Origin of the sequence: Nocardia sp. NPDC056000 (assembly GCF_042269265.1) — a bacterium.
Classification (GTDB): domain Bacteria; phylum Actinomycetota; class Actinomycetes; order Mycobacteriales; family Mycobacteriaceae; genus Nocardia.
Genome location: NZ_JBHJXS010000019.1, coordinates 1 through 100431 on the forward strand (window position 1 = coordinate 1; position 100431 = coordinate 100431).

93 protein-coding genes and 1 riboswitch are annotated in these 100431 nt (G+C 66.3%); of the genes, 44 read left to right on the top strand and 49 right to left on the bottom strand.

What is annotated here, in order from left to right; translation table 11 throughout:
- Window positions 1–39: 39 nt before the first annotated feature.
- Window positions 40–576 (bottom strand): hypothetical protein, encoded by a 537-nt coding sequence (locus ACFC4D_RS41695; RefSeq protein WP_375965724.1) that lies wholly within the window; start codon window positions 574–576, stop codon window positions 40–42.
- Between the two features lie 303 nt (window positions 577–879).
- On the opposite strand from ACFC4D_RS41695, the gene ACFC4D_RS41700 reads away from it, so the two are divergent.
- Window positions 880–1143 (top strand): hypothetical protein, encoded by a 264-nt coding sequence (locus ACFC4D_RS41700; protein ID WP_375965726.1) that lies wholly within the window; start codon window positions 880–882, stop codon window positions 1141–1143.
- Window positions 1144–1197: 54 nt separating this feature from the next.
- Here the strand turns inward: ACFC4D_RS41700 and ACFC4D_RS41705 are convergent, their stop codons facing one another.
- From ACFC4D_RS41705 to ACFC4D_RS41720, 4 genes are all read right to left on the bottom strand, one after another.
- Window positions 1198–2142, bottom strand: a complete 945-nt coding sequence (locus ACFC4D_RS41705) for a hydroxymethylglutaryl-CoA lyase (protein ID WP_376071902.1) — start codon at window positions 2140–2142, stop codon at window positions 1198–1200.
- Complete coding sequence (locus ACFC4D_RS41710) at window positions 2139–3350, bottom strand: CaiB/BaiF CoA transferase family protein (RefSeq protein WP_376071905.1); 1212 nt, start codon at window positions 3348–3350, stop codon at window positions 2139–2141. The genes ACFC4D_RS41705 and ACFC4D_RS41710 overlap by 4 nt, the downstream gene beginning before the upstream one ends.
- Window positions 3351–3524: 174 nt before the next feature.
- A complete protein-coding gene (locus ACFC4D_RS41715; protein WP_375965733.1) occupies window positions 3525–4460 on the bottom strand; it encodes a TauD/TfdA dioxygenase family protein in 936 nt (311 codons plus the stop codon).
- 164 nt (window positions 4461–4624) lie between these two features.
- Window positions 4625–5395, bottom strand: coding sequence for a deoxyribonuclease IV (locus tag ACFC4D_RS41720; RefSeq protein WP_376071908.1), 771 nt, complete (start codon window positions 5393–5395; stop codon window positions 4625–4627).
- 205 nt (window positions 5396–5600) lie between these two features.
- Here ACFC4D_RS41720 and ACFC4D_RS41725 point away from each other — a divergent pair, with 205 nt between their 5' ends.
- The 4 genes from ACFC4D_RS41725 (at window position 5601) to ACFC4D_RS41740 (ending at window position 12518) form a co-directional block, all read left to right on the top strand.
- On the top strand, window positions 5601–7502 hold the full coding sequence (locus ACFC4D_RS41725) for a protein kinase (RefSeq protein WP_375965738.1): 1902 nt from the start codon (window positions 5601–5603) through the stop codon (window positions 7500–7502).
- 95 nt (window positions 7503–7597) lie between these two features.
- Window positions 7598–9019 carry a protein kinase gene (locus ACFC4D_RS41730; RefSeq protein ID WP_376071910.1) on the top strand — a complete coding sequence of 474 codons (1422 nt, stop codon included), beginning with the start codon at window positions 7598–7600 and terminating at the stop codon, window positions 9017–9019.
- 200 nt (window positions 9020–9219) lie between these two features.
- Complete coding sequence (locus ACFC4D_RS41735) at window positions 9220–9993, top strand: ABC transporter ATP-binding protein (protein WP_375965743.1); 774 nt, start codon at window positions 9220–9222, stop codon at window positions 9991–9993.
- Between the two features lie 14 nt (window positions 9994–10007).
- Window positions 10008–12518, top strand: a complete 2511-nt coding sequence (locus ACFC4D_RS41740) for an ABC transporter permease (protein WP_376071913.1) — start codon at window positions 10008–10010, stop codon at window positions 12516–12518.
- A 3-nt stretch (window positions 12519–12521) separates the two neighbouring features.
- Here the strand turns inward: ACFC4D_RS41740 and ACFC4D_RS41745 are convergent, their stop codons facing one another.
- From ACFC4D_RS41745 to ACFC4D_RS41765, 5 genes are all read right to left on the bottom strand, one after another.
- Window positions 12522–13811: a protein kinase gene (locus ACFC4D_RS41745; RefSeq protein WP_375965747.1), complete on the bottom strand. Its 1290-nt coding sequence runs from the start codon at window positions 13809–13811 to the stop codon at window positions 12522–12524.
- A gap of 91 nt (window positions 13812–13902) precedes the next feature.
- Window positions 13903–15081, bottom strand: a complete 1179-nt coding sequence (locus ACFC4D_RS41750) for a VWA domain-containing protein (protein ID WP_376071916.1) — start codon at window positions 15079–15081, stop codon at window positions 13903–13905.
- Window positions 15078–17276: a DUF5682 family protein gene (locus ACFC4D_RS41755; RefSeq protein ID WP_376071919.1), complete on the bottom strand. Its 2199-nt coding sequence runs from the start codon at window positions 17274–17276 to the stop codon at window positions 15078–15080. Before ACFC4D_RS41755 ends, ACFC4D_RS41750 begins: the two co-directional genes overlap by 4 nt.
- The gene (locus tag ACFC4D_RS41760) at window positions 17276–18373 is read right to left on the bottom strand and encodes an AAA family ATPase (RefSeq protein WP_376071922.1); all 1098 of its coding nucleotides are present in this window, start codon (window positions 18371–18373) and stop codon (window positions 17276–17278) included. Before ACFC4D_RS41760 ends, ACFC4D_RS41755 begins: the two co-directional genes overlap by 1 nt.
- Window positions 18370–21414 carry a DUF5691 domain-containing protein gene (locus tag ACFC4D_RS41765; RefSeq protein WP_376071925.1) on the bottom strand — a complete coding sequence of 1015 codons (3045 nt, stop codon included), beginning with the start codon at window positions 21412–21414 and terminating at the stop codon, window positions 18370–18372. The genes ACFC4D_RS41760 and ACFC4D_RS41765 overlap by 4 nt, the downstream gene beginning before the upstream one ends.
- Window positions 21415–21568: 154 nt before the next feature.
- On the opposite strand from ACFC4D_RS41765, the gene ACFC4D_RS41770 reads away from it, so the two are divergent.
- Complete coding sequence (locus ACFC4D_RS41770; RefSeq protein WP_364639756.1) at window positions 21569–21868, top strand: SelT/SelW/SelH family protein; 300 nt, start codon at window positions 21569–21571, stop codon at window positions 21866–21868.
- Between the two features lie 3 nt (window positions 21869–21871).
- Here the strand turns inward: ACFC4D_RS41770 and ACFC4D_RS41775 are convergent, their stop codons facing one another.
- Window positions 21872–22099 (bottom strand): zinc ribbon domain-containing protein, encoded by a 228-nt coding sequence (locus tag ACFC4D_RS41775; RefSeq protein ID WP_376071928.1) that lies wholly within the window; start codon window positions 22097–22099, stop codon window positions 21872–21874.
- Between the two features lie 90 nt (window positions 22100–22189).
- On the opposite strand from ACFC4D_RS41775, the gene ACFC4D_RS41780 reads away from it, so the two are divergent.
- Window positions 22190–23749: a carboxylesterase/lipase family protein gene (locus tag ACFC4D_RS41780; protein ID WP_376071931.1), complete on the top strand. Its 1560-nt coding sequence runs from the start codon at window positions 22190–22192 to the stop codon at window positions 23747–23749.
- Between the two features lie 53 nt (window positions 23750–23802).
- On the opposite strand, the gene ACFC4D_RS41785 is transcribed toward ACFC4D_RS41780, so the two are convergent.
- The 3 genes from ACFC4D_RS41785 to ACFC4D_RS41795 all read right to left on the bottom strand — a co-directional run bounded on the left by ACFC4D_RS41785 (window position 23803) and on the right by ACFC4D_RS41795 (window position 27333).
- Window positions 23803–25098 (bottom strand): cytochrome P450, encoded by a 1296-nt coding sequence (locus tag ACFC4D_RS41785; RefSeq protein WP_376072104.1) that lies wholly within the window; start codon window positions 25096–25098, stop codon window positions 23803–23805.
- 100 nt (window positions 25099–25198) lie between these two features.
- Window positions 25199–25915, bottom strand: coding sequence for a TIGR03089 family protein (locus ACFC4D_RS41790; RefSeq protein WP_364639750.1), 717 nt, complete (start codon window positions 25913–25915; stop codon window positions 25199–25201).
- Complete coding sequence (locus ACFC4D_RS41795) at window positions 25903–27333, bottom strand: LCP family protein (RefSeq protein ID WP_375966442.1); 1431 nt, start codon at window positions 27331–27333, stop codon at window positions 25903–25905. The genes ACFC4D_RS41790 and ACFC4D_RS41795 overlap by 13 nt, the downstream gene beginning before the upstream one ends.
- A 305-nt stretch (window positions 27334–27638) precedes the next feature.
- Between ACFC4D_RS41795 and rfbD the strand changes: the two genes are divergently transcribed.
- The 3 genes from rfbD to ACFC4D_RS41810 are packed head-to-tail and all read left to right on the top strand — an operon-like array spanning window position 27639 to window position 30549.
- Complete coding sequence (rfbD, locus tag ACFC4D_RS41800; RefSeq protein ID WP_376072107.1) at window positions 27639–28520, top strand: dTDP-4-dehydrorhamnose reductase; 882 nt, start codon at window positions 27639–27641, stop codon at window positions 28518–28520.
- Between the two features lie 11 nt (window positions 28521–28531).
- Complete coding sequence (locus ACFC4D_RS41805; RefSeq protein ID WP_375965763.1) at window positions 28532–29434, top strand: glycosyltransferase family 2 protein; 903 nt, start codon at window positions 28532–28534, stop codon at window positions 29432–29434.
- A gap of 23 nt (window positions 29435–29457) precedes the next feature.
- On the top strand, window positions 29458–30549 hold the full coding sequence (locus ACFC4D_RS41810; RefSeq protein WP_375966448.1) for a sugar phosphate nucleotidyltransferase: 1092 nt from the start codon (window positions 29458–29460) through the stop codon (window positions 30547–30549).
- 103 nt (window positions 30550–30652) lie between these two features.
- Here ACFC4D_RS41810 and ACFC4D_RS41815 read toward each other — a convergent pair whose 3' ends face one another.
- Together ACFC4D_RS41815 and ACFC4D_RS41820 are read right to left on the bottom strand one after the other, a co-directional pair.
- A complete protein-coding gene (locus ACFC4D_RS41815; protein ID WP_376071934.1) occupies window positions 30653–30871 on the bottom strand; it encodes a DUF4287 domain-containing protein in 219 nt (72 codons plus the stop codon).
- A gap of 55 nt (window positions 30872–30926) precedes the next feature.
- Complete coding sequence (locus ACFC4D_RS41820) at window positions 30927–31355, bottom strand: DUF4267 domain-containing protein (protein WP_376071937.1); 429 nt, start codon at window positions 31353–31355, stop codon at window positions 30927–30929.
- 89 nt (window positions 31356–31444) lie between these two features.
- Here ACFC4D_RS41820 and ACFC4D_RS41825 point away from each other — a divergent pair, with 89 nt between their 5' ends.
- From ACFC4D_RS41825 to ACFC4D_RS41835, 3 genes are all read left to right on the top strand, one after another.
- On the top strand, window positions 31445–32023 hold the full coding sequence (locus ACFC4D_RS41825) for a TetR/AcrR family transcriptional regulator (RefSeq protein WP_375965774.1): 579 nt from the start codon (window positions 31445–31447) through the stop codon (window positions 32021–32023).
- Between the two features lie 70 nt (window positions 32024–32093).
- Entirely contained in the window at window positions 32094–33578 is a 1485-nt protein-coding gene (locus tag ACFC4D_RS41830; RefSeq protein ID WP_376071939.1) for a phytoene desaturase family protein, read from the top strand.
- A gap of 65 nt (window positions 33579–33643) precedes the next feature.
- Window positions 33644–34045, top strand: a complete 402-nt coding sequence (locus tag ACFC4D_RS41835; RefSeq protein WP_375965778.1) for a hypothetical protein — start codon at window positions 33644–33646, stop codon at window positions 34043–34045.
- Window positions 34046–34048: 3 nt separating this feature from the next.
- Here the strand turns inward: ACFC4D_RS41835 and ACFC4D_RS41840 are convergent, their stop codons facing one another.
- The 6 genes from ACFC4D_RS41840 to ACFC4D_RS41865 form a co-directional block, all read right to left on the bottom strand.
- Window positions 34049–34969: a cation diffusion facilitator family transporter gene (locus tag ACFC4D_RS41840; protein ID WP_376071942.1), complete on the bottom strand. Its 921-nt coding sequence runs from the start codon at window positions 34967–34969 to the stop codon at window positions 34049–34051.
- A 31-nt stretch (window positions 34970–35000) separates the two neighbouring features.
- Window positions 35001–35927 carry a cation diffusion facilitator family transporter gene (locus ACFC4D_RS41845; protein WP_376071945.1) on the bottom strand — a complete coding sequence of 309 codons (927 nt, stop codon included), beginning with the start codon at window positions 35925–35927 and terminating at the stop codon, window positions 35001–35003.
- Window positions 35928–36087: 160 nt separating this feature from the next.
- Window positions 36088–37326 carry a mannose-6-phosphate isomerase, class I gene (gene manA, locus ACFC4D_RS41850; RefSeq protein ID WP_376071948.1) on the bottom strand — a complete coding sequence of 413 codons (1239 nt, stop codon included), beginning with the start codon at window positions 37324–37326 and terminating at the stop codon, window positions 36088–36090.
- Window positions 37326–38513, bottom strand: a complete 1188-nt coding sequence (locus ACFC4D_RS41855; RefSeq protein WP_375965788.1) for a tobH protein — start codon at window positions 38511–38513, stop codon at window positions 37326–37328. Before ACFC4D_RS41855 ends, manA begins: the two co-directional genes overlap by 1 nt.
- Window positions 38514–38586: 73 nt before the next feature.
- Window positions 38587–39963 (bottom strand): phosphomannomutase/phosphoglucomutase, encoded by a 1377-nt coding sequence (locus tag ACFC4D_RS41860; RefSeq protein ID WP_376071951.1) that lies wholly within the window; start codon window positions 39961–39963, stop codon window positions 38587–38589.
- A gap of 73 nt (window positions 39964–40036) precedes the next feature.
- A complete protein-coding gene (locus ACFC4D_RS41865; protein ID WP_375966452.1) occupies window positions 40037–40417 on the bottom strand; it encodes a DUF3499 domain-containing protein in 381 nt (126 codons plus the stop codon).
- A gap of 182 nt (window positions 40418–40599) precedes the next feature.
- Between ACFC4D_RS41865 and ACFC4D_RS41870 the strand changes: the two genes are divergently transcribed.
- Window positions 40600–41082: a metallopeptidase family protein gene (locus tag ACFC4D_RS41870; RefSeq protein ID WP_375965792.1), complete on the top strand. Its 483-nt coding sequence runs from the start codon at window positions 40600–40602 to the stop codon at window positions 41080–41082.
- A gap of 83 nt (window positions 41083–41165) precedes the next feature.
- Here ACFC4D_RS41870 and ACFC4D_RS41875 read toward each other — a convergent pair whose 3' ends face one another.
- Window positions 41166–41393: a WhiB family transcriptional regulator gene (locus tag ACFC4D_RS41875; RefSeq protein ID WP_033089244.1), complete on the bottom strand. Its 228-nt coding sequence runs from the start codon at window positions 41391–41393 to the stop codon at window positions 41166–41168.
- A gap of 632 nt (window positions 41394–42025) precedes the next feature.
- On the opposite strand from ACFC4D_RS41875, the gene cofD reads away from it, so the two are divergent.
- The 4 genes from cofD to ACFC4D_RS41895 all read left to right on the top strand — a co-directional run bounded on the left by cofD (window position 42026) and on the right by ACFC4D_RS41895 (window position 45657).
- Window positions 42026–42985 (top strand): 2-phospho-L-lactate transferase, encoded by a 960-nt coding sequence (cofD, locus tag ACFC4D_RS41880; protein WP_364640476.1) that lies wholly within the window; start codon window positions 42026–42028, stop codon window positions 42983–42985.
- On the top strand, window positions 42982–44349 hold the full coding sequence (locus ACFC4D_RS41885; RefSeq protein ID WP_376071954.1) for a coenzyme F420-0:L-glutamate ligase: 1368 nt from the start codon (window positions 42982–42984) through the stop codon (window positions 44347–44349). The genes cofD and ACFC4D_RS41885 overlap by 4 nt, the downstream gene beginning before the upstream one ends.
- Complete coding sequence (locus ACFC4D_RS41890; protein WP_376071957.1) at window positions 44346–44864, top strand: NUDIX hydrolase; 519 nt, start codon at window positions 44346–44348, stop codon at window positions 44862–44864. The genes ACFC4D_RS41885 and ACFC4D_RS41890 overlap by 4 nt, the downstream gene beginning before the upstream one ends.
- Before the next feature lie 92 nt (window positions 44865–44956).
- Window positions 44957–45124: riboswitch (FMN riboswitch) on the top strand.
- 80 nt (window positions 45125–45204) lie between these two features.
- Window positions 45205–45657 carry a 6,7-dimethyl-8-ribityllumazine synthase gene (locus ACFC4D_RS41895; RefSeq protein WP_376071960.1) on the top strand — a complete coding sequence of 151 codons (453 nt, stop codon included), beginning with the start codon at window positions 45205–45207 and terminating at the stop codon, window positions 45655–45657.
- Between the two features lie 102 nt (window positions 45658–45759).
- Here the strand turns inward: ACFC4D_RS41895 and ACFC4D_RS41900 are convergent, their stop codons facing one another.
- Window positions 45760–47154, bottom strand: coding sequence for a cation:dicarboxylate symporter family transporter (locus ACFC4D_RS41900; RefSeq protein WP_376071963.1), 1395 nt, complete (start codon window positions 47152–47154; stop codon window positions 45760–45762).
- Window positions 47155–47214: 60 nt separating this feature from the next.
- Here ACFC4D_RS41900 and ACFC4D_RS41905 point away from each other — a divergent pair, with 60 nt between their 5' ends.
- From ACFC4D_RS41905 to ACFC4D_RS41950, 10 genes are all read left to right on the top strand, one after another.
- Window positions 47215–48885: an ATP-binding protein gene (locus ACFC4D_RS41905; RefSeq protein WP_376071966.1), complete on the top strand. Its 1671-nt coding sequence runs from the start codon at window positions 47215–47217 to the stop codon at window positions 48883–48885.
- Window positions 48882–49574, top strand: coding sequence for a response regulator (locus tag ACFC4D_RS41910; protein WP_376071969.1), 693 nt, complete (start codon window positions 48882–48884; stop codon window positions 49572–49574). Before ACFC4D_RS41905 ends, ACFC4D_RS41910 begins: the two co-directional genes overlap by 4 nt.
- A 191-nt stretch (window positions 49575–49765) precedes the next feature.
- Window positions 49766–50929, top strand: coding sequence for an alkane 1-monooxygenase (locus ACFC4D_RS41915; protein ID WP_375965804.1), 1164 nt, complete (start codon window positions 49766–49768; stop codon window positions 50927–50929).
- Window positions 50930–51056: 127 nt separating this feature from the next.
- Window positions 51057–52532 carry an adenosylhomocysteinase gene (gene ahcY / locus ACFC4D_RS41920; protein WP_375965806.1) on the top strand — a complete coding sequence of 492 codons (1476 nt, stop codon included), beginning with the start codon at window positions 51057–51059 and terminating at the stop codon, window positions 52530–52532.
- Between the two features lie 108 nt (window positions 52533–52640).
- Entirely contained in the window at window positions 52641–58085 is a 5445-nt protein-coding gene (locus tag ACFC4D_RS41925) for a DUF6531 domain-containing protein (protein ID WP_376071972.1), read from the top strand.
- Between the two features lie 11 nt (window positions 58086–58096).
- Window positions 58097–58582, top strand: a complete 486-nt coding sequence (locus ACFC4D_RS41930) for a hypothetical protein (protein WP_376071975.1) — start codon at window positions 58097–58099, stop codon at window positions 58580–58582.
- Between the two features lie 7 nt (window positions 58583–58589).
- The gene (locus ACFC4D_RS41935) at window positions 58590–59267 is read left to right on the top strand and encodes a hypothetical protein (protein WP_376071978.1); all 678 of its coding nucleotides are present in this window, start codon (window positions 58590–58592) and stop codon (window positions 59265–59267) included.
- 26 nt (window positions 59268–59293) lie between these two features.
- Window positions 59294–59674 (top strand): hypothetical protein, encoded by a 381-nt coding sequence (locus tag ACFC4D_RS41940; protein ID WP_376071981.1) that lies wholly within the window; start codon window positions 59294–59296, stop codon window positions 59672–59674.
- Window positions 59675–59739: 65 nt separating this feature from the next.
- Window positions 59740–60192: a hypothetical protein gene (locus ACFC4D_RS41945; protein ID WP_376071984.1), complete on the top strand. Its 453-nt coding sequence runs from the start codon at window positions 59740–59742 to the stop codon at window positions 60190–60192.
- A gap of 110 nt (window positions 60193–60302) precedes the next feature.
- A complete protein-coding gene (locus ACFC4D_RS41950) occupies window positions 60303–60563 on the top strand; it encodes a hypothetical protein (RefSeq protein ID WP_376071987.1) in 261 nt (86 codons plus the stop codon).
- 63 nt (window positions 60564–60626) lie between these two features.
- Here ACFC4D_RS41950 and ACFC4D_RS41955 read toward each other — a convergent pair whose 3' ends face one another.
- On the bottom strand, window positions 60627–60923 hold the full coding sequence (locus ACFC4D_RS41955; RefSeq protein ID WP_364639614.1) for a hypothetical protein: 297 nt from the start codon (window positions 60921–60923) through the stop codon (window positions 60627–60629).
- A gap of 144 nt (window positions 60924–61067) precedes the next feature.
- Between ACFC4D_RS41955 and ACFC4D_RS41960 the strand changes: the two genes are divergently transcribed.
- Window positions 61068–61397 carry a hypothetical protein gene (locus ACFC4D_RS41960; protein ID WP_376071990.1) on the top strand — a complete coding sequence of 110 codons (330 nt, stop codon included), beginning with the start codon at window positions 61068–61070 and terminating at the stop codon, window positions 61395–61397.
- Window positions 61398–61419: 22 nt separating this feature from the next.
- Here ACFC4D_RS41960 and ACFC4D_RS41965 read toward each other — a convergent pair whose 3' ends face one another.
- Window positions 61420–62514: a glycerophosphodiester phosphodiesterase gene (locus ACFC4D_RS41965; protein WP_376071992.1), complete on the bottom strand. Its 1095-nt coding sequence runs from the start codon at window positions 62512–62514 to the stop codon at window positions 61420–61422.
- Window positions 62515–62586: 72 nt separating this feature from the next.
- On the opposite strand from ACFC4D_RS41965, the gene ACFC4D_RS41970 reads away from it, so the two are divergent.
- From ACFC4D_RS41970 to ACFC4D_RS42000, 7 genes are all read left to right on the top strand, one after another.
- A complete protein-coding gene (locus tag ACFC4D_RS41970; RefSeq protein ID WP_376071994.1) occupies window positions 62587–63234 on the top strand; it encodes a dTMP kinase in 648 nt (215 codons plus the stop codon).
- A 77-nt stretch (window positions 63235–63311) separates the two neighbouring features.
- Complete coding sequence (gene mtrA, locus ACFC4D_RS41975; RefSeq protein WP_364639602.1) at window positions 63312–63989, top strand: MtrAB system response regulator MtrA; 678 nt, start codon at window positions 63312–63314, stop codon at window positions 63987–63989.
- Between the two features lie 44 nt (window positions 63990–64033).
- Window positions 64034–65914 (top strand): MtrAB system histidine kinase MtrB, encoded by a 1881-nt coding sequence (gene mtrB, locus ACFC4D_RS41980; protein WP_376071997.1) that lies wholly within the window; start codon window positions 64034–64036, stop codon window positions 65912–65914.
- Window positions 65911–67710 carry an MtrAB system accessory lipoprotein LpqB gene (gene lpqB / locus ACFC4D_RS41985; protein ID WP_376072000.1) on the top strand — a complete coding sequence of 600 codons (1800 nt, stop codon included), beginning with the start codon at window positions 65911–65913 and terminating at the stop codon, window positions 67708–67710. Before mtrB ends, lpqB begins: the two co-directional genes overlap by 4 nt.
- Before the next feature lie 15 nt (window positions 67711–67725).
- The gene (locus ACFC4D_RS41990; RefSeq protein WP_375965829.1) at window positions 67726–68370 is read left to right on the top strand and encodes a ComF family protein; all 645 of its coding nucleotides are present in this window, start codon (window positions 67726–67728) and stop codon (window positions 68368–68370) included.
- 227 nt (window positions 68371–68597) lie between these two features.
- On the top strand, window positions 68598–69269 hold the full coding sequence (hpf, locus tag ACFC4D_RS41995) for a ribosome hibernation-promoting factor, HPF/YfiA family (protein ID WP_364640470.1): 672 nt from the start codon (window positions 68598–68600) through the stop codon (window positions 69267–69269).
- Window positions 69270–69353: 84 nt separating this feature from the next.
- The gene (locus ACFC4D_RS42000; RefSeq protein ID WP_376072002.1) at window positions 69354–70646 is read left to right on the top strand and encodes an acetyl-CoA C-acyltransferase; all 1293 of its coding nucleotides are present in this window, start codon (window positions 69354–69356) and stop codon (window positions 70644–70646) included.
- A 49-nt stretch (window positions 70647–70695) separates the two neighbouring features.
- Here the strand turns inward: ACFC4D_RS42000 and bluB are convergent, their stop codons facing one another.
- The 6 genes from bluB to ACFC4D_RS42030 form a co-directional block, all read right to left on the bottom strand.
- Window positions 70696–71367, bottom strand: coding sequence for a 5,6-dimethylbenzimidazole synthase (gene bluB, locus ACFC4D_RS42005; RefSeq protein WP_375965834.1), 672 nt, complete (start codon window positions 71365–71367; stop codon window positions 70696–70698).
- Window positions 71368–71559: 192 nt separating this feature from the next.
- Window positions 71560–72810, bottom strand: coding sequence for a fatty acid desaturase family protein (locus tag ACFC4D_RS42010; protein WP_375965837.1), 1251 nt, complete (start codon window positions 72808–72810; stop codon window positions 71560–71562).
- Window positions 72811–72905: 95 nt separating this feature from the next.
- Window positions 72906–74324 carry a fatty acid desaturase family protein gene (locus ACFC4D_RS42015; RefSeq protein WP_375965840.1) on the bottom strand — a complete coding sequence of 473 codons (1419 nt, stop codon included), beginning with the start codon at window positions 74322–74324 and terminating at the stop codon, window positions 72906–72908.
- Window positions 74325–74457: 133 nt separating this feature from the next.
- A complete protein-coding gene (locus tag ACFC4D_RS42020; protein WP_375965842.1) occupies window positions 74458–75618 on the bottom strand; it encodes a ferredoxin reductase in 1161 nt (386 codons plus the stop codon).
- A gap of 262 nt (window positions 75619–75880) precedes the next feature.
- The gene (locus tag ACFC4D_RS42025; RefSeq protein WP_376072110.1) at window positions 75881–76393 is read right to left on the bottom strand and encodes a DUF6912 family protein; all 513 of its coding nucleotides are present in this window, start codon (window positions 76391–76393) and stop codon (window positions 75881–75883) included.
- 52 nt (window positions 76394–76445) lie between these two features.
- Window positions 76446–77861, bottom strand: coding sequence for a wax ester/triacylglycerol synthase family O-acyltransferase (locus ACFC4D_RS42030; protein ID WP_375965845.1), 1416 nt, complete (start codon window positions 77859–77861; stop codon window positions 76446–76448).
- A gap of 418 nt (window positions 77862–78279) precedes the next feature.
- On the opposite strand from ACFC4D_RS42030, the gene secA reads away from it, so the two are divergent.
- Window positions 78280–81108 carry a preprotein translocase subunit SecA gene (secA, locus tag ACFC4D_RS42035; RefSeq protein WP_375965847.1) on the top strand — a complete coding sequence of 943 codons (2829 nt, stop codon included), beginning with the start codon at window positions 78280–78282 and terminating at the stop codon, window positions 81106–81108.
- A gap of 165 nt (window positions 81109–81273) precedes the next feature.
- On the opposite strand, the gene ACFC4D_RS42040 is transcribed toward secA, so the two are convergent.
- The 6 genes from ACFC4D_RS42040 to aroA all read right to left on the bottom strand — a co-directional run bounded on the left by ACFC4D_RS42040 (window position 81274) and on the right by aroA (window position 85873).
- Window positions 81274–81591: a hypothetical protein gene (locus ACFC4D_RS42040; RefSeq protein ID WP_364639573.1), complete on the bottom strand. Its 318-nt coding sequence runs from the start codon at window positions 81589–81591 to the stop codon at window positions 81274–81276.
- A gap of 80 nt (window positions 81592–81671) precedes the next feature.
- Window positions 81672–82205, bottom strand: a complete 534-nt coding sequence (locus ACFC4D_RS42045; protein ID WP_364639570.1) for a nitroreductase family deazaflavin-dependent oxidoreductase — start codon at window positions 82203–82205, stop codon at window positions 81672–81674.
- A gap of 127 nt (window positions 82206–82332) precedes the next feature.
- Window positions 82333–82518: a hypothetical protein gene (locus ACFC4D_RS42050; protein WP_375965854.1), complete on the bottom strand. Its 186-nt coding sequence runs from the start codon at window positions 82516–82518 to the stop codon at window positions 82333–82335.
- A 202-nt stretch (window positions 82519–82720) separates the two neighbouring features.
- Window positions 82721–83215 (bottom strand): hypothetical protein, encoded by a 495-nt coding sequence (locus tag ACFC4D_RS42055; protein WP_375965856.1) that lies wholly within the window; start codon window positions 83213–83215, stop codon window positions 82721–82723.
- Window positions 83216–83582: 367 nt separating this feature from the next.
- Window positions 83583–84629, bottom strand: coding sequence for a ribosome small subunit-dependent GTPase A (gene rsgA / locus ACFC4D_RS42060; RefSeq protein WP_375965859.1), 1047 nt, complete (start codon window positions 84627–84629; stop codon window positions 83583–83585).
- Window positions 84590–85873 (bottom strand): 3-phosphoshikimate 1-carboxyvinyltransferase, encoded by a 1284-nt coding sequence (aroA, locus tag ACFC4D_RS42065; RefSeq protein WP_364639560.1) that lies wholly within the window; start codon window positions 85871–85873, stop codon window positions 84590–84592. Before aroA ends, rsgA begins: the two co-directional genes overlap by 40 nt.
- A 163-nt stretch (window positions 85874–86036) precedes the next feature.
- On the opposite strand from aroA, the gene ACFC4D_RS42070 reads away from it, so the two are divergent.
- Entirely contained in the window at window positions 86037–86327 is a 291-nt protein-coding gene (locus ACFC4D_RS42070; protein WP_375965863.1) for a hypothetical protein, read from the top strand.
- 53 nt (window positions 86328–86380) lie between these two features.
- Here ACFC4D_RS42070 and ACFC4D_RS42075 read toward each other — a convergent pair whose 3' ends face one another.
- Window positions 86381–87889 carry an aldehyde dehydrogenase family protein gene (locus ACFC4D_RS42075; RefSeq protein ID WP_376072006.1) on the bottom strand — a complete coding sequence of 503 codons (1509 nt, stop codon included), beginning with the start codon at window positions 87887–87889 and terminating at the stop codon, window positions 86381–86383.
- 169 nt (window positions 87890–88058) lie between these two features.
- Between ACFC4D_RS42075 and ACFC4D_RS42080 the strand changes: the two genes are divergently transcribed.
- Window positions 88059–88841, top strand: coding sequence for an SOS response-associated peptidase (locus ACFC4D_RS42080; protein ID WP_376072008.1), 783 nt, complete (start codon window positions 88059–88061; stop codon window positions 88839–88841).
- Window positions 88842–88861: 20 nt separating this feature from the next.
- Here the strand turns inward: ACFC4D_RS42080 and ACFC4D_RS42085 are convergent, their stop codons facing one another.
- From ACFC4D_RS42085 to ybaK, 4 genes are all read right to left on the bottom strand, one after another.
- Window positions 88862–89146: a hypothetical protein gene (locus tag ACFC4D_RS42085; protein WP_375965866.1), complete on the bottom strand. Its 285-nt coding sequence runs from the start codon at window positions 89144–89146 to the stop codon at window positions 88862–88864.
- A gap of 153 nt (window positions 89147–89299) precedes the next feature.
- Window positions 89300–90988: an MDR family MFS transporter gene (locus ACFC4D_RS42090; protein WP_376072010.1), complete on the bottom strand. Its 1689-nt coding sequence runs from the start codon at window positions 90986–90988 to the stop codon at window positions 89300–89302.
- Window positions 90985–91521, bottom strand: a complete 537-nt coding sequence (locus ACFC4D_RS42095) for a MarR family transcriptional regulator (protein ID WP_364639546.1) — start codon at window positions 91519–91521, stop codon at window positions 90985–90987. Before ACFC4D_RS42095 ends, ACFC4D_RS42090 begins: the two co-directional genes overlap by 4 nt.
- A 106-nt stretch (window positions 91522–91627) precedes the next feature.
- On the bottom strand, window positions 91628–92122 hold the full coding sequence (ybaK, locus tag ACFC4D_RS42100; protein WP_364639543.1) for a Cys-tRNA(Pro) deacylase: 495 nt from the start codon (window positions 92120–92122) through the stop codon (window positions 91628–91630).
- Window positions 92123–92308: 186 nt separating this feature from the next.
- Between ybaK and ACFC4D_RS42105 the strand changes: the two genes are divergently transcribed.
- Window positions 92309–93121, top strand: a complete 813-nt coding sequence (locus tag ACFC4D_RS42105) for a sigma-70 family RNA polymerase sigma factor (protein ID WP_375966463.1) — start codon at window positions 92309–92311, stop codon at window positions 93119–93121.
- An 8-nt stretch (window positions 93122–93129) separates the two neighbouring features.
- Window positions 93130–93396, top strand: a complete 267-nt coding sequence (rsrA, locus tag ACFC4D_RS42110) for a mycothiol system anti-sigma-R factor (protein ID WP_375966466.1) — start codon at window positions 93130–93132, stop codon at window positions 93394–93396.
- A gap of 78 nt (window positions 93397–93474) precedes the next feature.
- Here rsrA and ACFC4D_RS42115 read toward each other — a convergent pair whose 3' ends face one another.
- On the bottom strand, window positions 93475–93549 hold the full coding sequence (locus ACFC4D_RS42115; RefSeq protein WP_153805149.1) for a 50S ribosomal protein bL37: 75 nt from the start codon (window positions 93547–93549) through the stop codon (window positions 93475–93477).
- 90 nt (window positions 93550–93639) lie between these two features.
- On the opposite strand from ACFC4D_RS42115, the gene ACFC4D_RS42120 reads away from it, so the two are divergent.
- Both ACFC4D_RS42120 and ACFC4D_RS42125 read left to right on the top strand, forming a co-directional pair.
- The gene (locus tag ACFC4D_RS42120; protein WP_364639540.1) at window positions 93640–93855 is read left to right on the top strand and encodes a biotin/lipoyl-binding carrier protein; all 216 of its coding nucleotides are present in this window, start codon (window positions 93640–93642) and stop codon (window positions 93853–93855) included.
- A 106-nt stretch (window positions 93856–93961) separates the two neighbouring features.
- Window positions 93962–95476 carry a histidine kinase N-terminal domain-containing protein gene (locus ACFC4D_RS42125; protein ID WP_364639537.1) on the top strand — a complete coding sequence of 505 codons (1515 nt, stop codon included), beginning with the start codon at window positions 93962–93964 and terminating at the stop codon, window positions 95474–95476.
- 289 nt (window positions 95477–95765) lie between these two features.
- On the opposite strand, the gene ACFC4D_RS42130 is transcribed toward ACFC4D_RS42125, so the two are convergent.
- Both ACFC4D_RS42130 and ACFC4D_RS42135 read right to left on the bottom strand, forming a co-directional pair.
- On the bottom strand, window positions 95766–96020 hold the full coding sequence (locus tag ACFC4D_RS42130; protein WP_011211115.1) for a WhiB family transcriptional regulator: 255 nt from the start codon (window positions 96018–96020) through the stop codon (window positions 95766–95768).
- Between the two features lie 258 nt (window positions 96021–96278).
- Window positions 96279–97217 (bottom strand): diacylglycerol kinase family protein, encoded by a 939-nt coding sequence (locus ACFC4D_RS42135; protein WP_364639535.1) that lies wholly within the window; start codon window positions 97215–97217, stop codon window positions 96279–96281.
- Between the two features lie 133 nt (window positions 97218–97350).
- On the opposite strand from ACFC4D_RS42135, the gene ACFC4D_RS42140 reads away from it, so the two are divergent.
- Window positions 97351–97743, top strand: a complete 393-nt coding sequence (locus tag ACFC4D_RS42140; protein ID WP_364640456.1) for a hypothetical protein — start codon at window positions 97351–97353, stop codon at window positions 97741–97743.
- Window positions 97744–97832: 89 nt separating this feature from the next.
- Here ACFC4D_RS42140 and ACFC4D_RS42145 read toward each other — a convergent pair whose 3' ends face one another.
- The 3 genes from ACFC4D_RS42145 to ACFC4D_RS42155 form a co-directional block, all read right to left on the bottom strand.
- The gene (locus ACFC4D_RS42145; protein WP_376072013.1) at window positions 97833–98318 is read right to left on the bottom strand and encodes a GNAT family N-acetyltransferase; all 486 of its coding nucleotides are present in this window, start codon (window positions 98316–98318) and stop codon (window positions 97833–97835) included.
- Window positions 98319–98322: 4 nt separating this feature from the next.
- Window positions 98323–98937, bottom strand: a complete 615-nt coding sequence (locus tag ACFC4D_RS42150) for an acid phosphatase (RefSeq protein ID WP_375965875.1) — start codon at window positions 98935–98937, stop codon at window positions 98323–98325.
- A 117-nt stretch (window positions 98938–99054) separates the two neighbouring features.
- Window positions 99055–100278: a hypothetical protein gene (locus tag ACFC4D_RS42155; protein ID WP_376072015.1), complete on the bottom strand. Its 1224-nt coding sequence runs from the start codon at window positions 100276–100278 to the stop codon at window positions 99055–99057.
- Window positions 100279–100431 lie beyond the last annotated feature (153 nt).

Genomic DNA, 100431 nt, shown 5'->3' on the forward strand with positions numbered 1-100431 from the left:
CATCAGCACTGATGCGGGGCGCGAATTCGTTTGCGTGGTCTACCCGCTGGCGGGTGAATCGTCCTCCGTCGTCGGGACCGCGATCGCGGGTTCCGTCGTGGCGGGCGGGGTGGTGCGGGTGTATTCCGTTGTGGGAGCGGGGTTGTCGGTGGTGGGACGCGGCCGCGTGGTGGTCGGGCGGGTGGTGCTCGGATGCAGCGGCGTGGTGCGGGACGCCGTGGTCGGGGCCTCCGCGTCCGGATTCGCGTCCTTGGGGTCGGTCGTGGGGAGCGAGGAGATCGGCGAATGGCGCGGCGGCTGATCGGCCGCCACCCGCCAGGTGGGGGAGGGCGGGATCACGACGGCCGGGGTGGTGGTGCCGTTCTTGGTGGCCGAAACCACGGGCGCCGCTTGCAGATCCGCGTTCAAGGGCGGGGGCGCGACGTAGGTGTCCTGGCCGCCGAGGCCGCACGCGCCGATGAGCACCAGGCCGAGCGAGACCGCGCCGACGGCGGCCGCGACGCCCGCCACGGGAGCGGGTAGCCGCCGCCACGGGGTGGCGTCGCGCGGGTCCGCGCCGACGTTGCTGCCTGCCATGGGGAGCACTCCTGATTCGTCTCGAGTGGGCTCACCCTAACGGAGGAGGTACCGCGGTGCCAGGCGGGTGGTCGGTCCGTTTCAATCGCAACCCCGGCGAAAGCGCAAGGCACAACAATATCTCAAACAGCGATGATTCACATATCGAATCAATAAAGTCGGCGTGTTCTGCGCACGTGTCGCATGGACATTTCGTTGCCGAGCCGTAATGTGTGTCCAAAGTTACACGTGAGACGCCCGAAATTTGCCGAGAGACGCGCCCCTGGTTCGCCGAACTCGGCGGGCGTCATCGAGGAGTGGATGATGGGTGCATTCTCGACATCCCCGCAGCGCGCGATAGCGCGTACGGGGGAGCCTGCGGCCTCGGAATCGTCGCGCTGGTGGACAATTCTGGCTCGCACCACCGCCTGGGTGATCTTCCTCGGGGGACTTGTCGGCGCGGTGCTCGGGATTGCCGGTCTACGCGTCGAAATCACGGTCGCCGGGCTGATTCTCGCCTGCACCGCCGGTTTGATTCTGCTCAAACTGCGTGCCGACGCCGCGGCCGCGGCCGCCGATAAACACTGACGCGTTCCGCGGAACTCGCGCGCGCATTCTCCGAACTCGCAATTGCGCTGAAGCTCAAGGCTGCCTGCGAATAACCCATTCGAATGCGGCGGCCTCCGACCGGCTGCCCTCGGCCGTTCGCGACCTATTCGGCTCCCCGAGTTCGGCGAGCAGGCGCTCCGAGATCGGCACGAGTGCCGCCAATGCCGCCGGTGTGAACCATTCCGGCCGGGTCGCGAAAAGCAGATCCTCACTCGAGGTATTTCCCGACGCACCCGGTGCGAACGGGCAGCCGCCGAGCCCGCCCAGCGACCCGTCAAGGACGCTTGCACCCGCACCGAGCGCCGCCAGCGAATTGGCCACGCCCATACCCCAGGTGTCATGCCCGTGGAAGACGATCCGATGCGCCTCGGTGCCCCAGTGCCCCTGTGCGACAACCGCGCTCACCAGCGCCGTCACCTGCCCGGGATGCGCCTGCCCGAGAGTGTCGGCCAGCACGATATCGGCCGATCCCTCCGCGCGCGGATCCCGCGCGATGGCCAGCACCCGCTCCGGATCCACCGGCCCCTCGAACGGGCATGTGAAAGTCGTTGCCAGACAGAGCTGAATCCGCCCGCCCGCCGCCCGCGCGAACTCCACGGCGGCGGGCATCGCGGCCAGACTCTCCTCGGTGGTGCGACCGATATTCGCCTTGTTGTGCGAATCCGAGACCGAGAAGCAGTACTGGAAATTGCGCACCCCCGCCGCGGCGGCCTTCTCCACATGCCGTGGCGTCGCCACCCACACCCAGCAGCGTTCCAGCTCCTCCTGGGTCAGCGCGGCCACCAGTTCGAGCGTATTGGCCATGGGCGGCACCAGATCCGGGCGCGCCATGGAACCGATCTCCAATTCCGGCACCCCCAGCGCCAGCAGCTCGCGCACGATCTCCACCTTGCGCTCGGTGGGCAGCACCTTCCCGGTCAGCTGCAATCCGTCCCGCAGCGTCACATCGCGCAGTATGCCGTTCGCCAGTGCGGTCATCGGCCCTCCAGAGCGTCGATTTCGAGATCGGACATGCCGAGCAGTCCGGAGAGCACCTCGTGCGTGTGCTCACCCAGATCGGGGCCGACATTGCGAATATCCAGGGACTGTTCCCCGATCACCGGGACGATGCCGGTGAACCCGACCTGTTTGGGTTCGGCCTCGCCCACATCGACGGCGAAGTTCTGAATCATATTGCGCGCCCGGTACTGCTCGTCGGCGACGATATCGGCGGCGGTGTAAATGGGCCCGCACGGAATGGCGGCCGCCTCGAGCAGCGCGAGCGCCTCATCGCGCGTGCGCAATCGAGTCCACTCCGCGATGGAGGCGTCCAGCCGCTCACGATTGCGCCAGCGCCCCGCATTGTCCTGGAGCTCAGGATCACTCGCGAGATCCGGCCGCTCGATCACCTGCATATAGCGCTGGAAGATCGCGTCGCCATTACCGCCGATGATGATGCTGTACCCGTCGGCGCACGGATAGGCATTGCTGGGCGCGATGCCCTCCATGCGCCCGCCCACGCGTTCCCGATTGATGCCGTAGGCCAGATAATCGGGTACCAGCGATTCCATCACCGACAGGATGGATTCATTGAGCGCGACATCGATGATGCGCTGCTCCAAGGGAACCCGGTCATTCCGGCGCTCGCGCTGGAACAGCGCCATGACGGTCCCGAACGCGGCGTAGATCCCCGCGATGGAATCGCCGATCGACACCCCGACCCGCACCGGCGGCCGATCCGGATCACCGACGAGTTCCCGCAATCCGCCGACGGCTTCGGCCACCGCCGCGAATCCCGGCCGCTGTGCCAGCGGCCCGGTCTGCCCGTAGGCGGAGATCCGGGTGATCACCAGATCCGGATTGGCGGCATTGAGCACCTCCGGCCCCAGCCCCCACTTCTCCAGCATGCCGGGGCGGAAGTTCTCCAGCAGCACATCGCACCGCTTCACCAGATCCAGCACGATCTGTCGCCCCGCCTCGGTCCGCAGATCCAGCGTGATCGACTTCTTACTCCGGTTGACCGTGCGATAGAGCATCGAGGTGTCGCCGCCGTAGAGCCGCCAATTGCGGAGCTCGTCACCGGTTTTCGGCCGCTCGACCTTGATCACCTCGGCCCCGAAGTCCCCCAGGATCCGGCCCGCTGTCGGCGCGGCCACGTAATTACCCAGCTCCAGAACCCGCACACCGTCGAGCGGCCGAATCTCCATGCGCGCAATTCTGCCTCGAGCCCGCGATCGGGCGGTCGGCTCCGGTCGTGCGACGACCTGTGCGAACCCCGGATACGCGAAAGGCCGATGCGACCCTCGAGAGATGGGAGGTCGCATCGGCCGGGCTTCCCGGGCATGGCGCACGCAAGAACATCACGCCGGGAAGGGTTTTCGTCAGGCAGCGCGCGGGGCGACCTGTTCGATGACCGAGTAGTGCTCGGCATTGCCGGTGATGATGGTGCTCGGGTTGCCGTGGATGTCGACCGGCACATCGCCGGCGAGGGTGATGCGGGTCAGGCGGCGCGGCTGGCCGTCGTAGTCGTCGATGGCGTAGTGCTGGGTGGCGCGGTTGTCCCAGATCGCCACATCGCCGAGCTGCCAGTTCCAGCGAGTGGTGTTCTCCAGCTTGGTGACCCGGTTCTGCAGCAGCTGGAACAGCGCGGCGGATTCGGCGGCGGACAGCCCGACGAAGTTCTTCACGAAATGGCCGAGCAGCAGGGTGCGCTCACCGGTGACCGGGTGCACGCGGACCACCGGGTGCTCGGTCTCGTAGTAGGTGGACTCGAACTCCGCGCGGTACGCCTTGCCCTGCTCGTTCGGGGCGTGGGTGTCGCTGCGATCGGCCGCGTAGTCGTAGGCGTTGGTGTGCCGGGCGCGCAGGTTCTCCACCAGCGCCTTGAGCGGCTCCGGCAGCGATTCGTACGCGGCGGTGGTCGAGGCCCAGGTGGTGGAGCCGCCGTAGGAGGGCAGGTGCACCGCGCGCAGGATGGACGCCTTCGGAATGCGGTCCACGAAGGTGACATCGGTGTGCCAGCTATTGGCGCGGCCGTACTCCGAATCGATCGGCAGCGACTTCACGCCCCGCGAGGTGACGGTCGGATGCGGGGTGGTGGGCTGACCCAGCAGCTGCGCGAATTCGTACTGACCGTCCTCGGTCAGATGCTCCTGGCCGCGGAAGAAGATCACCTTGTGCGCGTGCAGGGCGTCCTGGATCACCTTGACGGTCTCGGAATCCAGCTCGCCGCTCAGCCGGACGCCGTCGATACGGGCACCGATCTTGCTGCCGAGCTTCACCACGGTGGCGGTGGAGGTGGCGTAATCGACGGACATACTGGGCCTTTCGCTCGAACGATTGCGTGGTTCGAGCACACCATCGGCCCAGCGTCCGAAACAGGTTTAGGCGCAGCCGGATCGAAAGCCGTTACCGGGGCTAAGCGCAGGCGTATGCCAGTGTGGATCCCGGCCAAAAGCGCGCCGGGATGACGGGGGATTGTTCAGCCGACCTGTTCGCGGAGGTAGGCGAGGTCTTCGGCGACTCCTTCGGCGGGGGTCTCCAGGATGATCGGGGCGTCCACGGCCTTGCAGACCTCGACCAATAGCTGCGCGTCGATGGTGCCGTCGGCCAGGTTGGCGTGCCGGTCCGCGCCCGAATTGAAGTCGTCCCGCGAGGAATTCAGGTGCACCAGGTCGATGCGCCCGGTGATCGCCTTGATCCGATCCACGATGCCGAGCAGTTCCTCACCGCCCGCCCAGGCGTGGCAGGTGTCCAGGCAGAACCCCGCCCCGAAATCGCCGACGGCATCCCACAATCGGCCGATATCGTCGAAATGCCGTGCCATGGCGTGATTTCCGCCCGCGGTGTTCTCGATGAGAATCGGCACCGCGAACCCGCCCTTGTCCTGCTGGCGTTCGAAGAGCTTGCGCCAGTTGAGGATTCCCTCGACCATCTCCTCGTCCTTGCGGACGTGCCCGCCGTGCACGACCAGCCCGAACGCCCCGAGATCCGCCGCCGCCTTCGCCTGTGCCGCCACCGCGCCGCGCGAGGGCATGCGCAGCCGATTGTTCAGGCTGGCCACATTGATCTGATACGACGAGTGCACCACCACATCGATGGGACTGGCCTTGATCTCCGCCGCCAGCGGATGCGGCGCGGGTTTGTCCCAACTCTGCGGATCGACCACGAACATCTGGATGACGTCGGCCCCCAGCTTCTCCCCGAAGCCGATGGGATCGCCGTCCTGCCGAACGTGTGCTCCTATGCGCATGCCGAACACCCTATCCCCGCCCCCCGACAGGAGATTGTGCTCACTCTTGTTGCGCTTGCGGGATTCGCGGAGATAGTTCCGTAGGACTCGATTGCGCTATGGTTTCGGTGATTTCCGGATCGGCCCGAGCACGATCATGCCGATCGTTTGCGGTACGTCGCGCGCTGGTGGGTCCCGGCGCAGACGTAGGAAGTGGGAGCTAGACATGCTGTCCAGCGGTGATGTGTTTGCGGAATACGTTATCGAGCGGCAGCTGGGGCGCGGGGGCATGGGCTCGGTGTATCTGGCCAAGCATCCCCGGTTGCCCCGGCTGACCGCCCTGAAGCTGTTGAACCGGGAAATGGTGTTCGACAAGGAGGTTCGCGCGCGCTTCGAGCGCGAGGCGGATCTGGTCGCCCAGCTCGACCACCACAATATCGTCACCGTCTACGACCGCGGGCTCGAGGACGGGCAGCTCTGGATCTCCATGCAGTACATCGACGGTGTCGATGCCTCCAGCGTGAATCCGCAGACGCTGCCGCCCGAGCGGGCCGTGCAGATCATCTCCGAGACCGCCGACGCGCTGGACTACGCGCACCGCAACGAGGTGCTGCACCGCGATGTCAAACCCGCCAATATCCTGCTGGCCCGCTCCACCGGCGGTAAGGGCGAACGCGTCTACCTCACCGACTTCGGCATCGCCCGCCTGCGCGATGACAGCGGCCATCTGACCCAGACCGGCACCTTCACCGCGACCCTGGCCTACGCCTCGCCGGAACAGCTCACCGGTTCCGCCCTGGACGGCACCTCGGATCAGTATTCGCTGGCCTGCACCCTGTTCTGGTTGCTCACCGGTTCCGGGCCGTTCTCGGCGACCAATCCGGCGGCGGTCATCCAGGGCCATCTGCAGCAGCCGCCGCCCCCGCTGAGCGGTGCGCGCCCGGGTCTGCCGCCCACGCTGGATCTGGTGTTGAACAAGGCCATGGCCAAGCGCCCGGAGGAGCGTTTCGCCAGCTGCGCCGATTTCGCGGCCGCCGCCAAGCACGCGCTGGCGTCGCCGAGTTCGCCCGCGCTGCCGCTGGTGAATCCGCGCACCGCGCCGCCGTCGCCCGTGCATACGCAGCAGGGTCAGCCCATGCACACCCAGGGACCGCATCCCACCATGGGCCAGCAGGGCATGCCCATGACCGGCGGACCGGCCCCGACGGCGAACGGGCCGATGTACACCTCGGGTCCGCGCACCGCCGCGCCCGCGCCCACGGTCGGGCCGAATCCGTATGCGACACAGCTGAATACGGCCACTCCCACACCGCAGCCGCTCTACGGCCAGACCCCGAACCGGCCGACGAATCAGTACACCAGTCCGCCGCAGAACCAGTACACGAGCCCGCCGCAGTACAACTACGGCGGGCCGCCGCCGGGACAGCCGCCGGGCATGGGTGGCCCGATGGGCGGACAGCGCCCGCCGCAGCCGCCGAAGAAGTCCAATACCGGGCTCATCGTCGGCATCGTCGTGGGTGTGCTGGTGCTGGTCATCGTGGCGGTCATCGGATTGGCCGCACTCGGCAGCAAGAGCAACGACACCACCACCGCGGGCGGTACCACGAGCGCGGGTGCGACCGGTAAGCCCAGCGGTTCCGCGCCGCCCGCCAACCCGGGCGGTTCGGACAAGCCGGTCGACTCCTCGGCGATCAGCAAGGAATTCCCGCGTCTGGTGCCCGCCAGCAAGACCGGCGACACCGGCTACAACGGCGCGACCTGCTGGCTGGCCGATCCCAAGAGCCCGCCGGACAAGTCCGACGGCGAACCCGATTTCGGCGACTGGGCGGTGCAGTGGCGCTGCTTCGGCGGCGGCAATAACGCCGACCCGTTCTACCGCATCTACGCCTACTCCTCCGCGGCCAAGGCGCAGGCGGCGGCGAGCGCGCTGCACCCGGACAAGAAGAGCTCCGACACCAGCGGCGGCAAGGCGTACACCAACTACCAGTTCACCGGTGACGATCGCCCGCGCATGGTGACCGCCTTCACCGGTGACGCCAACCGCGGCCAGTACCTCATGTACACCGACGGCGTCGTCGGCAGTATCGATGAAGTGCTGACCTGGTGGCGTTCCGCACCGCTGAACTAAGCTCGCTCCCGCCTGCCTCACCGAGGTGGTGATCGACTCCCTGGGCCGCGAACAGCCGCAGCACAGCGGAGGTTAATGGACACGGAAGGGTGCTTGTGCTGCGCAGCGGAGAGACGTTCGCCGGATATCTGATCGAACGTGAACTCGGCCGTGGTGGCATGGGATCGGTGTATCTGGCGCGGCATCCGCGATTGCCCCGGCTGGTGGCGATCAAGCTGCTCAATCGGGAGTTGTTCGGCGACAGCGAGGTTCGGGCCCGGTTCGAGCGCGAGGGTGATGTGGTCGCGCGGCTGGATCACCCGAATATCGTGCCGCTGTTCGATCGCGGCTTCGATGACGAGCGGCTGTGGATCGCCATGCGGTACATCGACGGGCCGGACGCGTCCACGCTGGAATCGGCGAATCTGCCACCGCGACAAGCCGTCCGGATCATCGCCGAGACCGCGAAGGCGCTGGATTTCGCGCATCGCAAGGGTGTGCTGCATCGAGATGTGAAGCCCGCCAATATCCTCATCGAACGCTCCGACGGCGAGGAGCGAATCTTCCTGGCGGACTTCGGCATCGCGCGACTACGCGATGAGGGCACCAAACTCACCCAGACCGGCTCGTTCACCGCCACCCTGGCGTACGCCGCCCCCGAACAGCTCTCCGGGCAGCCGCTGGATCACCGCTGCGACCAATACTCGCTGGCCTGCACGCTGTTCCGGCTGCTCACCGGTGTCGTCCCGTTCGACGCCCAGCATCCGATCGCCATCATGCAGGGCCATCTGCAACAGCCGCCGCCCCCGGTCAGCTCGCTGCGCCCCGGTCTCCCGCCCGCCCTGGACGCCGTGATGGCCCGCGCCATGGCCAAACAGCCACCCGCGCGGTTCGGCTCCTGCGTCGAATTCGCCACCGCCGCACAGCAGGCCCTGGACGGCGGGCCCACCCAGGTGGCGGGGCAGCACTCCGGCCCGCGGAATCCGATGGTCGGTCAGCCCGGTTTCACCCCGGGCGGCGCGGCCGGTTCGAACACGCCCCCGCGGCCCTTCATGACGCAGGGCGGCCGGCCCGCCACACCGCAGCACGCGTCGGCCGCGATGGGCTATTCGCCACCGCGCGGGCAGAACGCCGCTGCCGCCTATGCCGCGCCGTCACCCACCCGGCCACCGGCGAAGCCGTCGGCGGCGCGTTCGGCCACGAAGGCGATGCCGAAGTCGGGGACCCAGGTGTTTCCGCAGCCGCGCAAGAAGCCCAAAAAGAAGTCGCGGGCGCGGGGCTGCCTGATGTGGTTGCTGGCCCTCATCCTGATTCCGCTGCTGATCGCCGTGGTGGTGCTGCTGGCGATCGATCAGATGCGCACGGGCGGCGGTGGTTCACCGGGTCTCACCACTCCGCCCGCTCCGGCGTACACGACCACCGAGGAGTACTACCAGGACACCACCACCGAATCGGTGCCGGAGCCGTCCGGTGGTACCGCGAGCGCGACGCCGGAATACAACACGCCGCAGCCCGCGGTCCCGTTCTGGCAGCACTGAGGGTATTTTCCCGGCAGTGCCGCCGGTGGGCTCCGGTGGCGTGCCCCGAGTTCGGTGGGCACCGCCGAGGCATACGATGCCGGAAATGTCCTTCTACCGGCCCCGATCGGTCGCTTGACCGTCTAAGGAATCACTGAGGGTAGACGGCTCCGGGTGTTCCCGGATGGCATCTGCCTGCGAAGACCGACACACTGGACGGCATGACTTCGAATGTCTCGGATTCCGTCGGGCTCGACACGGGCACGGGCGCGGTCGCCGCGCGCGCGACCGATCTGATGAAGATCTACGGTTCCGGCGATACGCAGGTCCGGGCACTCGACGGGGTGTCGGCAGATTTTGCCAAGGGGGAGTTCACCGCGATCATGGGGCCTTCGGGCTCCGGTAAGTCGACCCTGATGCACTGCCTGGCCGGGCTGGACGCCGCGACCGGGGGCAGCGTGCACATCGGCGATACCAACCTCACCGAACTGTCCGATAAGGGCATGACCCAGCTGCGCCGCGATCGCATCGGTTTCGTCTTCCAGGCGTTCAACCTGGTGCCCACCCTGACCGCGCTGGAAAACATCACTCTCCCACTGGATATCGCCGGTCGTAAACCCGATGAGGAATGGCTCTCGACCGTGCTCAAGCGGCTCGGCCTCAACGATCGCCTCACGCACCGCCCCAGTGAGCTGTCCGGCGGTCAGCAGCAGCGCGTCGCCTGTGCCAGAGCCCTGGCGGGCAAGCCGGACATCATCTTCGGTGACGAGCCGACCGGCAATCTGGATTCGCATTCCTCGGGTGAGGTGCTCTCGATTCTGCGTGCGGCCGTGGACGAATTCGGCCAGACCGTCGTCATCGTGACCCATGATCCGCGCGCGGCCTCCTACGCCGATCGCGTGGTGTTCCTGGCCGACGGCCGGATCGTCGATGAATTGCGTTCGCCCACTGCCGATTCCGTGCTCGACAAGATGAAGTCGCTGGAGACCGTCTGATGTCCGGTAGTCCCATGCGCAAGGTTGCCTTGCGCAACCTCGCCGCGCACAAAGTGCGGCTGTTCCTGACGGTGCTGTCGGTGGTGCTCGGAACCGCCTTCATCGCAGGGTCTTTCGTCTTCACCGACACCCTGCAGAGCAGCTTCGACAGCATCTTCGCCAATCAGGCCAAGGGCGTCGATGTCCGGGTGAGCCCGAAAGAGCGCCAGTCCCTGGGCATTCCGAACGAGGCCGTGGACAAGATCACGGCCATGGATCAGGTGCGCGCGGTCGCGCCGTCGGTCAACGGTTCGGTGGTGCTGCTCAAGGACGGCAAGGCCGTGCAGACCGGTGGCGCGCCGACGATCGGCATCTCCTATCTGCCGCCGGACAAGTCGGTCGCCGAACCGGATAAGTTCATCGAGGGCGTGCCGCCGAGCCAGACCGGACAGGTCGCCATCAACAAGAGCGGCGCGGATCGCGCCGGTCTGCACGTCGGCGACACCACCAAGGTGCTCATTCCGTCCAAGGGCAATATCGATGTCACCGTCTCCGGTATCTACGACCTGACCGGCAATACCGGCGGTTTCATCCAGCTGTACTTCGATGACGTGCAGGCCCGGGAGCTGTTCACCGACGGCCAGCACGTGGCCTTCGTCGATATCGCCGCCAAGCCCGGTGTGAACGCGGACGCGCTGCGCGATCAGATCGCCAAGACCTTCCCGGATTACAAGGTGCAGGACGGCGATCAGGTCCGCGAGGACATGAAGAAGCAGATCGGCGATGCGCTCAAGTTCATCAACTACTTCCTGCTCGCCTTCGGCGCGATCGCGCTGATCGTCGGCACGTTCATCATCTACAACACCTTCTCCATGCTTGTCGCACAGCGACTTCGGGAGTTGGCGCTGCTGCGCGCGGTCGGCGCGTCCCGGCAGCAGGTGGGGCAGTCCGTGGTCGGCGAGGCGCTGATCATCGGATTGATCGGCAGCGCATTGGGTTTGGCGGCCGGTGTCGGCCTGGCGTTCGGCTTGTCGGCGCTGCTCAATGCCTTCGATCTGGGCCTGCCCACCGGATCGATGGCGCTCAAGCCGCGCACCGTGCTGGTGGCCCTCGGCGTCGGCGTCGTGGTGACGGTGCTGAGCGCGTACGCGCCCGCCCGCCGCGCGGCGACCATTCCGCCGGTCGAGGCCATGCGCTCGGAATTCGGTTCGGCCGCGGAATCCAATCGCATTCGCACCGCGATCGGCGCGGTGCTGGCCGTCGCCGGCATCGTGCTGGTGGTACTGGGCGCTCAGCACACCGGCGGCAATGCCGCGCTCACCGTCGGAATCGGTGCGCTGGCACTGATTTTCGCGGTGCTGCTGGCCTCACCGGCGCTGTCCAAGCCGGTGGTGAAGGTGCTCAGCGTGCTGGTGCGCCCGTTCGGCCCGGTCGGCCGGATGGCGCGCAATAACGCGCTGCGCAATCCGAGGCGCACCGCCGCAACGGCTTTCGCGCTCACCCTCGGGTTGATGCTGGTGACCGCGATCGGCATGCTCGGCGCTTCGGCCAAGGCCAGTATCGGCGAGGTCGTGGACAAGGGCGTCAAGGCTGACTACATCCTCCAGGGCCCGACCAACAGTCTGGTCGGCGTGCCGCTGGCGGCCGGTCCGGTCGTGCAGAAGGTGCCCGGCGTAGCGGATGTGGTGCAGTTCCACGGCGTCACCTTCAAGGCCGGTGACGATCAGCTGCTCGGCACCGTGCCCGAGGGCCCGCTGAACAAGGTGCTCAGCTACGACATCGTGCAGGGCAGCGACAATCTCGGTGAGAACGGCATCATGCTGTCCGAAACCGAAGCGGGCGACCGTAATTGGAAGGTCGGACAGCAGGTCGACATCACCAGCCTGGACAAGAAGAACTACAAGGTCCAGGTCGTCGGCATCTACAAGGACACCCAGCTGCTCGGCCCGCTGGTCGCGCCGATGGCGCTGTACAACCAGGTGATGCCGGTGAGCTTCCGCACCAACTTCATCGTGCTCATCACCGCGCAGCCCGCCGCGGATCTGAAGGCGATGCGCACCGATCTGGAGAAGGCCGTCGATCAGTGGGCCGTGGTGCAGGTGCAGGACCGTGAGGATTTCAAGGGCGCACAGGGCAAGCAGATCAACACCATGCTCGCCATCCTGTACGGCCTGCTGGCGCTGGCGGTGGTGATCGCCATCCTCGGCATCGTCAACACCCTGGCGCTGTCGGTGGTGGAGCGACGCCGTGAGATCGGCATGCTGCGCGCGGTCGGTATGCAGCGGCCGCAGGTGCGGCGCACCATCTACCTGGAATCCATGCTGATCGCCATCTTCGGCGGTGTCGTCGGGGTGGCGCTCGGGCTGGTGCTCGGCGTCGGATTCCTGCGCACGCTCAAGGATCTCGGCCTGGCCACCATTTCGGTGCCGTGGGGTCAGATCGTGCTCATGGTGGTGAGTTCCGGCGTGGTCGGCGTGCTGGCGGCGCTGTGGCCCGCGGTGCGTGCGGCCCGGACGCCGCCGCTGGCGGCCATCGCGGACGTGTAGGGGTCAGCGGTTGTACAGGATCACCGTTACCACCACGATGATCAGCACCAGGGTCACCGTGGTGGCGGCGATGATCCAGCCGATCTGGCTCGAATTGCGTTCGGGCGCACGGTAGGCCGGTTGCTGGGTGGACTGCGGGGCGAAATTCGGCTGGTGCTGCTGATTCGGGTACGCCGGACCGGACACCGGATTCTGCCGATTGGGTGTCGGGGCCACGACCGGATTCTGATAGGCCGGTGCGGGATTCTGATATCCCGCACCCGAATTCGGATACGCCGGATTCGGCTGCACCGGATTCTGGTACAGCGGAACGGGATTGGATCCCGACATGGGTCGCTGCTGCTGCGGGGCCGGAACCACCGGCTGCGGCCGCACCGGCGTCGGCTGCCGTGGGACGACCGGCGGCGGCGCGACGATCGGCTGCGGTCGCGCCGGCGTCGGCTGCCGCGGCGGCACCGGGCGCGCGGTCAGCGCGTGCTCGACCGCGGCGGCGAATTCCGCACAGGACCGGAAGCGATCCTGCGGACGCTTGGACAGCGCCCGCGACAGCACCCCGTCGATGGCGCGCGGCAGCTCCGGCCGCAGCGGACTGGCGGGCGGGGGCGTCTGCTGCAGATGTCCGCGAATCACCGCCGCCGGGCTGGTGCCCTCGAACGGCACCACGCCGGTGAGCAATTGGAACAGCGTGCAGCCCAGTGCGTACTGATCCGAACGCCCGTCGATGGTGGCCCCGGTCAACTGTTCGGGTGAGGCGTACGCCAGGGTCGCGGTCACGGTGCCGGTCTGGGTGAGATGACCGGTGTCATCGCGCAGGCGGGCGATGCCGAAATCGGTGAGGTACACCCGTTCCCCGCCCGCACCGCCCGAGGAGCGGGCCAGCAGGATATTCGCGGGCTTCACATCCCGGTGCAGGACGCCACGCCCGTGCGCGTAATCCAGGGCCTTGGCCGTCTCGGAGACGATCTGCGCGGCCCGCAGCGGCGGCAGTGAAGCGGCCTTGACGGCGGAGGCGTTCACACCGTCGATGTACTGCATGGAGATCCAGAGCTGTTCACCCTCGGTGCCGCGGTCGTAGACCGTGACGATATTCGGATGATCCAGCTGGGCGACCAGATCCGCCTCCCGGATGAACCGGGCGCGAATCTCGTCATCGGTGAACATTTCCTGATTCAGCAGTTTCAACGCCGTCTTGCGCGGCAGGCGGGGATGCCGGGCCAGGTACACCGACCCCATACCGCCGCGGCCCAGTTCGCGTTCGATGACGAAACCGGCGAACACATCACCAGAGCGCACAGTCGAGCCCCCGTTTCCGAGTCAGATCAGGTTGGCAGCCTACCGTGCGGGTCGCGGCCGCCTCAGACGCTACATTCCACGGCTGTATATCTCAGCCCGCCTGCCCGGCGTTCACATGCGCCCACCGCTGCACGTCACCGCGATCGAGGGCGACCGCGAGCAGATCCGGGAAACGGTCCGGCGTACAGGCGAAAGCGGGCACGCCGAGGGCGGTGAGCGCGGCGGCGTTATCGCGGTCGTAGGACGGTGCGCCTTCATCGGAGAGGGCCAGCAGCACCACCACCTGTACGCCCGATTCCTTCATGCTGCGAATTCTGCGAAGCATCTCCGCGCGCACCCCGCCCTCGTAGAGATCGGAGATGAGCACGAACAGGGAGTCGGCCGGGCGGGTGATGAGCGACTGCGAATACGCGATGGCGCGATTGATATCGGTGCCGCCGCCCAATTGGGTGCCGAACAGGACATCGACCGGATCGGCGAGCTTATCGGTCAGATCCACCACGGCGGTATCGAAGACCACCAGCGAGGTCTTCAGCGAGCGCATGGAGGCCAGCACCGCGCCGAACACCGACGCGTACACCACGCTCGACGCCATGGACCCGGATTGATCGATGGCCAGCACCACATCCCGGCGCACCGCCTGTGCCTTGCGGCCGTAGCCGACCAGTCTTTCCGGCACCACCGTGCGCTGTTCGGGCAGATAGTGCGCCAGATTCTTGCGAATGGTGCGGTCCCAGTCGATATCCCGCAGTTTCGGCCGCGACACCCGCGCCGCGCGATTGAGCGCACCACCGACCGCGGCGATGGTCTGCGCCGCGATCCTGCGCTCGATCTCCCGCACCACCTTCTCCACCACCGTGCGCGCGGTGGCCTTGGTGGTCTCGGGCATCACCCGATTCAGGCTCAGCAGCGTGCCCACCAGATGCACATCCGGCTCGACCGCTTCCAAAAGCTCTGGCTCCAGCAGCAATTCGGTGAGATTCAGCCGATCCACCGCATCACGCTGCATGACCTCCACGACCGTCGACGGGAAATACCGCCGAATATCGCCCAGCCACCGCGCTACCTGTGGCGCGGACCCGCCCAGCCCGCCCGACCGCCGCCCGCTCGCGTTGGGGCGCGCATCGGCGTCGTACAGCGCCCCCAGCGCCCGATCCATGGCCACATCCTCGGCCCCGCCGAGCCCGCCCACGCTGGCTTCGGCCGCCCCGCCCAGCACCAATCTCCAGCGCCGGGACTGTGCGTCATCGGCGGTAATCGGCTCTGTCATCCCGCTACCCCCAGGATTTCGGCGACGGCGCGGAGCGCGAGTTCGCCACGGACGGTGTCGTATTCGGTACCTCCGGAAACGGAGGAGGCGGGCCCGCCATTGCGTACCGCCTGCCCGATGGCTTGGCGCTCACCGGATTCGAACGCGCCGAAGGTGCGGCGCAGCAGGGGCAGCGTGGCGACGAACTGGTCGTCGTCCAGTCCGGCGAGCCAGGTGTCGATGAGGCCCAACAGGTTTCGGTCGTGGACCAGGAGCAGGCCGCGGCCGCCCAGGAAGCCGTCGATCCAGGCGGCCTTCTCGGCGGGACTGTGGCCCACCGACAGGGCCGCGGATAGTCGGCGGGCGGATTCGGCGGCGTCGATGATGTCCGCGTCGGCCAGCAGGCGGACGGCGCGGCCGATCAGGGTGCCGTTGATACCGTCGCGATCGGCCAGCATGCGCAGGGCGGTCAGCCAGGTGGTGGTCGCCCATTCGTTCTCGCGGGCCGAAAGCGCCAGGTGCACAGCGTCTATCAGGGTGCGGAGCTCGGCGGCGCCGTCGGCGTCCAGGCCGGTGACCGCGCTCGGCAAGCCCGCGCAGACGCGGATGAGCAGGCCGTCCGCCACCCGGGTCAGCGCGGCGGAATCGGTGCCGCGGACATCGCCGTAGCGCAGCGTACGCAGCAGGCCGGGCAGCGCGGCCAGCAGGTGGGTGATGTCGTGATCGAGGGCCGCAACCGATTCCAGGCGGGTGATCAGGCCGTCGGTCGCGCCGCTCAGATCCGCGAGTAACGCCGACTCGAGCATTGCCGACACCTGGCCGACCGTCGCGTCCGGATTCGCCACGGTATCAAGCACTTTGGCTTCGGCGGCGGTGCGCAACGTGGTGCCCCAGCGCGCCGCCTCCACGATGGCGATGGCGAGTTCCGGTCGCCAGCGCAGCGTCCAGGTCTCCCGGAAGGTGCCGGTATTGCGCACCTGACTGTCGGTGAGCTGGCCCCAGCCGATGCCGAGTAGTCGAAGCTGGTGCAGCAGATGCGATTTCGCCATATCGCGTTCGGTGCGCAGATCCAGATCGATGACGCGTTCCAGGGCCTGCTGTTTGAGTCGCAACGTCCTGATTCGCGCGCGCAGATCCGCCTCCAGCGGGACGGTCGGCGTGCCCTCCGGAACCGAGCCCAGCGCCTCGCCCACCACCATTTCGGTGCTGACCAGGCGCAGCATGGTCTCGTCACCGTCGCACAGCACCGCGCGGGTCGCCTCGGTCACCTCCGACAGCCCGGCCAGCGGCCGTTCCCGCAGGATCGCGAGAGTCTCGGCGAGCCTTACCGATTCGATGATGTGCGCACTGGACACCGGCAGATCATGCGTGCGCAGCATGCCCGCGACCTTGGTGAGCCAGCGCACGATGGGCTGGTCGGTCTGGGTGAACAGGTGGTGATACCAGCCCGGCGAGGTAATGCCCGCGCCGTACCCGGAGGACGCGGCCAGCCGGGAATGCGTCCACGGCACCCAGGTCAGCGTGGCCTTCCCCTTGGGCAGGCCCTTGAGCACGCGGGCATCCGCGGCGGCCGGGCCGAGCTTGCCGGACAGCGCCGGACCGTGCCAGGCCCCGCACACGATGGCCAGGCGTTGTGCGCCGTCCTTCAACGACTTTCGCATGACCTGCCGCATATGCGCCTCACGGCGCAGCGTGTGCTCATCGATATCGGCGTTCTCCCGCAGCGCCGTCATGGCCTCGTTCACGGCATCGAAAATGTCGGCGTCCGAGGAGGATTCGACGACCGCGTCCCACCAGCGCTCGGCATCGTCGTAACCGCCCGCCGCGGCGAGTTCGGCCAGGGGGTCGCCGCTGTCACCCGGCTCGGTCTCGAGGGCCAGCGTCATGGCGGCGGGCAGATCGAAAAACCCCACGGGCACGGTGTTCTCGGCCCCGTACCGCATCGCCTGCCATTCCGGGGAGAACACCGCGAACGGCCACAGCGCGGCCTTGGCGGGCTCATCCGGGTGGTAGCCGAGCAGGGCCACCGGCGGTTCCATCCCGTCGGCGGTGACGAAGCCGAGCAGCGGATCGGCATCGGCCGGACCCTCGATGAGAATGGCGTCCGGGGAGAACTTCTCCAGCGCCAGGCGCAGCGAACGCGCCGAACCGGGTCCGTGATGGCGGATGCCGAAGATCCGGGTCTCCGCCGTCACGGTGGTGGTGACGGTGCTCATCAGCTCACCTCGCGGCAGGCCCGGTAGAAGTCGGCCCAATCGGCGCGCTGGCGTACAACGGCTTCCAGGTATTCGGTCCACACCACCGAATCCGCGACCGGATCCTTGATGACCGCGCCCAGCACCGCGCCCGCGATATCGGCGGGGCGCAGAATGCCGTCGCCGAAATGCGCGGCCAGCGCCAGACCATTGGTGATCACCGAGATCGCCTCGGCGGTGGAGAGCGTGCCGGACGGTGATTTGAGCTTGGTGCGGCCGTCCTCGGTCATGCCCGAACGCAGTTCGCGGAACACCCGCACCACGCGCCGCACCTCCTCGGCGGCGGCGGGCACGGCGGGCAATTCCAGTGCGGCGCCGAGCTGTTCGACCCGGCGGCTGACGATCGCCACCTCCTCATCCTCCCCGGCGGGCAGCGGCAGCACCACGGTATTGAAGCGGCGGCGCAGCGCCGAGGACAGCTCGTTCACGCCGCGATCGCGATCATTGGCGGTGGCGATCAGATTGAAACCCTTGGCCGCCTGCACTTCCGAACCCAGTTCGGGCACCGGCAGCGTCTTCTCCGACAGCACGGTGATGAGCGCGTCCTGCACATCGGACGGGATGCGGGTGAGCTCCTCCAGGCGCGCGATGGATCCCGCGCGCATGGCCGTCATGATCGGGGACGGCACCAGCGCGGCATCGCTCGGACCCTCGGCGAGCAGGCGCGCGTAGTTCCAGCCGTAGCGGATGGACTCCTCCGCGGTGCCCGAGGTGCCCTGCACCAGCAGTGTCGAGCGACCCGACACGGCGGCCGCGAGATGTTCGGACACCCAGGTTTTCGCGGTACCGGGGACGCCGATGAGCAGCAGGGCGCGATCGGTGGCCAGGGTGGCGACCGCGACCTCCATGAGGCGGCGCGGGCCCACGTACTTCGGGCTGATCACGGTGCCGTCGGACAGAGTGCCGCCCAGCAGATAGGTGACCACCGCCCACGGCGACAACTTCCAGGACGGCGGGCGCGGCCGGTCATCGGCGGCGGCGAGCGCGGTGAGTTCGTCGGCGAAGGTCTGTTCGGCATGCGGGCGCAGCAGGGCGTCCTGCGATGAAATCGTGGTCACTTCAGCTCCTCGAGCATTGCTCTGCGTTGGGTGAGGTCGTAGGTGAGTTGATCGAAAGCCTGCTCCCAGTACGGATCTCCGCATTTGCGGGCGATCGCGGTCACCATGTCGGCGGTGTCCACCGGGAAATGCGCCGAGGCCGCGCGGAACAGGGTGCGATAGGAGGCGGGCCGCAGGCTATTGGGCGTGCCCGGGCGATCCGCGCTGAGCTGGGCCCGCTCCAGCAGCAGGCGCAGCACATGTTCGGCCATGGGACCGGGCCACGGATGCGGCATGGCGCGCAGCAGTGATTCGATCTCGGCGAGCCAGCTGCTGTCCAGACGGCACAGATGCCGGATCTGATCCGCCAGGGGTTGCAGGGCGAAGAGTTCGCGCAGCGTCTCGCCGGCCGAGCCGCCCTCCTCCTGTGCGGCATAGGCGGCGAAGAGTTCCCGCGCCCAAGCCGGATTGCGCTGTGCCAGTGCGGCATCGGCCCAGCCCGCGAACATGGGGCCGCGCATGGCCTCGGTCATGGCGGCGCGCACCGCCTGCTCGGGCGGGCCGAGGACCCGCTCCCAATGCGAGAGCGGAGTCGCCGCGACCACCCGGTGCAGCCATTCGGCGGCCAGATCGGGTGCGCCGTCGGCGCGATAGACGGTGTAGCCGTACGGATCTCCGACGCCGTCGCGGCGCGCGGCATCGTCCAGCACGCCCGGACCGGTGGTGGTCAACTCCGGCCTGCGCAGTTTGCGGCCGAAGGTGAGCCAGGCGGCGGCCCGCTCGGTCATGCGCCCCGCGAAATGCGAATCCTGCAGCCTGCCCAGTAGATCGGCCGCCGTGCGTCGCACCTCGGCCCGCCGATCGTCCAGCGCGGTCTCCAGCAGTGCCTCATCCATGAGCGAGAGCCCATCGGCGAACACCGCCAGCAATTCCGCCTTACCCGGCCCGGATTCGGTACCCCAGGTACCCGCCAGCGCATCCCGCGCGGCAATGGGATCGCGACGTCGCAACTGCGCCAGCCACACCCGCCGCTCGGCGGCCCGCCCGTGCGACCACACCGAATCATCTCTCACGTCCGCCCGCACCAGCGCCCGCCACCCCGGATGCTGCGCCGCCAGCCACCGCCCGCGCGCCCCAGCCAGCCGCAACAGCGGCTCCCGTTGCAACGCAAGCGCTTTCGCCCGATCCAGCAACACGCTCACCAGCGCGTCCGGAGCCCGCAATTCCCGCTCCTCAGCCGCCGCCAGCCACTCATCCAGAAACGGCGAACTGGTGGAGAGCAACTCCGCCAACCGCGCCGAAGCGGCAACCGAAAGCCGCAGCCGCTGATCATCATCCGCGGCCGCGGGCAGATCCACCGCCAGCGCGCCCACCCCACCCCGCGCAAAACAGTCCTGCAGCGCAGCGGATTCGAGCAACACCGCCGCGCTTTCTTTGCCCGGGCCGCCGGATGTCGAGGTCTCCCCGGCTGCTTGATGCACTGCCGGATCGGCCTCGCCGAATTGATGTGCGGCCGAGGTGCTTTCGCCGGGCCGGGGCGGAATGGCGGAATTCGCGTCCGGCTGCTCGCCGAGCCGGTGGGCCAGCGCGGCGACCGGGGCGGCCAGTTCGTCCCGGTTCGCCGGTCGGCGGGCGGTGCCGATCAACGCGGCTGAGACCAATTCCGCACTGCCCGCTTGGGATTCGGTGGAGCTGGGCGGAGCGGCGGGAGTGGTTGCCTCCATGAGGTCGATATTGATCACCGTCCCGTCGAGCAGGGCGGCGACGGGAATCAGCCCGTCGGCGGTCCACTCGCCGATCACCCCCACCGGGTGTCCGCCGGACAGGCCGAGCAGTTGCCAGGGCTCGCCGTGGTCGGCGGCGATCGGGAGGGCGGTGCCGTCCGATTCGGCTATGTACCAGCCGCTTTCGTCGCGGGCCGGTACCACGCCGGTGAGCAGCACGGGCCAGGAGCGCAGGAAGGGGTCGGCCCCCACCGCGCGCGCGTGGGCGGTGAGCGCCGCGTCGATTCCCCAGGTGCGCTCGGAGTTGGGGATGGTTGTGAATGGATCCGGCAGGCCGTGGCGGGTGCCCCAGAGGGCGCGCAGGGGGTTCGCACCAGGGTAGAAGTGCAGGTCGGCGTCGATCATGAAGCCCGGGGGCGGGGTGTCCTGGGGGAAGCCGGGGCCGCCGTGTTTGTGGTCGATCAGCAGGGCCCAGCGGCCGGATTGCCTGCCGAGCAGCCAGATTCGGCGGGTGTAGATGGCTTCCTCGTTGGTGATGCGGGTGCCAAGGACCATCCAGGTGTCGCGGACCGGGGGTGTGGCGCGGACGGATTCGGTGCCGGTCTGGTAGCCGATATGGGTGCGGACGCTGGCGGCCAGGGTGGGGGAGAGGGTGTCCAGGCGGCGGTGGGCGGTGGCCAGCAGGTGCAGGCGGGCGTATTCGCGCAGCAGCAGGCGCGGCCAGTCGGAATGGGTTGCGGTGCGCGGCAATTGGCGCAGGACGGCGGCGACGCCGGGGGCCTTGGCGTCGACCATGCGCTTGGCCACGGACTCGAAGGTCGCCATCGAACGGTCCGCCGAGGCCAGGCCGGTGCGGATCTGGTCGGTGAGCCAGATATCCAGATCGGCGAGACCGGCGGTGACCAGGGCGCGGCGCTGATCGGCGGTGGCGCTGCCCGCCGGGGTGGTCGTGGTCGGCGAATTCGATTCGGATGCGGCCTTTTTCGCATCGCGCGCGGCACGATCGGTTTCGCGCGCGGCGCGACCGGCCAGCCATTCACCCGCGAAATCGGCGACGGTATCGGTAGCTGGAATTTCGCCCTCGGACCAGGCGAGCATTAGCGAAAGCGCGTGTTTGCACGGGAATTTACGGCTCGGGCAGGAGCATTTGTACGCGGGCCCGGCGGTGTCGACGACGGTTTGGTAGGGGCGACCGCCGCTGCCCTGGCACAGGCCCCAGAGCGCGGTGTCGTGCCGTCCGGTGCCGTTCCACTTGCCGCGCAGCTTGCGGGCGGCGGTGAGCGATGTGGCATCCGGAGCCAGCGCCGCGATCTGATCAGCGGTCCAGGCGGTGGTCATCGAGCCCCCTTCGTTCGTTCACCGCATTTCTATCGCAGAGCACCGACAAGTGCGCGGCGACGTCAATAGCCGCTATTTTGCTGAAAGCGCTGTGTGAAAAGGCAATTCGAACCGTGCCCCGGTAACGCCGCGCGCCGCCGGTAAAGTGCCCGATATGTCCCGCGTAGCGATCGAATACTGCACCCAGTGCCGCTGGCTTCTGCGTGCGAGCTGGATGGCCCAGGAATTGCTGACCACCTTCACCACCGATCTGTCCGAGGTCGCGCTGGTACCCGGCGAGGGCGGGGTGTTCCGCATCACCGTGGACGGCGAACAGCTCTGGGATCGCAAGGCGGACGGCGGTTTTCCCGATATCGCCGTCCTCAAGCAGCGCGTTCGCGACCGGGTCGCTCCCGGCCGCTCGCTCGGTCACACCGATAGGAAGGACGCCGAACCGGTCATCGACCAGTCCTGACGTTCAGCAGCAGCCACCGCCACCACAGCAACCCCCGCCGCCGGCCATCGGCACCTGCGGTGCGGCGGCGGGCATGCTGCCCCCGCGATTCACCGTTCCGAACGTGGTCAGCAGTTTTACGGTGTCCGAATGCCCCTGCGGGCAGTCGGCCGGATCCGAGGACTCCGCCATCGGACGGGACTTCTCGAACGTGTCGCCGCAGCTGCGGCATCGGTACGCATAACTCGGCACCCGCCCAGCGTAGCGAATCGCGGGTGACGATCCGGCAACCTCAACCGATGCACTCGGTACTCTCGATTTACGGAGTACGAGGAGGTGGCTGTGAGCACTCGAGTCTTCGAGACACTGCAGGACGAGGGCATCGATCCGGTCGCACGGACCGAATTCGGCGAGGTCAGGGGCCGACGCGAGGGTAAGACCGCGGTCTGGCGCGGCATTCCGTACGCCGCGAGCGCGGGTGGGCCGAACCGATTCCGGCCCCCGCAACCCCCGCACCGCTGGGATGGCGTGCGCGATTGCGTGAGTTTCGGTGAGATAGCGCCGCAGAGCGCGGGCTTCGTCCCGGTGGACTCCGGTTTGCGGATGGGCGAGAACTGCCTCTGGCTCAATGTGTGGGCCCCGGCCGCCGCCACCGAGGAACCCCGCCCGGTCATGGTGTGGTTCCACGGCGGCGCGTACTGCCTGGGCACGGCCGCGCAGGCCATCTACGACGGCCGGAAACTGTCCGAAATCGGCGATCTCCTCGTGGTCACGGTGAACTACCGGCTCGGCGCGCTCGGCTTCCTGGACCTGTCCTCGCTCGGCGCGGATTTCGTGCCGAATCTGGGCCTGCACGATCAGATCTTCGCCCTGGAATGGGTGCGCGACAATATCGCGGCCTTCGGCGGCGATCCGAGCAATGTCACCATCTTCGGCGAATCCTCCGGCGCGGGCTGTGTCACCGCCCTGCTCACCTCACCGCGCTCGGCCGGGCTGTTCCATCGCGCCATCGCCGAATCCCCGCCCGCCACCACGGTTTTCGGGCCGGAGCGCACCGCGGGCGTGGCCCGCCGCTATCTGGAGATTCTGGAACTGCCCGAATCCCGCGCGGGTGAACTGCTGGAATTGCCGATCGAACGCATCGCCACGTCCGCCGGGACGCTCTTCGACGAGGTCCCGACCAAGGAACCCGGCCGCCTGGCCGCGGTCCCGGTGGTGGACGGCGATCTGCTGCCCGCCTATCCCACCGAACGCTTCCGCGAGGGCCGCTCGCACCGGGTGCCGCTGATCATCGGCACCAATAGGGACGAGGCGTCCATGTTCCGGCTGTTCCGCTCGCCGATCATGCCGGTCACCCCGGAAGCGGTGAACTCCATGCTGCTCGGTGTGGCCGCCGAACATCCGGGCCTGTCACCGGAGCGCATCGCCGAGATCGCCTCCGCGTACGCGGTCACCTCCGCGCGCGGGGCGCTGAGCATGTCCACCGATGCCGCGTTCCGCATGCCCGCGCACTGGGTGGCGGAAGCGCATTCGGCGCATTCACCGACCTGGATGTACCGCTTCGACCACGCCACGCCGATGCTCAAGGCGGCCCGGGTCGGTGCGGGGCACGCCTGCGAATTGCCCTACGTCTTCGGCAATTTCGGATCCTTCGACCGCGACCCCACCTTCTGGCTCGGCGGACGCAAAGCGGCACAGGAGGTTTCGGGCCGGATCATGCGCCGCTGGACCGCCTTCGCCACGCACGGCGTGCCCGCGGCCATCGACGGCTCCAAACACTGGCCGCCGTACACCGTCGCCGAGCGCAAGACCCTGGTCATCGACGCCGCCGACCGCATCGTCGAGGATCCGGACGGCGAACGCAATTCCATCTGGGGCGATGAGGTCGTCGGCTTCTACTGAGCTCGATCCGGGATCCCCACCGCCACAATGGATCCCGGGTCGACCCGCCCGGGTTACACCGTCGCGGTGGCCCGGCGGCCCAAATTGACCGGCAGCCGCGCGTACCCGTGCAGCGTGTACAGCGGCCGCCGTTCCGGCGTCCCCGACAGCGCCAGCTCCGGGAAGCGATCGAACAGTGAGCGCAGCGCGTATCCGGCCTCCATGCGCGCCAGGCTCGCACCCAGGCAGGTGTGGATACCGCTGGAGAACGTCAAGTGGTCCTTGGCATTCGAGCGCGTGATGTCGAATCGATCCGGATTCTCGAACATCTTCGGATCCCGATTCGCCCCGGCCAGCGACAGCACCACCACGCTGCCCTTGTGCAGCGTCACCCCGCCGAGTTCGGTATCGCACAGCGCCGTTCGCGCCGTGCTCTGCACCGGCGCGTCGAAACGCAGCACCTCCTCGACCGTCTGCGGCCACAGTTCGGGCTCGGTGCGCAGCCGCGCCAACTGCTCCGGATGCGCAAGCAACTGCACCACGCCATTGCCGATGAGGTTGACGGTGGTCTCGAAACCCGCGCCCATGAGCAGGCTGGCGGTGGCCTTGAGTTCGCGATCGTCCAGATCGCCCGCGATCACCAGGCTGCTGAGGATGTCGTCACCGGGTTCGCGGCGCAGCCGCGCGATGTGCTCGTCCAGATAACCGTCCATATTGATCATGGCGGTGGCGGCCTCGCGCCAGGTGCGCCAGGCGATGCCGAAGTCCAGCAGCGGGCTGGCGGCATCACCCCACGCCAGGAATTGCTTCCGGGATTCCTGTGGGAAGCCCAGCATTTCGGCGATGATGGCGATCGGCACCTGCGCCGCGTAATCCTCGATGAGATCCGCGGACCCGTCCTCGGGCAGCGCGTGCAGCAGTTCCGCGGTCACCGATTCGATCCGCTCGCGCAGTCGTCCGATGGCGCGCGGGGTGAACGCGGCCGACACCGATTTGCGCAACCGGGTGTGCTCGGGCGGATCGATCACCAGCATGGACGGCGGCTCCACCGGATTCGGCGGCAGTTCCGCGGCCCGGATCAGCTTGGTCAGCGGCCCGGGCAGCTGCACATTGTGCGCACCGAAAATGCCGAAGCGACTGTCCCGCAACGCGGCCCGGGTCAACTCGTAATCGGCCGTCGCCCAGCCGACCGGACCCTTGTACAGCCGCCCGCGCCCGCGCAACTCCTCGATATGCGGGTACGGGTCGTACAGACCGGAGGTGCTGCCGACCAATTGCGCGAACGGGTCACCCCGCCTGGCCTGAAATCGCAGCGCGTACCTGGGTGTGCCCTGCTCCAGCAGCCACCGTAACCAGTATCGCGGGCTCATCATCGCTGAACTCCCATCCTCGGATGCCTCCACCGTACGGAAAACCGGTGTGACGAAAAACATCCCGAAGAGGGAATCGGAAATCCTCCCGTGGCAGGAGTCAGGAACGCTGCGCGGTAACCCGCTCACTGGTGACGCGACGCTCGCGCGCGGCCGGGTCCGGGTTCGCGACCTGCACCAATGACGCTCCGGACGCCAGCACGGCGACCAGCCCATCGATCAATTCGGCCGGGGTTTCCCACGGGGTCGAGGACAGCACCCGATCCTCGGCGGTGAAGCCCTGGCGCGCAGCGGATTTGCGGGCCTCCTCGAAGACCTCCGATACCGAGGTGCCGTCCAGCGCACAGCCGATACCGCTGGGCCGGAACTGATCCCCGTGCACGCGCACCGCGGTCGCGTAATCGGTGACGCCGATCGGCAGATCCCGCACCGGCATACCCATCGGATCCAGCGACAGCGCCGCCACCTCCGGAATATCACCCGCCTCGGCGATCCGGTCGGCGGTCACGAGGGCGAGTTCGGCGTCCGGGTCGGCGTGCAACACCACTTCCACCCCGGCCCACCAGCAGCCCAGCAGGACCGCCGCGGTCTGCCAGTGCGCGGGCAGCAGCACCGCCACCCGGGAACCGGCCGAGAGCCCGAATTCGTCGCGAATCATATTGGCGGTCTTGGCCGCCCAGTTGGCCAGCGTGAGCGCGGATAGCTCGATGCGCGCTCCGGTGGCGTCGTCGTAATAGGTGATGCGCGGGCCCGCGGGATCGCGGGCGAGGATGGGGTCGAGCACCGCTTCGGTGAGGGTCTCGTTCAGTTCACGCATTTCGGTCCGTTCTTACCGGCATCGATGGGTGGGGCGGGCGGCACCGGGGTCATCGTGGTGGAGCTGCTGGTGGTGGGGTCGAAGGCGGTGCTGCTCGTCGCCGAACCGGGACCAGAGTAGTCACTCGCCAGCACCACCCGGATCGAGCCCTCCGGCATACCGCTCTGCGAGAACACCGGCAGCCCGCCCAGCGCCTTGCCCACCGCGCGCGCTTTGGTGTCACCGCTGCTCGCCGCCAGCACCCGACTGCTCTGAATCGGGCCGCCGATCCAATTGTCCACCGTGCCGGTGCGGAAACCCTTGCCGGTCAGCGCCTGTGCGGCCTGGCCCGCCAAACCGCCGGTGCCGCTGGCGTTGTAGATGTCCACCGTGATGGTGGAGGGGTCCACACCGCCGGTCTCCTCGTGCGGGTCATTGTCCTCACCGATGGTTTTGGCGACGTACTTCTGCACCGCGACCGGATCGACCCGGACCACCGATTCGCCCTCATCGGTCCAGCCGTTGAGATCCTTCACCGGGATGGTCTCGAACTTCACCTGACCACCGGACAAATCCTGCAATTGGTTCATGAACGACAACACATCCCAGCCGTCGTCGAGTACGACGGTGCGGCCCACCGCATCACTGAGATCCTTCAGGCGGCCCGGGCTGGTCAGCGTCTTGGCGCTCAGCACCTGATGCACCAGCTGCGCCATGTACACCTGCTGGCGCACGATTCGATCCAGATCGCCGCGGGGCAGCTCATGGCGTTGCCGTACGAAGCTCAAAGCCTCGGGGCCATTGAGTTTTTGGGGTCCGGCGGGGAAGTCCGCGCCCGACATCGGTTCGTACACCGGATTGTTCAGGCAGACGTCCACACCGCCGACCGCGTCGGTGAGCAGTACGAAGCCGAGCAGGCCGACCTCGGCGTAATGGTCGACGGTGATACCGGTCAGGTTCGCGACCGATTTGATCAGCGCCTGCCGTCCGGACTGGGTGGATCGCTTATCCGCGTCGGTCGCGGAAACGCCCTTGTCCAAGAGCTTCTGCTGTTCGGTCAATTTGGTCGCGCCGTACGCCGAATTGATCTTGCCCATACCGATGCCCGGAATATCGACGTACGAGTCGCGCGGAATCGAGATGGCCGTCGCGGATTCACCGTTGTTCGGCACCCGGATCAGCACGATGGTGTCGGTATTGAGGCCCACCTCATCGCCCGCGTGCAACATGGCCCGCTCATCCTCGGACAGCGGATTGCCGTGCGCGTCGGTGCGGGAATCGATGCCCACCATGAGAATGTCGACCGCGCCGTCCTTCTCCCCACCCAGCCCGAGATTGCCGATCCGCTCGATGCTGGACACCAGCTCGTCCACGCTGTGCCAGCCCAAACCGGTGACCACCAGCACCAGCACCGCGGCCGCCGCCGCGAGCGCACGCATCGGATTCGCGCGCTGTCCGCCGCCCCACGACCTCTTCCCTGCGGGGCGGCGCGACGGTAGCGGCGCGGATGCCCTGGTGGATTGCGACACCCTCGACTTCCTCTCAGTGCTCGGCCGACCACACCCGAGCTTCCGGGTGACATCGATGGACTTCCCCCAATTGCTGAGGCTAGACGCGTGGCCGGACATGTTCGTGTAGCCCGCGCTCCGTGAGTCGTGCGTCCGCGCGAGCGGGTTGCGCACTCGAAGCCGGGCATCACCGCAGGCAGACTCGGGCGCGACCGGGCCACCTCGGACATGCCAGACTGACCGCCGTGACTTCTCCCGCCGTGACGCCAATCACCGCGCGGCTCGTGGTGACAGGTGCGCACGGACAGCTCGGCCGCGCGCTGCTGGCGCTCGCACCCGATGCCCGCGGTTACGGCCGTGCCGAACTCGATATCACCGATCCGGATGCCGTACGCGCGGTGCTGAATCCGGGTGATGTGGTGCTGAACTGCGCGGCCTACACCGCCGTCGACAGGGCCGAATCCGATGTGGACGCGGCCTTCGCCGTCAATGCCACCGGACCGGCCGTGCTGGCGGCGGCCTGTGCCGAAGCCGGGGCGCGGCTGGTGACGGTCTCCACCGATTACGTCTTTCCGGGCGATGCCGAAAAACCGTATGAGCCGGGCGATCCGACCGGACCGTCGACGGTGTACGGCCGATCGAAATTGGCCGGGGAACAAGCGGTGCTGGACCTTGACCCGAATGCGCGCATTGTCCGGACCGCCTGGGTCTACACCGGGCGGGGCACCGACTTCGTCGCCACCATGCGGCGGCTCGAAGGTGAGCGCGAGACCGTGAACGTGGTCGCGGATCAGCTCGGATCACCCACGTACGCACCGGATTTGGCAGCCGGACTGCTGGAACTGGCGGCTCGCTCGGACGATCCCGCGATCCCGCGCGTCCTGCACGCCACCAATGCCGGACAGGCCACCTGGTTCGAGCTCGCGCAGGCCGTGTTCGCGGGTATCGGCGCTGATCCGGGGCGTGTACTCCCGTGCGGCACCGCCGATTTCCCGAGACCGGCTCCGCGCCCGGCATATTCGGTCCTTTCGGGCAAATCCTGGGCCGCCGCCGGGCTCACCCCGCTCCGGGATTGGCGAGCGGCACTGAACGACGCGCTGTCCGCCATCTCCGACTAGGCTGGGCGTCCGTGAGCCCCTCGGATTCTGCTGAAAAGCCGACGCTGGCCGTCGTCACGGTGACCTACTCGCCCGGTGAGCACCTGCAGCACTTCATCAGCACGCTAGCCACCGCCACCAGCGAGAAGCCTCAGGTCATCCTGGCCGACAACGGTTCAACGGACGGCGTGCCGGAATTGATCGCCGACGCCAACGCGCATGTGCGCCTGCTACGCACCGGCGGCAATATCGGATACGGCGGCGCGATCAATCGCGCGGTCGCGGAGATCGATCCGGACATCGAGTTCATCGTCATCGTCAACCCGGATATTCGCTGGCATACCGATTCCATCGACGAACTGCTGACCGCCGCCCGCCGCTGGCCGCGCGCCGGAGCCCTCGGACCCAAGGTCCTCGAACCGGACGGCTCGCTGTACCCGTCCGCGCGTTCGGTGCCCGGCCTGGCCGACGGCGCCGGACACGCCATCCTCGGCACCATCTGGCCCGGCAACCCCTGGACCCGCCGCTACCGCCAGGAGAACGAACAGATCTCCGAGCGGACCGTGGGCTGGCTGTCCGGTTCCTGCCTGCTGGTGCGCCGCGCCGCCTTCGACGCCATCGAGGGATTCGACTCCCGGTACTTCATGTACATGGAGGATGTCGACTTCGGTGATCGCATGGGCCGGGCGGGCTGGCACAATGTGTTCGTGCCGTCCGCCGAGGTCACCCATGCCAAGGGGCACGCCGCGGGTCGCCATCCGGAAACGATGCTCCCGGCGCATCACGCCAGCGCCTACCGTTTCCAGGCCGACCGGCATCCGCACTGGTGGCAGGCTCCGCTCCGGGTCGCGCTCAAGGCTGGACTTGCGATCCGCTGCAGGCTTGCGGTTCGATCCGCACTGCGCGAACGCGACAAGGCGGACGCGCTCAACTGACAACCCACACCACAGGGGAGATGATGGCGAACAGCGGCAATGCTGCCGGGTCCACGGACGCGGTGATCCTGGTCGGGGGCCAGGGCACCAGATTGCGTCCACTGACCCTGTCCGCCCCGAAACCGATGCTGCCCACGGCCGGACTGCCGTTCCTGCAGCATCTGCTGGCCCGCATCGCCGATGCGGGCATCACCCACGTCGTACTCGGCACCTCCTACAAGGCGGAGGTGTTCGAGGAACACTTCGGTGACGGCTCCGAACTCGGCCTCGAACTCGAATACGTCACCGAGACCGAGGCGCTGGGCACCGGTGGCGGCATCCGCAATGTGCTGCCCAAACTGCGCGCCGACACCGTCATGGTGTTCAACGGCGATGTGCTCGGCGGCACCGACCTCAACGGTGTGCTGGAAACCCATCACGCCTCCAACGCCGATGTCACCCTGCACCTGGTCCGCGTCGGCGATCCGCGCGCCTTCGGCTGCGTCCCCACCGACGAAACCGGCCGCGTCACAGCCTTCCTGGAGAAGACCCAGGATCCGCCGACCGACCAGATCAACGCCGGTTGCTACGTCTTCCGCCGCGAATACATCGAGAAGATTCCGGCGGGCCGCCCGGTCTCGGTGGAACGCGAAACCTTCCCCTCCCTGCTCGCCGAGGGCGCGCACATCCAGGGCCACGTCGACACCTCCTACTGGCGAGACATGGGCACCCCCGAGGACTTCGTCCGCGGTTCCGCCGATCTCGTCCGCGGCATCGCCCCCTCCCCGGCCCTGCCCGGCCAGCGCGGCGAATCCCTCGTCCACCCCAGCGCGGGCGTAGCCCCCGGCGCACTCCTCATCGGCGGCACGGTCGTAGGCCGCGGCGCCGAGGTAGGCGCCGGCGCCCGCCTCGACGGCGCGATCCTCTTCGACGGCGCCTGCGTCGAAGCCGGTGCCACCGTCGAACGCTCCATCGTCGGCTTCGGCGCCCGCATCGGCCCCCGAGCCCTCGTCCGCGACGGCGTAATCGGCGACGGCGCGGTAATCGGCGCCCGCTGCGAACTCCTCCGCGGCGCCCGCATCTGGCCCGGCGTAGACATCCCCGACGGCGGCATCCGCTTCAGCACCGACGTCTGATCACCGAGCCGATCGCAGTCCGCGATCGGCACCTCACCTGCTTGACGAAGCAATCGGCCGCCCCCAGTTGGGGGCGGCCGATTTGCGTTGTGGGGGAGGGGGTTCAGCGTTCCCACTTGCCGGGGTTGAGGTGGAAGCCGGCTAGGGCGGTGGCGTGGCCGTGGCCCATTCCGTATTCGGTTTTGAGGTGGTCTACCAGGGGTTTTTGGGTGGTGATGCCGGTTTCGGCGAGGAGGGTGAACCAATCGTCTACGGAGCGGCCGTATTTGGCTTCGATGGAGGGGAAGTAGTAGGCCGGGCCGTGCGGCTTGGTGGTTGCCATGGGTCGCTCCTTCGTGTGCGTGGTTGTAGGAGAAGACGATTCGGGGGTGTGGAAATCATCGGGCGGTGACGGAGGTCACGGCGGGGGAGGTGAGGGCGGGGGTGCGGGGTTCGCGGAGCAGGAGGGCGCCGGTGAGGATGACCAGGGCGGCGGTGAAGCCGTGGATGCCGAAGGCGGCGGCCTTGGAGCCGTGGTAGCTCAGCACGGTGGTCATATCTCCGAGGGGGATGAGCGAGACCACCAGCAGGGTGATGCCGAGGGCGTAGCGCTGGCCGGCGGCGAGCAGGGCCAGGATCAGGATGCCGGAGGCGGTGTCGCGGACGCCCTTGAGATTCATGAAGGCGGTGGCGTCGCCGTGCGGCCATTCGGGCAGGCCGAAACCGGTGGCGATGGTCTGCGGGGTGATCAGGTAGCTGATGCCGATGTAGAGGATGAAGGCCGCGCCGATGACGGACAGGGCGGTGGCGATGCGGGAGATGTTCACTGTAGCTCCAAAATCTAGCGCTGCTAACTGATGTGGATAACGCTAGATCATGCACGGGTAGTTTGTCTAGCGATGCTAGAGTTCTTGGTATGAGCGCCATACAGACCCGCAAGGAACGCGAACGCGCCGATCGACATCAGCGCATCATCGACACCGCTCGCGAACTCGCCGAGACCAAGGGCTGGGAAGCGGTCACCATTCGCCGCCTCGCCGACGCCATCGAATACAGCCAGCCGGTGCTCTACAGCCATTTCGCGGGCAAGGACGCCATCGTCGCCGCGGTCGCCGAACAGGGCTGCGCCGAACTCGCCGTCGCCACCCGCGAGGCCCGCGAACGAGCCGCCACCCCCGAGGCCGGACTCATCGCCGTCACCGAGAACTACCTGACCTTCGCCCGCGACAGCGCCGCGCTCTACGACGCCATCTTCCTGCTGCGCACCGATCTGAAATTCGGTCCCGAGGCGCCGCAGGCGCTCAAGGACGCGTTCCTGGAACTGCTGCACACCTTCGCCCCGTTCGCCGGATCGCACGATGTGGAAACCTTCACCGAGGTCGCCTGGTCCGCGCTGCACGGCCTCGCCACCCTCGATCGAGGTGGCCGACTGCGGCCGGACTTTCGCGATCAGCGTATGGAAATCTTTATCGCCCAGTGGGTCCGGCCCGCCTGATCCGGGCAACCGAGGGCGGGGTTCGTCACGGTCGCGGCACACCCGGGTGCGGCGCGCATAGGCTGTGGTCATGGCTGACGCGGTGGTGGTCGGATCGGGGCCCAATGGGCTTGCGGCGGCGGTGATCCTGGCTCGGGCGGGGCTCGAGGTCGAGGTCTACGAGGCCGCCGACACGATCGGCGGCGGCTGCCGCACCGGGGAGATCACGCTGCCCGGATTCCGGCACGACCTGTGCGCCGGGGCGCATCCCATGGCGGTGGCGTCCCCGTTCTTCCGCGCCTTCGATCTGAAGGCGCACGGCGTGGAATTGCTTACCCCGCAGGTCTCGTACGCGCATCCGCTGGATGGCGGGCGCGCCGGTCTGGCCTGGCGCGATCTGGAACAGACCGCGGACGGACTCGGCCGCGACGGCGGCTCCTGGCGGCGGCTGTTCGGCCCGCTGGTGCGCAAATGGGAGGACCTCGTCGGCCTGATCATGTCGGATCTGCGCCATCCGCCCATCGATCCGACCGGACTGCTGCATGTGGACCCGGGCGTCGAACTGCGCATCGCGCGCCGCATGCTGGAGCAGTCGACACCGCTGTGGGACTTGCGTTTTCGCGAGGATATCGCGCCCGCACTGCTGACCGGCGTTGCCGCGCACGCGATTCGGCCGCCGCGCAGCCTGCCCGGCGCGGGCGTCAGCCTGCTGCTCGGCACCCTCGCCCACGCGCGCGGCTGGCCGGTCCCGCGCGGCGGCAGTCAGGCCATCGTCGATGCGCTCGCGGCCGATCTGCGCCGCAACGGCGGTCGCGTCATCACCGGGCACCGGGTCGACTCCATCGACGAATTCGATTCCGCGCGAGCGGTATTGCTGGATCTGGCCCCCGCCGAACTCCAGCGCATCGCCGCGAATCGCCTGCCGAGCCGATACAACCGCGCGCTGAACAACTTCCGCTACGGCGGCGCGGCCTGCAAGGTGGATTTCGCGCTCTCCGGCCCGGTGCCATGGCAGGCGCGCGGCTGCGAACGCGCGGGCACCCTGCACCTGATCGGCAGCCGCGCCGAGGCCGTCGCCGCCGAAAAAGCCGTCGCCGCAGGCGATCACGCCGACAGCCCGTACGTACTGTCCATCCAGCCCGGCGTCGTCGACGACACCCGCGCCCCCGCCGGGCAGCACACCTTCTACACCTACGCGCACGTCCCGAACGGTTCCACCCGCGATATGACCGAGGCCGTCACCGCCCAGGTGGAACGCTTCGCCCCCGGCTTCCGCGATCTCATCCTGGCCAGCACCGTCCGCACCGCCGCCACCATGCCCGCGCACAATGCCAACTACATCGGCGGCGATATCTCCGCGGGCGCGATGACCTTCCGCCAGACCGTTTTTCGCCCCGTCCCGCGCTGGAACCCGTACCGCACCCCGCTGCCCGGCGTCTACCTCTGCTCCTCGGCCACCCCGCCCGGTCCGGGCGTGCACGGTATGAATGGCCTACACGCCGCCCGTCACGCCCTGCGCCGCGAATTCGGCGTCCGCACAGATCCTTTGGATTTGCTGCGCACCACCCACCCCTGACCCGGCTCGGTGACACGCGGCAGCCGCCGCCGGAGTGCGGGTCCGTCAGCGCTTACGCTCGGGATATGGCCGGCTACTCGGGCACCCCGCTGCCTCGCAAACTAGGGATCAAAGAGGGCAGCCGGGTGCTGCTGGCCGGTGCGCCCCCGGGATTCGAACTCGAGGAATTACCCGGGGCGGTCGAGGTGCACCGGCGCGCGGGCAGCGGCGATTACAATGTGATTCTCGGCTTCTGCCCGGATCACGCCACCCTGCTGCGGCACTTCGGTGCGTGGCGAACGCGGCTGGTCACCGATGGCGGCCTGTGGATCGCGTGGCCGAAGAAATCCGGCGGTATGCCCACCGATCTCACCGAGACCATGGTCCGCGAATACGGCCTCGCCCAGGGCCTGGTCGACAACAAGGTCGCCGCCATCGACCCCGTCTGGTCGGGCCTGCGGTTCGTCGTCCGGCTGGCCGATCGCTGAGGTTCAGCGCTGTTCGGTGCGGTACAGATCCGGTTCCAGATAGACGTTCCCGGCGGCCGGAACCGCTTCGCGCACACGCGCTTCCGCATCGTCGAGGGCGAGCGCGGCGGCGTTGATGTCCAGTCCGGAGGTCATCGACACCTTGGCCGCGACCAGCAGATCATTGGGCGCGAGATACTGCGTCTTGAGATTGAGCACGCGGGTCACCGCACCGCCGCCGTCCACCAGTGCGGTGCGGATGCGGCGCTCCTCATCGGGTGTCGCGCCCTCGCCGATGAGCAGGCTCTGCATCTCGATGATGAGCACCACCGCGATACAGCCGAGCAGCACGCCGATGGCGACGGTGCCGATACCGTCCCACAGCGGGTTTCCGGTGAGCGCGGTCAGCCCCACGCCCGCGAACGCCAGCACCAGGCCGATGAGCGCCCCCGAATCCTCCAGCAGCACCACCGGCAGTTCGGGATTGCGCGTGGTGCGAATGAATCGCCACCAGCTATTGCGCCCTTTCAGCGGTGAGGACGCGCGGGTCGCGGTGAGCAGACTGTAGGACTCCAGCCCCATCGCCACCACCAGGATGGCGAGCGCGATACCCACATCGGTCAGCTCTTCCTGATGCCGGATCTTGTTGATGCCCTCCTCGATGGAGTACAGCGATCCGACACTGAAGATCACCAGCGCCACCACGAAGGCGTAGAAGTAGCGATTGCGCCCATATCCGAAGGGGTGCAATTGATCCGGTTCCTGCTCGGCTCGTTTGCGCCCGATCAGCAGCAGCCCCTGATTGGCGCTGTCGGCCAGCGAGTGCGCCGCCTCGGCCAGCATGGATCCGGATCCGGTGATGGCCGCGCCGATGAATTTCGCGATGGTGATGCCGACATCCGCCGCGAATGCCGCGAGAACCGCTTGCCTGCTGCCGGAAGCCATGCGCTCCACGCTACCGGCGTCAGGGGTGAGTTCAGCTCTGAACCGGTTGTGTCCGATACAGATCCGGCTCCAGGTAGATCACCCGCGCGGCCGGAACGGCCTCGCGCACTCGGGCCTCGGCGGCGTCGATGGCGGCGGCGATATCGGCGATCTCCAGTCCCGGCACGATGGACACCTTGGCCGCGACCAGCATCTCCTCCGGCCCCAGGTACTGGGTGCGCAGGTGGATGACCTTGTTGATGCTGCTGTCGTCCACCAGGTTCGCCCGGATGGCGCGATCCTCTTCGGGTGTCGCGCCCTCGCCGATGAGCAGACTCTGCATCTCGATGATGAGAATGACCGCGATGACGCCGAGCAGGATGCCGATGGACAGCGTGCCGATGCCGTCCCACACCGGTTCATCGGTGATCACGGTCAGGCTGATGGCCACGAACGCCAGCACCAGGCCGATGAGCGCGCCGGAATCCTCCAGCAGCACCACGGGCAGTTCGGGATTGCGCGAGTTGCGGATGAACCGCCACCAGCTGGCATCGCCCTTGAGCGGCTTGGATTCCCGCATGGCGGTGATGAAGCTGTAGCTCTCCAGCGCGATGGCGATGCCGAGGATGCCGATGGCCACGAACGGGCTGGTCAGTTCCTCGGGATGCTGGATCTTGTGGATGCCCTCGTAGATGGCGTACACCGAGCCGAGCGCGAAGATCACCAGCGCGACGATGAACGAGTAGAAGTAGCGGTTGCGCCCGTATCCGAACGGGTGCAGTTGATCGGCCTGCTGTTCGGCGCGCCGCTGCCCGAGCAGCAGCAGCCCCTGGTTCGAGGTGTCGGCCACCGAGTGCACGGCCTCGGCCAGCATCGATGCCGATCCGGTGATCGCCGCGCCGATGAACTTCGCCACCGCGATTCCGGCATTGGCGCTGAGCGCCGCCAGGATCGCCTTCTTACCGCCACCCGCAGACAATGTGCCGTTCCTTCCCGAACCCATGTCCGTTTTGTCGCAAAACTACTCGAGGGGACAGCCTACTGATCCACACCGCCCGCCATGCACCCTATGCCGCTCCGCGCGACGCACCACAACCGTCGACCCGGCATGTTCGCGGCCGGGATGACGGGAAGGGCATTCAGTCCTCGTCGACGGTCGCGCAGAACAGTTGTGCCGGACCGTCTATCGCGCGAGCCCGAATAGCGCCGTCCGCGGCCGAGATCCAGGCGGCGTGCCCGCATTCGACGCGCAGCTCGTCACGCCCCTGCGAGAACGCGATGGTGCCGTGCGTGCACAGCGCGATACCGGGACCGGCGGTGTGCGGGATGACCACCGCTTCGCCGTCCGCCCCGAGCTCATACCGGCTGAGCGCGAATTCCGGTGCGGGCGTGTGGTACTGGAAAACCCCGTCGCCCAGTTCCTCCGCCTCGATGATCGGCAGGTCCAGGGGTTCGAAGTCCAGCACCCGCAACAGCTCCGGCACATCCACGTGCTTGGGGGTGAGCCCGCCGCGCAGCACATTGTCGGAATTGGCCATGATCTCCACGCCGACGCCGCGCAGATACGCGTGCAGGTTCCCGGCCGCGAGGAACAGGCCCTCACCGGGTTCCAGCGTCACACGATTGAGCAGCAGCGCGGCGAGCGTCCCCGCATCGCCCGGATACGCCTCGGCGAGTTCGAGCGCCGTGCGCACCTCGGCGGTGAATTCCTTACGCGTGCCGTTGCTTCCGGCATCGCGCTCGGACAGATAGCGCACGCACCCGTCCAGCACCTTGGGCAGCAGGGTGCTCAGCGCGGCCTGCGGCAGCGCGATCCAGGTGGTGAACAGCGTGCGCAGCCCGGCCGAATCGGGTTGGGCGGCAAGCAGCTCGGCGTACGAGTTGAGTTCGGGCACATCGAGCGCGTTGAGCAGGCGCACGGTCTTGCGCGGTTCCCGGAATCCGGCCAGCGCCTCGAAACGTTCCAGCGCCACCACGAGTTCGGGTTTGTGGTTCTCGTCGCGGTAGTTGCGCATCGGCGAGTCGATCGGCACCCCGGTGTGGTTCTCCCGGGCGAAGCCCTGCTGGGCCTGTTCCAGGCTCGGATGCGCCTGCAGCGAGAGCGGTTCCTCGGCGGCGAGGATCTTCAGCAGGAAGGGCAGTCGGCCGCCGAATTCGCCCGCGACAGCGCCGAGTTCGTGTTGCGGGTCGGCGCTGACCACCTCGAGCAGGGATCGGGTGTGCCCGTTGATCCGCACCTGTGCGGGATCGGCGGGATGCGCGCCGAACCAGAGTTCGGCTTCCGGATGTGCGGATGGAACCGGTCGCCCGCACAGCTGAGCGAGCGCGGTGCGCGAACCCCATGCATAAGATCGCAGCGCACCAGCGAGTTCGTGCACTAGTAGTTTCCCCCGTCATAGCGACCCGGATTCGAGGCCGGGCTGACGCCGAGTAGTCGTAGGTACGCGGCGGCCATTTCCAGCCGAAGTGCGAGCACCGCAAGCTGTTCCAGTTCACCGCGCGCCCCGGGCAGCGGCTGGGCGGGTGCGCCCGCCGGTTCCGGTTCGGTCCCGCCGACGGTCTCGGCGTCCAGGTTCACCAGTTCGGCGTCGACCAGTCCGGCATCGGAGCCGAAGATCGCCAGCCGCCGGCGCGCCGTGGATTGATCCGGATCGGCGCTGAGCACGAACAGCCGCACCTGCTCCACCGGAGCCGGGCCGTCCAGTTCGGCATCGTGGAAGAGCGGATCGAAATCCGGTGCGGCCGTCCCCGCCGCCTGCACCAGACGACCGTGTGCGGCAACGGCTTCGGCGAGGGTGACCGCGGCGGTGATCTGCCCGGCGCCGGCCAGCAGCACCTCGGAGGCATGCGCGGCGAGCACGGTCGCCGCGGGTGAATCACCCGCGAGCACCATGCGCTTGCGCTGCTGCATACGGGTGGCCAGGGTTTTGGCCGGATTGTGGAACGCCTCGTGCTGCGGTCCGTCGCGCAGCGCCTCGGCATCGAGCAGATCGGCGAGCGCGTTCAATTCGGGCAGGCTCGGGCCGGTGCGATTGGGGTCGACCGCGCCCAGCACCGCCATCCCGACCGCCAGATAGCGCAGCAGCCGATTGTGGTCCAGTACCCGGACGCGGGGCGGCAGCATGGTGGCGCGCCCGGCCGCGGCGGCGCGCAGCGGTCCCTCATCGGGTGCGGCGACCACCACTTCGGCACCGCGGCGGACCGCGAAGTCCACGGCGGCGGCCAGGCGCGGATCGCCCGCGTCGTCCCCGGCGACCAGCACCACGTCCAGCGGGCCGACCCAGGGCGGTATCGCGGTGGCGGCGACCAGCGGCATGCTGGTGCGGTCGCCGAGCGCGGCGAGCAGCAACGCGGCCGCGCGGGCGGCTCGGCCACTACCGGAAACCATGACGAGACTGCGCGGGCGCAGATCCCGCAACCGGGTGAGCGCGTCCTCGGCGAGTGCCGCCGCGGTCGCTCGCACCAGCGCACCGCCGGATGCGGCAGAGCGCAAGGTGCCCCCGGTGTCGGCCGCCTCCAGCGAGGCGACGTCATCGAGGTCGAGTACAGGTGTCCCAGCGATCATCGGGCGTTGCCACCTCCCCTCATCGGGTCACCAGACGCTGGTGAATCCAAGCTCTGTGATTCCACTATTCCAGTCAGGCGCGAACGATGCCCAGGATCTCGGTGACGAGTTGGTCTACTTCCTCCTGCGATCGGGCTTCGACGTTGAGCCGCAGCAGCGGTTCGGTATTCGAGGCCCGCAGGTTGAACCATGCCTTATCCGCGAGTTGCACGGTGACCCCGTCCAGACGGTCCACCGACTTGGCTCGCTTACCGAACGCCTCGAGCACCGCGGTGGTTCGTTCCTTCGCGTCGGCCACTGTCGAGTTGATCTCTCCGGAGGACGAATACGTTGCATACGCGGACGCGATCTCGGACATCGGCCGGTCCTTCTCACCGAGCACGGCCAGTACGTGCAGCGCCGCCAGCATGCCGGAGTCGGCGCCCCAGAAATCGCGGAAGTAGTAGTGCGCGGAATGCTCGCCGCCGAAGATCGCACCGGTGGAGGCCATCTGCTGCTTGATGAACGAGTGACCCACGCGGGTGCGCACCGGATTGCCACCCAGCTCGTTCACCAGCTCGGGCACGGCCTGCGAGGTGATGAGGTTGTGGATGATGGTCGCGCCCGGCTCCTTGGCGAGCTCGCGCTCGGCCACCAGCGCGGTGATCGCGGACGGCGGGACCGGATCGCCCTTCTCGTCCACCACGAAACAGCGGTCGGCGTCGCCGTCGAAGGCCAGGCCGATATCGGAACCGGTCTTGCGGACGTAGTCCTGCAGATCCACCAGATTCTTCGGATCCAGCGGATTGGCTTCGTGATTGGGGAAATTGCCGTCGAGTTCGAAGAACAGCGGTTCGATGGTGAACTGCGCCAGCGTGCCGAGCACGGCGGGAACGGTGAAGCCGCCCATGCCATTTCCGGCGTCCACCGCGATGCGCAGCGGGCGCGCGTCACTCAGATCGACCAGCTTGTGCAGGAATTCGGCGTAGGCGGACAGCAGATCCTGTTCGGTCGCGGTGCCGCGCGGGCCGTCGAATTCCGGTACGCCCGAGATGACCTCATCGGAGATGGTCGCCAGGCCGGTGTCCTGCCCGACCGGCAGCGCCTTGGCGCGGCACAGCTTGATGCCGTTGTACTTGGCCGGATTGTGGCTCGCGGTGAACATCGCGCCCGGGCACTCGAGATGGCCCGAGGCGAAGTACAGCTCATCGGTGGAGGCGAGCCCGATGTGCACCACATCCAGGCCCTGCGCCAGCACGCCGTCGGCGAAGGCGGCGGAGAGTTCGGGGGAGGAGTCGCGCATATCGTGGCCGATCACCACACGCTGTGCGCCTTCGGCTCGCATCAGCCGGGCGAAGGAACCGCCCACGTCACGCACGAACGCCGCGTCGATTTGTTCACCTACGACCCCGCGTACGTCATATGCCTTGATGACTGCATGTACGGACTCGGCGGAGCGGGGCTCTGTCATGCCGACCACATTAGTAGAGGTCGCTCTGGGATCGAATTCGGCGCTGCTGCGCATGTCCGCGAAGCTTCGATGCTCAGTTGGGCGGGTCCGGGAGTACCCGTAGATGCCCGCGTCTGCCGGTGCGATTCGGGCGCTGCTGGGCGGGCGGGTAATCGGTGTAGCCGCGCGGGTCGGGTTCCGGTGTGCGGCGGCGCAATCCGGCTTCGCGCACGGCCTCGGCCAGCGCGGTCAGATCGTCGTCGTCGGGTGTGCCGGAGGAGAACCCGCCCTCATGCTTGACCAGTTCCCAGCCCTTGGGGGCGGTGATGCGGGAGGCATGTGTCTCGCAGAGGTCCCAGGAGTGCGGTTCGGCGACGGTGACCAGTGGTCCGACCACTGCCATCGAGTCCGAGTACACATAGGTCAGCGTCGCAACGGCCGGATTCTTGCAGCCTGGACGGCAGCAACGACGCATGGGAATCACGCCATGCAGGGTAACCCTCCGGGCGCGCCGAGGGGGATAGACACGCTCAATGAGGTCGGCCTCACTCGAGCAGATGTCCGGTTCGGCCGGTCGATGTCCGGTTCGCCGGGTGTTGCGCGAGCGACGCCGAGGCGAATCCAACTCGAGGGTGGATTGCGGTTAGATTCAGTGTTATGACCCGTTCACGTAAACGACCGGCGCCGACCGCGCGCTCGGTGATCCGCCGCGGGCGGGGTGTGCGCGGGCCGATGTTGCCGCCGACGGTTCCGGCGCGGCGCACGCGCGGGCAGCAATTCGATCGGCTCGTCCTGGAGGCGTTCGCGCCCCTGGAGAGTCGCTGGCACGACCAGCTGACCAAACTCGATATCGCGGTCGATGATGTGCCGAAAATTCGTCCCCTGCACCCGGATTCGGTGACCTGGCCGGATGAGGTCGTCGCCGACGGACCGGTACCCCTGTCGCGCCTCATCCCGGCAGGGGTGGACCGATACGGTCAGGCGACCCGCGCCCGAGTTGTCTTGTTCCGCAAACCCTTGGAACTACGCGCGGGCGACCCTGACGACCTGGTGGACCTGCTGCGCGAAGTTCTCGTCCAGCAGATCGCGACCTACCTCGGGGTCGACCCGGATGTGATCGACCCCGAACCCGGAGAGTAACTCCGGGACGCACGGCGGCACTGAAATCAGCTGCCGCCCAGTGCGTTTGAAACTTGCTGCGCTGGGTACGCAGCAAGGTCGACTTAGATGATTCCGCGCTTCAAGCGACGACGCTCGCGCTCGGAAAGCCCGCCCCAGATGCCGAACCGCTCATCATTGGCGAGGGCGTATTCCAGGCATTCATCGCGAACTTCGCAGCCCAAGCAGATGCGCTTGGCCTCGCGGGTGGAACCGCCCTTCTCGGGGAAGAACGCCTCCGGATCGGTCTGGGCGCACAGCGCCCGTTCCTGCCACTGCTCCGCTTCGGTCATCTGACGACCACCGCGGGAAAAACTGTCGAACGCTTCATCATTGCCCGTGACGATCAAGCTCAGGCGCGGCGGTTCGGGCTGATATTGCGCTCTCGCCCATTGGCCGCCCCCCGGCCGCGTCGTCATCGGTTCACCCCCCTCGATTCCGTTCCAAGCATCGGCGCAGAAGCCAGGTGCTGCGCCAGCTGTGGAATCGGTTTGCGATACACCGCCTGGAATTTCTGACGGGGCCAGCTCATCGGCCATCGCTCCGCCTCCTCACTGTGTGTTAGCGCAGAATGATTAATCCGCCGGAACCGATCCCACCGACGGCCCAACACCGCGACGTAGTCCCGCGGCCATCCCCGAGCTGTTCGCCATTCCAATGATGCGAACGCGTGTTCGAAATGCTGTCCGCGCCTTGAGCTCTCGCGCGGACCCGGAATGACATGCCTGTGATTAGACACGCCGGGCGTGGCGGTGGTCAAGCCGCCGAAGCTATTCCGTTACCATCCGCGACCCCGTTCGGCAAGGTTCCCGCAGATCAAACAGCAAATTCACAGCAAATATCCCGTGAAGGTTCTTCCGGCCCGAAACGCTTAGGCTGTGCGGATGTGACTCGAGAACAAGCGGACACCGCACCCGGAACCGGTCTGCGCATCGCGGTATTGGTCGGCGGAGTGGGCGGCGCGCGGTTCCTGATGGGCGTGCGAGAGCTGGTCCCCGGGGCCGAGGTGACTGCCATCGTCAATGTCGGCGATGACGTCTGGATGCACGGCCTGCGCATCTGCCCTGACCTGGACACCTGCATGTACACGCTGGGTGGCGGCATCGATCCGGAACGCGGCTGGGGCCATGCGAACGAGACCTGGAACGCCAAGGAGGAGCTGGCGAAATACAACGCTCAGCCCGATTGGTTCGGACTGGGTGATCGCGATATCGCCACCCATCTCATTCGCACCGAAATGCTGCGCCAGGGGTATCCGCTATCGGCGGTGACCGAGGCGCTGTGCAAACGCTGGGAACCGGGTGTGCGACTGCTTCCCGCAACCGACGATCGGTCCGAAACGCACGTTGTTATCGGTGACCCGGAGAACCCTGGCGAACGTCGCGCGATCCATTTCCAGGAGTGGTGGGTCCGCTATCGGGCAAACGTAGAGACCCATGGATTCGTGACTATTGGGGCGGATCAAGCAAAACCGGCCCCCGGTGTGACGGAAATCATAGAGTCCGCAGACGTCATTCTGCTGGCCCCTTCGAACCCCGTGGTGAGCGTCGGATCCATCCTCGCGGTCCCCGGAATCCGCGGCGCGCTGCGCACCACCGATGCCAAGGTCATCGGCCTCTCACCCGTGGTGGACGGAAAACCATTGCGCGGCATGGCCGATGAATGCCTCTCGGTGATCGGCGTGGAAACCACCGCCGAGGCGGTCGGCAACTACTACGGCGCGCGCACCGGCACCGGCATCCTCGACGGCTGGCTCATCCACGACACCGATACCGCCGACGTCCCCGGCGTGGAGGTGCGCGCGGTGCCCCTGCTCATGACCGATCCGGCCGCCACCGCGGAGATGGTGCGCCAGGCCCTCGATATCGCCGGGGTGAAACCATGAGTGAGACAACGGGATTGCCCGAATTCGGGGACCACGCGTCCGGTGGTGCGCTGACCATCCTGCCGATCGAGGGGCTGCCGGAATTCCGGCCCGGCGATGACATCGCCGAACATATTGCGGCGCAGGCGAGTTGGCTGCGGGACGGGGATGTGCTGGTGGTGACCAGCAAAATCATCTCCAAGGTGGAGGGGCGCATCGTGGCCGCGCCCACCGATCCGGACGAACGCGATGCCGCGCGACGCGAACTCGTGCAGCAGGAGGCGGTGCGCGTGGTCGCGCGCAAGAACCGCACGCTCATCACCGAGAACAAGCTCGGCATCGTGCAGGCCGCCTCGGGTATCGACGGCTCCAATGTGGAGCGGAACGAACTGGTGCTGCTGCCGGTCGATCCGGACGCCAGCGCCAAGGCATTGCGCACCGCGCTGGCCGAACGGCTCGGCATTCAGGTCGCGGTGGTCATCACCGACACCATGGGACGAGCCTGGCGAAACGGCCAAATCGACGCTGCCATCGGATCTTCCGGGCTGCGCGTCATGCACGACTACGACGGCGCGATCGACGGGCAGGGTAATGAACTGCACGTCACCCTCGTCGCCATCGCCGATGAACTGGCCGCCGCGGCGGATCTGGTGAAGGGCAAGCTCGGCGGCGTCCCGATCGCGGTGGTGCGCGGACTGGACTATGTGGACGACGGATCGACGGCGGCGGATCTGCTGCGGCGCGGGGTCGAGGATCTGTTCTGGCTCGGCACCGAGGAAGCCATCGACCTCGGTCGCGGTCAGGCACTGCTCATGCGCCGTTCGGTGCGCCAATTCGCCGACACCCCGGTCGAACCCGAGTTGATCCGCGCCGCCGTCGGTGAGGCGCTCACGGCTCCGGCTCCGCATCACACCCGCCCGGTGCGATTCGTGTGGGTCCGCAAGCGCGGACTGCGCAATCAGCTCCTGGAAGCGATGGCCGAGAAATGGCACGCGGATCTGAAGGGTGACGGCCTCTCCGATGAGCGCGCCGAACGCCGAGTTTCCCGGGGCCGCATCCTGTTCGACGCCCCCGAGGTGATCATCCCGTTCTGCGTTCCCGACGGCGCGCACGACTATCCGGATGAGCGCCGCCGCGCCAATGAGGCGACCATGTTCAACGTGGCGGTCGGCGCGGCCGTGCAGGGCCTGCTGGTCTCGCTCGCCACCAAGGGCATCGGCAGCTGCTGGATCGGCTCCACCATCTTCGCCCCGGAGATCACCCGCGAGGTGCTCGGTCTGGCCCCGGACTGGAATCCCCTGGGGGCCATCGCGATTGGCTACCCGCTCGAAGAGCTCGCGCCGCGTGATCCCCGTGAGCCGGGTATGGGGCTGGTCGAACTGTGAGCGCGGAGTCGTTGCACAAGTCCGCCGTGGAGTTGCTCGAAACGTGGTCTCCGGCAACGGGTTCGGAGCAGTCGCTGCGGGAGGCGATGCTGGCGTTCCTGGGTTCCGCGCCGCGCGGGTGCCTGCGCGAGCACGCGGCGGGGCATATCACCGCCTCGGCGATCGTGCTCTCGCATGACGAGTCCGAGGTGCTGCTGACGCTGCATCCCCGGGTCGGGCGGTGGATTCAGCTGGGCGGGCATTGCGAGGAATCGGACGATACGGTCGCGGCCGCCGCGTTCCGGGAGGCCACCGAGGAATCCGGGATCGCGGGGCTGACCCTGGAGCCCGGGTTGTACGGCGCGCAGGCGCATCCGATCAAATGCTCACTGGGCGTGCCGACCCGCCACCTGGATCTGCTGTTCAAGATCAAGGCCCCGGAAGGCGCTGTGCCCGTGCGCAGTTCGGAATCCGACGATCTGCGCTGGTGGCCGGTGCACGCACTGCCCGCCGACTCCGACGTACTACTGCACTGAACGGCGGTCGATCCGGCCGCCTGTCCGGTGGCTCACTCAGCGGCCCCTCGCGTTGATTCCGGCCGGGGGACCGCATAGAGTCCGGATTCGTAAGACGTTCTCAGGGCGGGGTGGAAATCCCCACCGGCGGTCATGGCGTCCGGCCTATCCGGTGCGCACGAGCCCGCGAGCGCCGCGCGATTCGCGAGAATCGCGCGGGTCAGCAGATTCCGGTGTGAGCCCGGAGCCGACGGTCACAGTCCGGAGGAAAGAGAACGCGACGGTTCCTACCCGGCCGCAGCCCGGCCGGGTGAGTTCGCGTCGTCATGCCCTGGGTGACAACGCGAACAGGAGAACACTCATGTCACCCATTACCGATTCCGCTCGGGTCGCGATCATCGCCGCACGCTGGCATTCGGAGATCGTGGACAATGCCGTCGAGGCCGCCCGCATCGGGCTCGCCGATCGCGGCTACACCGAGATCGATGTGATCGAGGTGCCCGGCGCTTTCGAAATCCCTTTGCAGGCACAGCGTTTGGCCAAGAGCGGGCGCTATGTCGCGGTCGCGGCGTGCGCGCTGGTCGTCGACGGCGGTATCTACCGGCACGATTTCGTGGCCTCGACCGTGGTGGACGCGCTCATGCGGGTGCAGCTGGACACCGATGTACCGGTGTTCTCGGCGGTGCTCACCCCGCATCATTTCCATGAGCACGACGAGCATTTGACCTACTATTCACGGCATTTCACCGTGAAGGGCGCGGAATTGGCGAACGCCATCGCGTCCACGCTCGCACTGGACGCCGTGCTCAGCTGATACGACGCAGTCCCGCACCCCGGTGGGGGTGCGGGACTGCCGCGCTGCGGCGGTACGGCATTGCGCCGCAGCGGATATGGTTCCGGTCGCGTACGCGGGCAGCTAGACCGGAACCGGGCTCTTCTCCAAAGACGGTGCGGCGGTGGCGGGATGATCGTCCACCATGGTGGTCTCGTCGAACGGCAGCTGCCGATCCAGTACCGCCCGCACCCGCGCCGGTTCGATGGTGTTGGTCCAGGTGCCGATGAGCACCGTGGCGACCGCGTTGCCCGAGAAGTTGGTCACCGCACGAGCTTCCGACATGAACCGGTCGATGCCGACGATCAGGCCGACGCCGTCCAGCAGTTCCGGGCGATGGCTCTGCAAACCGCCCGCCAGGGTGGCCAGGCCCGCGCCGGTGACCCCGGCCGCGCCCTTGGACGCCACGATCATGAACACCAGCAGTCCGAGCTGTTCGGTCCAGGACAGCGGTTTGTGCATGGCGTCGGCGACGAACAGCGTGGCCATGGTCAGGTAGATGGCGGTGCCGTCCAGATTGAACGAATACCCGGTCGGCACAACGACACCCACGGTGGTGCGCTCCACGCCCAGATGCTCCATCTTGGCGATCAATCGCGGCAGCGCGGACTCCGAGGAGGACGTTGCCACGATCAACAGGTATTCGCGGGCCAGGTAGCGCACCAGCTTGAAGATGGACACCCCGGCCGCCGCCCGCAGCAGTACGCCCAGCACGCCGAACACGAAGACGGCGCAGGTGAGATAGAACGCCACCATGAGCAGCGCGAGCTCCTTCACCGCGTCCAATCCGGTGCGCGCCACCACATTCGCGATCGCGCCGAACGCGCCGAGGGGAGCCAGCCACAGGATCATGGTGAGAATCCGGAAGACCAGTTTCTGCACCAGTCCGATACCGCGCAGCAGCGGTTCGCCGGTGGCTCCCATGGCCTGGATGCCGAAGCCGACCAGCAGTGCCACGAACAGGGTCTGCAGCACCTTGCCGGCGGTCAGCGACGACACCAGCGTGGTGGGGACGATGTCCTTGAGGAAGTCCCAGGTGCCGCCCGCGCCCTGCGCGTCCTTCACGTATTTGGCGGTTTCCTTGGCGTGCCCGGCGATATCGAGCCCGCTGCCCGGATGCAGCAGATTGCCGACCACCAGGCCGATCGCCAAGGCCACCGTCGACATGATCAGGAAGTATCCGAGGGCCATACCGCCGACCTTGCCGACCTTCGCGGCCGCCCGCACCGACCCGATGCCGAGCACGATGGTGCAGAAGATGACCGGCGAGATCATCATCTTGATCAGGTTCACGAACAGCGTGCCGAGTTCGCCGACCTGCTTGCCGAATCCCGGTGCCAGCCAGCCGACCAGGATGCCCGCCAGCACGGCCACTATGACGGCCAGGTACAGCCAGTGCGTCCGATCGCGCTTGGGCGCGGTGTTCGGTGTCGCGTTGCCCGGCGTCCCGCCGGTGTCGTTCGGTGTCGTCGTACTCATTACTGTTCGGTCCCCATCTTCCGCGGGTGTGAGCCCGCTCACGCCGCTGCGTGAAGAATGATGTCCCCGGACAGTGACGCGGGTCACTGTTTCGTAAGTTTTGTTCACGGAGGCGCAGTGATCGGTCGAAGAACGGAGCCCAGGCGCGGGCGCACGGTCGCCGGGCAGGTGTTCGTGGTGCAGCTGCTGGTGCTGGCCGTGGTCATCGGGGTCGCGACCGCGCTGGTGGTGTTGCAGACCCGGCGGGCGCAGGATGACGCCACGCGCGATCGGGTCACCGATATCGCGGTGGCGGTGGCGCAGTCCCCGGCCACGCTGGCGGCCGTGCGGACTCCGGATCCGACGGTGCTGCTGCAACCGGTCACCGAGGCCATCCGCACGCGGACCGAGGTCGATTTCATCGTGGTGATGGCCCCGGATCGCACCCGGTACACCCATACCGATCCCGAGCGGATCGGAAAACCGTTCAGCGGCACCATCGATCGCGCGCTGGCGGGGGAGACCTTCACCGAGACGTTCGCGGGCACTTTGGGTCCGTCCATTCGCGCGGTCACCCCGGTGCGCGACGCGGACGGCCGGATCGTGGCGCTGGTATCGGCCGGGGTCACCCGCACCCATATCGGCGCGCAGGTGCGCGAACAGCTGCCGATGATCCTGATCGTCGCCGCGGCCGGACTGCTGCTGGCGACATTGAGCGCACTGCTGTTGCGGCGCAGGCTGTTACGGCAAACCGTCGGCCTGGCCCCCGGCGAGCTGCGAGCACTCTACGACCACCACGACGCCGTGTTGCATTCGATACATGAGGGCCTGCTGGTGTTCGACAGGAGCGGGGAACGCGCGGAGGTGGTGAACGACGAGGCCCGTCGCCTGCTCGAACTACCGCCCGGTGCGGTTGCCCGCACGGATCTGCCGATCTCATTGCAACGGTTGGGATCCGGGGTGGTGCGCGATGAGATGCATGTGACCGCCGATCGGGTGCTGGTGGTGAATCAGGATGTGGTGGAGCAGAACGGGCGGCGCGCGGGCACCGTGCTCACTCTCCGCGACCACACCGAATTGCGGGATGTGATGGGGGAATTGAATTCGGTGCGCGGTTTCGCCGACGCGCTGCGCGCCCAGGCGCACGAGGCCGCGAACCGATTGCACGCGGTGGTGACCATGGTCGAATTGGGCCGGGCCAAGGAGGCGGTGGTGTTCGCGACGGCGGAACTCGAACTGTCACAGGCGCTCATCGACCGACTGGCCGGTGCGGTCGCCGAACCGGCCGTGGTGGCGCTGCTGCTGGGCAAGGTGGAGCAGGCCGCCGAGTACGGGGTGGAGTTGACGGTCACCGGTGACACCCTGCTGGACTCCACCGAACCGCTCACCGCGCACGAAATGGTCACGCTGCTGGGCAATCTCGTCGACAACGCGCTGGACGCGGTCGGCCGCGACGAGGACGCCTGGGTGGAGGTGACCGTACGCCGGGATGAGACCGAACTGTATGTGCGGGTTGCCGATAGCGGGCCGGGCATGTCGGAGGAATTGTTCAGCCGCGCGACCGAGCGTGGCTATTCCACGAAAACCGACCACCACGGTTTGGGATTGGCGCTGGTACGGCGTTTGGTGGCCAGGCACGGTGGGGAATTGCGTGCCTGGCGGGAGCCGGAATCCGCTGTCATAGTACGGTTTTCGCTGCCCGAGTCGCCCCCGAATGAATCCGGGAGTGCCGATGGAAGCGGTCGGCGATGATCAATGTCCTTATCGTGGAAGATGATCCGGCTATCGCGCAGGCGCATAAGTCATATGTGGAGCGACTGCCCGGTTTTCGGGTTGCCGGGGTCGCGCACACCGGACGCGATGCCATCGCCGCCGCCGGAAGGTCACAGCGCGGTGACGATTCGATAGACCTCGTCCTGATGGATATCGGTTTACCGGATATGAGCGGTCTGGCCGTCGCGGCGGCGCTGGCGGGGCTGCGGCCGCGTCCCGACGTCATCGCGGTCACCTCCGCGCGTGATCTCGCCATGGTGCGCGCCGCCGTCGCGCACGGGGTGGTGCTGTATCTCCTTAAACCGTTTACCTTTTCGGCGTTCCGGGAGAAGCTCGAGCGCTATCTCGACTATCGCGCGGCGCTGCCCGCGGGCGAGGCCGCGATCTCGCAGCAGGAGATCGACCGCGCCTTCGGGGTGCTGCGCACACCGGATCAGCGGACTACCTCGCCGAAAGGTATTGCGCCGCAGACGATGGAGGAGGTGTCGAAGGCGGTGCGCGCGGCGCCTTCGGGGGTGTCCGCGGGTGAGGCTGGGCGAGTCGTCGGCGTTTCGCGGGTTACCGCGTGGCGATACCTGGAACGTCTCGCCGAAGACGGCGTGGTGGAGCGGCGAACAGACTACGGTCGCACCGGGCGGCCACAGGTTCGCTACGTGTGGTTGCACTGAGCTCCGGTTCACCACCGGTTTGCCTGTGATGTGCGGTGACTGCGCTCACATGGTCAGTTGCCCGACTGGGGTCTGCCCATGGTGTAACGGTTGCCACCTTTGGCGGCCAATCAGTGTTGTAACGGGGATAGAGTCTGTACATATCTACCTGCGAAGTTCTGAGGTATCTAATTAGCGGGGCAAACGTGCAAATGGTCGGCAAACGGTCGGGTTCGCCGGACCCTAAACGACACCTGTGGGTGTTGGGGCTCATCGCCCCTGCGAGTGCTTTGTTGCCTTCACAGCTGGTGCTGCACACCAAAGCCGAGGTGTTCTGGTGGATCGGACCGATCATCGTTCTGATTGTCATACCCGTGCTGGATTGGGTCGTAGGGGAAGACGGCACCAATCCGCGCGACGAGGATTACGAACTACTCAGCAATGACCGGTACTACCGGTGGTGCACCTATCTGTTCCTGCCTGTGCAACTGGTCGGCCTGGTCATCGCGGCCGTGATGTGGGCGGGCGACGATCTGTCCGTCATCGACAAACTCGGGCTCGCCGCCACGCTCGGCTTCGTCAGCGGTATCGGCATCAATGCCGCGCACGAACTCGGGCACCGGGTGGAGAAGCTGGAGCGCTGGCTGTCGAAACTGGCGCTGGCGCAGTCGGCGTACGGGCATTTCTTCGTCGAACACAACCGCGGGCATCATGTGCGCGTCGCCACACCGGACGATCCGGCCAGCGCGCGCATGGGGGAGACGCTGTGGGAGTTCCTGCCGCGCAGCGTGATCGGCGGATTCCGGTCCGCCATCACGCTGGAACGCGCGCGGCTGCGGCGAAAAGGCAAGGGCTGGTGGAGTGTTCAGAACCACGTGTTGCAGGCGTGGTCCATGACGGTGGTGCTGTTCGGTGTGCTGCTCGCGGTGTTCGGGCCGCGCATCCTGCCGTATCTGCTGTTGCAGGCGGTCATCGGCATCGCACTGCTGGAGACGGTCAATTACGTCGAGCATTACGGGTTGCTGCGGCGACGGCGACCCAATGGCAACTGGGCGCGCTGCTCGCCACGGGACAGCTGGAACAGCGACCGCCTGGTCACCAATATCTTCCTGTTCCATCTGCAGCGGCACAGTGATCACCACGCGAATCCCGGTCGGCGGTACCAGACTTTGCGGACCTCCGATGAGGCCCCGCAACTACCGGCCGGATACGCCACCATGATCCTGCTCGCCATGTTCCCGCCGCTGTGGCGCTATGTCATGGACGCGCGATTACTCGCGCACTACGGCGGGGATATCGGGCAGGCCAATATCCAGCCGCGCAAACGCGAACGCATCCTCGCCCAGCACGGCGGCGATATGGCGGCCGCGGCCTGAATCGCGCATAACCCCCGGCTACGGCAGGGTCACCTCCCCTCGAGGCGGTGACCCTGCCGTCGTTGTGTCGCCCGCCCAGGGCACCGACTAGCCTTGCCAGGGGAAGCAGGCCGACCAGGAGAGGCAGATGACGACCGCAGTGAGCAGCATGATGACCGCCGACGTCCGCAACGGGATCGACTTCAAGGTGGCGGATCTGTCGCTGGCCGAGTTCGGCCGCAAGGAGATTCGGCTCGCCGAGCACGAGATGCCGGGTCTGATGGCCCTGCGTCGCGAGTACCACGATGTGCAGCCGCTGCGCGGCGCGCGCATCTCCGGCTCGCTGCACATGACCGTGCAGACCGCCGTCCTGATCGAGACCCTCGTCGCGCTCGGCGCTGAGGTCCGCTGGGCGTCCTGCAATATCTTCTCCACCCAGGACCACGCCGCCGCCGCGATCGTGGTGGGCCCCAACGGCACCGAGGAAGAGCCCAAGGGCACCCCGGTGTTCGCGTGGAAGGGTGAGAGCCTCGAGGAGTACTGGTGGGCCGCCGAGCAGATGCTCACCTGGCCGGGTGAGCCCGCCAACATGATCCTCGACGACGGCGGCGACGCCACCATGCTGGTGCTGCGCGGCGCGCAGTTCGAGAAGGCCGGAGTCGTTCCGCCCGAGGACGAGACGCACTCCGATGAATACAAGGTGTTCCTGAACCTGCTGCGCGCGAGCCTGGAAGCCGATAAGGGCAAGTGGGGCAAGATCGCCGACAGCGTCAAGGGCGTCACCGAGGAGACCACCACCGGCGTGCTGCGGCTGTACCAGTTCGCCGCCGCGGGTGAGCTGTCGTTCCCGGCGATCAACGTCAACGACTCGGTCACCAAGTCCAAGTTCGACAACAAGTACGGCACCCGGCACTCGCTGGTGGACGGCATCAACCGCGGCACCGACGTTCTGATCGGTGGCAAGAAGGTGCTGATCTGCGGTTACGGCGACGTCGGCAAGGGCTGCGCGGAGTCGTTGAAGGGCCAGGGCGCGCGCGTCCAGGTCACCGAGATCGACCCGATCAACGCGCTGCAGGCGCTGATGGACGGCTTCGACGTGGTCACCGTCGAGCAGGCCATCGCCGACGCCGACATCGTGGTCACCTCGACCGGCAACAAGGACATCATCACCCTCGATCACATGAAGGCGATGAAGGGCCAGGCCATCCTGGGCAATATCGGCCACTTCGACAACGAAATCGATATGGCCGCCCTGGAGCGTTCGGGCGCACACCGCCTCAACATCAAGCCCCAGGTCGACCTGTGGACGTTCCAGGACACCGGCCGCGCCATCATCGTCCTGTCCGAAGGCCGCCTGCTCAACCTCGGCAACGCCACCGGCCACCCCTCCTTCGTCATGTCGAACTCCTTCTCCAACCAGGTGATCGCCCAGATCGAACTCTGGACCAAGCCCGAGGAATACGACAACGAGGTCTACCGCCTCCCCAAGCACCTCGACGAAAAGGTCGCCCGCATCCACGTCGAGGCTCTCGGCGGCACGCTGACCAAGCTCACCAAGGACCAGGCCGAATACATCGGCGTAGACGTCGAAGGCCCCTACAAGCCCGAGCACTACCGCTACTGAGTCGAATACCCTGTAGCACAACCTGATCGGGCCGGTCGCACCAGCGACCGGCCCGACCTGCAATAACTTTCGGTCCGGGGGCGGGGGCTCATGTCAAAAGTGACGTCTATGTGGGAATGGATTCCGCCGTGGATCCTGACCATGCTGAATTTCGGGATGGCGTATCCCGACGGGGATGAAGACGACCTGTGGGCCCTCGGTGACGCCTGGAAACAGGCGGCGACCGACCTCGAGGCATTGATCCCGGATATCAAGGCCGCCACCGATTCCGCGCAGAAGTTCTATATCGGCGACGGCTCGGACAAGGTCGCGGCGGAATTCGCGAAGCTGTTCGGCGACAACCCGGAATCGGTGCACAACCTCGCCAAAGCGCTCGAGGATCTCGGCGAGAAGACGCGCGAGGCCGGGACCGAGGTCGAATACACCAAGATCATGGAGGCGACGTTCGCCGCGATCACGGCGTACAGCGTGATCTCCCTGATCGCGGCCTGGCCATGGGGTTCCGCGGCGGTGCCGGTCGCGCTGGCGGCCGGACGGGAAGCCGTCACGCTGGCCGCGGAGCAGGGTGCGCGACAGTTGGCGGCGCAGGTGGCGAAGGCCGGGCTGCGCAACATCATCAAGCCGTACCTCAAGGAAATCGGCATCACGGCTTTGAAAGCCGGTGGTGCGGGGTTGGCGCTCGACACCGGTATTCAGGGCTACCAGGTGCTGGACGGGCACCGGAACAACATCGATGTCTCACAGGCCGCCCGCACCGCGCTCGAATGGGGGATCGGTGGCGCGGTCGCGGCGGGCGTGAAGCCCGGCCTGACATCGCTCTTGGGCCACACCCCACTGGGCCTGGGCACACAGCGCTTCCTCGGTGGCGGATTGTCCGGGCTGGCGGGCGGTCTCGGCATGTACGGCACGGATATCGGCTGGAAGGTCGGCAGTCAGCTCGCCAACGGCGGGCTCGACTGGAGCAAGGTCAACACCAAGCTCGATCCGTCGATGCTCGCGGCCGGATTCGGCTTGGGGGCCGCACACGGGGTTCGAGGCGGCGGACGCACGCACGGCGAGACACCCAATGCCGAAGGCGGTACGCCGCGCCCGCAGGCATCCGAACCGAGCGGGCTCAAGCCCGAGGTCAAAACCGAAGCGCAACAACCACATCCGGAGGCCGTGCAACCCACGCACCCGGCCGGTGCCGAACCCGCCGCCATCGGCGGCAAGGAACCGGCCGGCGGTTCACACGCCAACGAGCTCAACAACGTTCGCGCCGAATCCGCACCCGCGGGCACCGATGCGAACTCGGCCCGCCCGCACACCGAGACACCGGCCGCGGTCGAATCACGCGGGGCGGCAACCGATTCCCCTGCCAAGGCCACCACCGATGGCCGCCCCGCACCCGTCGATCGCGCCCCCACCGGTCTCGCGGGCGACCAGAGCGGCCCGCGCAACGCTCCCGCTGCCGACCGCCCCGCAGGTGTCACACCCGAACGTCGTGACGCCCCCGGCAGCAGTCAGCCCGCAGCCGGCGACCGAACCCCCGCCCGCGCCGGACTGTCCGGCAACGGCGCGGAACGGCCGACGAATCTCGCTGCCGGACAACATGAACGACCGGCCGCCGAACGCCCGTCGGCGGATACCGGCCGCGGCGCGGGTCCGCACGAGCAAAGTCCCGTGGCACACGAGGTCGCCAAACCCCTCGAGTCGACCCATGAACCGAATCCATCCGGGAAGGAACCGAATTCTGGACAGCCGGAACGGAATTCGCCCCGGCACAACACCGATAGTGGCAAACCGGCGACAGAGCATGACGGCAAGCCAACTTCCGAGCATGAAGGTAAGCCGAACGCCGAGCATGAGGGTAAGCCGAACGCCGAGCACGAGGGCAAGCCGAACGCCGAGCACGAGGGCAAACCCACGCCGGAGCACAACGGTGAACCTCCGGCCGAGCACTCCGGTCGCGAGTCCCAGCCCGAGGAGCACTCACCGGCTGAACGTGCCGCTTCCGATACCACTCAACTCTCGGAAGGTACGAATCAGGAAGTCGCGAACACCCAGAAGGCCGAGGACGTCAACGGCTGCCAGGACCCGGTGGACGCCGCGACCGGCGAATTCTTCGTCCCCGAAACAGATCTCGAACTCCCCGGCGTCCTCCCACTGATCCTGGTCCGCCGCCACCGCTCCAACTACCGCCTCGGCCGCTGGTTCGGCCCCTCCTGGTCCGCCACCCTCGACACCCGCCTGGTGGTCACCGACCACGCCGTAACCCTCCTCGGCGAAGACGGCTTGGTCCTCACCTACCCCCACCCGGTCACGGACCAGCCCACCGCCCCACACTCAACAGCCTTGCGCTGGAGCCTGACCCGCACCGAATCCGGTGGCTACCGCATCTGGAACCCCGACCGCGAAGTCTTCCTCCACTTCGCCCCCGATCCCGCACTGAGCGGATTGGACACGGCCCTGGGCAATTTCGCCCTCACCGCCCTGACCGACCGCCACCACAACCACATCCGCTTCCACTACGACGCCGACGGCAACCCCACCGAAATCACCCACTCCGGCGGCTACCGAGTCCGCGTCACCACAGACTCCGGCCGCATCACCAGCCTGGCCGTAATCGACACCAAAGCCGGAACCACCATCCCCGTAAAGCATTTCGCCTACACCGCAGGCGAACTAACCGCCGTAACCAACTGCCACAACGGCACCACCCACTACACCTACGACCCCGTCCACCGCATGCTCTCCTGGACCGACTCCAACGCCAACAGCATGCACAACACCTACGACGCAGCAGGCCGCATCATCCGCCAAGTCGGCACCGCCGACATGATGAGCTGCACCTTCGCCTACACCACCCACCCGGACGGCACCACGCTGACAACGGTCACCAATTCCCAAGGCGCCCAAACCCACCGCACTTTCGACCCCGACCTCCGCCTCCGAGACCTGATAACCCCCGACGGCGCCCACACCCACTACGACTACAACACCGACCGCAACCCCACCCGCGTAATCGCCCCCGACGGCGCCATCACCCACTACGCCTACACCCCATACGGCGACGTCTCCACCATCACTCGCCCCGACGGCGCCACCCTCACCCTCGAATACCCGACCTACCACCGCCCGACCCGAATCGTCGACGTCGACGGCACTGTGCGGCAGCGAGAATGGGACGAGATCGGCAACCTCACGGCTGTGGTAGACCCGTTCGGCGCCCGCACCGAATACACCCACCACTCCAATGGTTCCGTGGCCACCGTCACCGAGCCCAATGGCGCCAGAACCACCATCGAAGTCGACGCCACGGGACTCCCCACCCTCATCATCGACCCGTTCGGCGCCCAAACTCGCCTCATTCGGGACGCTTTCGGCAGACTCTCCCAATTCATGGACCCACTCGGCGGGGTCACCACGAACACCTGGACTCCAGATGGGAAGCCCCTCCGTCACACGGATCCCAACGGCCACACCCAATCCTGGACCTACGACGGGGAAGCCAACCTTCTCACCCATTCGAATGCCGCAGGCGGGCTCACCCGCCATGCCTACGGAGCCTTCGATCTCGTCGTGGCAAGTACTGACCCAACCGGCGCTACCACGACATACACCCACGACACAGAGCTTCGTCTTACGGGAGTCACCAATCCGAACAGCCAAACCTGGCGATATCGCTACGATGCTGTCGGGCGTCTGGTAGCGCAGACCGACTACAACAGTGCCACAACGCAATACATGCATGACCTGACCGGGCGGATTACCACGGAGACGCCGGCAACCGGAGTCGCTCGCCACTACACCTATGACGTTATGGGGCGCCTCACCACTGTCACCGCTGACAGCGGCGAGTGGATACGGTACGCGCATGACCTGACCGGCAAGACGCTCACTGCGGTGAATGGCTACGGTGAAACGACGATTCACGTTGTCGACCTCGCTTACAACGATCTCGGTTTGCTCGGCTCGCAGCGCGTTGACAATCACCCTGCGACACTCTTCGGCCATGATTCGCATGGGCGGCGGACCCGTCGCAGACTCCCCAGCGGGTCGGAAACCCGTTGGCAATACGACGATCTCGGACGTCCGAACGGCCTCACGACCGACGGATATGGAATCGAATTCAAATACGATGCCGCAGGGCTCCTCACCGGTTGGCAGATGGGTGAGCTCGCCGTCGAACAGGCCCACGATCGGACGGGTCGAATTCTTCGTCAGGACGTCAGAGCTCAGCGGCCACGCAGTTCAGGGACTGACGTGGACGGTGTGATCGGCCACGCTGCCCGGGAGATCCGGAGCGACCAATATAGCTGGCGCGCTGATGGATACCTCACAGAGAACATCACGCGATACGACGGCGTCCGCTCCCGCCGCGACTACCATTTGGATTCGCTGGGTCGGGTCACCGCGCTGCGTCACAATGGAAAGACGATCGAGAACTACACGTACGACTCATTGAGCAATATCACCGCCAGCAGCTACCGGGCCTCGGATTCGGCTGACGAAATGCGTTCTGGCACTGACGATTCAGAATTGCGTCACCGGGAGTATCGAGGCAATCTGCTCGTTCGCGATGGGCGGCACAGCTTCCGCTACGACGCCTCAGGTCGCTTGATTCGCAAGACAACCACCAGGTTGTCCCGAAAACCTGAGGTGTGGCAGTACCGCTACAACGGTTTTGATCAACTCACCGACGTGCAGACGCCGGACGGTCAGCGATGGCACTACACCTACGACGCTTTCAACCGTCGCACCACGAAGCAGCGCCTCACTTGCGAAGGTGCCGTCCTCGAGCGTGTCGATTACACGTGGGACGGTACACAGCTCATCGAGCAGGTCATGGCCGGAGGAACCACGCGGTGGACCTACCATCCCAATACCTTTACGCCCCTCACTCAAACGATTGACCACAAGCTCCACGCCATCATCACCGACATGGTTGGAACCCCGATCCAGCTGATCGATCCTGTGACAGTTCGTTCCGCCGCTGCCGGGATGGGTGATCTCTGGGGTGGCATGGACTGGCGTGGCAGCGTCGCGATCCCATTGCGGTTTCCCGGTCAAATTCATGACGCTGAAACCGGATTTCATTACAACTTTCATCGACTTTACGATCCGGATACGGGTCGCTATCTGACGTCTGATCCGTTGGGTCTAGCACCGGCGCCCAATCCGAATATATATCCGTATAACCCCACCGGCTGGATTGACCCTCTCGGGCTCAAGTGCCTCAAAGAGAATGAAATATATCTCTATCGGGGTGTTCTGGAAAAGGAGCTCGTGGGATTGCTGGCGGATCGTAAATTCACGAATCCGATCGGTATAGAGACCAAATACTTCGCCTTGAGCGAGGAGGCTGCCAATGCCTATGCTAAGAATGCCTATAAGAACTGGCCGGCGGAGGGCCCGTATACAATCGTGAGAACCGTGATAGATAAAGGTTTGATTCCTGAAGAGAGCATGGTCGATCTGTCGGACAAGGGTGTAGGCACAGCGCTCGCTATCCCTACCGAACTGTTACCCGAGCTCGGTAGGCCTAGAATACTTCCCTACGGTATGAGATAGAGGTGAACCTCGTGGAATTGATATTTGCGGACAGGTTCGAGCGATATCTGGAGCCCTGGCGAGAAATGTTCGGGGAATCGGACGGTATCGAATACCGGCTGGGCGCGATGCCGGACGTCGGTTTCGGTAGCGATGCCATTCTGATGGCAGCCTTCCTTGCGCATGATCGCTATGGAGGGCGGGCGGTTCATGGGAAGGCTCAGGTCCTGGAGAATCTCCGTGGAGACGGGCTCCCGGACCTCATCCTGGCGACTCCCTTATACTCCCCGATTGTCGATGAAGTTACTGATCTCGAAATCACTGGAAGCAATATATCCGACATGTTCACCCAGTGCTTCGAGGAGGTGTCGCAATTCAACCGGGCGAACAACGTCATCGCCATAAAGAGGCTGCTGGTCCTTGTTTCTGCCCTGGGTTTCGAAACGATCCCTCCCGCTGTCGTCGCCCGATCGTTCTACCGTGCGTCGAAGTTATTTCCGGCCCTCTGGATCGACTGAACTGGTGATGACCGCATTCAATTCTGTGAACTGGTCAGATCTCTGCGGTGCCTGCGGGAAATTTGTAATCCGCGAGGTGCAGTTCAAGTACGGTCAGGTGCGGCAGCATAGATACGAGATCGGTGACGAGCTGGTCTGGGCGGCCCGTGGCATCGGCGACTTCACGGCCGAAACCGCTGTGGCCGAAGGCTATGCGTGCGAATGCCCGAACTGCGATTTCGAGCTCGGCGAGTGTGAGGTGCTGATAACCCACGGCAGGTTGATCGGCGTCCGACCGTTGACCGGAAGGTGGGATTTCCGGGGCGACGAGTACGTGGAGAACGTGGTCATCGATCAAGAACTTGGCCCGGAGGTTCAGCTCGCCCGTAAAGCTATGCGAACGTGGGCCAAACCCGCCGACGTTCCATCGGGCAGCGGCGTCGCCGAGCAACTGAATCTGATGAAATCCCTTGCCTGTAGGCAGATTACGTGCCCGAACTTCGCCAGATCCTGGTACGACGCCCGACGGCGCTCGCTCGACAACGGTGAGCGGGTACGAGACCCATTCGAACGCCTGCTCACCCGAGTGTTCTACGACCTGGAGGACTACCCCATCGACCCCTCCCTGCGAGAAGCTGGAGATATCACCGACGAGCGTCTCATCGACAATGTCCGAGATGTTCTGAAAGCACTCGCCCGGTTATGAAGAGGCGTCGCGGCGGGGGATGGCCGATGATGGAGTACGACAGCGATCAGGTTGCGAAACTGTATTTCGAAACCAGCTTTCTCGACGATCAGTCCGAAAGAGAATGTCCCGCATGCAAATCGATTGCGGTACGTGCATACATCTGGCGACACGACGGAGGTAGCCGCACAGTCCTCTTCTCGTACGCCTGGTGCAAGCACTGTCGACGATTCAAAGGCTGGACCACCGCGGACACCGGCGAGTTCACCTTCTCCGATCCAATCGAATCCCTCCCGGAGCCGGAGCGCGAGATCTACCGCCGCGGTGTCGCGAAACTTCTCCCGAAGCTCGACAAACTCTGGGATGAGGGAGAGCTTCCGCAGACGTTCGTCAGGGCGAGGTCGCCGAAGAAGCGATTGGGGAAGTAGCTGTGTGCGGCTCGGGGAGCGCTGGGCGGGGGTACGGTTCGAGTCCGCAGTACCTTCCGAAATCCATGATTCGTATCGTTCGGGCGGAGGCCGGTAGTGATCGGCTATTGAAATGGGTTGGGTACGAGGGAGTTACGATTCTGGACTTTGCTCGGGATCGTGAGTACGAGCTGGTTAGTGTCGGCCGCTTTCCGGTGGGTTCGGGCGGCACGATCGACTGGACCGAGACTCCCGGTGAGCTCGTAATCGCCACCGGCGACGATGGACAGATCGAATCGTTCGTCGATCGATTCATGCCGGAGTCTGATTCGTACGTTCTACTGTGGTCGAACTTCGCGATTCCCGGTGTGGTTGTCTCCGCCGCGAAGCTGGCGGACTACCTGCCGGACATTCTGGACCGGAACCCGGAGTTCTGGATCTACGGTCCTGGGAGTGGCGTGCTGCTCGAGAACACGTTCGCCGGAGTGGTCACCGTGTCGAGGATTCCAGGTGGGGAGGATCCGGTTCGGTGCAGGTGACGGTCGTTTCGAATGCGGATCCCGGGGCCGACGTGTGGGTGCGGGCGGATGGTGGACGGGCCTGGCCTGCTCGGTGGAAGGGGCGTGAATCCGTTTGCGCTGGAACGCGAGTGGATGTCGAGATGGATATCGACTCGATCGATTCGATCGTCGGGATCGACGGTGTCGAAGGCGCGGGTGAGGTTGCGGTGGTCGAGGGGCGGTTGACCGCTTGGGGGATCGTTTCGGGGGTTGGTGACGACGGGGTGTTCGGGCTGTTGATCGGGTCCGCGATGGTGTTGATCGAGTCGGATCTGGGGGTTGGGGTTCGGGAGGGGATGGTGGTTCGTATTGAGCCGGAGGCGATTTCGTTGTATCCGACCGGGATTTAGGGATACGCGAACGGCCACCGTCGCACTGGCGAGCGGTGGCCGTTCGGAGGTCGGGGCAGCGACCTAGAGGCAGATGTCCAGGATCGGGACCCACTTGCCGCCCTTGAGGGTGCACAGGGCTGCATTGATGAGTTCGCTTGCGCTGGAGCCGGTGCCGCCTACGTTGCTGGAGCCGGAGCCGCCGGAGGCGGAGTCGGCCGAGCCGGTGGGGGAGCTGTTGGTGGCGACCGGGGCGGCGTTGGGGGCCGGGTCGAGGGTGACCGGGGCCGCTGCCGCGGTGCCCGCGGTGGCGATGGCGGCGGCGATGGCGAAGGCGCCGACCGCGGCACGCGGCATGTGGTGTGCGAAGCGAGAATTCATCAGGTGTGCTCCTTGCAGGGGGAACCAGTGCGATCGCACCCTACAAGAGATGAAGCATGTGTGTTTCATAATCGGTGTAGATGATCGCGGCTGCCTTCGGCGAGTCAGCGGGCGCAGGTCATCGTGGTATTGAATTGTCGCCAGGTGCCGCCGGTAAAGCTGCAGATCAGTGGTAGGAGTACCCAGTTTGCGACCGATCCTGTGGATGATCCCGAGTTTCGTACGGCTGAGATCAATGCGTCGCCCAGGGTGGCTGACCCGGTGGTCGCGGCCCCCGGCTCGGCTATTGCCGTCGTGGATTGGGCCGGTTCGGTGGTGGTGATGACCGGCGCGGCCGCCGCGGCGCCGGTGGTGGCCAGGCTTGCGGCAATGATGCACGCACCCAGTGCGGTCAGTGGAATACGTTGTGTGCGGGGGGATTTCATCGTTTGCACTCCTTGTGTGGTGATGATCGATGAACCATACAAGAAGTGAATGGCTAGCGTTTCAGTATTGGCTACCTATGGAAAGACGGCGGGAGGGGATAACCCTTTTCGGTCATGACCTCGCGGGCGCGGTTCGGATAATCGGTGATCAGGCCGTCGACGCCTTGGTCCAAGACCAGGGCGATCACCTGTTTGTCGTTCACCGTCCAGGGGATGACCTTCAGGCCCAGGGCGTGGGCGCGGGCCACGTACGCCTCGGTGGTGGTGAGCTTGAAGTTCGCGTCGCCGGGCTTGGCGGTGCTGTCGGACGGGTTCAGGTAGCTGGGGGAGGAGATGTCTGCGCCGAGGGCCTTGATGGCCGCCAGGGGGTCGTCGCGGTGGTCGTCGTAGCTGATGGGGCTGAGCCACGGGCTTTCCGGTTTGAAGGTGGAACTGTCGTAGAGAGCCACGGTGGGGATCGTGGGATTCTTTGTCTTCACCAGCGGGAGGCTGCGCCAGTCGAAACTTTGGATCTCGACTTTCGAAGTGGCTCCGGCGGTGTCGATCGCGCCGAGGATGACGTCTACGAATTCGGCTGGGGTGGCGGATTGTTCGGGGTGCTCGGCCTCGAGCTTGGTTTCGATGTTGTAGCGCAGTACATCGAACGCGCCGGGGTAGGACTTCACCAGATCGAAGACCTGGGGTAGGCGGGCGATCTTGTTGCCCGGAAGTTCCTGTGCCTCCGGATAACCGGACAGCTTCTTGCCGCAGTCGAGTTTTTCGATTTGGGTGGAGGTGAGGTCGTGTACCAGTTTTCCGACGTAGGGGAACTGGAGATCGTCGAGGAATGCCGGGCCGGTGTCGGTGCATTTCTCGGGCAGGATTTTCGGGTCGTGCCAGACGAACGGGACCTTGTCCTTGCTCAGCACGATATCGAGTTCGAGGGTGCTCACGCCCAGTTCGATGGCCTTGGCGAAACCCGGGAGCGACTCCTCGATGGTCATGCCCCGGCCGCCGCGATGGGCTTGCAGGTCGAAAGCCCGCCCGGGGTCGGTATGGGAGGGTGCGGAGCTCGACACCGGGACCGACTTTTCGCCGCCGTCCCCGCACGCGGACGCGGCGAACACCACTCCCAAGATCAGAAAAGCGTGCCCGAGCTGCTTCGATCCCACCCTCGAAAACCCCATTGCCGGACTATAGCGACATTTCGCCGGTAACCGCGGGAGCCCATGTCGGGGGGATTCGGTACGCTCGCGGCCATGGGTGCGCTGGTTCCGGTGGAAGGGCTCGACGGTGCGGGTAAACGCACGCTGACCGATGCTGTCGTCACCGGCCTACGCGCCCGCGGCCTGCGCGTCGCGACCCTGGCCTTCCCGCGCTACGGCGTCTCCGTCTACGCGGATCTGGCGGCCGAGGCTTTGCGCGGACAACACGGTGATCTCGCCGATTCGGTCAACGGCATGGCCCTGCTGTTCGCCCGCGATCGCGCCGACGCGCGCGACGAACTCTCGAAACTGCTGGCGGACAACGACATCGTGCTACTGGACCGCTATGTCGCCTCCAACGCTGCCTACTCCGCCGCGCGGTTGAAGGAAGACGTCTCCGGCGAAATCGTGGCCTGGATAGCCGAATTGGAATTCACACGCTTCGCCCTACCTGTCCCAGATGTCCAAATTCTCCTGGATGTTCCGGTAGAACTGGCGGAGAAGCGCGCCCGGCAACGCGAAACGCAGGACGCGACTCGCGCACTCGACGCCTATGAAAAAGATGGTGGGCTGCAACGCCGCACCGGAACCGTCTACCGTGAGCTTGCCGAAACCAACTGGCACGGAACGTGGTGGGTGCATCGGAGCGGTGACGATCCGGCAACACTTGCCGCGCGGCTCGCGGAAATCGTTGGTGGATAGGGTTGGATGTGCGCCGACAGGTCACGAGTGTTGGCGTGGCGGCCTGATTGGAGCCGGAGAGGTGACAACATAGTCTTATGAAGCCCAAGATTCTGGTCGTCGACGACGATATGGCTCTCGCTGAGATGCTCACGATCGTCTTGCGGGGTGAGGGATTCGATCCTCACACCGTCGGTGACGGCACGCAGGCGCTGACAGCGGTCCGGGAGCTGCGCCCGGATCTCGTGTTGCTGGATCTCATGCTGCCCGGCATGAACGGAATTGACGTATGCCGGGTATTGCGAGCCGATTCGGGAGTGCCCATCGTGATGCTGACGGCGAAGACCGATACGGTCGACGTCGTCCTGGGGTTGGAGTCTGGCGCCGACGATTACATCGTCAAGCCGTTCAAGCCGAAAGAACTCGTTGCTCGCGTGCGAGCCCGCCTGCGCCGCACCGAGGAAGAGCCGCAAGAACTTCTGTCCATCGCGGACATAGTCATCGATGTGCCCGCGCACAAGGTGACCCGCGGCGGTCAGCAGATCTCGCTCACACCGCTGGAATTCGATCTCCTGGTCGCGCTCGCCCGCAAGCCGCGCCAGGTGTTCACCCGTGAAGTGCTCCTGGAACAGGTCTGGGGATACCGGCACGCCGCCGATACCCGCCTGGTCAATGTGCACGTACAGCGGTTGCGCGCCAAGGTGGAGAAGGATCCGGAAAACCCTGAGATCGTGCTGACCGTACGAGGTGTGGGCTACAAGGCCGGACCGCCGTGATCGCTGGCTCCAGAAACCGCGTACAGCGGTGGCTGGCAGTAGTGGTGGCCTGGTTTCGCACCGTAGGTGAGCGACTGGGCCACGTGTGGCGTGGTTCGCTGCAACTGCGCGTTGTCGTGTCCACCCTGACCCTGTCGCTGATCGTGATCACGATTCTCGGAGTCGTGCTCACCTCGCAGATCACCGACCGGCTCTTGGACGCGAAGATCAACGCGGCCGTCGAGGAGATGGGCCGCGCCCGAAATACGGTGCAGGCCACGCTCACCGGCGTGCACGACTCCAGCACCCAGCTGGCACGATTGGAGGATGCCCGCCGCGCCCTGGCCGGGGGCGGCGGCTCCCAATCCGGCGGCGCGGCAGGCAGTTACGACTCCGCGCTGGCCATGGTCGGGGACTCGCAATCGGAGCTGAGTGCCGGGCCGATTCAGGAAATACCCCCGGAGCTACGGCATTTCGTGCAGGAGCGCCAGGTCAGCTACCAGTTCGCGACGGTGTCCGATCCGGACGGCTATCGCGGCTCGGCACTGGTCATCGGCAGCCCCGCGGCCGACATTCCGACGCTGGAAATCTATTTGATCTTCCCGCTCACGAATGAGAAACGCTCACTCGACCTCATGCGCGGCACCATGCTCATCGGCGGCATCGTGCTGCTGGTCCTGCTCGCCGCCATCACCGCCCTGGTGACCCGCCAGGTCGTGCTGCCCATCCGATCCGCCGCCCGGATCGCCTCCCGCTTCGCCGACGGACGTCTGAAAGAGCGAATGCTCGTCAGAGGGGAGGACGACATGGCCAGGCTGGCCATGTCGTTCAATGAGATGGCCGAGAGTCTCTCGAACCAGATCACCCAACTCGAGGAGTTCGGAAACCTCCAGCGCCGCTTCACCTCCGACGTCAGCCATGAGCTGCGCACACCGCTCACCACCGTGCGCATGGCCGCCGACCTCATCCACGGTTCCAGCGATGACCTCGATCCGGCGCTCGCGCGCTCGGCCGAACTGCTTGTGAACGAACTGGATCGGTTCGAGGGACTGCTCAACGATCTGCTCGAGATCAGCCGCCACGACGCGGGTGTGGCCGAGCTGCAGGTGGAATCGCTCGACGTGCGCATGTGCGCGCGGGCCGCGGTCTCCACCGTGCGGCATCTGGCCAAGGAATCCGGTGTCGAACTGGTCGTCGACATGCCCGAGGAACCCCTTGTGGCAGAGGTCGATCCGCGCCGCGTCGAGCGGGTGCTGCGCAATCTGCTCGCCAATGCCATCGATCACAGCGAGGGCAAGCCCGTCCTCATGCGCATGCGCGGCGACAGCGATGCCAATGCCGTCGCCATCGTGGTGCGCGATCAGGGCGTCGGCCTGCGGCCCGGTGAGGAGAAACTGGTCTTCAACCGATTCTGGCGTTCGGACCCCTCACGGATGCGCCGTTCCGGCGGAACGGGTTTGGGCCTGTCCATCAGCGTCGAGGACGCCAACCTGCACGAGGGCAAACTCGAGGCCTGGGGTGAGATCGGCGTCGGCGCCAGCTTCCGCCTCACCCTGCCGCTGGTGCGCAGCAGGAAACTCGGCCTCAGCCCACTCCCGCTGGAACCGGCCAAGACTCGCGGCGGCATCACCCCCGAACAACTCGCCCTCGATATCGGCACCGTGGAAGCCACCCCGGACCACACCGATTCCACCCCGACCGAATCCGAACTCGCGGCCGCCGAACCCATCGATCCGGCCACCGGCGAACCCTACGAACTCGCCGTCGCCGAACCATACGAACCGGCGACGGCGGGACCCACCGCCGAAGCCGAAACCGCCCCTGCCGCATCGGTATCCGATAACGGCGACGGCGCGCAGACCGTGTTACCGCTCGCATCCGGCAGTACACCGCCGGACAGTCCCGATGACACCGTGCTCGCCGACAAAGGGGACGGAAAGCCATGAGGATGGGGAAATCGCGCCTCGCGAGGGCGCTGGTGGTTGTCGCATGCCTGGTGGGCCTCACCGCTTGCGCGAACCTACCGGATTCCTCCGCACCGCAGGCCCTGGGAACGCTGGACCGCCAGCCCACCAGTGCCGGTCCGACACCGCCCATTTCGGGCAGAGAACCGGATCAGCTACTCCGCGATTTCCTCCAGGCCACCTCCGATCCCACCAATCGGCATCAGGCGGCGCGGCAATTCCTCTCGCCCGCCGCCAATGTGCGCTGGGACGACGCCGCCGGCACCACCGTCGTGGACCGGCCGGACACCCTGCGCGAATCCCGCACCGCCGATTCCGCCACCTATGTGATCCGCGCCCGCAAGATCGGCGAACTCGCCGCCGACGGCGCCTACCGCGCCAGCGACGGCACCCTGGAGAACAAGGTCGAAATGGTGAAGGTCGACGGCGAATGGCGCGTCGACGAACTACCGCCCGGCGTCATCATCGAACAGAACGCGTTCGCCAAGTCCTATAAGCGGTATTCGCTGTTCTTCCCGAATCTCGCCGGAATGGCCATGGTTCCGGATCTGCGCTGGATCTCCGCGCGCAAGGACCAACTGCCGCAACGACTCATGGGACTGCTCGCCGAAGGCTCACAGGAGGCGCTCGCCCCGGCCGTGCGCAATCCGCTCTCCGGCCCGGTCACCCTGCGCGGGCCCATCACCAAGGCCAATGGCGAGACCGACAATGTCGGGGTCGGCGCGGGCGGGGTCACCGTCGATCTGGCCGGTGCCTCCGCGCTTGACCCGAAGGCCAAGGAGCTCTTGGCAACCCAGATCGTGCTCACCCTCGCGGGCGCGGAAGTGCTCGGCCCGTACATCCTGCTCGCCGACGGCAAACCGCTCGACGACCGCTACGCCGCCACCGGCTGGAACCGCGCCGACGTGGAATCCATGAGCCCGGACGCCATCGCGCACAACCGCGCCGGACTGCATGCGGTCCGCGACGGATCACTGGTCGCGGTCACCGAGAACGGCATCACCGCCGCCCCCGGCTTCTTCGGCACCACGCACACCCTGCAATCGGTGGCGCTGTCCCCGGACGGGCAATTGGTCGCCGCCGTCGCCAAATCCGGCCGCCCCGAACCGGAACCGGAACGCACCCTCATCATCGGCACCTATGACGGGCAGGGCTTCCCGGTCGCCACCGGCGGCACCTTCACCCGGCCCTCCTGGCCCGCCGACGGCACCTCCGCGTGGACCGTGGTGGACGGTGATCGGGTGATCCGCGCGGTGCACGATCGCAGCACCGGCAATGTCTCGGTGCAGGATGTGGACATCACCGAATTGACCGCCGCCGCAGCCAATGCCAACGCACCGCGCGGGCCGATCACCGAACTGCGCATCTCGCCCTCGGGCGCTCGCGCGGCCCTGATCGCCAACGGCAAGGTCTACGTCGCGGTGGTGTCACCGCAGTCGAGCACCAAGTTCGCGCTCACCGCGCCACTGCCCCTGGCGGTCGGTTTGAGCACCAATGCCGTCTCGGTGGACTGGCAGACCGATGAGCGTGTCATCGTCACGCGAGAAGGCAATGTGGACCCCGTAGCGGGCGTTCTGGTGGACGGCTCCGGCTTCACCCCGCAGACCACCCAGAACCTCACCCCGCCGGTGCGCGTCGTGAGCGTCTCACCCGACCACGAATACGTCGCGGACTCGCGTGCGGTGCTGGAACTGACCCGCAATCCCGAAGGCGGCGAATACTACTGGCGCGAAGTTCCGGGTCTCGGCGGCAATGCGGTCCCGGTGCTGCCCGGCTAGGCGCACACTGACCCCATGGGGGAACTGCTGGATCTGATCCTGCCGCGCTCCTGTGGCGGTTGCGGGGCAGGTGGCACGGCGTGGTGCGCGGATTGCGCGGCCGCGCTGTCCGGTCCGCCGATCCGCCTGCGCCCCAGGGCCGATCCCGGCGTGCCGTGCTGGGCGCTCGCGCCCTACCGGGGTGCGCCGCGGCGCGCGGTGCTGGCCGCCAAGGAACAGCGCCGGGCCGATTTGGCACACTCGACGGGGGTGGCCCTGGCCAGGGGGCTGGATCTTTTGCGCGACGGCTCCCGGCCGCTGATTCTGATCCCCGCACCCACCCGCAGGGCCGCTGCTCGCAGGCGCGGCGGTGACCCGGTACTGCGTTCCGCGCACGTCGCGGCGAGTTGGCTGCCCGATTGCCGATTGGTGCGCGTATTGGGTTTACGACCAGGTGTGCGCGATTCGGTCGGCCTGAATCGCAGCGACCGCCAGCACAATCTGCGGGGGCGGATCATCGTAGCGCCGAGCCGTGCCCAAACCCTCCCATTTCCGGCAAATGCCGAGGTAGTGCTCATCGACGACGTCCTGACCACCGGTGCCACAGTGACGGAATCGGTGCGTGCGCTACGCGAGGCGCGAGTGACCGTTCGTGCCGCGCTGGTTACCTGCCACGCTTGATTCTTCGAAATTTGCGTGAACACTGGCGGACAGGTCGCTGGCGAACTAGCGTGGCGATCAGACACCCGAACTCGAAGTTTGGAGGTGGCGCCTCGGACCAAGATGTGCCGAGCGATTTCGATCGGCACACGTTTCAATCCCGCCGCACGAGCGGATTGTGCGGCCAGATCCGGGAGGTACGCGTGACGACATCTTCACGACCTTCAGCGAAAAACGCAGACACTGCGCTGCTGGACGAATTCATTCCAGACGACCAACCCACCGGGGCCACCCAGGCGGAAGTCGTCGTCAAGGGACGCACGCTCGGCGAGGGCGGCGTACCCGAACATTTCCGAATCCACGTCGCGGACAAGCTCTCTCGGCTCGAGCGCTTCGATCCCAGCATCTATCTGTTCGACGTGGAGCTCACCCACGAGCGCAATCGTCGTCAGCGTAAGAACTGCCAGCGAATAGAGATCACCGCCCGCGGCAAGGGGCCCGTCGTCCGGGCCGAAGCCTGCGCGGACAGCTTCTACGCCGCCCTCGAATTGGCGGTCGAGCGGCTGGAGGGCCGGTTGCGCCGGCTCAAGGACCGTCGTCGCGTACATCATGGGGACAAGACACCGATCTCGGTGTCGCAAGCGACGGCCGGGCTCATCGACGATTCGCTGTTCATGTCACCGAACGGGTCGTCCGGCGTGCATGATCACGCGGCCGAGGAACTGGACGGCGAAGCCGGTCCGGGACACGTCGTCCGTACCAAGACCCATCCCGCCATCCCCATGACGGTTGACGACGCCCTCTACCAGATGGAGCTCGTCGGCCACGATTTCTTCCTGTTCCAGGACAAGGAGACCGACCGACCGTCGGTTGTGTACCGCCGCCACGCCTTCGACTACGGGATAATCCGTCTCGCATAGCGGCAGGTGAACTCTGGTTCGACCGGGGCTTCACCCAAGCCCCGGTCCCTTGCTGTTACAACTCGTATCAGATACAACTGAGTCGTGACCAACAAGGGCGCTCGTCGCGCAGTAATCGTGTCCGGTGCGCGGACCCCGTTCGTGCGGGCGTTCAGCGACTACACCCGGATGGACTCCATCGACCTCGCGGATATCGCCGTACGCGGACTCCTCGAACGGACCGGGCTGTCGAAGGAACTCGTCCAGGCGATCGTGTGGGGCGGGGTGATCCTGCCCAGTGCCGCGCCGAATATCGCGCGCGAGATCGCACTGGATCTGCAATTGGATCCGGGGTGCGAGGGGTACACCGTCACGCGGGCGTGCGCTTCGGGGCTGCAGGCCGTCACCTCGGCGGCCGCGGCCATCGAACGCGGTGAATACGACATCATGATCGCCGGTGGCAGTGACTCCACCAGCAATGCGGAAGTGAAGCTGCCGCAGAAGGTGGTGCACGCCGCCGCACCGCTCGCGCTGGGCAAGCCCAAGGCCAAGGATTACCTCACGGCCGCAGCGCAATTGGCGCCGTTCATCGATCTGGTGCCGCGCCGGCCCAAGATCGAAGAGCGCACCACCGGCGAGGTCATGGGTGAGAGCGCCGAGAAAATGGCTCGCATCCACGGCATTTCGCGCGCCGCGCAGGACGAGTTCGCCGCGCGCTCACACCATCGCGCCGCGGCCGCCATCGAATCCGGGCGGTTCGACAGCGAAGTCCTGTCCGTCACCACGCCCGAGGGCAAGACCGTCACCCGCGACGGACTGGTCCGGCCGGGCACCAGCGTGGAGAAATTGGCCACGCTCGCACCGGTATTCGCCAAGGGCGGCACCGTCACCGCGGGCAATGCCAGCCCGCTCACCGACGGCGCGTCCGCGGTGCTGCTCATGAGCGAGGAGAAGGCCCGCGCCCTCGGCTTCGAACCCCTCGCGGCCTTCCGCTCCTGGAGCTACGTCTCGGTCGACCCCCGCGACCAGGTGCTGATCGGCCCCGCCATCTCCATGCCCCGCGCCCTCGACAAGGCCGGATTGTCCCTGGCGGACATCGATTTCGTCGATATCCACGAAGCCTTCGCCGCCCAGACCCTGTCCGTCGTCTCGGCCCTGGCCAGCACCGACTGGGCCAAACAGCGCCTGGACCGCGACACCGCCGTCGGCGAGATCGACCCCGCCACCCTGAATATCCACGGCGGCTCCGTCTCCCTCGGCCACCCCTTCGGCGCCACCGGAGCCCGCATGGTCACCACCATGGCCAACGAACTCGCCCGCTCCGGCAAATCCACCGCCCTCCTCGGCATCTGCGCCGCCGGCGGCATCGGCGCGTCAGCGGTCCTCGAACGCGTCTGACCCATCCTGCTCCGAAACCCCGGTCTGCTCAGGCAGATCGGGGTTCGGTCTATTCGGCGGGGTTGCCGGGGGTGAAACGTTCCCAGTGGATGGCGGATTCGAGGGGGCGGCGGGTGCGCCAGCCGAAGCGCTCGAGGTCGGGGATCTGCTGGAATTCGGTGACCGGGCCGACGCAGAGCCAGGCGACCGGTTTGATGTGGTCGGGGAGGTCGAGGAGATCGGCCAGGACCGGGGTGTCGTAGAAGCTGACCCAGCCGACGCCGATGCCCTCGGCGGTGGCCGCGAGCCAGAGGTTCTGGATGGCGAGGATCGTCGAGTAGATACCGGTTTCGGGGACCGTCGCGCGGCCGAGGATATGCGTGCCGCCGCGAGCTTGATTGTGGGTCACCACGATTCCGGTGCCGGATTCGGTGATGCCCTCGATCTTGATCGGGTTGAACGTCTCCGAGCGATCAGCGGGGAGGGCGTCGTTGAATTCGCGGCGCTTATCGGCGACGTGATCGGCGAACTTCGACAGCATCGCCCGATCCCGGATCACGATGAAATCCCAGGGCATGGAGTTGCCGACACTGGGGGCGCGATGCGCCGCTTCGAGAATCCGCAACAGCGTGGGGTCGTCCACGACTTCGCCGGTGAACTCCGCGCGGACATCGCGGCGCAGGCGGATGGCGTCGTAGACGCTGAGACATTCTTCGGGGGCTATCGGACCTTCGGCACACACGCCGACCAGTGAACCAGGCCGCACGCCCCGCCTTCCTGGCAGCCCACACGCCCCGCCCCGAAGTCCTGGCACGCGTGCCCCCTCGTCATCCCGGCATGCTTTTGGCCGGGATCCACACCCCGCCCCGGACGCGGCCCGGATATGACTGTGCCCCCACCGGTGAGGGTGAGGGCACAGTCATGGACTACTCGTTCAGCCGACGAGGGCGGGCTCGCGGCGGCGCAGGCGCTTGCGGCCCTGGGCCAGGGCGGTGCGCAGGCCGGTGCGGCGACCCGTGGTGGGGTCGACCGTCGCGACGCCGCCGAAGATCTTCTCCGACTTGGTTTCCGGGGCGTCATCGGCACTGCGGAACAGGTACTTGTTCGGCAGCGACAGCTTCATGATGGTGCGCCACGACTTGAAGTACTGCACCGGCAGCGAACCGGTGGTGTACGGCAGGTCGTACTTGTCGCACATGGCGCGCACCCGCACCGCGATATCGGCCAGCCGGTTGGACGGCAGATCCGGGAACAGGTGGTGTTCGATCTGGTGGCTCAGGTTGCCGGACATGAAGTGCAGCAGCTTGCCGCCGGAGATGTTGGCGCTGCCCAGCATCTGGCGCAGGTACCACTCGCCCTGGGTCTCGTTCAGCACATCGTGCTTGGTGAACTTCTCCGCACCGTCCGGGAAGTGCCCGCAGAAGATGATGGCGTTGGTCCACACATTGCGCATGACGTTCGCGGCCAGGTTCGCGGTCAGCGTGCCGAAGAACGCGGGACCGGTGAGCAGCGGGAACAGCAGGTAATCCTTGCCAGCCTGCTTGCCGATCTTCTTGAGCACCAGCGCGCGGTCGGCCTCGAACTGCTTCCATTCGGGGCTGTCCTTGGCCCACTTCTTCTTGGCGACCTTGCCGAGCTCCAAATGCTGGATGGCGACGCCGTATTCGAAGAAGCTCTGCAGCAGCAGGTTGTAGATCGGCTGGCCGAGGTAGAACGGGCTCCAGCGCTGATCGCGGGTGACGCGCAGCAGGCCGTAGCCGATATCGTCGTCCATGCCGAGCACATTGGTGTACTTGTGGTGCAGGAAGTTATGCGTGATCTTCCAGTGCTCGGACGGTCCGGCGTTATCCCATTCCCACGAGGTGGAGTGGATTTCCGGATCGTTCATCCAATCCCACTGGCCGTGCATGACGTTATGGCCGATCTCCATATTCTCGATGATCTTGGCCGTGCCGAGCAGTGCCGTGCCCGCGATCCAGGCGGGCGGGAACAGGCTGAAGAAAAGCGCTCCGCGCCCGCTGATTTCGAGGGCGCGCTGGAGACGAATAACGCGGCGGATGTAACGCGCATCGCTTTCGCCCCGGGAGGATTCGATTTCGCGGCGGATGGCATCCAGTTCCGCGCCGATAGCTTCGACATCCTCCGGGGTGAGGTGTGCGTATTCCTTGACATCCGAGATCGCCATGCAACTTACAGTACCGTAGGTTACGGCTCCGTAGGTTCCGAGCGAGTGAATCCGTAACGTGTCGAACGCCGCATTGCGTTCGATATCGTAACCTGCTAGCGCGAACGCCGCAGCATTTGCTTCAGCGAGCGCCGCCGCCCGGCCTTCTCGGTGAGCAAAGCCTTTTCGTGCCTTGCCTTTTCCTGCAATGCGGCCTTGGCCTCGCGCAGTACTTCCTTCTCGTGCTGGGCCTTCTCCTTGAGCGCGGTCTTGGCCTCCTGCATGGCCGAACGCAGTCCGCGCCGCTCACCTGTCACGGGGTCCACACCAGCCCAGTTGTGCTCGGCCAGCCACTCCTGACCGTCCTGCAGCGACGGCATAGCGGGCAATGCGGGCAGCGTGATACCGGCGAATTTGCGCTCCGAGGAAGTCTCCGGCGCGTCATCGGAAGTCCGCTTCAACCACTGATCCGGCAGCGCCAGTTTGTGAATCGTCCGGAATGCCAGCAGGTATTGCTTACCGATCGAACCGGTGGTGTACGGCAGGTCGTACTTGTCGCACAGTTCCTTCACCTTCACCGATACCTCGGCATACCGATTGCTCGGAATGTCCGGGAACAGATGATGTTCGATCTGGAAGCTGAGATTGCCGCTCATCAGCGCCATCGCCGGGCCCGCCTCGAAATTGGCGCTGCCCAGCATCTGCCGCAGATACCATTCGCCCTGCGTCTCGTTCTCGAACTGCTCCTCGGTGAACTTCTCCGCACCGTCCGGGAAATGCCCGCAGAAGATGACGGCGTACGCCCACAGATTGCGCACCAGGTTCGCGGTGGCATTGGCCTTGAGCGTGGACTTCCACGCCGGACCCGTCAGCGCCGGATAGATCACGAAATCCTTGACGACCTGCTTGCCCGCTTTGCGCCAGAACTCCTTGTTCGGCTCGGAGAACCAGTCCTTGGGATCCACGCCCTGCTGCTCTTTGACAGCCGAAAGATCGTGCAGCGCAATGCCCCACTCGAACAGCGCGGCCAGCACCAGATTCGCCACCGGCTGCGCCAGGTTGATCGGCTTCCATTCCTCATCGCGCGTCATGCGCAGAATGCCGAAGCCGAGATCCTCATCCATATCGAGGATGTTCGTATAGGTGTGATGCGAGTAGTTGTGCGCGGTCTTCCACTGCGCCGAGGTACCCGTCATATCCCACTCCCACGTGGTGGAGTGGATCTCCGGGTCGTTCATCCAATCCCATTGCCCGTGGCTGATGTTGTGCCCGAGCTCCATGTTCTCGATGATCTTGGCGACCGACAGCAGCGCGGTGCCGCCCAGCCAGGCCCACCTGTTCTTGCTCGCGAACAGGGTGGCGCGCCCGGCAGCCTCCAGCACGCGCTGGGCGCGAATGACGCGGCGAATGTACTTCGCGTCCTTCTCGCCGAGCGAGAGCTCGACATTTCTGCGAATGGTGTCGAGCTCCTGACCCAGGGTCTCGATATCCGCCTCGGTGAGGTGAGCGAACGTCTTGATGTCGGTGATGGCCACCGGCGGTCCTTCCGTGGTTGAACTGCCTCACGCCGCTGGGGCGGATTCGCGGCCCCGAGCGGGGCCGCGGTCAGGCTCGACTGCTATCGAGGGTAGCTGCTATTCGGAATGGTGGTGCCGCACGGTGTGTGCTTTATACGTCAAGAGTGCAATCGCCCGCGGCGGCGGAGATACAGGTCTGCACTTTGTCCCCGGCACGGCGCTCATTGCCGTTGCGGAGATCGCGCACATGACCGTCGGTGATGGTCACCACACAGGTCTGGCAGATGCCCATGCGGCAGCCGAACGGCATCTGCACACCCGCTTCCTCACCGGCCTGCAACAGCGTGGTGGCGCCGTCGATCTCGACGCTGCGGCCCGCCCGCGCGAAGGTGACGGTGCCGCCCTCGCCGGTGGCCGAACGCTCGATCTCGAACCGCTCCACATGCAGCTGATCGGCGATATCGGCGTCGTCCCAATGCTTTTCGATCTCATCGAGCATGCCGATCGGCCCGCACGCCCAGGTATCGCGCTCACGCCAATCGGGCACGAGCTCATCCAGCGAGGCCAGCGCGAACTTGCCGTTCTCACCGGTGTAATGCAGGTTCGCGGTGAAACTCGGGTGCTTATCGTGCAATTCGCGCAGATCGTCACCGAACATGACGTCCTCGGGGGTGCGCGCGGAATGCACATGCACCACATCCGGCACCACACCGCGGCGATCCATGGTGCGCAGCATCGCCATCACCGGCGTGATGCCCGAACCCGCGGTGAGGAACAGCACCTTCGCCGGCGGCGGCTCCGGCAGTACGAATCCGCCCTGCGGCGCGGCCAGCCGCACCACACTGCCGACCGCGACACCGTTCACCAGATGGCTGGACAGGAACCCCTCGGGCATCGCCTTGACGGCAATCGAGATGAGCCGCTTGGCCTTATGCTCCGGATCGGTCCAATCCGGCGGGCAGGTCAGCGAATACGAACGCCAATGCCAGCGCCCCTGCACCAGTACGCCGATGCCGATGTACTGGCCCGGCGAGAACTTGAAATCGAAACCCCAGCCCGGCTTGATCACCAGCGTGACCGAATCCGCGGTCTCCTTGCGCACCTCCACGATGCGCCCGCGCAGCTCGCGCGCCGACCACAGCGGATTCACCAGATGCAGATAATCGTCGGGCAGCAGGGGAGTGGTGACTCGTGCCGCCGCACCGCGCAGCGTGTTCAGCTTGGTGCGTCCCGCGGTCGCGCCCTCGGCGACCGGCGCCTCCAGCCATTCCCGGAGTCCCCGCACGGAGAATCCGCCACTCTTCGATGCCATTTTTCCGGACGTTCCTGTCGTCGTGCGCTGTAGCGCAGTGTCGTCAACCGCGGCCCGTGACGGGCCGCCCGCTCCGCGGCACAGCTGCGTCGCTGCTCGCGGTGCTCAGGTGCTGCCCGGCGGATGGCCTGTGCGGGCCATACCGGGTGCTTACGCACGCTGTCACAGCAAGGTTACGGCATCGTAGGTTACGGTGCCGGTGCCGCCGACGAAAGAGGTACAGGACCACCGGTGAATCGGGGGTTCGCCCCCGAAATCTGCCCTACAGCAGTTCCAGCAGGAACGGCAGTTCCTGGGCGGCGTACCAAGCCAATTGGTGATCCTCGGCATCGCCGAGCACGAATTCGGCATCGGTGTCACCCATATCGGCGGCATCGATCACATCCACGGCCTTGGCCACCTCGGGCTCGGCTTCGACCAGATCCACGTGCACCGAGGCGATGCGGTCGTACGGGATCGCGGCCGCGAGCCGGACCACCGCGTCGTCGAGATCGGGCCGCAGGGTCGCACCGTCGACATCGGCGGCGATCACCGCGCGCCGGAAGATCGGCCCGCGCGAGGGCGAGGCGTCATCGTCGGAGTCGGTGTCCTTGTCCTCGAGCGCGGAATCCTCGGCGAGCAAGCGCAGCGAGGCGCGCGCCGCCTCGGACATGGCGACCTCGGCCAACTCCTCGTCATCCCCGGACGCGTACGCCTCGCGCAATGCGGGCGTGACCGCGAACGCGGTGTCGTTGATTGCCCGGATCTCCCGGTCGGCGACCAGTTCCCGCAGCATCGGCACGGTGGCCGGGACGTACACGCGTAGCTTCTTCGCCACGCCGGACGACTCACTGGACGCAGGCACCGAGCATCTCCTCCATCGACTCGTGCACCGAAGCGGTCAATACCGCGATATCGGCCATCGCGTCGCGGTCGGCGGTGAGCCCGTAGCAGACCCGCCCGTCATAGGAGGTGAGTCCGATACTCAATGCCTGATTGCGCAGCAATGGCGACACCGGATACATCTCCAGCATCCGCGCGCCGCCGATATACATCGGCTGCTGCGGACCCGGCGCATTGGTGATCACCAGATTGAACGTGTGCTCGGCAAAGGTACTCGCAGACCGCACACTCATCGCATGCAGGCTCGCCGGAGCGAATCCGGCCATATGCACGAGGGTCCGCGCCTGCACCCCCTGCTGATGCCGGGCGTGCGCCTCGGTGGCGTGCTTGATATGCGACATCCGGATCACCGGATTCGGTTCGCCCACCGGCAGATCCACCAGCAGCGGGGTGACCTCGCCCGCCGGTTTCAATTCCGCGCCGTCGGCGTACACGGACATGGGCACCACCGCGCGCAGGGCATCGGCCTCGGTGAGCACCTGCCCGCGCGAGAGCAGCCAATTGCGCAGCGCACCCGTGACCACGGCGAGAATCACATCGTTGATGGAGCAGTCGAATCGTTTGCGGATCTTGCGGTAATCCTCGAGATCGGTGCGCACGACTTCGAATCTGCGGCTGCGCGAGGTACGCGTATTCAGCGGACTGTCCGGCGCCCCGAGTGCGGCCGCGCGCAGCATGGACACCATCTTCTGCACGGCCTTGCCGGTGGCGTCGACCACCGCGAACGCCTCCGCGCCGTGATGCCGCATGACCTCCAGGGCTTCGCGCGGCTGGGTTGCCAGATGCAGCACCGCCCCGATCAGCAATTCCAGGTCGGCGGGTTCGCGATGCGCGATCCAGGCGTCGTCGGCGACCTCGCGGGGTGCGGCCGAGGTGTCCAGGATCACATGCCCGATCTCCAGCGCGGTATCGCCGTCCACCAGCGCCGAATGCGTTTTGGTGAACACCGCGGACCGCCCGTCCGAGAGTCCCTCGACGAGGTACATCTCCCATAGCGGCCGGGCGCTGTCCAGCGGCCGCGAGGCCAGCCGTGCGACCAGGTCGAGGAGTTGCTCATCGGTTCCCGGCTCGGGCAGCGCGGACCTGCGAATGTGATAGGTGACGTCGAATTGCGCGTCGTCCACCCAAATCGGACGACCCAGGGCGAACGGAATCTCACGCACCTTGCGGCGATACAGCGGCACCAGCGGCAATCGTGATTCCACCAGTGCGACGAGGCTGTCGTAATCCAGCGGCGCGTGCCCGGAATTCCCGGTGGGCGCGCTATTGCGCAGGATGGCGAGGGAGCCGATATGCATGGGATTGCTGCTCGATTCGAGCCGGTAGAACGACGCGTCCTGCGGCGTCAGTCTGGTGATCACGCTGCCCGCTACTCCCTAATCCCTGCCGTGCGCCCGCCTGGCATCCCCCCGCAAGGCGTCGGCGGCGCGCGCCGGTTCTGGTGGCAAGCTATCGCAATCCGATCACCTGGGGGAACGGTCCGGGCCTCACTGCCCGCAAATTCACGTCGTAGCCGACGCCCCCGGTTCGCGCCTCCGCGCGCCGAACCTTGGTACATCCTACGTCAGCGGACTTGAAACAGCCTCGGACACAAAGTCATTCGCTCAACTGTCGCTACGTGCGGTTTCGGGCTCGCAGCAACCGGCCGTCCCGTCGCTCGTGCACTTCAGCGCCTATGCTGGGCTGCGGATTACCATGGCAGTGATTGCGCGCTCGCGCGCACGTTCCCTGCCTTGGTGGGGGCTACCGAATACACCGACCAGAGGACTGACAAGACCCGTGCCTGCGCTGACGCTTTCGAGGTTGCTACGGATTGGTGAAGGTCGCACGGTCAAGCGGCTTGCGAACCTGGCGGATGAAGTTATCGCCCTGGACGAGGAGTTCGCGGCGCTGTCCGACTCCGAGTTGCAAGCCAAGACCGAGGAGTTCAAGGAGCGCTATGCCGAGGGTGAATCCCTCGACGAGCTGCTCCTCGAGGCCTTCGCGACCGCCCGGGAGGCGTCCTGGCGGGTGCTCAATCAGAAGCATTACAAGGTGCAGATCATGGGCGGCGCCGCCCTGCACATCGGCAATGTGTCCGAGATGAAGACCGGTGAGGGCAAGACCCTGACCTGTGTGCTGCCCGCCTATCTGAACGCCATCAGCGGCGACGGCGTGCACGTGGTCACCGTCAACGACTACCTCGCCAAGCGCGATGCCGAGTGGATGGGCCGCGTGCACCGGTTCCTCGGCTTCGATGTCGGCGTGATCCTGGGCGGTATGACCCCGGCCGAGCGCCGCGTGGCCTACAACGCCGATATCACCTACGGCACGAACAACGAGTTCGGCTTCGACTACCTGCGCGACAATATGACGCATTCGCTGGACGATCTGGTGCAGCGCGGCCATAACTTCGCCGTGGTCGACGAGGTCGACTCGATTCTGATCGACGAGGCTCGCACCCCGCTGATCATCTCGGGTCCGGCGGACGCTTCCTCGAAGTGGTACGCGGAGTTCGCGCGCATCTCGCCGCTGCTGAAGAAGGACCTGCACTACGAGGTCGACATCAAGAAGCGCACCATCGGCGTGCACGAGGCGGGCGTCGAATTCGTCGAGGATCAGCTCGGTATCGACAACCTGTACGAGGCGGCGAACTCCCCGCTGGTCAGCTACCTGAACAACGCCATCAAGGCGAAGGAGCTGTACACCCGCGACAAGGATTACATCGTCCGCGACGGCGAGGTCATCATCGTCGACGAGTTCACCGGCCGCATCCTGGTGGGTCGCCGCTACAACGAGGGCATGCATCAGGCGATCGAGGCCAAGGAAGCGGTCGAGATCCAGCCGGAGAACCAGACCCTGGCGACGATCACGCTGCAGAACTACTTCCGCCTCTACGACAAGCTGTCCGGTATGACCGGTACCGCCGAGACCGAGGCGGCCGAACTGCACCAGACCTACGGCCTGGGCGTGGTGCCGATCCCGACCAACCGGGAAATGGTCCGCCAGGACCAGTCCGACCTGATCTACAAGACCGAAGAGGCCAAGTACTCCGCGGTCGCCGACGATATCGTCGAGCGGCACGAGAAGAACCAGCCCGTGCTGGTCGGCACCACCTCGGTCGAGCGTTCGGAGTACCTGTCCAAGCAGCTCACCAAGCGCGGTATCCCGCATTCGGTGCTGAACGCCAAGTTCCACGAGCAGGAAGCCCAGATCATCGCCGAGGCCGGTCGGCCCGGCGCGGTCACCGTCGCCACCAATATGGCCGGTCGTGGTACCGATATCGTGCTCGGCGGCAATCCGGACATCATCGCCGACATCCTGCTGCGCCGGCAGGGCCTGGACCCGGTCGAGACCCCGGCCGAGTACGAGGCGGCCTGGCTGCCCGCGCTCGAGCGCGTCAAGGAGCAGACCGAGGAGGATGCCGAGACGGTGCGTGAGGCCGGTGGCCTGTACGTGCTCGGCACCGAACGGCATGAATCGCGTCGTATCGACAATCAGCTGCGCGGTCGTTCCGGCCGTCAGGGCGATCCGGGTGAATCCCGCTTCTACCTGTCCCTGGGTGATGAGCTCATGCGGCGCTTCAACGGCGCGGCGCTCGAGTCGATCATGACCCGCCTGAACCTGCCGGACGATGTGCCGATCGAGGCCAAGATGGTCTCGCGTGCCATCAAGTCCGCGCAGACCCAGGTCGAGCAGCAGAACTTCGAGATCCGCAAGAACGTCCTGAAGTACGACGAGGTGATGAACCAGCAGCGCACGGTCATCTACGCCGAGCGCGCCCGCATCCTCAACGGCGAGGATATGGAAGGCCAGGTCCAGGAGATGATCACCGATGTGATCACCGCCTACGTCCAGGGCGCCACCGCCGAGGGCTATGTCGAGGACTGGGATCTCGCCAAACTGTGGACCGCGCTGAAGACGCTGTACCCCATCGGCATCGACTACAAGGACCTCACCGGCGAGAACGCCGACGGCGAGGTCGGCGAGCTGTCCCGCGAGGAACTGCTCGAAGCCGTGCTGGATGACGCGCACGCCTCCTACGAGAACCGCGAAGCCGAGATCGACGGGCTCGCGGGCGAGGGCAGCATGCGCAATCTGGAGCGTCAGATCCTGCTGTCCGTGCTGGACCGCAAGTGGCGTGAGCACCTCTACGAGATGGATTACCTCAAGGAGGGCATCGGCCTGCGCGCCATGGCCCAGCGTGATCCGCTGGTCGAGTACCAGCGCGAGGGCTTCGATATGTTCGCCGCCATGCTGGAGGGTCTGAAGGAGGAGTCGGTCGGCTTCCTGTTCAACCTCCAGGTCGAGGTGCAGCAGCCCCAGCCCACCGGTGTCTCGGTCGGCGCGGGCCTGCAGTCCCCGGTCGGCAATCGCCCGCTGCCCACCCAGGAGCAGCCCGCGGCGGGCAATGGCGCTCCGGCGGCGTTGCGCGCCAAGGGAATCGACGAGCCCGCGCCCCGTGCGCTGAGCTACTCGGGTCCGGACGAGGGCGGCCACACCGCGGTGCACAGCGACTCCGAGGAGTACGGCGACGGCAATGCCGAGGGCACCCGCCGCGAGCGCCGCGAGGCCGCCCGCGCCCAGGGCAAGCTCGACAAGGCCCCGAAGTCCAAGCGCCGCCGCTGATTTCGGTTGTCTGATGTAGGCGCCCCGGGTGGAGACACCCGGGGCGCTGTCGTTTCGGGGGGCGATTCAGGGCATCGTTCACTCCGCGCCACCGTCGCCACCGTTTCGATAGCCCCGCGATGTGATTCCGGCGGGGCCCGGTTCGGCCGGGTCCCGCGCGCGGTGTCAGTCCAGGTTCACCGATTCGCCCCAGTGCCGGGGGTCCCAATTGATCAGGATCATGCCCGCGACGCTGCCCGTGCAGGGGCCGCACGCGTTGACCTGAATCATCTTGTCCACGTCGGTATCTCCGCTGAGGACCGCGCGCATGGACAGCCATACCGCGCGTACGTAGAGCGCCGCCGGTCGTCCGCAGCGCACGCATTCGGGCAGGCCCGCGCTGTCGTCGTTGCGCCCGATCCGCACCTCCGGGGTTACCGGTGCGCCGGGCCCCAGGTCTTCGTCTAGGAGCGGCGAGTATTCGCCCCGCTCATGGTCTTCCACTCCGGCAATCTAGCGAGTTCGGGCGGCGCGCGCAGCACTTACGTCGACCGTCCGGTCCGTTACGAGCTATCTGCGGGCGGTCACGCTCGGGTGAGCTCGAACATCCGGAACACCCGCGCTCCGGCCAGTCGCTGTTCCATGACGTAACCGGGCCAGAACGCGATGGCGCGAGCCCAGGCGCGTTCGCGGTCGACACCGTCGAGGGTGCGCACGTTCACCGTGAATCGCTCACCGCCGATATGCAATTCGGCGTGATCGGCCGCGGCCAGATTCGACGACCACGCGGGATGTTTCGGCTTTCCCCAATTGGATCCGATGAGCAGGAAGACTTTTCGATCGATCGGATCCGGAATGTACAGCAGCGACACCGTGCGCGGTTGTCCGGTGCGCCGTCCGGCGACCGTCAATTCGAGTGCGGGCAGTCCGGCCAAATCGAGTACGCCCATCCGTCCCCGGCTGAGCCGCCGGGTGGTGCGCTCCAGCAATGCGACCGCGGGCGCACTGCGCATCACGATCGGCCTGCGAGCCAGCGCCCGCCCCACCGCCGGAAGCGGATTCCGCAGGCGGCGTTCGCGCCGTCCCGCACCTGTACCCTCCTGCTGATCATTCGCCATGCCTATCAAGCCTAGTCCGCCGACGGGGATTCATGGGATGTCAGGTCCTCGGGGCGGTCGGAGCGCGGACGGCGAAAAGGCCGTCTCCGTGCCTATTCGACTGGGAGACGGCCTTTTACGGCGGAGATTACTTCTTCACGCTGCCGGCGGTGAGACCCTTGAGGATCAGGTTGACCCAGTTGACGACCTGGTCCGCGGAGCCGGTGGTGGCGGCCGGGGGCGGGGTGGTGGTTTCGGCGGCGGCGATACCGGTGGCGCCGAACAGCAGACCGGTGGCGATAGCGGCCACACCCAGCGCGCGCATCTTGCGCATTCTTACTCCTAGAGATTTCGAACGGATCGGCGGTGTGCCCGCCGACCGCAAATTCCTACCACATTCCTGTGAGTGCAATGTGAAGTCCCTGTGCGGAAAATGAATCGACGGTTAACGTCAACCCTTTTATTCATTGCCATTCAATTATCGCGATACGAAACGCATTCGGGGAATTGCGATTCCGTGCCGAAATGTGCTCGGCTCACGCCGGAACATTGTCGGCGCCGGCCAGAATCGAGAGGCGCACCGCGCCGAGTGCGACCGTCCGGTGTGGTAGCCGCATGGTGCCCGGCTCCGGTTCGCTGGCCCAGTGCCAGCCGAGGGGGAGATCCGTGGTGGGCAGCATGATGCGGGTTCCGGGTTCGGGCAGTTCGACGGCGTGCGCGTGCAGGCGGCGCAGGAGTTGTTGGGGGAGTGGGTGATACGGGGCTGGCGGTGCGGTCAGCAGGGTCCAGCGGCGGCCGCGGGGATCGGCGATGACGGGCGGTCGCGGTAATTGTTCGGCTCGCTCCAGCAGTTCGCGGCCGACCCGGAGCCGTTCCAGCACCCGGCGGCCGAGCCCGGCCGGCAGCGTGATCGCCTCCAGCATCGGGCCGACGGACAGGAACGGGCGGTTGGCGAACATTTCCACCGGTAACCCATAGCGCGCCCGCAGCAGGTGGGCCGATTCATGTGGGGAGCAGCAGGATTCGAACATCGGGGACCTCCGGGCGGCGAGTGGTGTGCACCCGGCGCCCGGGGCGTCGACGGATCCCGTGGGCTGGCGCGATCGCAGGACGAAGTCTTCGCGCCGGATCCGTACCGCCGGGGCCCGCTGCGGAGGGGGCGGGCCGCTGCCGGACGCCGGGTGCGGAAGACAGTGTGCGCCTCGGAGTTTGCCGAATGGGTGACGGTCCGATGGCGCTCGGATGACCACCTGTAACGCGAATATTTCCGATTGCGGGCGGTCAGCTGTGAGCGTAGCCGAAACTGAAACCTGTTGCTGTACAGCTTATTTCATTACCGCCGAGTAGTTTCCGCGTAGACGCGGTGGCGCGCACGACCAGGGCGGTAAGCTGCACGGTTCAGACCGTCGGCTGTACACCCTTGAACCACGGATCATTGGTGTTGAGTGCGGTGAGCAGCAGTCGAATCGCCGCCACCCGCGCCTCTTTCCCGGGCAGATTGTCCAGCGCGCATTCCGGATCGGCGGGCGGTCCCAGATGGGTGCACCCGCGCGGGCAATCCTCGATGGCATCGGCCAGATCGGAGAACGCGCCGATCACATCGTCCGGGGTGATGTGCGCGAGACCGAAGGAGCGCACGCCGGGGGTGTCCACCACCCAGCCGCCCTCTTCCAATGCCAGCGCCACCGATTGGGTGGAGGTGTGCCGCCCCTTACCGACTCCGGAGACGACGCCGACGGCCCGATCCGCATCCGGCACAAGACGATTCACCAGGGTGGACTTGCCGACCCCCGAATGTCCGATCAATGCGGTGAGGCGGCCGTTCAGCATCTCGAAGACCGGTTCCAGTGGATCCTCGATACCGCCGTACACGATGGTGAGATCCAAATCCTCGAAGGCGGCGGCGAATTCGGAGTCGGCGGCCAGATCGTGTTTGGTCAGGCACAGAATCGGTTGCAGCCCACCGACATACGCCGCGACCATGGCGCGTTCCACGAATCCGGTGCGCGGCGGCGGATCGGCCAGCGCCACCACGATGAACAACTGTTCGGCATTGGCGACCACGATCCGTTCGAAGGGATCGGTGTCATCTGCGGTGCGGCGCAACACGGTTCGCCGATCCGCCACCCGCACGATGCGGGCGAGGGTATCGGGTTTGCCGGACAGATCGCCGACCACATCCACCTGATCGCCGACCACGATCGGCGTGCGCCCTAGTTCGCGGGCGCGCATGGCGACGATCCGGTGGTCCGGATCGTCGGCCAGGACGCAACCCCAGCGGCCGCGGTCGACCGAGACCACCATGGCCGCTTCCGCGTCCAGGTGCTGGGGGCGGGTTTTGGTGCGCGGACGTGAGCTCTTGCCCGGTCGGATCCGGACATCGGACTCGTCGTACTCGCGGCGCTTCAGCGGACCGCCTCCGGTCCGTCGAGCATGGTGCTCCACAGTTCCACGAAATTGGGCAGCGTCTTGGCGGTGGTGCCGATGTCCTCGATCTCGACACCGGGCACGACCAGGCCGAGAATCGCACCCGCGGTGGCCATCCGGTGATCGGCGTAGGAATGCCACTGCCCGCCGGAAAGCGGTGCGGGCGTGATGGAGAGCCCGTCCTCGGTTTCGGTGACCTTGCCGCCGAGCCGGTTGATCTCGGTGGTGAGCGCGGCGAGGCGATCGGTCTCGTGCCCGCGCAGGTGCGCGATACCGCGCAGCCGGGACGGCGAATCCGCAAGGGCGGCAAGGGCTGCCACGGTCGGGGTGAGTTCGCCGACATCGTGCAGATCAATGTCGATGCCCGCCAGGCGATCCGGGCCGTGCACGGTCAGAATCCCGTCGAAGATGCGGCATTCCGCGCCCATCCGCACCAGGATCTCGCGGATGACATCGCCGGGCTGGGTGGTGTAGCGCGGCCAGTGCGGAATGCTCACCTCACCGCCGGTGACCGCGGCCGCGGCCAGGAACGGGGTGGCATTGGACAGATCGGGTTCGATCTCCCAGTCCACGGCGCGGATCGGCCCGGGGGAGACGGTCCAGGTCTGCGCCTTGCGCGGATCGGCGGGCGCGTCCACCTGCACATCGGCTTCGCGCAGCATCTGCACGGTCATCTCGATATGCGGCATCGAGGGCAGTGCCGCGCCATCGTGATTCACGGTGATGCCCTGTTCGAAGCGCGCCGCGGACAGCAGCAGCCCGGAGACGAACTGCGAGGAGCCGGAGGCGTCGATGGTGACCGGCCCGCCGCGCAGCGCGCCCGTCCCGTGCACCACGAAAGGCAGTGCGTTGCCGTCGATATCGACGCCGAGCCCGCGCAGTGCGTCCAGAATGGTGCCGAGCGGCCGGACCCGGGCCTGCTCATCGCCGTCGAACGCGACATCGCCGGTGGCCAGTGCCGCGACCGGCGGCAGGAACCGCATGACCGTCCCGGCGAGCCCGCAATCCACCACGGCGCTGCCGAATTCCTCGGGCGGGGTGACGACGAGGGTGTCGCCGTCGCCCTCGATGCTCGCGCCCATGGCCCGCAGCGCGTCGATCATGAGGTTGGTGTCGCGGCTGCGCAGCGCACCGGTGAGGGTGGACGGCCGATCCGCCAGCGCGGCGAGAATCAGCGCCCGATTGGTAATGGATTTGGACCCGGGCAGGGTCACCGAAGCGTGGACGGGAGTGCGGACGTGGGGCGCGGGCCAGAAAGTCACAGTCCCATCCTCCCAAACGATCGACCTCTCGCGGGCCCTCCCCGCCCCTTTCGTCCGGTGCGGCCAGTAGAAATGTCCGATATTTCCGGTATTGCGCAGGCGTGAGATGCTATCGCGCCCGTCGCGCTAGCCATATACGTATATGAGTACGTATACTGGCCGGGTGATCGATCCCATCAGCCTCCTCATCGGCGCCGGGCTGGTCGGCGGCGGCTGGGCGCTCGGCCGCTTCGGCTCCCGCCCGGCCAAGAAGCCCGCCGTGGCCACCGCGCTCTGCGGCTGCGGCCACGATCTCGCCGTCCACGACCGCGAATCCGGCCAATGTCACGGCGAGACCTTCCGCAACACCGGTGTGGGAATCAAAGCCTGGGTCCCCTGCAACTGCCGCCGCTACACCGGCCCCACCCCGCTCGAAGAATTCTTCGCCCCACCCGTCCTGCCACCCAACCCCTGATACGCCGAATGCCGGTCCCCACAAGGGAACCGGCATCCGGGAGTGGGTAATTCCTACTTGTTGCGCCCGTGCAGGAACGGCACGATCTTGCGCAGCAGCTTCATGGTGCTGTCGGTGCGGCTGTAGGACAGCAACGCCATACCCGGAATCGTGAAGCGCTGCACCGCGATCGAGTGCGGGCGGGAGAATTCCAGCAGTCCGGGCGCACCGTGGATGCGGCCGATGCCGGAGTCGCCGACCCCGCCGAACGGCAGTCCGGAGATGGCGGCGTAGCTGAGCACCGAATTCACCGAGGTGCAGCCGACATTCAGGCGACGGGCGATCTCGAGCCCGTGCTTGGCCGAGTACACGGCGGACCCGAGCCCGTACTTGCTCTTGTTGGTGAGCTCGACCGCCTCGTCGATGCCGTTCACCGTGCGAATGGTGACGGTGGGCCCGAAGGTCTCCTCGCACACCGCATCCGAGGACTCATCGGTGTCGACCAGGATGACCGGGTCGATGTAGGGACCCTTGATCGATTCGGGTCCGCCCAGCACGGCCGTGCCGCCGTTCTTGATGGCGTCCTCGATATGCCGCCGCACGATATCGATCTGGCTGGGCATGGTCATCGGCCCGTACGAAGCCTTGTCGTCCGAGCCCGGCTTGATATCGGTGAGGATCCGCTTGACCTCGGCGATGAACGGTTCGGCGACCGATTTGTCGACGTACACCCGCTCCACGCCCGCGCAGGTCTGCCCGGAGTTGGCGGTCGCGCCCCAGGCCACGGCGTCGGCGGCGGCCTTGATATCGGCGTCCGCTGCCACGATCACCGCATCCTTGCCACCGCATTCCAGCAGCACCGGGGTGAGCGAGTCGGCGGCCGAGGCCATGATCTTCTTACCGGTCGCGGTGGATCCGGTGAATGCCAGCTTGTCCACGCCCGCCCGCACCAGCGCAGCGCCGGTGGCACCGAATCCGTTGATGGTGGTGAACACCCCGTCGGGCAGTTCCGGATTCGCCTCGTTGAACGCGGCGGCCACGAAATTGCCGATGCCCGTGGAGAATTCGCTCGGCTTGAACACCACGGCATTGCCCGCGGCGAGCGCGTAGGCGATGGATCCGTTGGGTGTGTAGACCGGGTAGTTCCACGGTCCGATGATGCCGACCACGCCCAGCGGCCGCTGCTCGAGATGCGCCGCGAAGTTGGCCATCAGCGCACCGGGCGCGACCTTCTTGGGCTTGAGCACCTTCTCGGCGTTGGAGGCCGCCCACTTGATGTGCTCCAGCGCGAGCATGAGCTCGAGGTAGGCGTCATCGAGGGGCTTGCCGTTCTCGGCGTGGATGAGCGCGCAGAGCTCGTCGGATTTGGCGACCAGCTTGCTGCTCCAGCGCAGCAGATGCCGTTTGCGTTCGGCGAAGCTCAGCGCGCCCCAGGTGGCGGCGGCGGTGCGGGCCTTGGCGACGGCGGCGTGCACCGCGTCTTCATCGTCGATCTTGTAGGTGGCGAGAACATCGCCGGTGGCGGGGTTGACGGAGGTCAGCGAGGCGTCCCGGTCGATCGAGGCGGTATCGGTTGCAGACATGAGTGGCGGCGATCCCTTACGAGAGTGTGATGGGACGAACGTCTCATACGATACAAGTGAAGTCAACCGCCTTCACATGACTCGCAAGAGGTCCGGAAAGGAACCGTGCGGTATTTCTCGGGGTGGCGAAGCCTCGAATATGTCGGTCCGCGGTGGCAGCATGGTCATCATGTGCGGCAGATACGCGACAACGACGAATCCCGCCACGCTGGCCGTCGAGCTGGACGCGCTCGACGAGGCCACCCCCGGGACTTCGAGCGATAAGGGTTTCAACCCCAACTACAACGTGGCCCCGACCAATCAGGTGCTCACCGTGGTGGAGCGGCACGACCGCGACCATCCCGAGGATCCGGCTACCCTGCGCATCCGGGCCATGCGCTGGGGTCTGATCCCGCCCTGGAGCAAGGCGTCCGAACCCGGCATTCCGGCCAAGGGCAAACCGCTGTTCAATGCCCGCGCCGATAAGGCCGCCACCACCGCATCGTTCCGCGATGCGGTGAAGAAGCGCCGCTGTCTGGTCCCCATGGACGGCTGGTACGAATGGGTCACCGAGTCCGAGGGCCCCGGAAAGGCCGTCAAGCAGCCGTTTTTCATGTCCCGGGCCGATGGCGGCCGCCTCTATATGGCGGGCCTGTGGTCGGTCTGGCGTGACCGCTCGCTCGGCGACGACGCCAAACCCCTGCTTTCGTGCACGATTCTGACGACCGACGCGGTGGGCGATCTGACGAAGATCCACGACCGCATGCCGCTGCCCATGCCCCGCGAGCACTGGGCCGCCTGGCTGGATCCGGATCACCCGGCCCCGGAGGAACTGCTGGAAACCCCTGGCGCGGAAGCGGTTTCGGACATCCTCATCCGCCCCGTGCCCTCCCTGGTCAACAGCGTCCGCAACAACGGCCCCGAACTATTGGCCGAAGTGGACGAAAAAGCCGGTCAGATCAGCCTGATCTGACCGGCTTGTAGAGACAGCGCTTACAAGTCGCACTTCACGGCGGGGAGCGCGATATTGAGCCCGCACTTGAGCACACCGGTGGCGAGATCGATGACCTTCGTGGTCACGGTGCCACCGAGTTTGCCCGCCTTCTCCGGCTTCTCGTCCTTCTGCTGCTGGCCGGGTGTGCTCGGATCTGGCCCGAGCGGATAGTTGGGGTTGACCGGCGCGGCGGTGGCCGTCGCCATTGTCATCGGGCCTGCCAGCGCCAAGAGCAGTGCGCCGGATACTGCCACGATGCCGGTGCGAAAACGCTGGTTGGACATAACCGCATCACATCCTCGGGTCGAAACGAACCTGGCGAGATGGGAACCCACGCGGTACAAGTAACGCACACATCCGGCCGCTTCCCGTGGAAGGCGACCGGATGTGTGCGTGTCAAAAGTGCTGGTCAAGCGCCCAGCGGGTGATCTTGGTGGCTAGCCGATGGCCTCGACCGCGGCCTCCTCGATCTTCTCCTGCCGCGCCTGGATACCGCCGGAGGTGCGCAGTGGCACCTCCTTCCAGAACAGCACCAGGATCATCGCGATGAGCGCCACCGCGGCCGCCGCCAGGAACACCGTGTCCATGGCATTGGCGAAGCCGACCTTGAACGGATGCGCCAGCGTCGGATTCAGCTTCTGGATGATCGAGCTGTCATTGAGCACCTCCGCCGCGGCGGCGTGGTCCTGCTTGGCGAGCCCGGTGGACAGCGCCACATCGGCCGGGTTGGTGCTGTGCACGCCCTCGGCGATGGCGGCCTGGTACGCCGGAGTCGCTGCGGCCGACTGCAATTCGGTGCTGATATTCGGCCCGACCTGCGAGAACAGGATGGACAGGAATACCGCGACACCGAGCGTGCCGCCGATCTGCCGGAAGAACGTCGCGGCGGCCGTGGAGACGCCCATATCCTTGGGCGGCAACGCGTTCTGGATCGCCAGTGTCAGCGGCTGCATGAGATTGCCCAGTCCCAGACCGGTGATCAGCATGAACAGCATGGTCACGTACAGGTGCGTGTCCGCGGTGACGAAGTGCAGCAGGAACAGTCCGAGCACCAGCAGTCCGGCGCCGATCGGCGGGAACCACTTGTACCGTCCGGTGCGCGAGATCAACTGTCCCGCAATGATGGACGCGGTCATCATGCCCACCACCAGCGGCAGCATCTGCATACCGGCCAGCGTCGGGCTGGACCCGCGCACCACCTGCAGGTACTGCGGCAGCAGGGTGATGCCGCCGAACATGGCCGAGCCGACCACGATCGAGATGACAACGCCGAGCGCGAACGTCGAGTTCTTGAACATGCGCAGTGGAATCAGCGCGGCGTCACCGAGTTTGGCCTCGACGGCCACGAATCCGATCAGGCCGAGCGCGCCCACCACGTAGCAGGTGATGGAATTGAAACTGCCCCAACCCCATTCGCGGCCCTGTTCGGCCACCACGAGCAGCGGCACCAGGCCGACGGCCATGGTCAGCACGCCGAACCAGTCGACGGCCACCTTGGGCTTCTCCACCTTCGGCAGCTTCAGCACACGCGACACCACGGCCAGCGCGATGATGCCCAGCGGCACGTTCACCAGGAACACCCAGCGCCAGCCGGTGATGCCCAGGATGGTGTCCTGTCCGGAGATGACGCCGCCGAGCACCGGCCCGACCACGCTGGAGGTGCCGAACACGGCCAGGAAGTAGCCCTGGTAGCGGGCGCGCTCCCGCGGCCCGACCATATCGCCGAGGATGGTCAGCGCCAGCGACATCAGACCGCCCGCGCCCAGGCCCTGGAACGCGCGGAACGCGGCCAGTTCGTACATGGACTGGGAGAACGTGCACAGCAGCGAGCCGACCACGAAGATCGTGATGGCGGCCAGATAGAACGGCTTGCGGCCGTACATATCCGAGAGCTTGCCGTACAGCGGGGTGGAGAGGGTGGCGGTGATCAGGTACGCCGTGGTCACCCACGCCTGCATCGAATAACCCTGCAGGTCATCGGCGATGGTGCGGATGGAGGTGGACACGATGGTCTGGTCGAGCGCGCCCAGCAGCATGCCGAGCAATAGACCACTGAGCACCACCAGGATTTGCTTATGCGTGAAGCCGGCGGGTGCCGCGGCTTCCGTCTCTGCGGTAGTCGTCACGAATTACTCTCTGCGGAATCGATTTTCGGGAAGAGGGGGGCGCGGGTGGCGAGTTCGGCCAGCATGGTCTGCCGGTTGATCTCGTAGTCGTCCACGAAGCGCTCGAGCAGGTGCGCGAAGGTGTCGCGTTCGCCGGGCTCCCAGGCGCGCAGGATCTGCGTCAGGGATTCATTGCGGCGCACGCGAATCTGCGCGGCGCATTCGCGCCCGAGGTCGGTGACCGCCAGCACGCTGACCCGTCCGTCGGCCGGATCGGCGCGGCGTTCGAGCAGTCCGCGTTTCACCAGCGCCGCGACCTGCCTGCTGATGGTGGAGGCGTCCGAATACAGCGCCTCGGCCAGTGCGCCCGAGCGCATCGGCCCGTTGTGCAGCAGTTGGAAGAGGATGCCGAACGCGGCCGGTTCCACCTCGCCATTGGTGGCGGCGGCGACCTGGGCATTGGTCTTCTCACGTAGCCGGGTGAGCCGGGTGAGCTGGTAACCGATGGTGTCGAGCAGGTCGTCTGCGAGCGTTATCGCCGGGTCATCGCTCATCGGGCACCTCCTTGCGCTAAACAACTGCTTGTAGCAATCAACTAGTTGTACTGAGCAAGTATGTGGAGATAGTTGTGTCTTGGCAAGTTTTTTTCGGAAGGGTGTCTCAGCTCACGGCGACGGCCGCGGTGACCGCTCCGGTGAGCCGCACCAGATCGGCGGGCGCGAGCTCGATCTCCAGCCCGCGCTTACCCGCACTGCACAGCACCCGATCGAAGCCCAGCGCCGATTCGTCGATCACCGTCGGCAGTCGCTTCTTCTGCCCCAACGGCGAAATCCCGCCCAGCACATAGCCTGTCGTGCGTTCGGCCTTCGCCTTGTCGGCCATCGCGGCCTTACCGCCGCCCAGCGCCCCGGCCGCCGCCTTGAGCGAGAGCTTGGCCGGAACCGGCAGCACCGCGACCGCGAGCCCGCCCGATCCGAGTTCGATCACCAGCGTCTTGAAGATCTGCCCCGCCACCAGTCCGAGCTCTTCGGCGAGCGCGTCCACCGCTTCGGCCCCGTACGAATCACTGCGCGGATCATGCGTATACGCGTGCACCCGATGCTCCACCTTCGCCTGCACCAGGGCCTTGATCGCGGGAGTCGACGCAGCTGCCATGCCGTCACCCTAAACATCCGGCACCATGACGCGACACCGGATTTCGTCGTGGCGGGAACATGGCGATCTCTCGTCCTGTTGCACGCCATACGCGTCACAGAAAGCCGACAGCCCGCGGTGTGCGCGACGTTATTCATCACGAAGGAGGAGTCGGTGACCGTTCTGGTCGAAGAACGCCCGGTGCGGATGCTGATCAACATCCCAGCAGACATCGCCCGCCCTGCCGGTTTCCCGGCGCTCACCCCGCTCGCGGTAGATTCAAGTGCTACGGCGATCGAAGGGAACAGCGTGACGAGCGACGACGACAAGGTCGATCGCCTGCCCGATGACGACTCGGAAACTGACGAGGCCATCGACGGCGGCGATTCCGGCCAGGATGACGAGAACCGTGTGCGCAGCACGGAGAGCACCGAGGAGCTCGGCCGCCGATTCGAGCGTGACGCGCTGCCGCTGCTGGATCAGCTGTACGGCGCCGCGCTGCGCATGACCCGCAATCCGGCCGATGCCGAGGATCTGGTCCAGGAGACGTTCGCCAAGGCGTACCAGGGGTTCCGCTCGTTCCGCGAGGGCACCAACCTGCGCGCGTGGCTGTACCGCATCCTCACCAACACCTACATCAACTCGTATCGCAAGAAGCAGCGCCAGCCCGCGCAGTATCCGACCGACGAGATCACCGACTGGCAGCTCGCCGCCACGGCGGAGCACACCTCGCAGGGTCTGCGCTCGGCCGAGATGGAGGCTCTCGAGGCGCTGCCGGACGATGAGATCAAGCGCGCTCTACAGGAACTTCCCGAGGAATTCCGCATGGCGGTGTACTACGCCGACGTGGAGGGCTTCCCCTACAAGGAAATCGCCGAGATCATGGGTACCCCCATCGGCACCGTCATGTCCCGCCTGCACCGCGGCCGTAAGCAGCTCAAGGGTCTGCTCGCGGATGTGGCGCGGGAACGCGGATTCAACCGGTCGGGCAATGACGCGCGTCAGGAGGTCACCCAGTGAGCGACGAGATGGATATGGACTGCACGGCGGTACTCGCCGACGTCTGGCTGCTCCTGGACAACGAATGCGATGAGTCGATCAAGGCCCGCCTGCAGGAGCACATCAACCGGTGTTCCCCCTGCATCGAGGCGTACGGCCTGGAGGAGAAGCTCAAGTCGCTGCTGAACCGCAAGTGCGGTGGCGAGCGCGCCCCCGACTCGCTGCGCGCCCGCCTGACCATGGAGATCCGCACGACCTTCACCCAGGTGGAGACCAGGATCGAACCGGTCGAGTAGTACCCCCGGAAAAAGCATGAGCGGCACACTTCGTCGAGAAGTGGTGCCGCTCAGTGCATTTCGAGCTATGTAGCCAGCTCAGGCGTTCGGCCGCTTGCCGTGGTTGGCTGCGTTCTTCTTGCGGCCACGCTTCTTACGTCCACGCTTACCCATAGGTAGTCTCCCTTCTGATTGAAGACCATTCTTTCATGTGTGATTGGCTGTACCTTCATCGGATCAGGTCAACGAACACCGAGGGGCAACATGGCTGAGGAAGTACTCGCGGAGATGGTGTCCACCGTCTTCCAGATCGTCGCGAACGTGGGCGATCAGGTGAAGGAGGGCGACACCCTGGTGATCCTCGAGTCGATGAAGATGGAGATCCCGGTCGTGGCCGAGGCCGACGGCACCGTGGCATCCATCAACGTCAAGCCCGGCGATGTGATTCAGAAGGATGACCTGATCGCGGTCATCAGCTAGTACCCCCGGCAACACCTGCGGTACCCGCGCGTTCCTGGCGAAAGCGCGAATCCTTAGTTCGGCGTGGGAACATACACCGAGGTTGGGATCTGAGGAGCGTGGGTGAATGTCGACACTGAGCGATCTACTGGCTGAGCACACCGATCTACCGGGTGCGGCGGTCGATCATCTGCAGCGGGTGGTGGGGGACTGGCAGTTACTGGCCGACCTGTCGTTCGCGGATCTGCATCTGTGGGTGGGCACGGGGCCCATCACCGATGGCGCGGATGTGGTGTGCGTCGCGCAGTGCCGCCCCACCACCGCGCCGACGGTGCATCCGGAGGATCTGGTCGGTTCGCTGGCCAATAAGGACGCCTTCCCGCAAATCTTCGAAGCGCTGCTCACCAGCGATATCAATCGCGTGGATTCCGATGCCGAGGTGTCCGGCGTCTATCACCCGCATCCGGTGCACGCGATCCGCGAGGCCATTCCGGTCCGCGTCGGCGACGATGTGATCGCCATTCTCGGCCGCGATACCGATGTGCAGCGCCGAAAGATGCGCTCCAGCTTGGAGATCGCGTACATGGCGTGCGCGGATGATCTCTGCCAGATGGTCGCGGACGGCACCTTCCCCGCGCTGGAGGATCGCACCGGAGCGCATTCCAGCCCGCGCGCCGGTGACGGTTTCATTCGCCTCGATACCGACGGCATCGTGGTCTACGCCAGCCCGAACGCGCTCTCGGCCTATCACCGCATGGGTCTGCAGAATGATCTGGTCGGCCAGGATCTGGCGCTGACCACGCGCTCGCTCATCACCGATCCGTTCGACGCGCAGGAAGTCGTCGGCGATATCCAAGCCGCGCTGGCCGGAAAGGCCGGGCGCAGAATGGAAGTCGAGGCGCGCGGTGCGACCGTGCTGCTGCGCACGCTTGTGCTGCGTCCCAATGGGGAGCTCGCCGGCGCGGCCGTGCTGGTGCGCGATGTGACCGAGGTGAAGCGCCGCGATCGCGCGCTGCTGTCCAAGGACGCGACCATTCGCGAGATCCACCATCGTGTCAAGAACAATCTGCAAACGGTTGCCGCATTGTTGCGGTTGCAGGCTCGCCGCACCGAGAACGAGGAGGCGCGGCTGGCGCTGACCGAATCGGTTCGCCGCGTCACCTCGATTGCCTCTGTGCACGAGATGCTTTCGATGTCGGTGGACGAGGAGGTCGATCTCGACGAAGTCGTGGATCGCCTCTTGCCGATAATGGCCGATGTCGCTACGGTGCACACCGCTCGCATAAAGGTCCGGCGCGCAGGCTCTTTGGGCGTCTTCTCGGCCGAGCGCGCAACCCCGCTTGTCATGGTGCTCACCGAATTGGTCCAGAACGCAATCGAACACGCCTTCGACGCGGGTGAGAACGGCACCGTCACCATCCGCTCCGAGCGCTCGGCCCGCTGGCTGGACGTGATCATCAGCGATGACGGCCGCGGCCTGCCCGACGGCTTCAGCCTGGAGGCCTCCGACCGTCTCGGTCTGCAAATCGTCCGGACCCTGGTTACCGCCGAATTGGGCGGTTCCATCGGCCTGCACCCGGGTGCGGACATTGGCACCGACGCCGTTCTCCGCGTCCCGCTGGGTCGCCGTTCAGCCCGCTAGAAACCGGCACACCCGCGCCATTAAATGAGCGCTTCGCCATTAGTGGCGAAGCGCTCATGTCATTCATGAATAGCTGAATCCCACTCAACGGAATTGTTCTTCGGCGAGTCGGAGCATCAGAGGTTTAGTCGCAGCCCAAAGCGTTTTCGGGGTTCGTGCAAAGCCCTCGGAAGATGTCCGGGGGTTCGTTTACCCCTGTTAGACACTGAAGCCCGGCACCGTGTGGTGCCGGGCTGAATTGCGCTGGGCCGCGAGCTGTGCGGCCTAGCGCCAAGTCGTCTAGCTGCTGTTAGACGACGGTGCGGGTACGCGTGCGAGCGTTGCGACGCTTCAGCGCACGACGTTCGTCTTCGCTCATTCCACCCCACACGCCTGCATCCTGACCGGACTTCAGGGCCCAGGAAAGGCAATCGGCGGTGACGGGGCAGCGAGCGCAGACCAGCTTGGCATCGGCAATCTGCGCGAGCGCAGGACCACTGTTACCCACCGGGAAGAACAGCTCGGGGTCCTCGTCGCGACAGATGGCCTTGTGGCGCCAGTCCATTCCTCTGCTCCTTTGCTTGGGCATGCGCATGGCGCTGCCCCTGTGGTTTGTGGTCCGTTCACTTGTGCGACTCGAATGTTTCCGCACGGTTGCTTGTGAATGCTTTCACGAACACCGTAGATGTCAATAGATACCTGGTGCACCGTGGGGAAGCTCACGCTGTAAGACCCCTACAAGGCGGGCCTGCCGAACCATTTCTACTCGGTCGAGCGGGTTTTCGCAGCGCAACCGCAAGGTTTCTCAGGTGTGTCTTACCGGTTAGGGCTTCGGCGCGACCACATCGAGGATATCCGGTGCGGCTGTGAAATTCACCATGTTGCGCCGACCAATGAAGTCACCATCGATTTGCAGTCCGATCGGCTCGGTGGCTTCGATGCGGACGGACGGGACATCGTCCTCGCGAAACAATTTGTGTCCCTTGGGATTTCCATCGCTTGCCAGCAACTGGCGGGCAATCATCAGGGTGGGCACGATCCCCATGGTCCGCATGGCAAACACCCCGAGACCGGATTCGAAGGTGGTGCCGGGGTTGGTCCGCACGGGCGTGTTGTCGAGGAAAGTCCATGGGCTGGTGTTGGTCACGAATGCGTAATGCACTTCCGTGACCGGTTCGTGACCCGGAATCTCCAAGCGCACCTGGGGAAGACTGCGCGCGGCCTTGAAGAACTCACGCACCGTGGTGCGCAGATACCGTGCGGGAGTAGCGGCTTTGCCGTTGGCGCGCTTGGCGTCGATGGCCTCGCACACATCGGCGTCCAGGCCCACGCCCGCGCTGAACAGGAACCAGCGATCGTCGGCCAGTCCGAGTCCGATACGCCGATCCGCGTCCGCCGCCAGCAGATCGATCAACTGGTTCGCCGCGAACACCGGATCCTGTTCGATACCGAGCGAGCGCGCGAACACATTCGCCGACCCGCCCGGGATCACGCCCAGTCGCGGCAGCCAGTCGCGCTGCGGCTCATGCGGCAGCGGCAGGAAACCGTTCACGGTCTCGTTCACGGTGCCGTCGCCGCCGTGCACCACGATCAGATCCATCCGGGTGTCCGCGGCCCAGCGCGCGAGCTCGGCCGCGTGCCCGCGCCGTTCGGTGTGCACGACGGTCAGCTGGGTGCGGCTTTCGAGTGCGTGGGCGAGCAGATCGCGAGTAGCCGGGGTGGTGGAGGTGGCATTGGGATTCACGATCAGCAGCGTCCGCACCCAAGCAGCCTACTTTGTTGGTTTATGCGAACTGGCGTGTGTCAGAGCCTCATCCGATGGTCCGGTGAACTACGGACGGTCGTAGGCTGGGCGGGTGGCTGAGCAGAACGAGACAGGTGCGGGCGCGTCGACGATGGTGCCCGGCACCGTGCGGGTGGCCGGTGCGCTGGTGGCGCTGGAGGGCGCGGCCGGGGTGATCGTGGCGATCGTGCTGATTCTGCGCGCGGCCACCGGGAGTGATCAGCATGTGGTGAACGGGTACGGGACTGCGGCCTGGCTGGTGATTCTCGCGGGCGCGGTGCTCGCGGCCGGGATCGGGCTGTTCCGCGGTAAGCGGTGGGGGCGGGCCATCGCGGTGATCGCGAATCTGCTGTTGCTGCCGCCGGCCTGGTACATGATCACCTCGCATCAGGTGCCGCTCGGCATTCTGTTCGGCGTCATCGCGCTGGGCGCGCTCGGTGCGCTGTTCGCGCCCGCCTCGAGCCGGTGGATGGCGGCCGGGTACGTCACCCCGGACGACGAGTAGGTCAACCGTCCAGGAGTGCCGCATAAACCCCGCTGATCACGCCACAGCGGGGTTTTGGACGCCCGACCTACCCGATGTGCCCGATCGGCTCAGTCGTCGGCGTGCGAAGCCAGCCGGGCCAGCGCGCCACCGGTGAGCCGGTAACCGGTCCACTCGTCCTGCGCGACCGCGCCGATCGATTTGTAGAAATTGATCGACGGCTCATTCCAGTCCAGCACCGCCCAGTCGACCCGGGAGTACCCCTGTTCGACGGCCTCGCGGGCCAGCGCCGCCAGCAGATCACGGCCCAGGCCGAGCCCGCGCGTCTCCGGCTTGACGTACAGATCCTCCAGGTAGATCCCGTGCACGCCGGTCCAGGTGCTGTAGTTCAGGAACCAGATCGCGCAGCCCGCCACACCCATATCGCCCGGACCCTCGGCCACATGCGCGAAGACCGCCGGGTTCGGGCCGAACAGCGCGGTCCGCAGCTGGTCTTCGGTGAGCGTGCACTCCTCGCGCAGCTTCTCGTATTCGGCGAGGTCGTAGACGAGTCCCACCAGAGCCGGGATATCGGCGGGTGTGGCGCGGCGGATCATGCGATCAGTTCCCTTCCAACTGCGGAACCAGGTTGTGCGCGAGCAGGGTTCGCGCCTGGTAGTCGTACCCGAGCACGGTAACGGCGGCGGTGGACAGGAAGAATCGCCGCCCCTCCACCACCTCGAATTCGGCCCAGCGCGCGATCATGACCCGGGAGAAGTGCCCGTGCCCGACCAGCACCACATCGCGGGTGGCGAGTTCGGGGATGACGGTGGCCAGCACGTGGTCGGCGCGCTTGCGGACCTGATCGGCGGTTTCGCCTTCGGGGGTGACGCCGGTCCAGATGGTCCAGCCGGGTGACATGCGCTGGATCTCGAGCGTGGTGAGACCTTCGTATTCGCCGTAATCCCATTCGACGAGATCGTCATCGACGTGCACATCGGTCAATCCGGCCAATTCGGCGGTGCGCAATGCGCGTTGCCGGGGACTGCTGAATACCAGCGGATCGTGCAGCCCGAGACCGGCCAGCAATTTCCCGGCGGCCAGGGCCTGTTCCTCCCCGGCGGGTGTCAGCGGAATATCGGTGCGCCCGGTATGGCGGCGTGCGGCCGACCACTCCGTCTCACCGTGTCGTAGCAATATCAGCCGATAATCATGTTCGGACACGCCCTCGATCATGCCCGACAAACCGTGCTTCCCGGGCGGCGGCGCACGGAATCGGCGGCGGTATCACGGCCCGATGACGACAGCGGTTCAGTCGCCCGATCCGGGCGCAGCGGTCCCGCCCGATCCGGGCTATGCCGCGCCGAGCGCGTACAGCCGGGTGCCGCGCAATTCCAGCACTGTGCCGCCGATGGCCGCCAGCGAGATCGGCTCATTGTGGTAGTCGGTGCGCTGCACCGCGATTCGCCCGGCGGCCGCACCCGTCGCGGGATCGACCGCGCGCAGGCCCTCCGGCGCCGGAACCAGCAGTTGACCGGACATCAGGGTGGGGGTGCCGAGCACGTTCTGAATCGTCCAGGTGACATCGAAGGTGCTCGCGTTCAGCGCCAGCAGGGACTGCCCGGTGAAGACGAACCAGGCCGAGCTCAAATGGCTCACCAGTGCGTTGTCCGGCAGCGGGGCCGGAAGCTGGTGTGTGGCAATGACATTGCCGGAAATATCGTAGACCACGAATTGCGGTGCGGTGCCGCCGATTCCGGGCAGGTAGAGCGCGATTCGACTGTCCGACACCGCGATCACCCGCGCGCTCTCGGACGCGCCGCCCGGTTCGTTCAGCACATGCGTGCTGTACTCCTCGGGCGTGGTGCCGTCCTTGGGGGCCGGATTCAATACGGTGAGCCGCACGGCGGTGTCCTTGGGGCAGCGCTCCAGCACCGCGACCCGGCTGGGCGAGGACGCCGCCGACAGCAGCGCGCATCCGGTGCGCGGCTGGGTCTTCGAGTTCACCGGGGCGTCGACCTTGCCGAATTCCAGGGTGCGCACCAGATCCGACCGCCACACCTCGAGCCGGTCCGGTCCCTGTGCGAGCGTGTACGTCCCGTCCACCGACATCTTGATGGAATCGTCCATATAGCTGGATCGCGAGGTGATCCGCCCGCCGGTCTCGGCATTGAGCAGCGTGGTCTGACTGCACCCGCGCTGATCCCGATAGGTGGCGATCACCGTCCCGAACTGGGATTCGATCCCGCACAACGGCATATCCCGCTGGTACTTCCACACCTGCTCACCCGTGACCGGATCCCGCCCGGTGACGGTGCCCCCGTCCCCGGTGACCGCGACCCCGCCGACCGTAATGGCCCGCGCACTCGCCGGATTCGGCGAATTCCACAGCTCCCGCATGCTCGCGGGCAACTGCTCGGGAGTGGGTGGCGCGGAAAGCGACTTATCCGCGGTCACCGATTCGGTGCCACGGGCATCACTGGTCCACCACACCACGCCTGCCGCGATCGCCAGCAGAGCGACGATCGCGGCAGCGGTGAGAATATCGGCGCGCGTTCGCCGCTCGGGTGCGAGCACGACAGCGAGACTATCCGATCCCCTCCACTACGCCGAGGCGGCAACCCGCCCCCGGGCCATAAACCAGCGCCGCCGCGATCATCGGGGTCGATTATCGCGGGGGGGCAGTCGTGGCCACCGGGGGTGGCGGCTGGGGGGTGAGCGGCGGTCCCC

What these genes read in the sequence shown, in the direction of transcription:
- ACFC4D_RS41695 (WP_375965724.1), bottom strand. Translation starts at nt 576, where the DNA reads ATGGCAGGCAGCAACGTCGGCGCGGACCCGCGCGACGCCACCCCGTGG.
- ACFC4D_RS41700 (WP_375965726.1), top strand. Translation starts at nt 880, where the DNA reads ATGGGTGCATTCTCGACATCCCCGCAGCGCGCGATAGCGCGTACGGGG.
- ACFC4D_RS41705 (WP_376071902.1), bottom strand. Translation starts at nt 2,142, where the DNA reads ATGACCGCACTGGCGAACGGCATACTGCGCGATGTGACGCTGCGGGAC.
- ACFC4D_RS41710 (WP_376071905.1), bottom strand. Translation starts at nt 3,350, where the DNA reads ATGGAGATTCGGCCGCTCGACGGTGTGCGGGTTCTGGAGCTGGGTAAT.
- ACFC4D_RS41715 (WP_375965733.1), bottom strand. Translation starts at nt 4,460, where the DNA reads ATGTCCGTCGATTACGCCACCTCCACCGCCACCGTGGTGAAGCTCGGC.
- ACFC4D_RS41720 (WP_376071908.1), bottom strand. Translation starts at nt 5,395, where the DNA reads ATGCGCATAGGAGCACACGTTCGGCAGGACGGCGATCCCATCGGCTTC.
- ACFC4D_RS41725 (WP_375965738.1), top strand. Translation starts at nt 5,601, where the DNA reads ATGCTGTCCAGCGGTGATGTGTTTGCGGAATACGTTATCGAGCGGCAG.
- ACFC4D_RS41735 (WP_375965743.1), top strand. Translation starts at nt 9,220, where the DNA reads ATGACTTCGAATGTCTCGGATTCCGTCGGGCTCGACACGGGCACGGGC.
- ACFC4D_RS41740 (WP_376071913.1), top strand. Translation starts at nt 10,008, where the DNA reads ATGCGCAAGGTTGCCTTGCGCAACCTCGCCGCGCACAAAGTGCGGCTG.
- ACFC4D_RS41750 (WP_376071916.1), bottom strand. Translation starts at nt 15,081, where the DNA reads ATGACAGAGCCGATTACCGCCGATGACGCACAGTCCCGGCGCTGGAGA.
- ACFC4D_RS41755 (WP_376071919.1), bottom strand. Translation starts at nt 17,276, where the DNA reads ATGAGCACCGTCACCACCACCGTGACGGCGGAGACCCGGATCTTCGGC.
- ACFC4D_RS41765 (WP_376071925.1), bottom strand. Translation starts at nt 21,414, where the DNA reads ATGACCACCGCCTGGACCGCTGATCAGATCGCGGCGCTGGCTCCGGAT.
- ACFC4D_RS41770 (WP_364639756.1), top strand. Translation starts at nt 21,569, where the DNA reads ATGTCCCGCGTAGCGATCGAATACTGCACCCAGTGCCGCTGGCTTCTG.
- ACFC4D_RS41785 (WP_376072104.1), bottom strand. Translation starts at nt 25,098, where the DNA reads ATGAGCCCGCGATACTGGTTACGGTGGCTGCTGGAGCAGGGCACACCC.
- ACFC4D_RS41790 (WP_364639750.1), bottom strand. Translation starts at nt 25,915, where the DNA reads ATGCGTGAACTGAACGAGACCCTCACCGAAGCGGTGCTCGACCCCATC.
- ACFC4D_RS41795 (WP_375966442.1), bottom strand. Translation starts at nt 27,333, where the DNA reads ATGCGTGCGCTCGCGGCGGCGGCCGCGGTGCTGGTGCTGGTGGTCACC.
- ACFC4D_RS41810 (WP_375966448.1), top strand. Translation starts at nt 29,458, where the DNA reads ATGGCGAACAGCGGCAATGCTGCCGGGTCCACGGACGCGGTGATCCTG.
- ACFC4D_RS41815 (WP_376071934.1), bottom strand. Translation starts at nt 30,871, where the DNA reads ATGGCAACCACCAAGCCGCACGGCCCGGCCTACTACTTCCCCTCCATC.
- ACFC4D_RS41825 (WP_375965774.1), top strand. Translation starts at nt 31,445, where the DNA reads ATGAGCGCCATACAGACCCGCAAGGAACGCGAACGCGCCGATCGACAT.
- ACFC4D_RS41830 (WP_376071939.1), top strand. Translation starts at nt 32,094, where the DNA reads ATGGCTGACGCGGTGGTGGTCGGATCGGGGCCCAATGGGCTTGCGGCG.
- ACFC4D_RS41835 (WP_375965778.1), top strand. Translation starts at nt 33,644, where the DNA reads ATGGCCGGCTACTCGGGCACCCCGCTGCCTCGCAAACTAGGGATCAAA.
- ACFC4D_RS41840 (WP_376071942.1), bottom strand. Translation starts at nt 34,969, where the DNA reads ATGGCTTCCGGCAGCAGGCAAGCGGTTCTCGCGGCATTCGCGGCGGAT.
- ACFC4D_RS41855 (WP_375965788.1), bottom strand. Translation starts at nt 38,513, where the DNA reads ATGATCGCTGGGACACCTGTACTCGACCTCGATGACGTCGCCTCGCTG.
- ACFC4D_RS41860 (WP_376071951.1), bottom strand. Translation starts at nt 39,963, where the DNA reads ATGACAGAGCCCCGCTCCGCCGAGTCCGTACATGCAGTCATCAAGGCA.
- ACFC4D_RS41865 (WP_375966452.1), bottom strand. Translation starts at nt 40,417, where the DNA reads ATGCGTCGTTGCTGCCGTCCAGGCTGCAAGAATCCGGCCGTTGCGACG.
- ACFC4D_RS41870 (WP_375965792.1), top strand. Translation starts at nt 40,600, where the DNA reads ATGACCCGTTCACGTAAACGACCGGCGCCGACCGCGCGCTCGGTGATC.
- ACFC4D_RS41875 (WP_033089244.1), bottom strand. Translation starts at nt 41,393, where the DNA reads ATGACCGAAGCGGAGCAGTGGCAGGAACGGGCGCTGTGCGCCCAGACC.
- ACFC4D_RS41885 (WP_376071954.1), top strand. Translation starts at nt 42,982, where the DNA reads ATGAGTGAGACAACGGGATTGCCCGAATTCGGGGACCACGCGTCCGGT.
- ACFC4D_RS41895 (WP_376071960.1), top strand. Translation starts at nt 45,205, where the DNA reads ATGTCACCCATTACCGATTCCGCTCGGGTCGCGATCATCGCCGCACGC.
- ACFC4D_RS41900 (WP_376071963.1), bottom strand. Translation starts at nt 47,154, where the DNA reads ATGAGTACGACGACACCGAACGACACCGGCGGGACGCCGGGCAACGCG.
- ACFC4D_RS41905 (WP_376071966.1), top strand. Translation starts at nt 47,215, where the DNA reads ATGTCCCCGGACAGTGACGCGGGTCACTGTTTCGTAAGTTTTGTTCAC.
- ACFC4D_RS41910 (WP_376071969.1), top strand. Translation starts at nt 48,882, where the DNA reads ATGATCAATGTCCTTATCGTGGAAGATGATCCGGCTATCGCGCAGGCG.
- ACFC4D_RS41915 (WP_375965804.1), top strand. Translation starts at nt 49,766, where the DNA reads ATGGTCGGCAAACGGTCGGGTTCGCCGGACCCTAAACGACACCTGTGG.
- ahcY (WP_375965806.1), top strand. Translation starts at nt 51,057, where the DNA reads ATGACGACCGCAGTGAGCAGCATGATGACCGCCGACGTCCGCAACGGG.
- ACFC4D_RS41925 (WP_376071972.1), top strand. Translation starts at nt 52,641, where the DNA reads ATGTGGGAATGGATTCCGCCGTGGATCCTGACCATGCTGAATTTCGGG.
- ACFC4D_RS41935 (WP_376071978.1), top strand. Translation starts at nt 58,590, where the DNA reads ATGACCGCATTCAATTCTGTGAACTGGTCAGATCTCTGCGGTGCCTGC.
- ACFC4D_RS41940 (WP_376071981.1), top strand. Translation starts at nt 59,294, where the DNA reads ATGATGGAGTACGACAGCGATCAGGTTGCGAAACTGTATTTCGAAACC.
- ACFC4D_RS41945 (WP_376071984.1), top strand. Translation starts at nt 59,740, where the DNA reads ATGATTCGTATCGTTCGGGCGGAGGCCGGTAGTGATCGGCTATTGAAA.
- ACFC4D_RS41955 (WP_364639614.1), bottom strand. Translation starts at nt 60,923, where the DNA reads ATGAATTCTCGCTTCGCACACCACATGCCGCGTGCCGCGGTCGGCGCC.
- ACFC4D_RS41965 (WP_376071992.1), bottom strand. Translation starts at nt 62,514, where the DNA reads ATGGGGTTTTCGAGGGTGGGATCGAAGCAGCTCGGGCACGCTTTTCTG.
- ACFC4D_RS41970 (WP_376071994.1), top strand. Translation starts at nt 62,587, where the DNA reads ATGGGTGCGCTGGTTCCGGTGGAAGGGCTCGACGGTGCGGGTAAACGC.
- mtrA (WP_364639602.1), top strand. Translation starts at nt 63,312, where the DNA reads ATGAAGCCCAAGATTCTGGTCGTCGACGACGATATGGCTCTCGCTGAG.
- lpqB (WP_376072000.1), top strand. Translation starts at nt 65,911, where the DNA reads ATGAGGATGGGGAAATCGCGCCTCGCGAGGGCGCTGGTGGTTGTCGCA.
- ACFC4D_RS41990 (WP_375965829.1), top strand. Translation starts at nt 67,726, where the DNA reads ATGGGGGAACTGCTGGATCTGATCCTGCCGCGCTCCTGTGGCGGTTGC.
- ACFC4D_RS42010 (WP_375965837.1), bottom strand. Translation starts at nt 72,810, where the DNA reads ATGGCGATCTCGGATGTCAAGGAATACGCACACCTCACCCCGGAGGAT.
- ACFC4D_RS42020 (WP_375965842.1), bottom strand. Translation starts at nt 75,618, where the DNA reads ATGGCATCGAAGAGTGGCGGATTCTCCGTGCGGGGACTCCGGGAATGG.
- ACFC4D_RS42025 (WP_376072110.1), bottom strand. Translation starts at nt 76,393, where the DNA reads ATGCTGCGGGAACTGGTCGCCGACCGGGAGATCCGGGCAATCAACGAC.
- ACFC4D_RS42045 (WP_364639570.1), bottom strand. Translation starts at nt 82,205, where the DNA reads ATGGCGAATGATCAGCAGGAGGGTACAGGTGCGGGACGGCGCGAACGC.
- ACFC4D_RS42050 (WP_375965854.1), bottom strand. Translation starts at nt 82,518, where the DNA reads ATGCGCAAGATGCGCGCGCTGGGTGTGGCCGCTATCGCCACCGGTCTG.
- ACFC4D_RS42055 (WP_375965856.1), bottom strand. Translation starts at nt 83,215, where the DNA reads ATGTTCGAATCCTGCTGCTCCCCACATGAATCGGCCCACCTGCTGCGG.
- ACFC4D_RS42075 (WP_376072006.1), bottom strand. Translation starts at nt 87,889, where the DNA reads ATGTCTGCAACCGATACCGCCTCGATCGACCGGGACGCCTCGCTGACC.
- ACFC4D_RS42080 (WP_376072008.1), top strand. Translation starts at nt 88,059, where the DNA reads ATGTGCGGCAGATACGCGACAACGACGAATCCCGCCACGCTGGCCGTC.
- ACFC4D_RS42085 (WP_375965866.1), bottom strand. Translation starts at nt 89,146, where the DNA reads ATGTCCAACCAGCGTTTTCGCACCGGCATCGTGGCAGTATCCGGCGCA.
- ACFC4D_RS42095 (WP_364639546.1), bottom strand. Translation starts at nt 91,521, where the DNA reads ATGAGCGATGACCCGGCGATAACGCTCGCAGACGACCTGCTCGACACC.
- ybaK (WP_364639543.1), bottom strand. Translation starts at nt 92,122, where the DNA reads ATGGCAGCTGCGTCGACTCCCGCGATCAAGGCCCTGGTGCAGGCGAAG.
- ACFC4D_RS42105 (WP_375966463.1), top strand. Translation starts at nt 92,309, where the DNA reads ATGCTGATCAACATCCCAGCAGACATCGCCCGCCCTGCCGGTTTCCCG.
- rsrA (WP_375966466.1), top strand. Translation starts at nt 93,130, where the DNA reads ATGGATATGGACTGCACGGCGGTACTCGCCGACGTCTGGCTGCTCCTG.
- ACFC4D_RS42120 (WP_364639540.1), top strand. Translation starts at nt 93,640, where the DNA reads ATGGCTGAGGAAGTACTCGCGGAGATGGTGTCCACCGTCTTCCAGATC.
- ACFC4D_RS42125 (WP_364639537.1), top strand. Translation starts at nt 93,962, where the DNA reads ATGTCGACACTGAGCGATCTACTGGCTGAGCACACCGATCTACCGGGT.
- ACFC4D_RS42130 (WP_011211115.1), bottom strand. Translation starts at nt 96,020, where the DNA reads ATGGACTGGCGCCACAAGGCCATCTGTCGCGACGAGGACCCCGAGCTG.
- ACFC4D_RS42140 (WP_364640456.1), top strand. Translation starts at nt 97,351, where the DNA reads ATGGTGCCCGGCACCGTGCGGGTGGCCGGTGCGCTGGTGGCGCTGGAG.
- ACFC4D_RS42145 (WP_376072013.1), bottom strand. Translation starts at nt 98,318, where the DNA reads ATGATCCGCCGCGCCACACCCGCCGATATCCCGGCTCTGGTGGGACTC.
- ACFC4D_RS42150 (WP_375965875.1), bottom strand. Translation starts at nt 98,937, where the DNA reads ATGATCGAGGGCGTGTCCGAACATGATTATCGGCTGATATTGCTACGA.